The 115,343-nt window shown below is 38.6% G+C and carries 93 protein-coding genes (2 of these 93 cut by a window edge); 41 read left to right on the forward strand and 52 right to left on the reverse strand.

Features of this window, described 5'->3' with window-relative positions; genetic code table 11:
- The 6 genes from HDF25_RS03265 to HDF25_RS03290 all read left to right on the forward strand — a co-directional run.
- A protein-coding gene (locus tag HDF25_RS03265) for a hypothetical protein (protein WP_184622744.1) crosses the window boundary here: on the forward strand, window positions 1-531 show its 3' portion. The gene continues 297 nt to the left of window position 1, outside the view; 531 of the gene's 828 nt are visible here — the last part of the coding sequence; its start codon lies off the left edge, out of view; the stop codon is at window positions 529-531.
- A 182-nt stretch (window positions 532-713) separates the two neighbouring features.
- Window positions 714-2,210 carry a L,D-transpeptidase family protein gene (locus tag HDF25_RS03270; RefSeq protein WP_184622746.1) on the forward strand — a complete coding sequence of 499 codons (1,497 nt, stop codon included), beginning with the start codon at window positions 714-716 and terminating at the stop codon, window positions 2,208-2,210.
- 104 nt (window positions 2,211-2,314) lie between these two features.
- A complete protein-coding gene (locus tag HDF25_RS03275; protein WP_184622748.1) occupies window positions 2,315-3,040 on the forward strand; it encodes an SGNH/GDSL hydrolase family protein in 726 nt (241 codons plus the stop codon).
- A gap of 60 nt (window positions 3,041-3,100) precedes the next feature.
- Window positions 3,101-3,739, forward strand: a complete 639-nt coding sequence (gene trhA / locus HDF25_RS03280) for a PAQR family membrane homeostasis protein TrhA (protein ID WP_184622750.1) — start codon at window positions 3,101-3,103, stop codon at window positions 3,737-3,739.
- Window positions 3,740-3,877: 138 nt separating this feature from the next.
- Window positions 3,878-4,963 (forward strand): WG repeat-containing protein, encoded by a 1,086-nt coding sequence (locus HDF25_RS03285; RefSeq protein WP_184622752.1) that lies wholly within the window; start codon window positions 3,878-3,880, stop codon window positions 4,961-4,963.
- Window positions 4,964-5,011: 48 nt separating this feature from the next.
- On the forward strand, window positions 5,012-6,181 hold the full coding sequence (locus HDF25_RS03290; protein ID WP_184622754.1) for a hypothetical protein: 1,170 nt from the start codon (window positions 5,012-5,014) through the stop codon (window positions 6,179-6,181).
- Here HDF25_RS03290 and HDF25_RS03295 read toward each other — a convergent pair.
- Window positions 6,178-6,720, reverse strand: a complete 543-nt coding sequence (locus HDF25_RS03295) for a GNAT family N-acetyltransferase (RefSeq protein WP_184622756.1) — start codon at window positions 6,718-6,720, stop codon at window positions 6,178-6,180. The two genes, HDF25_RS03290 and HDF25_RS03295, sit on opposite strands and share 4 nt — an antisense overlap.
- A 113-nt stretch (window positions 6,721-6,833) precedes the next feature.
- A complete protein-coding gene (locus tag HDF25_RS03300; RefSeq protein WP_184622758.1) occupies window positions 6,834-8,561 on the reverse strand; it encodes a WG repeat-containing protein in 1,728 nt (575 codons plus the stop codon).
- 301 nt (window positions 8,562-8,862) lie between these two features.
- Between HDF25_RS03300 and HDF25_RS03305 the strand changes: the two genes are divergently transcribed.
- The 4 genes from HDF25_RS03305 (at window position 8,863) to HDF25_RS03320 (ending at window position 12,624) form a co-directional block, all read left to right on the forward strand.
- A complete protein-coding gene (locus tag HDF25_RS03305; RefSeq protein WP_184622760.1) occupies window positions 8,863-10,275 on the forward strand; it encodes a WG repeat-containing protein in 1,413 nt (470 codons plus the stop codon).
- Window positions 10,276-10,287: 12 nt separating this feature from the next.
- The gene (locus tag HDF25_RS03310; protein ID WP_184622762.1) at window positions 10,288-10,581 is read left to right on the forward strand and encodes a hypothetical protein; all 294 of its coding nucleotides are present in this window, start codon (window positions 10,288-10,290) and stop codon (window positions 10,579-10,581) included.
- A gap of 93 nt (window positions 10,582-10,674) precedes the next feature.
- Window positions 10,675-11,460 carry an HAD-IIA family hydrolase gene (locus tag HDF25_RS03315; RefSeq protein WP_184622764.1) on the forward strand — a complete coding sequence of 262 codons (786 nt, stop codon included), beginning with the start codon at window positions 10,675-10,677 and terminating at the stop codon, window positions 11,458-11,460.
- A 132-nt stretch (window positions 11,461-11,592) separates the two neighbouring features.
- Complete coding sequence (locus HDF25_RS03320) at window positions 11,593-12,624, forward strand: YXWGXW repeat-containing protein (protein WP_184622766.1); 1,032 nt, start codon at window positions 11,593-11,595, stop codon at window positions 12,622-12,624.
- Window positions 12,625-12,695: 71 nt separating this feature from the next.
- Here HDF25_RS03320 and HDF25_RS03325 read toward each other — a convergent pair whose 3' ends face one another.
- The 3 genes from HDF25_RS03325 to HDF25_RS03335 are packed head-to-tail and all read right to left on the reverse strand — an operon-like array spanning window position 12,696 to window position 18,238.
- Window positions 12,696-13,580, reverse strand: a complete 885-nt coding sequence (locus tag HDF25_RS03325) for a BT_3987 domain-containing protein (RefSeq protein ID WP_184622768.1) — start codon at window positions 13,578-13,580, stop codon at window positions 12,696-12,698.
- Window positions 13,581-13,594: 14 nt separating this feature from the next.
- Window positions 13,595-15,106: a SusD/RagB family nutrient-binding outer membrane lipoprotein gene (locus HDF25_RS03330; RefSeq protein WP_184622770.1), complete on the reverse strand. Its 1,512-nt coding sequence runs from the start codon at window positions 15,104-15,106 to the stop codon at window positions 13,595-13,597.
- Between the two features lie 18 nt (window positions 15,107-15,124).
- A complete protein-coding gene (locus tag HDF25_RS03335; RefSeq protein ID WP_184622772.1) occupies window positions 15,125-18,238 on the reverse strand; it encodes a SusC/RagA family TonB-linked outer membrane protein in 3,114 nt (1,037 codons plus the stop codon).
- A gap of 278 nt (window positions 18,239-18,516) precedes the next feature.
- On the opposite strand from HDF25_RS03335, the gene HDF25_RS03340 reads away from it, so the two are divergent.
- Entirely contained in the window at window positions 18,517-19,164 is a 648-nt protein-coding gene (locus HDF25_RS03340) for a hypothetical protein (RefSeq protein WP_184622774.1), read from the forward strand.
- Here HDF25_RS03340 and HDF25_RS03345 read toward each other — a convergent pair.
- Window positions 19,161-19,796 (reverse strand): LysE family translocator, encoded by a 636-nt coding sequence (locus HDF25_RS03345; protein ID WP_184622775.1) that lies wholly within the window; start codon window positions 19,794-19,796, stop codon window positions 19,161-19,163. The genes HDF25_RS03340 and HDF25_RS03345 overlap by 4 nt on opposite strands.
- Before the next feature lie 188 nt (window positions 19,797-19,984).
- Here HDF25_RS03345 and HDF25_RS03350 point away from each other — a divergent pair, with 188 nt between their 5' ends.
- The 4 genes from HDF25_RS03350 (at window position 19,985) to HDF25_RS03365 (ending at window position 27,110) form a co-directional block, all read left to right on the forward strand.
- The gene (locus tag HDF25_RS03350) at window positions 19,985-20,548 is read left to right on the forward strand and encodes an RNA polymerase sigma-70 factor (protein ID WP_260409312.1); all 564 of its coding nucleotides are present in this window, start codon (window positions 19,985-19,987) and stop codon (window positions 20,546-20,548) included.
- 78 nt (window positions 20,549-20,626) lie between these two features.
- Complete coding sequence (locus HDF25_RS03355; RefSeq protein WP_184622779.1) at window positions 20,627-21,751, forward strand: FecR family protein; 1,125 nt, start codon at window positions 20,627-20,629, stop codon at window positions 21,749-21,751.
- A gap of 274 nt (window positions 21,752-22,025) precedes the next feature.
- Window positions 22,026-25,439, forward strand: coding sequence for a TonB-dependent receptor (locus HDF25_RS03360; protein WP_184622781.1), 3,414 nt, complete (start codon window positions 22,026-22,028; stop codon window positions 25,437-25,439).
- Window positions 25,440-25,457: 18 nt separating this feature from the next.
- The gene (locus HDF25_RS03365; RefSeq protein ID WP_184622783.1) at window positions 25,458-27,110 is read left to right on the forward strand and encodes a RagB/SusD family nutrient uptake outer membrane protein; all 1,653 of its coding nucleotides are present in this window, start codon (window positions 25,458-25,460) and stop codon (window positions 27,108-27,110) included.
- Window positions 27,111-27,165: 55 nt separating this feature from the next.
- On the opposite strand, the gene HDF25_RS03370 is transcribed toward HDF25_RS03365, so the two are convergent.
- The 11 genes from HDF25_RS03370 to hemF all read right to left on the reverse strand — a co-directional run bounded on the left by HDF25_RS03370 (window position 27,166) and on the right by hemF (window position 40,064).
- Complete coding sequence (locus HDF25_RS03370; RefSeq protein ID WP_184622785.1) at window positions 27,166-28,287, reverse strand: hypothetical protein; 1,122 nt, start codon at window positions 28,285-28,287, stop codon at window positions 27,166-27,168.
- Window positions 28,288-28,367: 80 nt separating this feature from the next.
- Entirely contained in the window at window positions 28,368-28,958 is a 591-nt protein-coding gene (locus HDF25_RS03375; protein ID WP_184622787.1) for an LURP-one-related/scramblase family protein, read from the reverse strand.
- Between the two features lie 126 nt (window positions 28,959-29,084).
- Window positions 29,085-29,942, reverse strand: a complete 858-nt coding sequence (locus HDF25_RS03380) for a hypothetical protein (RefSeq protein ID WP_184622789.1) — start codon at window positions 29,940-29,942, stop codon at window positions 29,085-29,087.
- Between the two features lie 109 nt (window positions 29,943-30,051).
- Window positions 30,052-31,218, reverse strand: coding sequence for a serine hydrolase domain-containing protein (locus HDF25_RS03385; RefSeq protein ID WP_184622791.1), 1,167 nt, complete (start codon window positions 31,216-31,218; stop codon window positions 30,052-30,054).
- 77 nt (window positions 31,219-31,295) lie between these two features.
- Window positions 31,296-32,384 carry a helix-turn-helix domain-containing protein gene (locus HDF25_RS03390; protein ID WP_184622793.1) on the reverse strand — a complete coding sequence of 363 codons (1,089 nt, stop codon included), beginning with the start codon at window positions 32,382-32,384 and terminating at the stop codon, window positions 31,296-31,298.
- Between the two features lie 52 nt (window positions 32,385-32,436).
- Window positions 32,437-32,883, reverse strand: a complete 447-nt coding sequence (locus tag HDF25_RS03395; protein WP_184622795.1) for a hypothetical protein — start codon at window positions 32,881-32,883, stop codon at window positions 32,437-32,439.
- A gap of 205 nt (window positions 32,884-33,088) precedes the next feature.
- Window positions 33,089-33,847 carry an alpha/beta fold hydrolase gene (locus HDF25_RS03400; protein ID WP_184622797.1) on the reverse strand — a complete coding sequence of 253 codons (759 nt, stop codon included), beginning with the start codon at window positions 33,845-33,847 and terminating at the stop codon, window positions 33,089-33,091.
- 194 nt (window positions 33,848-34,041) lie between these two features.
- Window positions 34,042-35,187 (reverse strand): tetratricopeptide repeat protein, encoded by a 1,146-nt coding sequence (locus HDF25_RS03405; protein WP_184622799.1) that lies wholly within the window; start codon window positions 35,185-35,187, stop codon window positions 34,042-34,044.
- Window positions 35,188-35,273: 86 nt separating this feature from the next.
- The gene (locus HDF25_RS03410; RefSeq protein ID WP_184622801.1) at window positions 35,274-36,362 is read right to left on the reverse strand and encodes a tetratricopeptide repeat protein; all 1,089 of its coding nucleotides are present in this window, start codon (window positions 36,360-36,362) and stop codon (window positions 35,274-35,276) included.
- A 91-nt stretch (window positions 36,363-36,453) separates the two neighbouring features.
- The gene (gene gyrA / locus HDF25_RS03415; protein ID WP_184622804.1) at window positions 36,454-39,072 is read right to left on the reverse strand and encodes a DNA gyrase subunit A; all 2,619 of its coding nucleotides are present in this window, start codon (window positions 39,070-39,072) and stop codon (window positions 36,454-36,456) included.
- 98 nt (window positions 39,073-39,170) lie between these two features.
- Window positions 39,171-40,064, reverse strand: a complete 894-nt coding sequence (hemF, locus tag HDF25_RS03420; RefSeq protein ID WP_184622806.1) for an oxygen-dependent coproporphyrinogen oxidase — start codon at window positions 40,062-40,064, stop codon at window positions 39,171-39,173.
- Window positions 40,065-40,353: 289 nt separating this feature from the next.
- Here hemF and HDF25_RS03425 point away from each other — a divergent pair, with 289 nt between their 5' ends.
- From HDF25_RS03425 to HDF25_RS03450, 6 genes are all read left to right on the forward strand, one after another.
- On the forward strand, window positions 40,354-40,839 hold the full coding sequence (locus HDF25_RS03425; RefSeq protein WP_184622808.1) for a DUF4442 domain-containing protein: 486 nt from the start codon (window positions 40,354-40,356) through the stop codon (window positions 40,837-40,839).
- Between the two features lie 27 nt (window positions 40,840-40,866).
- Window positions 40,867-41,499 (forward strand): helix-turn-helix domain-containing protein, encoded by a 633-nt coding sequence (locus HDF25_RS03430; RefSeq protein WP_184622810.1) that lies wholly within the window; start codon window positions 40,867-40,869, stop codon window positions 41,497-41,499.
- 30 nt (window positions 41,500-41,529) lie between these two features.
- A complete protein-coding gene (locus tag HDF25_RS03435) occupies window positions 41,530-42,894 on the forward strand; it encodes an MATE family efflux transporter (protein WP_184622812.1) in 1,365 nt (454 codons plus the stop codon).
- A gap of 406 nt (window positions 42,895-43,300) precedes the next feature.
- On the forward strand, window positions 43,301-44,218 hold the full coding sequence (locus tag HDF25_RS03440; protein ID WP_184622814.1) for a cation diffusion facilitator family transporter: 918 nt from the start codon (window positions 43,301-43,303) through the stop codon (window positions 44,216-44,218).
- 26 nt (window positions 44,219-44,244) lie between these two features.
- Window positions 44,245-46,563: a hypothetical protein gene (locus tag HDF25_RS03445; protein ID WP_184622816.1), complete on the forward strand. Its 2,319-nt coding sequence runs from the start codon at window positions 44,245-44,247 to the stop codon at window positions 46,561-46,563.
- Between the two features lie 104 nt (window positions 46,564-46,667).
- On the forward strand, window positions 46,668-47,855 hold the full coding sequence (locus HDF25_RS03450) for a metallophosphoesterase (RefSeq protein WP_184622818.1): 1,188 nt from the start codon (window positions 46,668-46,670) through the stop codon (window positions 47,853-47,855).
- A gap of 73 nt (window positions 47,856-47,928) precedes the next feature.
- On the opposite strand, the gene HDF25_RS03455 is transcribed toward HDF25_RS03450, so the two are convergent.
- Window positions 47,929-48,255: a hypothetical protein gene (locus HDF25_RS03455; protein WP_184622820.1), complete on the reverse strand. Its 327-nt coding sequence runs from the start codon at window positions 48,253-48,255 to the stop codon at window positions 47,929-47,931.
- Between the two features lie 43 nt (window positions 48,256-48,298).
- Window positions 48,299-51,697 carry a glycosyltransferase gene (locus HDF25_RS03460; protein WP_184622822.1) on the reverse strand — a complete coding sequence of 1,133 codons (3,399 nt, stop codon included), beginning with the start codon at window positions 51,695-51,697 and terminating at the stop codon, window positions 48,299-48,301.
- Window positions 51,698-51,868: 171 nt separating this feature from the next.
- Between HDF25_RS03460 and dinB the strand changes: the two genes are divergently transcribed.
- Together dinB and HDF25_RS03470 are read left to right on the forward strand one after the other, a co-directional pair.
- Window positions 51,869-52,972, forward strand: a complete 1,104-nt coding sequence (gene dinB, locus HDF25_RS03465) for a DNA polymerase IV (protein WP_184622824.1) — start codon at window positions 51,869-51,871, stop codon at window positions 52,970-52,972.
- Window positions 52,973-53,040: 68 nt separating this feature from the next.
- Window positions 53,041-53,616, forward strand: coding sequence for a pentapeptide repeat-containing protein (locus HDF25_RS03470; RefSeq protein ID WP_184622826.1), 576 nt, complete (start codon window positions 53,041-53,043; stop codon window positions 53,614-53,616).
- A gap of 2 nt (window positions 53,617-53,618) precedes the next feature.
- Here the strand turns inward: HDF25_RS03470 and HDF25_RS03475 are convergent, their stop codons facing one another.
- Both HDF25_RS03475 and HDF25_RS03480 read right to left on the reverse strand, forming a co-directional pair.
- Window positions 53,619-54,704, reverse strand: a complete 1,086-nt coding sequence (locus HDF25_RS03475) for an esterase-like activity of phytase family protein (RefSeq protein WP_184622828.1) — start codon at window positions 54,702-54,704, stop codon at window positions 53,619-53,621.
- Between the two features lie 230 nt (window positions 54,705-54,934).
- Window positions 54,935-55,594 carry a class I SAM-dependent methyltransferase gene (locus HDF25_RS03480; RefSeq protein ID WP_184622830.1) on the reverse strand — a complete coding sequence of 220 codons (660 nt, stop codon included), beginning with the start codon at window positions 55,592-55,594 and terminating at the stop codon, window positions 54,935-54,937.
- A gap of 192 nt (window positions 55,595-55,786) precedes the next feature.
- Here HDF25_RS03480 and HDF25_RS03485 point away from each other — a divergent pair, with 192 nt between their 5' ends.
- Window positions 55,787-56,779, forward strand: coding sequence for a helix-turn-helix domain-containing protein (locus HDF25_RS03485; protein ID WP_184622832.1), 993 nt, complete (start codon window positions 55,787-55,789; stop codon window positions 56,777-56,779).
- 60 nt (window positions 56,780-56,839) lie between these two features.
- Here HDF25_RS03485 and HDF25_RS03490 read toward each other — a convergent pair whose 3' ends face one another.
- The 8 genes from HDF25_RS03490 to HDF25_RS03525 form a co-directional block, all read right to left on the reverse strand.
- A complete protein-coding gene (locus tag HDF25_RS03490; protein ID WP_184622834.1) occupies window positions 56,840-57,628 on the reverse strand; it encodes a M12 family metallopeptidase in 789 nt (262 codons plus the stop codon).
- Window positions 57,629-57,756: 128 nt separating this feature from the next.
- Window positions 57,757-58,545 (reverse strand): M12 family metallopeptidase, encoded by a 789-nt coding sequence (locus tag HDF25_RS03495; RefSeq protein WP_184622836.1) that lies wholly within the window; start codon window positions 58,543-58,545, stop codon window positions 57,757-57,759.
- Window positions 58,546-58,716: 171 nt separating this feature from the next.
- On the reverse strand, window positions 58,717-60,540 hold the full coding sequence (locus HDF25_RS03500) for a cytochrome c peroxidase (RefSeq protein WP_221450844.1): 1,824 nt from the start codon (window positions 60,538-60,540) through the stop codon (window positions 58,717-58,719).
- The gene (locus HDF25_RS03505; RefSeq protein ID WP_184622837.1) at window positions 60,527-62,101 is read right to left on the reverse strand and encodes a purple acid phosphatase family protein; all 1,575 of its coding nucleotides are present in this window, start codon (window positions 62,099-62,101) and stop codon (window positions 60,527-60,529) included. Before HDF25_RS03505 ends, HDF25_RS03500 begins: the two co-directional genes overlap by 14 nt.
- Window positions 62,102-62,103: 2 nt before the next feature.
- Window positions 62,104-63,189 carry a phytase gene (locus HDF25_RS03510; RefSeq protein ID WP_184622839.1) on the reverse strand — a complete coding sequence of 362 codons (1,086 nt, stop codon included), beginning with the start codon at window positions 63,187-63,189 and terminating at the stop codon, window positions 62,104-62,106.
- A gap of 18 nt (window positions 63,190-63,207) precedes the next feature.
- Window positions 63,208-64,473: a right-handed parallel beta-helix repeat-containing protein gene (locus tag HDF25_RS03515; protein WP_184622841.1), complete on the reverse strand. Its 1,266-nt coding sequence runs from the start codon at window positions 64,471-64,473 to the stop codon at window positions 63,208-63,210.
- Window positions 64,474-64,490: 17 nt separating this feature from the next.
- The gene (locus HDF25_RS03520) at window positions 64,491-67,259 is read right to left on the reverse strand and encodes a TonB-dependent receptor (RefSeq protein WP_184622842.1); all 2,769 of its coding nucleotides are present in this window, start codon (window positions 67,257-67,259) and stop codon (window positions 64,491-64,493) included.
- 244 nt (window positions 67,260-67,503) lie between these two features.
- A complete protein-coding gene (locus HDF25_RS03525; RefSeq protein ID WP_260409313.1) occupies window positions 67,504-69,099 on the reverse strand; it encodes a tetratricopeptide repeat protein in 1,596 nt (531 codons plus the stop codon).
- Window positions 69,100-69,320: 221 nt separating this feature from the next.
- On the opposite strand from HDF25_RS03525, the gene HDF25_RS03530 reads away from it, so the two are divergent.
- Window positions 69,321-69,524, forward strand: a complete 204-nt coding sequence (locus tag HDF25_RS03530; RefSeq protein WP_184622844.1) for a DUF3606 domain-containing protein — start codon at window positions 69,321-69,323, stop codon at window positions 69,522-69,524.
- Here HDF25_RS03530 and cls read toward each other — a convergent pair.
- Window positions 69,519-70,979, reverse strand: coding sequence for a cardiolipin synthase (gene cls, locus HDF25_RS03535; protein ID WP_184622846.1), 1,461 nt, complete (start codon window positions 70,977-70,979; stop codon window positions 69,519-69,521). The genes HDF25_RS03530 and cls overlap by 6 nt on opposite strands.
- Window positions 70,980-71,141: 162 nt before the next feature.
- Here cls and HDF25_RS03540 point away from each other — a divergent pair, with 162 nt between their 5' ends.
- A complete protein-coding gene (locus HDF25_RS03540) occupies window positions 71,142-71,507 on the forward strand; it encodes a PleD family two-component system response regulator (RefSeq protein ID WP_184622848.1) in 366 nt (121 codons plus the stop codon).
- Here the strand turns inward: HDF25_RS03540 and HDF25_RS03545 are convergent.
- From HDF25_RS03545 to HDF25_RS03570, 6 genes are all read right to left on the reverse strand, one after another.
- Window positions 71,504-71,863, reverse strand: coding sequence for a DUF4260 domain-containing protein (locus tag HDF25_RS03545; RefSeq protein ID WP_184622849.1), 360 nt, complete (start codon window positions 71,861-71,863; stop codon window positions 71,504-71,506). The genes HDF25_RS03540 and HDF25_RS03545 overlap by 4 nt on opposite strands.
- A 26-nt stretch (window positions 71,864-71,889) precedes the next feature.
- Complete coding sequence (locus HDF25_RS03550; RefSeq protein ID WP_184622850.1) at window positions 71,890-73,071, reverse strand: aspartate aminotransferase family protein; 1,182 nt, start codon at window positions 73,069-73,071, stop codon at window positions 71,890-71,892.
- 86 nt (window positions 73,072-73,157) lie between these two features.
- Window positions 73,158-74,411 (reverse strand): sensor histidine kinase, encoded by a 1,254-nt coding sequence (locus HDF25_RS03555; RefSeq protein ID WP_184622851.1) that lies wholly within the window; start codon window positions 74,409-74,411, stop codon window positions 73,158-73,160.
- The gene (locus HDF25_RS03560) at window positions 74,411-75,085 is read right to left on the reverse strand and encodes a response regulator transcription factor (protein ID WP_184622852.1); all 675 of its coding nucleotides are present in this window, start codon (window positions 75,083-75,085) and stop codon (window positions 74,411-74,413) included. Before HDF25_RS03560 ends, HDF25_RS03555 begins: the two co-directional genes overlap by 1 nt.
- A 36-nt stretch (window positions 75,086-75,121) precedes the next feature.
- The gene (locus HDF25_RS03565; protein WP_184622853.1) at window positions 75,122-76,417 is read right to left on the reverse strand and encodes an NAD(P)/FAD-dependent oxidoreductase; all 1,296 of its coding nucleotides are present in this window, start codon (window positions 76,415-76,417) and stop codon (window positions 75,122-75,124) included.
- Window positions 76,418-76,521: 104 nt separating this feature from the next.
- Window positions 76,522-77,949 (reverse strand): hypothetical protein, encoded by a 1,428-nt coding sequence (locus HDF25_RS03570; RefSeq protein ID WP_184622854.1) that lies wholly within the window; start codon window positions 77,947-77,949, stop codon window positions 76,522-76,524.
- A gap of 107 nt (window positions 77,950-78,056) precedes the next feature.
- Between HDF25_RS03570 and HDF25_RS03575 the strand changes: the two genes are divergently transcribed.
- Window positions 78,057-79,205, forward strand: coding sequence for a hypothetical protein (locus tag HDF25_RS03575; RefSeq protein WP_184622856.1), 1,149 nt, complete (start codon window positions 78,057-78,059; stop codon window positions 79,203-79,205).
- A 3-nt stretch (window positions 79,206-79,208) separates the two neighbouring features.
- On the opposite strand, the gene HDF25_RS03580 is transcribed toward HDF25_RS03575, so the two are convergent.
- From HDF25_RS03580 to modA, 8 genes are all read right to left on the reverse strand, one after another.
- Entirely contained in the window at window positions 79,209-80,402 is a 1,194-nt protein-coding gene (locus HDF25_RS03580; protein WP_184622859.1) for an anhydro-N-acetylmuramic acid kinase, read from the reverse strand.
- 18 nt (window positions 80,403-80,420) lie between these two features.
- Window positions 80,421-81,854 (reverse strand): AcvB/VirJ family lysyl-phosphatidylglycerol hydrolase, encoded by a 1,434-nt coding sequence (locus HDF25_RS03585; RefSeq protein WP_184622861.1) that lies wholly within the window; start codon window positions 81,852-81,854, stop codon window positions 80,421-80,423.
- A 4-nt stretch (window positions 81,855-81,858) separates the two neighbouring features.
- Window positions 81,859-84,453, reverse strand: a complete 2,595-nt coding sequence (locus tag HDF25_RS03590) for a phosphatidylglycerol lysyltransferase domain-containing protein (RefSeq protein ID WP_184622864.1) — start codon at window positions 84,451-84,453, stop codon at window positions 81,859-81,861.
- 90 nt (window positions 84,454-84,543) lie between these two features.
- On the reverse strand, window positions 84,544-85,773 hold the full coding sequence (locus tag HDF25_RS03595; RefSeq protein ID WP_184622866.1) for an MFS transporter: 1,230 nt from the start codon (window positions 85,771-85,773) through the stop codon (window positions 84,544-84,546).
- A gap of 103 nt (window positions 85,774-85,876) precedes the next feature.
- Window positions 85,877-86,677: a type I methionyl aminopeptidase gene (gene map / locus HDF25_RS03600; protein WP_184622868.1), complete on the reverse strand. Its 801-nt coding sequence runs from the start codon at window positions 86,675-86,677 to the stop codon at window positions 85,877-85,879.
- A gap of 11 nt (window positions 86,678-86,688) precedes the next feature.
- Window positions 86,689-87,315: an ATP-binding cassette domain-containing protein gene (locus HDF25_RS03605; RefSeq protein WP_184622870.1), complete on the reverse strand. Its 627-nt coding sequence runs from the start codon at window positions 87,313-87,315 to the stop codon at window positions 86,689-86,691.
- Window positions 87,312-87,983 carry a molybdate ABC transporter permease subunit gene (gene modB / locus HDF25_RS03610; RefSeq protein ID WP_184622872.1) on the reverse strand — a complete coding sequence of 224 codons (672 nt, stop codon included), beginning with the start codon at window positions 87,981-87,983 and terminating at the stop codon, window positions 87,312-87,314. Before modB ends, HDF25_RS03605 begins: the two co-directional genes overlap by 4 nt.
- 18 nt (window positions 87,984-88,001) lie before the next feature.
- Entirely contained in the window at window positions 88,002-88,820 is an 819-nt protein-coding gene (gene modA / locus HDF25_RS03615) for a molybdate ABC transporter substrate-binding protein (protein ID WP_260409314.1), read from the reverse strand.
- Between the two features lie 133 nt (window positions 88,821-88,953).
- Here modA and HDF25_RS03620 point away from each other — a divergent pair, with 133 nt between their 5' ends.
- Complete coding sequence (locus tag HDF25_RS03620; RefSeq protein WP_184622874.1) at window positions 88,954-89,415, forward strand: GNAT family N-acetyltransferase; 462 nt, start codon at window positions 88,954-88,956, stop codon at window positions 89,413-89,415.
- 111 nt (window positions 89,416-89,526) lie between these two features.
- Window positions 89,527-90,234, forward strand: coding sequence for an aquaporin Z (gene aqpZ, locus HDF25_RS03625; protein WP_184622875.1), 708 nt, complete (start codon window positions 89,527-89,529; stop codon window positions 90,232-90,234).
- 68 nt (window positions 90,235-90,302) lie between these two features.
- Here aqpZ and HDF25_RS03630 read toward each other — a convergent pair whose 3' ends face one another.
- The 3 genes from HDF25_RS03630 to HDF25_RS03640 form a co-directional block, all read right to left on the reverse strand.
- Window positions 90,303-91,499, reverse strand: a complete 1,197-nt coding sequence (locus tag HDF25_RS03630) for an MFS transporter (protein ID WP_184622876.1) — start codon at window positions 91,497-91,499, stop codon at window positions 90,303-90,305.
- A gap of 111 nt (window positions 91,500-91,610) precedes the next feature.
- Complete coding sequence (locus HDF25_RS03635; RefSeq protein ID WP_184622877.1) at window positions 91,611-92,519, reverse strand: helix-turn-helix domain-containing protein; 909 nt, start codon at window positions 92,517-92,519, stop codon at window positions 91,611-91,613.
- Window positions 92,520-92,790: 271 nt separating this feature from the next.
- Entirely contained in the window at window positions 92,791-95,061 is a 2,271-nt protein-coding gene (locus HDF25_RS03640; RefSeq protein WP_184622878.1) for a family 20 glycosylhydrolase, read from the reverse strand.
- Between the two features lie 135 nt (window positions 95,062-95,196).
- Here HDF25_RS03640 and HDF25_RS03645 point away from each other — a divergent pair, with 135 nt between their 5' ends.
- From HDF25_RS03645 to HDF25_RS03660, 4 genes are all read left to right on the forward strand, one after another.
- Window positions 95,197-95,601 (forward strand): YciI family protein, encoded by a 405-nt coding sequence (locus HDF25_RS03645; protein ID WP_184622879.1) that lies wholly within the window; start codon window positions 95,197-95,199, stop codon window positions 95,599-95,601.
- A 6-nt stretch (window positions 95,602-95,607) separates the two neighbouring features.
- On the forward strand, window positions 95,608-95,829 hold the full coding sequence (locus HDF25_RS03650) for a YdeI/OmpD-associated family protein (RefSeq protein WP_184622880.1): 222 nt from the start codon (window positions 95,608-95,610) through the stop codon (window positions 95,827-95,829).
- A 73-nt stretch (window positions 95,830-95,902) separates the two neighbouring features.
- Window positions 95,903-96,910 carry a lipase family protein gene (locus tag HDF25_RS03655; protein ID WP_184622882.1) on the forward strand — a complete coding sequence of 336 codons (1,008 nt, stop codon included), beginning with the start codon at window positions 95,903-95,905 and terminating at the stop codon, window positions 96,908-96,910.
- A 145-nt stretch (window positions 96,911-97,055) separates the two neighbouring features.
- Entirely contained in the window at window positions 97,056-98,009 is a 954-nt protein-coding gene (locus HDF25_RS03660) for a hypothetical protein (RefSeq protein ID WP_184622884.1), read from the forward strand.
- A gap of 14 nt (window positions 98,010-98,023) precedes the next feature.
- Here the strand turns inward: HDF25_RS03660 and HDF25_RS03665 are convergent, their stop codons facing one another.
- From HDF25_RS03665 to HDF25_RS03675, 3 genes are all read right to left on the reverse strand, one after another.
- Window positions 98,024-98,386: a phosphatase PAP2 family protein gene (locus HDF25_RS03665; RefSeq protein WP_184622885.1), complete on the reverse strand. Its 363-nt coding sequence runs from the start codon at window positions 98,384-98,386 to the stop codon at window positions 98,024-98,026.
- Window positions 98,387-98,426: 40 nt separating this feature from the next.
- Entirely contained in the window at window positions 98,427-98,870 is a 444-nt protein-coding gene (locus HDF25_RS03670; RefSeq protein ID WP_184622886.1) for a DUF1569 domain-containing protein, read from the reverse strand.
- 102 nt (window positions 98,871-98,972) lie between these two features.
- Window positions 98,973-100,205, reverse strand: coding sequence for an alpha/beta hydrolase-fold protein (locus tag HDF25_RS03675; RefSeq protein ID WP_184622887.1), 1,233 nt, complete (start codon window positions 100,203-100,205; stop codon window positions 98,973-98,975).
- Between the two features lie 239 nt (window positions 100,206-100,444).
- On the opposite strand from HDF25_RS03675, the gene HDF25_RS03680 reads away from it, so the two are divergent.
- Complete coding sequence (locus HDF25_RS03680; RefSeq protein WP_184622888.1) at window positions 100,445-101,257, forward strand: SDR family oxidoreductase; 813 nt, start codon at window positions 100,445-100,447, stop codon at window positions 101,255-101,257.
- Between the two features lie 12 nt (window positions 101,258-101,269).
- A complete protein-coding gene (locus HDF25_RS03685; protein WP_184622889.1) occupies window positions 101,270-102,172 on the forward strand; it encodes a helix-turn-helix domain-containing protein in 903 nt (300 codons plus the stop codon).
- 64 nt (window positions 102,173-102,236) lie between these two features.
- Here the strand turns inward: HDF25_RS03685 and HDF25_RS03690 are convergent, their stop codons facing one another.
- Complete coding sequence (locus tag HDF25_RS03690; RefSeq protein WP_184622891.1) at window positions 102,237-103,844, reverse strand: FAD-binding oxidoreductase; 1,608 nt, start codon at window positions 103,842-103,844, stop codon at window positions 102,237-102,239.
- Between the two features lie 491 nt (window positions 103,845-104,335).
- On the opposite strand from HDF25_RS03690, the gene HDF25_RS03695 reads away from it, so the two are divergent.
- The 3 genes from HDF25_RS03695 (at window position 104,336) to HDF25_RS03705 (ending at window position 109,144) form a co-directional block, all read left to right on the forward strand.
- Window positions 104,336-107,596: a glycosyl hydrolase gene (locus HDF25_RS03695; RefSeq protein ID WP_184622894.1), complete on the forward strand. Its 3,261-nt coding sequence runs from the start codon at window positions 104,336-104,338 to the stop codon at window positions 107,594-107,596.
- A 102-nt stretch (window positions 107,597-107,698) separates the two neighbouring features.
- Window positions 107,699-108,421, forward strand: a complete 723-nt coding sequence (locus tag HDF25_RS03700) for a glycosyltransferase family 2 protein (protein ID WP_184622897.1) — start codon at window positions 107,699-107,701, stop codon at window positions 108,419-108,421.
- Between the two features lie 51 nt (window positions 108,422-108,472).
- Window positions 108,473-109,144 carry a GNAT family N-acetyltransferase gene (locus HDF25_RS03705; protein WP_184622899.1) on the forward strand — a complete coding sequence of 224 codons (672 nt, stop codon included), beginning with the start codon at window positions 108,473-108,475 and terminating at the stop codon, window positions 109,142-109,144.
- Here HDF25_RS03705 and ppsA read toward each other — a convergent pair.
- Entirely contained in the window at window positions 109,139-111,760 is a 2,622-nt protein-coding gene (gene ppsA / locus HDF25_RS03710; RefSeq protein ID WP_184622901.1) for a phosphoenolpyruvate synthase, read from the reverse strand. The two genes, HDF25_RS03705 and ppsA, sit on opposite strands and share 6 nt — an antisense overlap.
- 379 nt (window positions 111,761-112,139) lie before the next feature.
- On the opposite strand from ppsA, the gene HDF25_RS03715 reads away from it, so the two are divergent.
- The 3 genes from HDF25_RS03715 to HDF25_RS03725 form a co-directional block, all read left to right on the forward strand.
- On the forward strand, window positions 112,140-113,279 hold the full coding sequence (locus tag HDF25_RS03715) for a helix-turn-helix domain-containing protein (protein ID WP_184622904.1): 1,140 nt from the start codon (window positions 112,140-112,142) through the stop codon (window positions 113,277-113,279).
- A gap of 152 nt (window positions 113,280-113,431) precedes the next feature.
- Entirely contained in the window at window positions 113,432-114,490 is a 1,059-nt protein-coding gene (locus tag HDF25_RS03720) for a serine hydrolase domain-containing protein (RefSeq protein ID WP_184622906.1), read from the forward strand.
- A 97-nt stretch (window positions 114,491-114,587) separates the two neighbouring features.
- Window positions 114,588-115,343: the 5' portion of a DUF418 domain-containing protein gene (locus tag HDF25_RS03725; protein ID WP_184622908.1), read on the forward strand. 450 nt of this gene lie beyond the right edge of the window; 756 of the gene's 1,206 nt are visible here — the first part of the coding sequence; it begins with the start codon at window positions 114,588-114,590; its stop codon lies beyond the right edge, outside the window.

Raw genomic sequence — 115,343 nt, forward strand, 5'->3', positions numbered from 1 at the left:
AAATTCAAGATTTTTAGTTGGAGTGATGGAGCTGGAACAATAGGAAGTTATCAGTATGTGGCCTTTTGGAAAGCTGGCAACAAGATAAAACACAAGATATCCACTGAAGGTGACCCTTTTCTGGATCCTAGTGATTATATACGTGACATTTATCATAGTCGTCGTACCAATGGTAATGATTTATATTTTTGTATAACCGAAGCAGGAGACCGTAATAATTATGGAATGGATATTCAGTGCTTTGAAGTAGATAAATCTGGAAATTTAAAAGCAAATATTCCGGTCTTTAAAGCGGGTGCTAAAACATTATCAAGTATTAGCATAAAAAATTATAACGATTATAAGTATTCAAACGTTTCCGGGCAAAAAACTAATGTTATTCATTTCAGTGCGGATGGCAAGACTTTATACGTTCCCATTATTTCCAGCAACTGGACTAAAAGTGGTGATGATGGAAAAGCAAGTTATGTACTGCACTATTTTGTTTATCAATTCGACGGTGCAAATTTTGTTTATAAGAAAAAAGAATAATCCCATGGCCTGAAAATGGCCTATCTGACATCTTAACAAACCATTTAAAATATCATTTGTTTTTAGCATAAGAGACTAGTCTTGTTTGATAAGATCAACAATCAAAGACGATGTGCTGTGAGTGGCATTAAATTTTTCTGTTTATACTCCAGACAAAAGCTTATACTATTAAAAGGGTTAAAATGGTTTTCGCTATAAGTCATTCCCGGCAACGTCATCCATTTCTGCTTGTTCTCCTGATAGCTATGATAAGCATGCTGTTTTGTTTATCATGCAAAATTAAGAAGCCAGCCACCACCGCAGTTATTACGACTAATCCGGTCATTGTAAATCCGGTAAAGACTGATGAGCAGGATGGAGCCAGGCAGGAAGAATTTAAAAGAATACTGTTCACCAAATTTTCAGGTTCAGTCTACCTGGAGCAGATTAATGCCTTTTATAAGGAGAACAATTATAAACCAGTTCTGATACGCAAGTTTTTTCCTGATCGTCAACTCCTGATATTTGCCGGTTATCTGATGAATACGGGTAGGCATGGCCTTGATCCGGAACTATTTTCAGCAGGTGTCATCAAAAAGAAACTGGATAGTATATACAGTATAAATAATCTGACCATACCAGATACTTCTCAGAATATAACTGAATTAGAGTTCTCAGTAGCAAATGCCCTGATAAGCTATAGTAAAGCACTACAGTTTGGTTTTACCAATCCTGCGAAAGTATATGCCCATTATACTTCCGTGAATTTAATTCCTGATAGTAACTATATTCCACAAGTCCTTAAAGTAAGCAATCTTAAAGATTATCTGGAAAATCTGCAGCCTAATGGGATACAGTATAAAGCATTGCAAAATGCACTTTCTTCAGTTGAACAAAGTGCAGCCGTCAATAAAGACATTCAATATCAGACTATAGTGGTTAATATGGAACGCCTGAGGTGGAAAGACCGACCCGCCGGAGAAAAAATTGTAGTGGTCAATATTGCGGATTTTAGTCTTGATGTGATTGATAAAAGAAAGGTTGTATTACATATGAAAGTTTGTGTTGGAGAAAGCGGAGAAAGAGAGACTCCACAGCTGAGCAGCCAGATTTATAGTGTTCAGGTCAATCCAATCTGGAATATTCCCCAAAGTATTGCAAAGAATGAAACTTCTAAACAAGCAGCCGAAGACCGATATTACCTAGCTAATAATAATATTAATGTCTATCAGAAAGGGAAGTTAATTGCCAATCCTGAGTCTATAGACTGGTCTGAGGTGGATGTCAGTAGTTATTCCTTTAAACAACAACCCGGAGGTAAAAATGCTTTGGGTAAAATCAAATTTCTATTTAATAATAGTAGCAGCATTTATCTGCATGATACGCCTGTACAATCTGCTTTTCGTAAGAAAATAAGGGCGGTAAGTCATGGCTGTGTGCGTGTAGAGAAGCCTATGGAGCTTGCCTATGCCTTGTTTGGAAAAGTTGAAAAATACGAGCAGGTAAAACGGGCAATGGATAGTGGTTATCCACGTGCAAAATATATAGGTCTGCCAAAAAAAATACCCATCTGGCTTACTTATTACACGGCCTGGTCAGATGACAAAGGTAAGATTCAGTTTTGCAGGGACATTTATGGATTGGATAGTGTCCTGTATGCGCATTTGAAGTGGAATAATCTGGCTGAGAAGAATCAATAGATGGCTCATCCAAAACTCTGAAGAATAGCTGTTAAATTAGGCTGACAAATCTTAGCTTTACTGGAGAGTTATATGTTAATTCGTCTAAATCAAATTCATATTTTATGAAGTATATCATTACTACAATCAAATTAGTTTCTGTAGGTCTGTTTCTTACGACTTCTGTATTTGCGCAGGTCAGGGATAGTACGCAAAGGAAGGATGCAAAAGTACCTGACTGGGCGGCCCTTCGATATTATCAGGAGGCAAACGGCCAGGCACAATTGAATTCTCCAAAAGAAAACCGTGTTGTTTTTATGGGAAACTCTATTACTGAAGGCTGGTCAAGGGTAGATCCGGAATTCTTTAATCAGCATAAAAATTATATTAACAGAGGGATAAGTGGACAGACCACTCCGCAAATGCTCATACGCTTCCGTCAGGATGTAATTAATCTCAAACCTAAAATTGTTGTAATATTGGGTGGAACAAATGATATTGCAGGTAACACAGGACCAGCAACTACAGACGAAATCTTTGGTAACCTGGTTTCTATGATGGAACTGGCGAAAGCGAATCGTATCAAAGTGATTATCTCTTCAGTTTTACCAGTATATGATTATCCATGGAAAAAAGGAGCGGAACCTGTTACCCGGATTGCTGAGTTGAACGAGCGGCTAAAACTCTATGCAAAGCAGGAACATATTGTTTATCTGGATTATTATTCGGCAATGAAAGATGATAGAAAAGGATTGAAGGAAAATCTTTCCGCTGATGGGGTTCATCCAAATATTGCTGGTTATAAAATCATGGAGCCGCTGTTGGAGAAGGCAATTAAAAGTACACCTTAATTTTAGTATAAGTATCGTGCTGTCAGATAACCTTTAGACGATTAATCTGTTTTGTATAGTATGAAACGAATCAGCGCTCCCTTCTCTAGGAAACAAGAACTTATTCATGGCCTGATCCATGGTATTGGGGTAGTATTTGGCGTATGCGGCATTCCTGTTCTGGCGGGACTTGCTGCTGCACATCATAACACGGCAGCTTTAATAGGGGCCGGGATCTATGGATTTAGCTTTATGTTGTTATTTACCAGCTCTATGGTTTATCACCTGGCGCTTGAGCCTGCGGTAAAAAGGCTGTTTGAAATATTTGATCATATTAGTATTTATTTCCTGATTGCGGGTACTTATACACCATTTATACTGGTTTATCTGAATAATGAATTTGGCCGTATTTTGCTTGCCGTTTTATGGGGGCTGACAATCCTGGGGATATTCTTTAAAATATGGTTTACAGGGAAATTCGGTAGGATTTCTACAATAATCTATCTATTGATGGGCTGGATGATGATTTCAGGTGGGAAAAGATTTTTTGCAGCTTTGCCACATGAGGTGATTGTCCTGCTGTTGATCGGGGCATGTCTTTACTCAGTTGGTGTGGCTTTCTATGTATGGGGTAAACGGGCTTATACTCATGCTGTCTGGCATGGACTTGTTCTGATAGCTGCAATCTGTCATTATGTTGCTGTATTATTAGCTATGTAAGCCCGGATTGGTGTTCTGATCAAAATAGTTTCCAAATAAATTCGTTTAATTTATCGTCGGCCAGACTTTATATGGTATTTTGCAAAAAAGATTATCTTGAAAAACCATATCAAATTAATATTTACATTAATTCTTATAATGAATACAGTCCTCCCGGTTAATGCTGAAGCCCAGGAATATGTCCAGAAATTGTATCCCTGGTTGGCCAAAACGGGTGAATTTGGTTATTGTGACAGTATCGGAAATATAGTGATTAAACCCCGGTTTGAAGATGCACGATCATTTATCAATGGATATGCTTTTGTTAAAGAAAAAGACAAATACAGCGTAATTAATCAAAATGGGCAGGCTATTACGGAACCTAAATCTTATGCAGCTGGCTTATACTCGGAGAATTTCTATTCATTATATAAAAAGAGTGGAAATTATGAAACTGCCGGAATATTTTCGGACGGACTATTTACACTGCTGATTACTAAAAAGGTATCTGATGATTTGTTGCCTTTCTGGAAGTGGGAGCGTGGTCCACTATTTTTCTTTAAATATTCAGAATCCAGAACCAAATGGGAGATTTATTCACTACCTGAAAAGAAGAGGTTGTTTCGCCAAACGGTAACCAGCTGGGAAACTCCTGTAATCTATCAGAAGGGAAGCTGGGATTTATACAATAATGCGTTTAAGTTTCCATTTTCTGTTGCCACGATGGGAAGAAACTTAGCGATCCGCGATCAGCTATATCAGTTGGATGCCAGAAACAGTATTCTGGAAACGTCAGGAAAAGTAACTGATATTTTCAAAGATACTGTAGTGACTGTCCCAAAGGAGACTATTGCGGATAAGCTGCCTTTTAAAGAGGGGGTACCCTGTAAATTTTCTAAAGATTGTTATATGGCAAAAGATCCGTCTAGCGGGAAATATGGTGTTTTCGATACAAAAACGGGGAGCTGGAAAGTAAAACCTGAATATGATGGTCTAAAAGAAGAAATAGCTGAGCACATTATAGTATATATGCAGCTTAGTCATTTAAAAGGATGGCCTGAAAGTCTTTATGGTTTGCTTGATGTCGGACATAATAAAACGCTGACTCCGGCAAAGTATAATAATATAGCTCGTGATGGAAGAGTAAATATAACTGAATATGTGAAACATACCGATTATCTATACAATACTAAAAATACTTTTTATTATATAAATATCTATACCGGGAGAGAATACAAGGAGTAAAACCGGTAATTACTTTAAGTTGAAGATTAGCTAAGAGAATACATAATTATGGAGAACGATAGAGAACAACCTGTTCAAAACAAACTTATACCAAAGACTATTCCTGTTGACCAAGTGACATTTGGTGGGATCAATTATAAAGTGATTAATCATCACCAGGCACAAGATTTAATTGGCGACCTGACCGATTTTCGGGATAATCCGCTTTATGATGTATTTGATGAAAGCTGGGACCTGGTAGACTACAGTGGGAATGGTTATTTTTTATTGGCAGAAGAGAGTGTTACCCTGGAGAAACTGGAACTGGATATTAAAATTGATGGCCTGGAAGATTTCGTTATTGTTGGCTTTATCTTTCAGAAAGACTTGAAGGTAAAATCGCATATTCTGGCTTATGATTCAGATTATTCTCCAGTTTTGGTTGTACTGGGTAAAGTCGAGGTATTTAATATTCATTTATATGGAAACAGGCATTACTTTGGTAACGGACTATTGTGTAATACCTTGTGGGGCAGATACAACCACGGTGAACTTTTTGTAAAAGGTAAAACCATAGCCGGGTTGGTTTATGCGGATGATATGTGTTTGCATTTTGAAGATCTGGACGGTACCGTAGCTTTAGTAAATTCTGGTAAACCGGATATTCTGCTTATGCTGCCTTTTCAGAAAGGTGATGGAACTATTGGATATGAAGAAAACTATATTCCTTCTACACACAAATTATCGGAGATTGTATTTGATGAACTAATCAGTGTTGAAGAGAATGGTGACGAATCTTTAAAAGATGATGCGTTTGACTATGTTATTCATGAAAAAACACTTTTAGATGTCGCAAAGGCTGATATTTATCAATACAAAGACTTTCCACTAAAACTTAAAGCGGGTTTGAACTATCTGGGGAATTTACCTGTGATCAGAGAAAAAAAACGTATAGCTGTAACTGGCTGGCTGGAGAATTATAGCTTTGAATTGTTTGAACATAACGGAGAACTGTACCGTCAGCTCTCCGTTAAAATGGAATATGGATTCAATATCCGTCTGAGGGCAGTTGAAAATATAAGATCAGCTAAAATCACGCTTACCCTGGAATATCTTGATGAAAATGATCAACTCAAGTATCATTGGCTAGGCGAGTCTGATAGTTATATTTTACCCCTGAGGATTGTCAAACGTGCTATGCTGAATGCCCTTGAAAAATTAAAAGACAGGCAGCACTAAACTTTAGCATCGGACAGGTTACTTTCCTTACTGATTTCATAGATGTGATTCGGTTTGGGAAGTTCACCAAAATAGGAGATCTCCTGTTCTGCTATTTTCTTTGCGCCCAGACGTGTCATCGCAATCTGTGATCTGATATTCAGCGCACCAACATGGAACAAGACTTTGTCCACATATTGAAAGATATAATCCATCATTAGTTTTTTGACTGATGGATTATATCCTTTGCCCCAGCAATGAGTAGCATAAAATGTATAACCGATCAATATGCTATTGGACAATTCATCGTAATCATAGAACCTGGTAGAGCCTATAGTCTCTCCTGAGGTTTTATCTACGATTCTGAATGCACCTTTACTCTGGATAGCACCTTCAAAAAATTGCTGAAAGACCTCCTTTTGCCAACGGTCTTTATTAGGGTGCTGGGCCCAGATCTCTTTGTCGGATGCAACCTGGTATAATTCATCAAAATCGTTCTCTGTTAAGGGAACAAGCTTAATCCGCTCGTTTTCTAATTGCAGCTGTATGGAAAAGTTCATCGTTTAAAATTTTTAACCTACATAAAGTTACAGTGCAAATGGATTTTGTTTATAGTCCAGAAAGAATAAAGAGGGTAGTCCAAATCAAATATGTTTTTTGGCTGTTGTATGACTTAATCTGAATGAATAAATTTCTTGCCGCTGATGTTGATATAGAATTGCCTTCCATCTTTTTCTGCCAGTAAAAGGGAAGGTGTTTCAGCCCATAAATAATCGTAGGTAAAAGGGATCAATACCTTGCCTGATGTATCCATAACACCATATTTCTTTCCAATTTGTGCAAGCAGATAGCCATTTGTATAGTCTAGCTTGTCATATGCTTCACTGGTCATTGGCTTAGCTTCAGCAGACAGCAAACTATATTGATAGTCATTGTTCTTTCGGATGCCTGTAATCGTGAAACTGTTGTAATGTCTGACAATATCGTAATCAGCAGGTATTTTAGTGCCGGTAAGAATATTGATGGCTCCGCGTTTTATCCTTGCCGTATCCTCTACATTTACCCAGCCTTTTTTTAAGTCTTCAGCTCCGACAGAAACATATCCGTATTCAAAAGGAATTAGCACCTTGCCATGGTCATCCATCAATCCCCAGCGGCCATTTTTTTCTGCAGTATAATAAGTCTGTTCAGTTTTTTCGGTTGTTTTAGTATTGAAAAGGGTGTTAAAGACTAATGGGATCACTGTTTTTCCTGTTGTATCAATCACACCGTGTTTATCATCATAGACTTCGGCCATTCCATTTTCATCAAAATAGAAATACAATTTGTATTTGAAATCAATGAGGACCTGTCCCTTTGTATTTATCATACCGTATTTATTATCTTTATAAGCTATCATTTTCCCATCTTTGAGTCCATCCAGACTACCATAAAGAAAGGGAACAAGCTGTTGCTGATGTATGTCAATTACGCCGGTTTTGCCAGAACTGTGATCGGTTACAATAATGAAACCGGGATTAATAAAATTGATCTTATCATATTTTGGAGATAATATCTCTTTTCCATATTCATCTTCAATTCCATAGCGCTGCTCTTTCTGGAAAACATGAAAACCATTAACAGACTCTACTTTTGCAACAGGAACAGGATTACCGGTAAGCAGATCAAAATATTCCTGATGACCATTTCGCTCATAGATCCCCAGATTCTCTTTGTTATTGACAGTCGCTTCGTATTGTGAGGAAAAGCGTTTAAGTTCTTTACCCTGGTCATCCAGTAAGTAATTATAGATCACATCTTTGCCGGCTTGCTTTTCTGTTTCTAATATCCGAAGTTCATCCTGGATGTTTTTTGATGTCATTTCTTTAATTAACCTGTCTGCTATAAAACGTTTAGGGCCAGCTATATATTTAACGTCTAAATAAACCGGAGATACCAATGTCTTTCCTTCCCAGGAAGATACTCCATGGTATATGCTGTCTCTCTGGGTATAGAAAAACCGATGTTCCATATCTACGGTTTCTATAACACAGTTTTTTGGTGGAGTATACCTTTTACCTTTTGAAAAAAAGACATTCCCTGCCAGGTAATGATCCTGATCATAAAATTCAAAGCTCTCATATTTTCCTGGTTCCATCAGCCAGCCTCCCTGAGTTTTAGCAATTCCTGTTTTGCCGTCGGCTGTGGTATATTGAATGAGCTGGGGAAGAATGTTACCCTGACGTGTTTTTACCTCATAACGACCAGTGAACTGTGGGGCAAATATTTCTTTTCCTGTTTCATCTATCAATCCTTCTAACCGGTCTTCGGAATAATTTTTGGGATTTGGATTTTTCAAACCTACAACCGCCTGTCCATTATTGAAAAGTGCAGCAAAGTCATATTTCGGCTTGATCTTCATTATCCCAGTTTTTGCATCCAGGTAACCCCATTTGTGATGTTGATCAATAAATGGGATAAGCTGTTGATTATTGTTTAGCCCAATTTGGGCACATACTTGTTCAGTATATGAAAGAATAATGCAGCAAACGATCAATGTATATCTGGGTACCATAGGACTAGAATTTTAATATTATTCGGGATAAAGATATCCGTTTATCGGAAATTGATGACAGATAAAATAAAAGTTATCTATTATGTAAATTAAAAAAATGATTTACCTTAACCAACTAATGAGTTCAGTAAACCTATCTATTCCATTAATGAAAACACAAATTCCAGAATTGTATCCCTGGTTAACCGAAACAGGAAAATTCTGCTATTGTGATGAGCTGGGAAATCCAGTGATACAAACTGAATTTGACGAGGCATCTTTATATACAAATGGTTATGCTATTGTAGGGTCTATGGGTCGGTACGGTGTAATTGATGTCTATGGAAAACAGGTTCTCCAGCCTCAATATGTATCTGTAAAATTATTTTCAACAGAGACTGATACTTTGCTGGTTACACAGAAAAGTTATAATGCCTGGTGGCAGTTTTGGAACTGGAGGCTGATGCCTGATATTTATGTTGTTACGTCTAACAACCGGGGCTTTTTAAGAGTTTGTAAATCTAAATGGCAGATTCGCTCTTTATCGGCTCGTAAAATCTTGTTTAGCCAGTGTTTGATGAAGGGTAGTCATCTGGATAACTCTTGGAACTATATAAAGATTGCAGGCAATGGAAAGTCCTTTGTTGTTATGGATAATTGTTATCAGTTAAACCCTGAAAAGAAACTCCGGACGGGCTTTGATCAGGTGACTCATATACTTAATACTGAATATACCGCTAAAGAAAATATAGAGTTCAATACCAGTTCCACCGGCGAAAAAATTACAGTTGATAAACATCATTATTATCAATATGAACTTATTGAGCCATTAGCGCGTGCAGATATTTACAAGAGCAACGAAGGAAAGGTGTATCTGTTCCCTGATCTTGTCAAACCTGTACCAGTATTAATCAGTGATTATGAAGGTCTGGGTGGAAATTTTACTGCTGCTGAAATTTTAAAAGGAATTACCTTAATTAAATCTATACCCAATAGTAACTTTTTTTTGGTGATCACCAGGGGATTTGAAAGAACTGATAAATGGACGGGTGCTTTTTTACTGGATACAGAAGGTAATTGGAATACTCAGGTTCCTGTTTACAGTGGCTTCCAGGAAATGTTTAGCGATGGCCGTTTAGCTTTTAAACAGTCGTCTGGTGTAAGTATTTTGTATCCTGATCTTTCTTCCCATGAAATGAATATAGATGAAATATTGGGCACTTGCGCGTTTTCTGAATATTGGTATCGTGTAAAAGACAAGCTGAAAAAGAAATATGGAATTTATGATACAGAAAAACGGGAGTGGCAGGTGCAGCCGGCGTATGACTATCTGGAAGATGAAATTGCTCCTGGTATTGCCGTTTATACAGTAAAGAGAACCGATGTAAACGGATATAATCAAAAGGAATATAAAGGACTGATTGACATTATCAATGACCGTTTAATAACGGCTGCGATATATGATCAGATTAATCCGGAAGGAGAGGTCACTAAAACTGAATGTAGTAAAAAGCTCAGGTTTTACCTGAATATTCATACTGGAAAAGAATACAGAAAGACAAATCATCAGTTTCCGGTTTAAGATTGTTTAATAATGAAGACTAAATATATCCCGATTTCGCGCTATGCCATTATATCCATGGTTCTCTTCCTTTTTTTCTTATTCCTCTATATTGTTGCAACTGGACTTCTGGAACCCTGGTTGAAAGGATGGTTGGAGGTTAGTTTTGCTATTCTGGTCCTGTTGTCTTTTGCCGGATCGGTGATAAGTGCTGTTATGGCTGTATCAATTAACAAAAAGAGTTTATCAGGCTGGGTGATGTGTTTTATTATAAGTGTTTTTCTGGTGTGCCTGGTCTTTCTGCTCAGAGATCTTCCTTTCCATTAGGTAATATCCTTAATCCTATTATCTGTTTTGTATACTATATTTGTCATCAGCAGAAAATAATGCCTTAATTTTACGATTTAACATAATTACGATATGAAACATGGACTTTTGATTGATATGGACGGCGTTATTTATAGCGGCGAAACGTTAATAGAAGGAGCTGATAAATTTATTGCCGGATTACTTAAAAAGGATATTCCGTTTACTTTCATGACTAATAATAGTCAGCGGACAAGGCTTGATGTGGTCCGTAAGCTAAAATTACTTGATATTACTGTCAGTGAAGATCATGTTTATACCAGTGCGATGGCCACAGGCAAATTTCTTGGTGATCAGGGATCTAATGGTACAGCCTATGTATTAGGGGAAGGAGGATTGTTAAGTAGTCTGCATGAAAATGGGATTACACTGGTTAATACTGATCCGGAATTTGTGGTTTTAGGCGAAGGCAGGAACTTTACTTTAGAAATGGTACAGCGTGCTGTGGATATGATTCTGGCTGGGGCTAAGTTTATTACAACCAACAGAGATCCTTCACCTAAAAAACCGGGATGGAATAACCTGGGGATCGCGGCAACTACTGCAATGATAGAAGAGGCCACTGGTCGTAAGGCTTTTGTAATTGGAAAACCAAGTCCGGTAATGATGCGTTCTGCAAGAAAACATTTAGGTTTGGAAACAGCTGAGACTACTGTGGTTGGTGACACTATGGAAACGGATATCCAGGGCGGTGTCCAGATGGGATACAAAACTATCCTGGTTTTATCTGGAATAGCACAGAAGGAGCAGCTTAGTCATTATGCATTTAAACCGGATCTGATCGTGAGTTCTGTGGATCAGATCGAGTTTCCTTTAAAGTGGTGGCCAGAAGACGTCTAAAATGATGTTTTTCCCCGGAAATGACAAAATACTGATCTGAAGCGGACTATTAATTAATTTTAATGTAATTCTAATTTAAACTATCCTGAAGTATTAAACTCATAGAGGTATGAAAATTTAAAAATCATACTTATGAAAAGAATTGCAAAAATTGGTCTTCTGCTTGTCGCAATAATGTTCGCTAAGACCACTGCATTTGCGCAGATCAGTATAGGAGTTAATATATCCGCAAGGATTGCTCCACCAGTACTACCTGTTTATACACAGCCAGCATGTCCTGCCGATGGATACCTTTGGACACCAGGTTATTGGGCTTATGATGATGCCGATGGTTACTATTGGGTACCGGGTGTTTGGGTACGTCCTCCACGTGTAGGTGTATTGTGGACTCCTGCTTATTGGGGTTATGATGGCGGAATTTACAGTTTTCACACAGGTTACTGGGGTTCGCATATTGGTTTCTATGGAGGCATTAATTATGGCTTTGGTTATGGTGGTGTCGGTTTTGTTGGTGGAAGATGGGATGGAGGGGCATACAGATACAATACCTCAGTTACCAATGTAAACACAACCGTTATCCATAATACCTATGTGAACAATACAGTAATCAATAATACTGTTAATAATAACCGTACGAGCTTTAATGGCCGGGGTGGGGTGAATGTACAGCCAAGAGCTGAAGAACGTCAGGCAATGAATGAGAATCATATACAGGCTACTTCTTCTCAGTTATCACATCAGCAAACCGCAAGACAGGATCGTAGTCAATTTGCTAATGTAAATCATGGGCAACCATCAACAGTTGCGATGAACAGAGTAAATGGTCGTACTTTTAATTCGCAGGGACGTGCAAATGCAGTACAGCCAAACAGGATGAATGGAAACCAGGTAAATAATGCGAATCAGAGGAATGGTGGTAATAATCAGATGAATGCCCGCCAGCCGAATGCAAACAACGGAATGAGGGCTAACGGACAAGTTGGTCAGGCCCAACAACAGCAACAGGCGCGTCAGCAAATGAATAGACCTCAACAAATGAACAGGCCACAGCAACAGGGTCATCCACAGATGAACAGACCTCAGCAACAGCAACAACATCATAATCAGCCGCATCCACAGGCTCAGCGTGAGAATCATCCTCAAAGGGAAAATGAACATCACTAACCATCACATAAAAAAAACAGCCGCCTTATAAATACATAAGGCGGCTGTTTACATTTTAACTAAATCACGGATTACCTTGGCCCGGTATAAGTCAGGGTATCTGTCGCAGCTCTGTTAGTAGGACCCGTTCCCCAGTAGAACGAAACAAAGAATGTTTTCGTTGCCGGGTCATAACGATTGTCGTATGTTGGCAGGTTAACTACTGCAGCGTTAGTAGTACTGGTAACCTTAACTTTGTTGGTTGCCGGGTCGACAGTAAGTGTCAATCCATCAATACCACCAGTATTAGAACCATCTGCCCATATCTGACCAAACTGAACTGAGTTTACGCCAAACGTAGTGAGACTTTTTGAATAACCTTTAAAATTACCACTCAGGACATTATCACCTGCTCTGAGAATGGAACCTTTCAGATTATACTTACCATCATATTTATTCTTCAAAACGATGTTCAGAATCAATGAAGCAAAGTTTTTACTGATGATCACACCCGATGCATCAGTAATGGTTATAGGTAAAGCATAAGCCAGGGTCGGGTCCAGTACCGATGTATTAATTTTAATAGGTACCTGAACTTTACGTTGTCCCGCCGGAATAGTTACAGTAGTTGGCACTACATATCCATTACTTGGTAAAATAGGTAATGTTGTTGAATTTGTAGTATTATACGTCGCCAAAGCTGTCGGATCTACTGCAAGTGTTATTTTGAGATCATTGGCATTTGCCGCAGGTGCAGCGTAATTTACATAGAAAACATAATCACTCAACGCCGGATCAACTGTAAATGAAGCGATAAGTGAATTCCCGCCACCGTTTCCGGCAGGAGCATTAACAGGTATTTCTACAACAGGAGTAACACTCGAAAAATCTGGCTGTGCATTTTTATTTTTCAGGCAGGAAGACAGCCCGATTACACATAAAACCGGTAATGTCCATTTTAATATATTATTTCTCATCTTCTGTTTTTTAATTATTTAACATCCCAGAATAATCTTGTTGTAAACTGGCTTATAGCACCTTCAGCACTTACGTTAGCTGAGTTGAAGTTATATTCACCCTGTGGATACAACATTCTTACGGGTATTTTTTTAGTTGTAACTCCAGACGCAGTAGAGATTGGCATATCGGCCGGAAGTTCAAGGCGTCTGTAATCAATCCATGGCTCGATATCATTTGTTCCGTTCATGGCAACCCATTTTTGTTTGATGATCAGGGCAATTTTATCTGTATTGTTATCCCAATTGGCAACGTCCTGATTAGTCATGTAATTAGTAGCACTGGCCGAAGTCAATCCTAAATAAAGGAAATTGGCATTAACTGCAGCCTGATATAATGCTTTTGGATCTCCTGTTATGAGCCCTCTTTGAGCAGCCTCAGCCTGTATAAACAAACTTTCGAAGTCTGCCATGATGTACTGATCCTGAATCGGAGATTTTAATAAGGCACGGCCGATAGAAGAAACCTTGTCAATTTTCTGATCAGCTGTTGGATCCGGCCCCCATGGGATACTTACATAAGTGGTTCCTTTATTATCATTGATAGATGCATAAAGTTGTTTCAACCTGGGGTCATTGTTTACTTTCAGAAAGTTCATTCCATAATCACTGGCCAGGTAATAATTATGCTGAGCAGTAGGGGTTTCTATTGCTGCGATTGTAAAACCATAATTACCATAAAATGGATTTTGTTTTCCGTCAGAATTCAAATACCCCGGATTACTTTTTGCACTCTGGCCAGAACCAATATAACCTAAACCATTTGCCGTAATCTTCGCAATCTCTGCCTGGATATAAGCAGTTCTGCCTGGCATTTCTGATTGACGGAGTAGTAGCCTTAATTTAATCGTATTGGCAAATCTTCCCCAGGCAGCTGCATCCCCTTTATAAAAGATATCATATGTCTGATCTCCCGATGGTACTTTACCCACATTTGCTTTAAATATGTTGGCAGCTGAATCTAGTTGTTTAGCCAGATCTTCATAAATATCCTGTGCTTTATCATATTTAGGAGTGATGTACTTGGTAGATTGCAGGGCTTGACTGTATGGGATATTACCGTAAAAATCAACTAAATACTGATAATCCCAGGCTTTCATTGTTTTAGCTATAGCTACATAAAAAGGTTTACCCTCAGCTGCTGCTTTAGGCTCTATGTAGTAATAGTCCTCCAGGTTATTGTATAAGTTGGCCCATAATACAGTAGAACCCGACCAGTTAGAAGTGAAATTATAGGTTCTTTCTTCAAAAAATCCAGATAAACCACCAGTAGGGGCCCAATAGTTCATCCACAATGCGGCGAAACTATAAAAGATAGAATTCCCGGTCGTAGTTGCAGCTGTATTATTTAAAGCACCGGTTAGTACAAGCGATGAACTTGCGTTGGTTGAGCTGTTTGGATTATCATTAATATCCAAATAGCCTTTTTTACATCCTCCCAGTAACATTACTGAAGTTGCAAAGAGATATATTAATTTCTTTTTCATTTTTTTCTTGTCTTTTGGTTAAAACCCTACAGTTGCTGTGAATCCATAAATTCTTGTTGGCGGAGTCTGATTCAGGTTGTTTACTCCCTGAGCATTGCCAGTACCAATATTGATCTCAGGATCTGTATAAATATTGTCACTTGGCCTGAACATGAATAAGTTTCTTCCTACTAATGCAATACTGGCGTTTTTAATAAACTTGGCATGCGTCAGCAAAAATTCGGCAGGAACCTGATAAACCAATGAAATTTCTCTGATTTTCCAGAATGCGGCACTTACCACGTAATTTGATGCTACATCTCTGCGGATACCATCCGCCCAGAATGAACCACCACCCGAATTGGTAGTTACATTTGTATTAGGAACAAAAACACCTGGAGAAGTCTGGATTACTGAATTAGGGTAGACGAAGCGCTCACGGCCTGCCGCTGCAGAGGTGGAACTGATCCCTGCAAAATCCAGGGTAGAAGCAAATCCATTGTAAAATACGTTACCACTGCGGTATTCAGCAACCGCTGATAAGGTGAAGTTTTTATAACTGAAACTTGTGTTCAAACCTAAATTGGTACTTGGGTTAACTTGTCCAAAATCTTTATTAGTCAGATTTTTAAGAGGCAAACCTGTATTCGCATCAACAATTGTCCTTCCTTGTGGATCAGTTTGATAAGCACTTACCTGCAGTGAAGGGTAGCTTTGCCCCAGAACGATGTAGTTATTGTTGCCTATACTTAAAGAAGGTTGTCCCTGGTATAAGGATAATACCTTGTTGGTATTATAAGAGTAGTTAATACCAACGTTCCATCTGAAGCCATTACTTAAGCCTATTACTGGTGTAGCATTCAAGGTAAGTTCAAAACCTTTATTCTGTCCTTCTCCAGTATTGATGACTGCTTTATTAAAACCTGTTGACCACGACATATCGACACCAGTTGTAATTTCCTGGTCTTTAGTGTTCTGTAAATAAGCAGAAGTTTCTAAAGTAATTCTATTGTTTAAGAAGCCCAGGTCTAATCCAATTTCTTTTGAAATAGTCTGCTCTGGTTTTAAATTTGGATCATATACTGTATTTCCTAAAGTAAAGCCAGACGTGCTTCCATATGGAAATCCACCACCTACACCAAATGTAGCCTGTAATGAATAGGGGTCAACCTGTACCGCATAAACTTTTGAAATTCCACCACGTATTTTTGCGTTGCTTAAAATTTTACTTCCTTTTAATGCATCAATCGCATCGGTTAAAGTAAATGCAGCATCTACTGCAGGATAAAAGAAAGAGCGTTTGTTTTTCGCTAATCTTGAGTCCCAGTCATTTCTACCAGAAGCATGTACAGTCAGGTAGTCATTATAAGTAACGGTTAAATCTCCGAACGCACCAAGCTGACGCTGATTAAACTCAGATTCCGAGACATTCGCATCACCGGATCGGTTAACCACATTGAAAAAGTCATTGATAACCAGGTTACTTCCACCTAGAAACAAATTCTTGGAATTTTTCTGTGTTAACTGTGTTCCACCAATTAAGGTAAATTTGAATTTATTAAACGTTTTAGTTGCTGTTGCTAAAAAATCACCATTGTATCTGCTTTCAAAATAATTGTAGTCATCTACAGAAGAAGGCACAACTTGCGGGTTACTGGCAATGTATTTACCTGCTGCTTTTGCAGCATCTGAATAGGTCAATGCAAAATTCCTGTCTTTACCCTGTGTGTTCTTTGTACTTATACCACCTCTGACTAAGAAACTCAACCAATCTGTAGGTTTGTAAGTAATAGACAGATTTCCCAATAAATCATCTCTGCGTTCATTATTACGAAACTGTTTTAAACCCTGGTAAGGACTCAGGTAATAATCATTATAAAAATCGTTAGGATTTCCATATTTTGACGTAATGTCCTTATAATCGGTTATTGGTACATTTGGAGGGGTATTAATCAAGACGTTATAAACCTGATAAGTACTTTTGTCATAATTCCTCTGGGTATAACCAAAAGAGTAGTCAGCCGTAAATTTGTCTAATACCCGGGTTCCATTAATACGGAACGCCGTACGATTAGACTTATCTCCGGGTACGTAGCCTTTACTTTTTACATTTTGTGCATTGATATAAGTAGTACCGTTTGCTCCACCGCCAGAGAACGTTACATCATTTTGTTCATCTATACCAGTATCGAAAAAGGCTTCTTTTGCACCCTTTTTGTAAGTATAAGGAACCATTTGAGTTGTTCCGTCAGGTAGAACTCTTCCAAGTGGTCTGAGACTACCATCAAAACGATCTCCAAATGTTTGGTTTTCATAGGGCGTATACTGAGGGAAACCGAATATATCCGTATTTGTTCCTCCTCCAAACTGCGTTTGTAGTTTAGGGAAATAAGATAAACGATTTAGCAAAGTTGTATTAGTTACACTAATAGAATTTACATCCTTATTCCCCCTTTTAGTACTCACAATAATTACCCCATTTGAAGCGTCAGAACCATATAAAGCAGCTGCATTTGCTCCTTTTAGGATGTTGACACTTTCGATGTCGTTGGGGTTAATAGAGTTGAGCTGACTTAATGCGACAGTAACTCCATCCAATACTAAAAGCGCCTGGTTGTTTCCAGTAAAAGAGCGGTTACCTCTTAATACTACTCTGACCTGGTCGCCGGCATCAATCTGGTTGTTTGCCTGGTTAATTTGTAAACCGGCTATTTTTCCAGATAGCCCTGTGGCAAGATTTGTAGGTTTACTGGCAGTAACTGCCTGTCCGGAGATCTGCTGCGTAGCATAGCCGATTTCTTTAGATTTACGTTTGATACCCAGGGCGGTGGTTACCACAACTTCCTCTAATTGTTTGGAGTCAGGAGCCAGGCTTACATTAATTGTAGTCTGGTTACCAACACTCACTTCTTTCGGCAGGTAGCCGAGAAAACGAAATTCAAGTACTTCAGTTGAATTTGCTTTGATGGTGAACTTTCCATCTGAACCAGTCACTGCGGCTGATTTTGTGCCTTTGACATGGACACTGACACCTGGGAGCGGCAGCCCATCATCAGATCCTAAGACTTTTCCTGTTACTGTTCTATTTTGGGCCATCAGCTGAGTGAGGCCAAAAAATAGGAACAAGAATAAACTCGGTAATAGTTTTTTCATAATTACGTGGTTAATAGTTAATAGTTATTTAGTTTGTAACTAAATATATACAATTACACTTCGTAATAATGATACTTTTTTAATATTTATTTCGTTGTCACCGGATAATTTATTTTTTTATTTAATAATTACCCTAATGATATAATATTGTAATTATTTGTTACACAAAATACATAAGATCTTATGTGTTCCAGATGCATTTAAATAAGTTATTCGCGCTAAATTCATATATTCATTAAGTTATACATTTAAAATATCAACCCTAAACCAAATAAAATATGAAAAATGCCATTTTCTATGCCTTGTGCATTGTTTTTTTGAGTACAAATGTGTTTTCGCAGACTCTTCAGGTAGGAGGATCAGGAAAAACTCTTCAGCAAATGAAAAATAATGCCATTTTAGGTACTCCTTATTTCAATGATTCCTTTTCAGGCAGCGTAATTACAACTAATTCCTCAAAAGAGTTGAAAATTCCTCAGTTAAGATATGATATTTATGTTCAAAATATAGAATATTTATATAACGACAAAGTTTACCTGATACAGGATTCTGTAAAGTCTTTTACAGCCAATGACAGTATAGGCAAGAGTCATGTATTTGTCAAAAAAAGACTAGGTAAAAAGGATAGCTTTTTTCAAACACTTGCCACTGGAAAGGTTGGGTTGTTAAAACAATATCAGGCCAAATTAGTTAGTGCAGAGGACTGGTATACCAAGAAACAGACAAAAACATTTATATCTGAAATTATTTACTATACCGGCAAGGGCGAAAATCTGGAAAAACTAAATACGTCCAGGAAAGGTCTTACTGCTTTATTCAGTGATAAAATAGCCGCTGTAAATGAATTTATAGAGAAAAACAAAACTGACCTGAAAACAGATGAGGGCCTGGTGGCGTTATTTCAATTCTATAACGGTTTGAACTAATTTTTGTTGGTTAAAGCAACTTTGATCCCAAGGCCGATTAAGGTTAATCCGCAGATTCTGTTGATATAGGTTGACACTTTTTTATTACCTTTTAATTTGGCAAAAATCGCAGTTGCGAAAATTGATAACATCAAGCACCATATTGTTCCGGTTATAATGAATGAGGCTCCCAATGTAAGGAATGGCAAAACTGTGTCTTTTAAAGTTGGATCAATAAACTGAGGAAGGAATGCGATGAAAAATAAAGCAACTTTTGGATTCAACACATTGGTAATAATTCCATCTCTGTAAATTTTAAGATAATTTATGGATTGCTTATCAGCTACTTTGTCCATATTTAACTGGCTTTTATCTGTAAGCATTTTATATCCAATATAAAGCAGATAGATTGCCCCGGCATACTTGATAATACTGAACAGGAGTATCGATTTCGCAATAATTATAGACAGACCAAATGCAGCCAGAGTAGTATGAACAATACTCCCTGTGCCAATTCCAAATGCAGAGATAATACCTGCCTTTCTGCCTTGCCCGATACTTCTGGACAAAATAAATATGGTGTCGTTTCCAGGGGTTAAATTTAATAAGATACTGGTTAGTAAAAATGTCTCTGGATGGATAATTCCTGTCATAATTCTTTTGCTAAAAATGCTATCAGTGGACAATATCATTTAATACTTGGCCAATAATATAAAATTTATGGTGCAAGTTATTGTTTTATTTTAGGTAACCAAATATCAATCAGAGTCATTACGGATTGTGTAAATGTATATTTTGGTTTGACTAAATGCTATTATCACCTAATCTGTTTTTTATGACCATGTATCATTCATACAGTGATGTTGAATTAACAATCCTGCTTAAAGGGGGAGACCTGAACGCTTTTACAGAGATTCACAATAGATATTATGGGATTTTATATAGTCATGCCTACAGAAGATTACCAGATCACGAAGAAGTCCAGGATATTCTGCAGGAACTTTTTACATGTATATGGAATAATAGAACATTCAATAATTTAAACCCAAATCTTCCAGCTTATCTTTATACTGCAGTAAGAAACAGGGTTCTGAATTTCTTCAAACATAGCAGGGTTAAGATGGACTACATTTCCTCTTTTCAGAAGTTTGCTGAAAATAAAGCGCCTGCAGCTGATGAAGAAATAAGATTAAAACAATTAGTTGCCATTGTGGAAGCTGAAATTGCCATGCTGCCCCCTCAAATGCGTCTGATATTTGAGATGAGTCGGAATGAGCAGTTATCGCACCAGGAAATTGCGGAAAAGCTAGCAATAAGCACGCTGACGGTTAAAAAACAAGTCAATAACTCCCTGAAAATACTGCGTGTAAAACTGGGCGTCTATCATTTTATGCTTTTTTTCTGATTATCTCATTTTTTTTCTACTCCCTGGACCGTGATAAGTTGTTATGGTGTGTAATAAGTGTAAACCAATACTATTATTATGCAACTGAAAGACGCTCAGGATTTGTTGGCAAGGTATCACACTGGTGAAGTCACTGAAGAGGAAAAGACCCTGGTAGAAACCTGGTATTTAACCTATCAGGATGAGCACGCTGAAATAGCTTATCAAAAGATAGAAGTTGCTCAGAAAAAGAGTCTTGCCAGTTTAATTGATGGAATTCAGAAAAAGAAAAGAAGAAAGTTCCTTCCTTTAATAGGAATTGCTGCTTCTATTGCTTTTATCCTGGCAGCAGGAACTGGTTATCTGTTTTTGAATAAACCCGAAAAACATTTACAGGCAACCCTCAAAACAAATCCAGCAGATCTTTTGCCGGGTGGGACTAAAGCGGTATTAACTTTAGCTGATGGCCAGACAATAACATTAGATGGGGCCAGGAATGGTACTCTGGCCAGCCAGGGGACACAGAAAATTGATAAAACTACAGATGGACAGATCTCTTATGCTGGTGCACCAGATCTTACCGGTAAAGAACAACAGTTGCAGAATACCGTTACTACACCCAGGGGGGGTAATTATCAGCTGATTTTATCGGATGGGACCAAGGTGTGGCTCAATGCAGCTTCGTCTATTAAATATCCTGTTGCATTTAATGGTGTTGAACGTCGGGTCGAACTTAGTGGAGAGGCTTATTTTGAAGTAGCTCATCATAAAAACAAGCCTTTTCGGGTGGTTTCCGGAGAACAGACTGTCGAAGTACTGGGGACTCATTTTAATATCAATGCCTACAATGATGAGGATGCAGTTAAAACCACTTTGTTGGTGGGGAGTGTCAAAATAATATCAAAATATGCAAATACCATCCTTAAGCCAGGTGAACAAGCACGGCTAAATAATGGCGATCTCCAGAAAGCGACTGTAGATGTAGAAGAAGAAACTGCATGGAAAAGTGGATTTTTCAGTTTTAAAGACGCCAGTACTGAAACTGTAATGCGCCAGATCGCACGCTGGTACGATGTAGATATAAAATATGAAGGTAAAATTCCCCAAAGGGAGTTTACCGGTGAGATCTCAAAAAGCATTAATGCTGCTCAGTTACAGGACATTCTAAGTTTTAAACAGATTCATTTCAAAACTAGGGGAAGAACAATAATAGTAATACCCTGATGCAGTCAACTAACTTATTATTTAAAATAAACAAAGAAAAAATGAAGAAAAAACTACACCATTAAACCAGGCAGCAGGCTAATGAAGAAAAAAGCGCAGAAGTGTTGGAGCACTCCTGCGCAGGAGTATCAGAGTTAACCCTTCCGGTTAAACCGGAAAAAACAAGATTATGACCTAACCAAGTATTAACCCAATACCAAGCAAAATTATGAAAATAAATGCTTTCTTTCTGGCTGCATGTAATATGCAGCTGCCCCAAAAACTAATTCTGTGTATGAAATTAACCACCCTGTTACTCCTCATCACCCTTGTACAGGCAAGTGCTAAAGGATTTAGTCAAACGATCAGCCTGAATGAAGAAAAAACAACAGTAAAAAAAGTTTTTCAGCTCATCAATAAGCAGACTGGTTACGTGTTTTTTTATGATTCCAAAGACATCCGTGATAAAACGATCAGCGTACAAGTAAAAAATGCTTCATTAGATGAAGCATTAAAAGAATGTTTTAAAAATCTGCCTCTTATTTATAAAATCGTTGGCAAAACAGTTGTTATACAGGAAAAGAGAATTGTACAGGTTAATCCTGCAGTGAATGCGATCACCGTAACAGGGCAGATTAACGATAGTAATAATAAGCCTTTGCCAGGCGTAACTGTTAAAGTGAAAGACGGTAAGGCTATTGTCATCACAGATAATAAAGGGAAATTTAAGATTACTGTGCCAGATAAAAACTCAGTTCTCGTATTTTCTTCTATAGGATTTGTAACCAAAGAGCTTACTGTAACGCCGGGGACTGAGATGCAGGTTAAGCTCGAAGCTGACGAAAGTAAACTGAGCGAAGTTGTAGTCGTTGGATACGGTACACAGAAAAAGATTAATCTAACCGGTGCTATTGCTACAGTAGGCAGCGAAAAGCTGGAAGGTCGCCCGCTGGTTAATCTTGGAGACGGATTAAATGGGCTTATTCCTAATTTAAATGTTAATATCAATAATGGACAGCCAGGTACTAGTGCTACCTTTAATATCAGGGGTTATACCACTATTGGTTCAAATAGCAGCTCAAGTCCTCTCGTATTGGTTGATGGTGTACAACGCGATCCTAACCTGATTGACCCAAATGATGTAGCTAATGTAACGGTATTAAAAGACGCGGCGTCTTCTGCTATTTATGGTAGCAGGGCCGCCTACGGGGTTATTTTAATCACCACTAAAACAGGTAAGAAAGGAGTTACTCAGGTCAGCTACTCGGGTTCATACACTACCTCAAGACCCACCATCATGCCTTCTTACATGAACTCGGTAGATTATATTAAAATCTTTAACAGTGCGCAGCGAACAGGCTCATTGAGTGGAGGAAATGTTTCTACCAACCCTTTCACCGCTCAGGACTCTACCATGGCAGAAGCCTATTTCAGAGATCCTGTTCATAATCCAACTGCATACCCTGATCCTGGTAATCCAAAATTATACAGATACGTAGGTAATACAGACTGGATTAAAGTACTCTATCCAGGTTGGGCACCCCAGCAGCAGCATGATTTATCCATTTCAGGTGGTGAAGGGAAAACCACCTATTATGCAAGTATGGGTTATTTTGCTCAGGATGGTTTAGAGAAGGTTGCCAAACAGGTATACAAGCGATATACACCAAGTTTGAAGGTGAATACTGATGTAACCTCGTGGCTTACTTTCAATCTGAATATGTCTATGACACATACCGATAACAATCAGGCTGCGCCAACTTATATAAACCAGGGTGGTGCATTTATACCTGGTGATTTGCGACCCATAATGCCAGTATATAACCCGGATGGTAATTATTCAGGACAAGGTAGTTATACTAATCCTGTTGCCATTATTAATCAGTCGGGTCGCGATATAGATTACAAGAATGACTTCTGGACAACTGGCCGTGTCATTATCAAACCTGTCGATCACTTAACCATTACTTCAGATTATACCTGGAATGCCCTTTCAGAATTTGACAAAGCAAACCTGCTCCCTTTTAACGAATATGGGGTAGGAGGAACTTTTCTGGATGTATTCCCGTGGACCAACCCTTCAAGAGTTCTAGAGAACAGAAGAAATAACAATTACAATGCCCTGAATATTTATGCTACTTATGAGAATACATTCAAGGAAAAACATTATTTCAAAGCTTTGGTGGGTTATAATCAGGAATATCAGCATTACCAGCTGAGTAACTCCATGGCAAAAGATCTGATTGATCCAACTTTGCCGGCTATAGGAACAAACAATGATCCTAAGCCAGTAGTTGGAGGAGTTGAAACAGAATCTGCTTTAGTAGGTACATTCTTCAGATTAAATTACATTTATGATAAAAGATATTTACTAGAGGTAAATGGTAGATATGATGGCACATCGCGGTTTCCGGGCAATCATCGCTATGCGTTCTCACCATCTGTATCAGCAGGTTGGAATATCACTGAAGAATCATTTATGCAGGGACTAAAAAACACAGTTAATGAATTAAAACTAAGGGCATCATATGGGCAACTGGTTAATCAGCAAACGACTCCAGATGCGATATCAGCAAGCGCACAATATCCTTATATAGCCACACAAGGTACAGGTACTGTAAATTACTTATTCAATAATCAACCTGGTATTATTGTTAACACCCCAGGCTTAATCAGTAATACACTTACCTGGGAGAAAGTGCAAACCAAGAACATAGGACTTGATTATGCTTTGCTTAATAATAGATTGAGTGGTAGCTTTGATTATTTTATTACTGATACAAAAGATATGCTCGTGGCAGGTCAGCAATTACCCGCAGTATTGGGTACTTCAGCTCCGTTACTGAACCAGGCTAATCTGCGTACCAAAGGATGGGAGTTTAGCATTGGCTGGAAAGACCATATGCTGGATAATAAACTGTTTTATAACATAACCTTGGGTTTGTCTGATGCTTACAGTACCATTACCAAATATGACATCAACTCTACTTATAGTCTGAACGATTATTATAAAGGAGAAAAATTAGGTTCCATATGGGGATATCAGACATTAGGTTATTATAAAACTGATGCTGAGGCAGCCAGCGTTGATAATTCTGCAATTGCAGGTTATAAATGGTTGGCTGGCGATGTTAAGTATGCGGATTTGAATCATGATGGAAAAATTGGTTATGGTAACAATACACTGGCCGACCCGGGTGATAAAAGGATTATTGGTAATACTACTCCTCGTTATAAATTTGGGTTTAACCTAAATCTTGCCTACAAAGATTTTGATTTTGCTGCTTTTGTTCAAGGTGTATTAAAAGCAGATTTCGCGCCTAATGATAATGTGCTTTATTCGTTCCATGGTAGTGAGTATGATATCCCTTATCAACAGGCAAAAGATTATTGGACACCAGACAATCCAAATGCCTATTTCGCAAGACCAAGATTTGGCGGGGGTAATCAGCAAACGCAAACAAAGTATTTGCAAAATGCCGCTTACGCCAGAATTAAACAATTAACGCTTGGATATTCACTCCCTAAACAATTGATTAATAAGCTTAAAATGCAAAAAGTAAGAGTATATGTAACTGGTGCTAACCTGTTTACTATTACCTCTCTCTTTAAAGGGTATGACCCTGAAATTGCAACTATGCCCAATGGGAATTTTAGAATTTATCCTGTTAACAAATCAGTTTCTTTTGGTTTACAAGCTACTTTATAATCTTTAATCTGTAGAAAAATGAAAAACAAACATACTATATACCTGTTAATTTTTGCTGCAGTAGCTTTCGCCTCCTGTAAAAAAGATAGTTTTCTTAATCGTGCACCATTGAGCGATATCAGTCCGCAGAATTTCTTTAAAAATGAAAGTGATCTCCAATTGTATTGCAACCAGTATTATTCGCAATTACCGATACAGAATTTTTATGGAGCGGATTACCAATCTGATGATAAGGCTAATGTGAACATTAACAATTTTCTGGCAGGCACTTCTACAGTGCCCAATACTGGTGGCGGATGGGACTTTACTTTTATCAGATCTTGTAATTTCTTCCTGGCCAATTATTCCAGAGCTAATATTGACAACAACACCAAAAACATCTATGTAGGGGAGACCCTGTTTTTCAGAGCAAATGATTTTTGGGGAAAAGTGAAAACCTTTGGCGATGTGCCTTATATTAATGTATATATTACAGATACGGATAAAAGTCTTTTGTACGGTAGCAGAATGCCACATAAACAAGTAATGGATTCTGTTTTAAAGGATCTGAACTTTGCTGTAGATCATTTGCCGGTAAGCGCTCCGGACGGGCGCTTAAATAAATATGCTGCGCTGGCGTTGAAAGCAAGAATCTGTTTATGGGAAGGTACTTACAGAAAGTATTTTGGCGTGGGAGATTCTGCACCATTTTTACAAGCCGCATCGGATGCTTCAGATCAGATTATCAACTCCGGTTTGTTTAGTCTTTATAGTACTGGGAAACCACAAGCAGATTATTATAATTTGTTTATACAGGATGAGTTGAAAGGTAATCCAGAGGCGATCATGCCTATGCGTTATCTGACCAATGTTTTAATGAATAATATAGACAGATCGTTAGGTGAAGCAGGAGACGGTTATTCGAAAGATTTTGTCCGTTCATTTTTATGTACTGATGGATTGCCTACGTCATTAAGTCCGTTGTATAAAGGAGATGATACACCAGAAAATGAGTCGGCTAACCGTGATCCACGTTATGCACAGCAAGTAGCTACAAGAGGATTCGATTTCCTTGCAGGCGACTTGATTACTTTGCCAAGGATAGGTACATCCGTTACTTCAACAGGTTATCAGCCTATTAAAGGCCGATCATCAAGCATGGCTGCCTGGAATGCCAATCAGTCAACTTTCGATTTCTTTATTTTCCGGTATGCAGAACAGTTACTGATTTCGGCAGAAGCTAAAGCAGAATTAGGAACCTGTACACAGGCAACTGTGGATATTACCATTAATAAATTAAGAGATAGGGTAGGAATGCCTCATATGGTTATAACCAGCCTGATTAAGGATCCTAAATCCAATTTCCCCGGGCTTCCTGTATTGATAGATGAAATCAGAAGAGAAAGGAGGATAGAACTGGGTGCTGAAGGTTTCCGTTTTGATGACATGCACAGGTGGCACGCCGGAACTTTAATCAATAATCCGGAAACCATACTAGGTATGAAGCTTACACCGGCACTGAAAGCACAGTATCCCGCAAGTCAGGTAAATAGTATTGTGGTTGATGGAAATAACTATATACTAATCTACCCGGGTATTACAAGAACATGGAATGATAAATTATACCTGAATCCATTGCCTACACAGGAGCTGACCTTAAATCCTAATCTGAAACAGAATCCAGGGTGGTAGCAAATAATATAAATTACAAATTCCCCGATACATACCGTATCGGGGAATTTGTAATTTACCGATAAATATCTCTCATCCGAAAGTTAAACTGAGTTAAGATCTGTCGGCTTAATTCTCTGTATAATTCATCATAACCTGGTCTGCTATTATAACTTCCATTGATAATGGCATTGTCTTTAGCGCTTAAAGCTCTTGGATCTCCGGTATATTTGCCTGTAAGGCTCTCCCAGGTATATTGGGCCGGGATACGGTCTGAAGTGATGATTCTTCCAGATGCAGCGTCAGTAATTCTATAGTCCAGGACAGCTTTTGAATTGATCACTCTCCGGGTAACAGTAACTGTGGCCGAAACAGTAATTGTGCCGGAGCTATTTGCCATTTTATCACTTCTTGCCTGTATCTGTTTGGATACATCATACGAATATTGGTTGGTTGCAAGATTACTGAACCAGATATCATACATATTGAGATCAATATATTCGTCTACTCTGATATCTCTTGACTGTCCGTCGTTTATACTATAAAACTTATAAAATCCCCCGCTACCAATGGAGTTCAGGTTCCATAGAATATCACTTTCAAAGAAGCTGCCATTGATAGAATAATAACCAAAACGTTGCTCAGTTTTATTGACTACTATATTGGTAATGGCAGCATCATATGCCTGCTGCTTTTTGATAATCACATCTTTATAACCGGGTACATAACTATCTGCTTTGCTCAGACAATCATACGCCTTTCTTGCACTTATACGATCATTATGGTTTAATAAAGCCAAACCTCTGTTATATTGTGCCGAAGCAGCATGCTGAGCAGCTGTTTCCAGTTCTGAGCTATAATTTCTCGGACTAAAGGAGTTTGATTGAATAGCAGAATTAATAAAGGTATCGTATAGCTTTTGCAGAGACTGATAGGAATCATATATAATTCCCAGGTTATCAATTTTTCTGTCCCTGCTTCCTTTTGCCATTGCAATGTCCTGTTCATATCTTGCCGAGGCTTCTTTGTAGGAATCAGGTAGGAGACGCAAGGCACTTTCATTGGAAGGGTTCTTTTTAAGGTCAGAGACAGCAGAATAATAAGCTTTGTCATATTGACCTTTATCATACAGTTTCTGCGTGGAGCGACAGGCAGAGAGCAGGACCACTAATAATAATATTCTGACGGAAGAAGACATATAGCGTTAATTATGTAATTAAAGATAAAAAAAATCCCTGTCTAATTGAATAGACAGGGAAGGATCATGATGAGTTTATATTACTTCTGATTTTTTAATACCATATCTATGGTAATCGCCGCTGAAAGTATGGCCACTCTATGTTTTTCTTCCTTGTAGGTCGGATCAATATGTACATTATATTTATCCGCTGTAGTAAAGATCTCTTTGACTGCACCTGCCCACTTTTTATTGATAGTACCAATCTGAGCCTGATTGTTATCTTTTATAACAAAACTCCAGGCTTTCCAGTCACCGCTGATTTCAGCGATCAGCGTACCTGAAGGATCTTCAATTTTAAATGTTGGTTTAAAGAGTTTGAACTTCTGTTTGATTGTAGCGATTTCACTTCCATAACTATCACTTACTACAATCTTAGACATGAAAAAAGTCCAGCCTCTTGAAATCGAAGCCTGTACTTCATTATCCGGGTTGATGATATCAAGCTTAAAAGGGAGTACAGGTTTACCTACCAGGAGACGCAGAATCTTTTGTCCGAAGCTTAATTGCTGTTTAATAGCACCTATATTCTCGCCAGTTTCATTAAAAATGCTGTAAACGTTTCCAAATTTGAAGAAGTTTACCTTTTCATCTATAAAATAATCGTGTTCCTTAAAAAAATCAGATTTCATTGATTGAGTGTATGCTTTTAATTTATTAATTAACAATAAATCGCAAAATATGAAATTATTTAATTTATTGTACTACAATAGTTTCCTGATTTTATAATTGATTAGGATACAACCAGTAATAACTAATCAAAAGCGAGGATCTGTGATTCTGAAATACTCCAGAATAGTCTGCTCAGTCTTTTTGGATTCTCCTTTTTTATTGATTGTATGGTTGATATTTGTAATTGTAAGGTACCTCTCCGGGTCATTTGGGGATTCATAGATACGGACCGTCGCATAATTATCATCGGCATTTTGTGCAGGCAGAAAGTCTTTGAGGATTTTAAAATTACCTCTACCCAGTTCAGCTATTAGCTCTTCCTTATTGACTACTGGTTTTAATTTACCATCCAGTTCGCGTTCTTCCATCCAGCTATTATTCAGCTCAGAAAAAGGCATAGACGCTTTTCCTACACCTGACAGCAGAATAGGTAATCCAATAATAATAAGCGCTTCAACGGCCCATATAAACCATAATAAACCACCAGACACCGTATTGTGCTTCAGCATAAAAGTTCCCGCCTTATTTAAAGGGATTAAAGATTGGAAAAGCAATTGAGGATGGGTAAAAACCATCCAGAATCCGTTGAGATTAAAAGAAGATCTGACCCATATTCCGCCTAAGCTACCATCAGCTTCATTTAAAAGCGAAATGAATAAGGCCCATTGTGCATAACAGGCTAGTAAACCACATAGTATGGACAGTAAATAACCGTACTTAATGTTTCTGATCTTACCCGTGCTTAACGCAATATGCTGAGAAAGTGCTACGCCAATTCCTAACCCAAGTGTAATGAAAAAGTTGAAATAGATAAATGGTATAAACCATTGTAAGGCAATGTAGAGAATGCTCAGGATCAGGGTCAGAACAACTGCTGACAGTAAAGAAATAATCAAACCTTTTACCGGTATTTTACCCGATGGTATGTAGTACAAATGTTCCATATTTTTATAATCACGCTATTCCCGAATTTAAATTAATAAAAATAAATTAATTAGGATGGGGCTAAGCGTAATATAAATTCCTTAAAACACCGGTAATCTGTGATACATCTTAAAATACGTAGTTAAAAGTATCCTTTGCATCCAGGACGGCTTGTACCTTTTGCGAATAACCGTTTAGCAATATGGTCAGGGTTATTTTCTGCACCGGGAAATAGAATGTTTTTCCAATGAAACAATATACATGGCCATCATGTCCAATAACCGTTCCGTGATCTGTTTCTGCTTTCATTAAGCCGAGGCCATATTGCTTATAATATTTTAAGTCATCAGGTAAATTAATCGGATCGATATCAATAAACGTTTCCATTTGTGCTAGTGAAGCCGGTGAAATTAGTTTTCCCGTTAACAGAGCTTCCAGAAATCTGGATACATCATATGAGTTGGAAATAAGCCCTCCGTCTAATTCATCTGCTCCCCCCACGGCAGCGTTATCTATATCTGTAAGATCCTTCATGACACCATCGTTATTTATATCATAATAACCTCTGGTTAGTGTTGCTGGGGTTATGGTGCTGGCAAAAGTATTCTGAAGCTGCAATGGGGCAATCACTTTCTCCCTGACAACATCAAAGGCACCTTTTCCGGTAGCGTAATGGATAACTTCTGACATGAGCAGGTAGTTGGAATTAGAATATATCATACCTTGTCCGGGAGGGAAGTCCTCCTTTTTACCATAAATCAGTTTCAGATTATCTCCGGCTGAGTTTTTAACTATCAGGTGTTGAATTATAGCCTGTATAGTGGTCGCATTCAAATAATCTGTAACACCGGAAGTATGGTTCAGACATTGTTCTATGGTTACGTCATTTGCATTTGCAATTTGATCAGTAATGCTTCTGGGAATATATTTGTTGATTTTATCTTTAATATTTAAGATGCCCTCTTCCTGTAATTTCATAATCGTTGCTGCAGTGAAAACCTTTGAAATACTACCAATGCGTAAGGTATGACAAGGCGTTAAATCGATGTTTTTTTGTATATCTGCCTTACCGCCACAACCACTCCATGTACCTTCAGGTGAAATAACCGTTACACTAACTCCGGATGCGCCAGCCTGCATGAACTTATCGATTATACGCTGGTATTTACTGCTATTGGGATGATTATTCGCCCCAATGGCACATTGTGGTTCTGGGAGAACATCTTTTTTACTACACGAGGCTGTTAAAGCGAGTATTGCTAAAGCAACTACTTTCATTGTCTGAATTGATTTCATATTAAATCTGTTTTTAGAATCTAATACGAAATTGACCTGAAAAATCGCGCTGATCGCCCCAACCTGTAAGATGGTCCTTAATCAGGACTTCGTTTTTGTTCTAAATATTCAGAAGGGGAGATGCCTGTCTGTTTTTTAAAATTCCGGTTGAATGAGGTTTTGGAGTTAAAACCACATTCATAGGCCAAAGACAGTAATGTGAATTTTTTGTTACCTGGAAGATCTGCAATCCTTTTAAATTCTTCAATTCTTTGAATATTGATATAATCATAGAAATTTTTTTGTTCTATAGTGTTAATGACCTGGGAAAGATAGTTAGGATGAATATCCAGTTCTTTTGAGAGTTGCAATAAAGTGATTTCGGGATCAGTATAGAGCTTTTCTTTTTGCATTAAAGCAGAAAGCTCATGGTATATGTCATTGATTGAATCTTCCGTTAGTCCTGATTTAGCGTATTTATTTTTCTCTGTCGTTATCAACGGTGCTATCAGGATGTCTTCCTGCCTGCTTGTGAAAATACCTACCTGTTTAATTCCGAAATACCCGATGAAGAATACAAATAAGACAACTGTAGCAAAGATATATTCATCTATACCAAAGATGACAACAAGCCATATGAAAGCTATTCCCATAATAAGATAGAGCAGCCATGATAAATTGATTTTTTCTGTGTTCGAAAACTTATTTGCAATATTTTTTTTGTGCCGGTATACTTTAATAAGCGAAAGAACCGTGTATACAACGCCAGAAATCATGGTGATAATTCTGATCGGGGATAAAAGCATTTCAAAATCCAGACCGTTATTTTGATAGACTAAGATTTTCTGTGCAATTGGCAGGATATAGAAAGGGGTTAAAACAAGATAGGTAATCAGAGCGGGTAAAAAATGGATCAGCCTATGTGGTTTATATGCTGTTTGATGGGTTAAGGAAGAAACGTACAGGTATAATAAAGGACCATGCACCAAAGGCATCGGAATTTCAATACCTAAAAGGTAAGGAAAGCCGATGTATTTCCCGGTGAATATCAGATAAAATAAGGTTAGATGTAATCCCAGGCATACCAGCCAGATGGCTAAGATATGATCAGCATCACTTTTGTTCTTTTTACCTATAAGAATTACAGCGAGGAAAAAAGTAATAATAATACCTGTTAAATACAACATATCTCAAAGACAGGAAAAGGCCGATCTGGCTAAAGCCAGCGGGCTTTATAATTTAAAAGAACCTAAGATGAATTTTAGGAATAGCAGAAACACCAATTGTAAATTGATTTTTACCCAGTGAATTAAAGTTGGTCTGGTTTAAACTGATATTTCTGCCATAATAAAAACACAGGCCAAAAAAAGTAAAGCCAATTTTTGGTGTAATAACAGGTTGCGTATTTTTGAAGTCGCTGTATAACGAAAAATCAGTTCTTGCAAGTAAGAAGTTGCTAACCAAATAGGTTACACTTACCTTAGGCGCGGTAAGGAATGTTTTCGCTATGACAAATTCTGTGTTACCACTTAATAAAAAACCGCAATCGCTTTTGGTTTTCCAATATGCACTATAAACACTCAGATCAGTATAAAATGATTTTTCCAGGCCCAGATCAACACGTTTAAACCAACCCTTATCATCCTGGGCAAACAAACTGCCGCTTAGCGGAAGAAGAAAGATCAAAAGGAAAACGGATTTTTTTATAAAAGATATGGTCATGATTTCTATTACTAAAGTTAATCATTTTTTTAAAGAATGGTTAATGAATTACTACCATATTTTATTTAATTATATAATTAACATTATGTTAAGTAGTATTCTGCAAACCCTCTTTCTTCTGTTGTAAATCCTATACATTAAAAATATTCTTGACATAAGGATATTCAAGCTAAATCTCACGCAGGAAGTTCTCAATACTAGTGGCAAGTGCAACCGGCGCTTCATTCATTGGATAGTGACCAGCGTTTGGAAGTATTTCTAGCTGCGCCTGAGGATACCATGACAAATATGTGGAACGCATTAAACTGGCATTGAAGGTCGGATCATGCTCACCAATCAAAACTCTCACCTTATGTGGAGCCTGTTGGATCCCGGAACTGAAATTAGTATTACTCCAGGCATTTAAATACGCTGCAAAAGCAGTTTTGGAAGAATTATCTATGGAGTACCTGGCTTTCCAGTTAATCCAGGATGCTGAAAGACGTTGTCCGGTGCTGCGATCAATAATGATTTTTCTATTTTCGATGCTTTCTGCAGCTCCATCGAACAATGATTGCCTGACCTGATCAAAAGTAACACCACAAGACGGAACCGGTGCAACGGGAATAAGCATACGTACACGTTCAGGGGCTAACATAGCCACTCGCTCAATTGCCATCCCTCCCATGGAGTGGCCGATCAAACTAAATGTGTCAAACCCCAGGCTGTCTGCAAGGGTTAACGTATCAGCCGCAATTTCATCAATAGTATAAGCACCTGTGACTGAATACATTCCGCCATACCCACGATAGTCCATAAAGATGTAAGTAAATTCATTGCCACTAAGAGCTTCCTCCATTGGCGCAAAGGCGTGGGAATCACCGAACCATCCATGAAGAACAATAACCGGATGTGGGCCATTACCGACCCTATGAAATGTGTTAGACATACTGATAAAGAAATTAAAAAGAGATTTTGAACAGTTTTAGAAAACAAGGACAGATCCTGTATCTCCTATACAAATTTATAAGAAATCATGCTATTAACCATGAAAAACGCCAGAAAATCTTGTCTGATGACTAAGAAAAATCTGGCGTTTTTTTTATTATTCTGAAGCAGAAATTCTGATCAGTCCAACGGAATTTAAAATTCTTCAAGCTGAGCTTTTAGCTCCTGAGCTCTGTCAAATCTGTTTTTACGGGTATAGATATCAATTAATAAATTAATTGTCTGTTTGTCCTTACGATTAACTTTATGGGCCTGCGCCAGAATTATTTCAGCACGGTTCAGGTACGATGTAAATGTTGGGACATCTTTGGTTGCAGTCGCTAAAGCATCATTACTCAGGTTCATATAAACCAGGCCCAGCTGATATAAAGCATCAAAATAATTACGGTCAATATCAAGAGCTTTGTTGTATGCCAGCTCTGCGGTACCCATATTGATATTTTTCTGATTCAGATAACCATACAGATAATATAACAATTTACTTCTGGTATTAACCTTTAAGGTATTTTCAATAACCAGCCTGGCTTCCGTATATTTTTCATTATCCAGTAACAGATTGATATAATCATTATTGAGCATATCATTATAAGGATTGATTACCAATCCTTCCTGCAACATCTTCAGGGCTTCTTCAGCATCAAGTTTTAATTTATAAATATCAGCCATGCGCTGGTATACAACAGGATTTCTGATCCCATTTTCTTTTGCACGTTTAAAATATTGCAGGGCTTCATCTTCCTGTTTGGTACCTTCAGCGCTTAAGGCCGCATTGATAGCAAGTACAGTGTCTTTCGGGAAATAATCACTGACTTCTTTCAGATATTTAAAAGCTGCAGCAAAGTCTTTAGCCTGATAAGCCGCTTTTCCTTTTTGTTGTTTTTTGATATTAATATTATAGTTTGACGCAGCTATCAGTCCTGAATTGTCTTCAAATTTGTCAAATCTTTTAGCCGTATCAATCGCTTTGATGGCCAGGTCATAATATTTATCAGAATTTCCCTGATCAGGATCTACAATTGCGATATAAGAACTCAGATAAGATTTAAGGGCCCATGTCTCTGGCCATTTTTTAGTTTCCCTATCCTTCTCTGCTGCCTCAGCGGCCTTGATCCCCTCTCCTAGTATAGATAACTGTGTTTTCTGGTCCTGTTTATTGGCAATTGCAGCCTGAAGTTTTCCTACACTGTTTCTTGCAATAAACAGCTGTGTTTTTTGAGAAAATGCTGAAGTCGAACTAATAATGAGAATAGCAGCTGTAAATATATATCGTTTCTTAACCATAATGCTTCATTGGGCTTAACCACAAATTTATACAAAAAAAAAGAGGGATAAAACTTATCCCTCTTTTAATCGCTATTGATTAAGTATTATTTTTTATCAGCTGCATTCTGAGCATCCAATAATTTTTTAGTTGCTTCATAATTTACTTTATCATCTTTAAAAGCATAAATAACTTTTAAGTTCTCTAAAGCAGAGATCATTTTAGGATCAAGTTCGTATGCTTTTTTGTAATATGGTAAAGCCTGATCGATCAGTCCTTTCATTTTAGCAGTTACGTCATCAAATTCCTTTTTCTTTTTAGGATCTATTTTGTTTCTTTTTCCTTGTAAATCTAATGCTTGTTTATAGTAAGTATCACCCATAGCATATTGGTATGATGCGTTTTTACCATCTTTGGCAATCAGTTTATTCAATGACTCCTGTGATTTTGCAATATTACCTTGTTTGATGTAAAGATCAGTCTGCATACCAGTGAAGTATGGGTTTTCAGGATATTTAGCGATAGCACTTTCTAATAAAGCAGAACCGCCTACTGTATCTTTGATATTAGCGAAACTTACTGAGATTGCTTCACTGTATAAAGATTCAGCATCTTTAGAACCTAAATCGATCGCTTTTTTGAAGTTTTTAACTAATTCAGGGTAATCACCAATTTGTTTAGCAGTAACACCTGCGTTTACATAAGTTGAAGTATCCTTAGGGTTTTTAGCAGTTACTTCATTGAAAAACTGTAATGCTGATTTGAAATCTTTCTTGTTGTAGGCAAAAATTGCTCTGTTTTTCAATGCATTTGATAAAGTCTGCTCGGCTTCTGAAATGTTTTCTTTCTCACTGCCTTTAGCATCTAAAGCTTTAGCTTTTGTAATTGCTTCCTCAGCAATTTTTCCATTAGCCTCTGCATTAGGGACATTCAATGAATCAACAAATGAGATTCTGGAAGCAAACAATGCTCTGTAAGACCAGGCTTCAACCATGTCTTTAGATTTCTCATTAGCAATAGCATTATCTGTGGCTTTTAAGCCTTCACCCAAAGATTTTAAGGTAGCTTCTAATGTCTGATTGTTAGCAAATTTAGCCAGTGTCCAAGCATTTTTAGCTTTTGAAACTTCACTCTTTTGAGCATTTGCATAGGTAGCAGCACCTATTAATAGCATACTTAAAAGTACTTTTTTCATATTGATAAATTGATTTTAATGAACATAAACCCTGCTTTGGCATTTTTACCATGCAGGGTTTACCGGATCTGTTTTTTAATTTAATTTATAATTAGTTTTCTTCTGTGTCTTCATCAGTTTCATCACCTTCAGTCTCCTCCTCATCCTGCTCTTCTTCTTCGGTTTCTTCCTCTTCAGCGCCAGCCTCTTCTTCCGGCAGAACATCATTTGGATCAATAACCAGCAGATCTTCGGAAACTTCTTCTTCAGGATCATCTTCATGTTCAATCTTAGCAACTGATGCAATTGCATCATTACCTTTTAAGTTGATCAGACGTACACCTTGAGTTGCTCTTCCAATTACTCTCAACTGACTCAGTACAATCCGGATTACAATACCCGATTTATTGATGATCATTAAGTCATCGGCATCCGTTACACTCTTTATTGCAATCAGGTCACCTGTTTTCTCAGTAATGGTTATGGTTTTCACCCCTTTACCACCGCGGTTAGTTACCCGGTAATCTTCAACATCAGTACGTTTACCGTAACCTTTTTCTGAAACTACCATTACAGTTGCTGTAGGATCATCCACAGCAATCATGCCAACAACCTCATCCTGGGCATGACCTAAAGTTACACCCCTTACACCAGTAGCAGTTCTTCCCATTGGTCTTACTGTGCTTTCGTTGAACCTGATAGCACGTCCAGACCTTAATGCCATAATAATTTCACTTGATCCACTGGTTAAACTAGCTTCCAGTAACTGATCACCTTCATTAATATTAATTGCATTGATACCATTTACCCTTGGTCTCGAATAAGCTTCCAGTGAAGTCTTCTTAATCGTTCCTTTTTTGGTACACATGATAATAAAGTTGTTCTCCAGATATTCCTGGTCTTTAAGATTCTTAACCTTAATGTAGGCTTTGATTTTCTCTTCTTTAGGAATGTTGATGATATTCTGGATTGCTCTTCCTTTACTTAATCTCGAGCCTTCCGGAATTTCGTAAACCCTTAACCAGAAACAACGTCCGGTCTCGGTAAAGAACAACATATAGTTATGGTTAGAAGCAATCAGTAAATGCTCAATGAAATCTTCATTCCTTGAATCACTTCCTTTAGATCCTTTACCACCTCTTGCCTGCGTACGATATTCAGTAGCTGGAGTACGTTTGATATAACCTTCATGAGAGATCGTGATCACAACTTCTTCGTCTTCGATGAAGTCTTCCATGCTCATATCTTCGGCCGAATGAACGATAGATGTTCTGCGTTCATCACCGTATTTCTCAAGCATTTCGGCTAATTCATCCTTGATGATCTGCATTCTCAATCCTTCATCTGCAAGGATAGATTGCAAGTATTCAATTGTTTTCATTAACTCATTAAACTCGTCTTTAATCTTGTCTCTTTCCAGACCTGTTAAACGACGTAAAGTCATATCCAGAATAGCTCTCGCCTGAATATCACTTAAACCAAACTGCTCCATTAAACCTGTTCTGGCTTCTTCCGGAGTATTTGATGCTCTGATTAATTTAATTACTTCATCCAAATGATCTAAAGCAATTAATAAACCTTCAAGAATGTGCGCACGTTTCTGTGCTTCATCCAATTCAAATTTAGTACGGCGTACAACGACATCATGTCTGTGATCAACAAAGTGTCTGATCAGGTCCTTCAGATTCAGCATCTGAGGTCTGCCATTCACCAGGGCGATGTTATTTACACTGAATGAAGTTTGTAATGCAGTCTGTTTGAAAAGGTTGTTCAGTACAATTGAAGCATTGGCATCACGTTTAATTTCATAAACGATACGGATACCGTCTTTATTGGACTCATCCTTAATATTTGAGATCCCTTCAATTTTCTTCTCACCTACTAATTCAGCCGTACGCTCAATCATCATCGCCTTGTTCACCTGATAAGGGATCTCGGTTACGATTATAGTCTCACGGTCTTTATGTGTCTCGATTTCAGCTTTTGCACGCATAACTATACGCCCACGGCCTGTTTCAAAAGCATCCTGAACGCCATTGTAACCGTAAATTATAGCTCCGGTAGGAAAATCCGGGCCTTTTACGAATTTCATTAACTCAGGAATAGTAATTTCTGTATTTTCAATGTATGCGATAGTCGCGTTGATTACTTCTGTAATATTGTGAGGGGGCATATTAGTTGCCATACCTACTGCAATACCTGAAGAACCATTAATTAAAAGGTTTGGTACCTTTGCCGGAAGCACAGTCGGCTCTTTCAAAGAGTCGTCAAAGTTCAACTGAAAATCTACAGTATCTTTATTGATATCCGCAAGCATATCCTCAGCGATTTTCTGAAATCTCGCTTCCGTATAACGCATTGCTGCCGGAGAGTCACCATCAATCGAACCATAGTTACCCTGACCTTCTACCAGTAAATAACGTAAGCTCCATGGCTGTGCCATACGAACCATAGTCATATATACTGAAGAGTCACCATGTGGGTGATACTTACCCAGCACTTCTCCAACAATACGGGCTGACTTCTTGTAAGGCTTATTACTGGCCAAACCTAAATCAAGCATCCCGTAAAGTACACGACGGTGTACTGGTTTCAATCCATCGCGTACATCAGGTAACGCCCTTGATACAATAACAGACATCGAATAATCGATGTAGGCAGACTTCATCTGCTCGTCAATATCAATTTTAATTATTTTGTCGTTTTCCTGATTTTCTAAATCTTCTGCCATAAAATAGTGATGTTCGTTAAAAACGATTTAAATAAGGTAATGTTATAACCTTGCGAATTTAAGAAAATATTGCTGTTTAAGCGTATTGTGGAAAAAAATTAAGCCCAGTCTATACCTTTTATTAACTTAGACAGAGTTGCAGCCTCTGGGCTGTTTTCTGCAGGCTTGTGATTATATGTCCACTTTGCCATTGGTGGTAAGCTCATTAGGATAGATTCTATTCTTCCGTTGGTCTCCAAACCGAACTTTGTACCCGAATCATAGACTAAATTAAATTCGGCATAACGGCTTCTTCTTAAATACTGCCATTCTTGTTCATGACCTGTAAATTCTGTGTCTCTGTTTCTGTCAATCAGCTCAGTATAAGCAGGAAGAAACGTATTTCCTACGGCTAATGAGAAATTAAACAGCTGATCCCAGTCCAGACCTGTATTTTCCGGTTTCAGCCTGTCATAGAATATACCGCCTACGCCGCGCGTCTCTTCACGGTGTTTGATGAAGAAATAATCATCCGCCTGTTTTTTAAAGCGTGGATAAAATGATGCATCAAATTCATCACAGGTTTGTTTCAGCAGATGATGAAAAAACCGTACATCAGTATCAATAATATAATGAGGTGTCAGATCTATCCCGCCACCAAACCAGCGTGTCTGTTCATCCATTTCAAAATAACGGATATTCATATGTATAATTGGTACAAAAGGATTAGATGGATGAATTACTATCGAGACACCAGTTGCAAAGAATTCATCATTATCAACCTTAAATGCTTTTTTTACCGCTTCAGGTAATTTGCCATAAACGGCAGAGAAATTAACCCCGCCTTTTTCAATTACATTGCCGTTCTGAAATACACGGGTACGGCCACCACCACCACCCTCTCTTGTCCAGATTTCTTCTTCAAACTGCCCTTTACCATCGGCTGCTGCCAGAGTCTGGCAAATCTCATCCTGGATTTTTTTATACGCTTCTACAACTTTATCTTTTAACATCGTTCCGTGAATATATACCCAAAGTTAAGTTTTATAATATTCTGATGTCTCCGGATTTGAATTTGTTTTACTCATTTTGACATAACAACAAGAAAGCCATAAAAAAGCCTTGCTGTGAAACCAATAACAGCAAGGCATAAAAAATCAATCAATCAAAACTTTTTAATATTCCAGGTTCGTTTTATCTATATACGTAAATATTAGTCTAACGGTTTTTTACAGTATAATTATTAATTAATCTGTCTTATTGTAGAAAAGATTCCAATAATCTTTCAGATATTTAAACTCGATGATTGTATCAGAAAAAACACTTAAATGGGGTCTCTGCTTCTATCCCCCCCTTTTCTTTCAGCGCATTTGGGTGAAAAGATTTCATCAGGGATTCAGAGGGGTGGATGTTAAAATCTATAAGAGCCTTTTCAATAAAAACTATAACGGATCCATTTTTGGCGGAACCATTTATGCTGCTACCGATCCTTTTTTTGCCCTGCTGTTTGACCAGCTTTTACAGCGTGAGGGATTTAAAGTAAGAGTATGGCTCAAAAGTGCAAGTATACAATATCTGAAACCAGGGCGGTCAGCACTTTATTTTACTGTTTTGATCACTGATGAGATGTTAAATGAAGCTATTGAAGCACTGAATACAACTGGTAAGTTTGTCAGGGCTTATCCGATGGAAATTAAAAATAGCGATGGCGAAATTTGTGCTACAGTGATGAATGAAGTTTATGTCAGAAACCTGCATAGTGGAGAAAATGGTCCTGTAGCTTATTAATCAGCATGTCTTTTAAAACCTCTAAAAATGAATATCAGGAAACTTATTTTGCAAGGAGAAGGAACCACACTGGATTTTAAAAAGACGATTAACAATTATGAAAAGATTGCAAAAAGCCTGGTAGCCTTTGCCAATAATAAAGGCGGTCAGTTATTGATCGGGGTTGCCGATGATGGCAGTATTAAAGGGGTCAAGTCCGAAGAGGAAGAAAAGTATATGATTATCAAGTCGGCACATCAATTCTGTAAACCTGCAATTGAGCCAGAATTTGAAGAAATATATGTTGACAGTAAACTCGTTTTGGTAGCCAAAATACCACAAAGTGATACTAAACCTCATTATGCACTGGATGAGAATAAAAAGTGGTGGGTCTATTTCCGGATCAATGATAAGAGTGTGCTGGCCAGCAAAATAATAGTTGACGTACTTAAAAAAGAAAATACACATAGCGGACAGCTGATCACTTATACAGAACAGGAACAAAAACTCCTGCAATACCTTGACCTGGAAGGCCGGATTACCTTAAAACAGTTTAGTAAATTAACAAAAATTTCAAATCAGAAGGCACAGAAAATACTCGTTAGCTTTATTCTGGCAGATCTGATTCAGCCCCACACTTCCGAAAAAGAAGAATATTTCACCATGACAACACAAAAATAACCGTACCTTTATAGGTTAAATCCATTTGTTATGTTCAGTTCCTTTTACGCAAAATACAAGCCCTACTATTCAGATAACCTAAGACTCGCAATGCCCATTGTGGTGTCCCAGCTTGGACACACCCTTGTACATTTGGCAGACAGTGTAATTGTAGGACATTTTGCAGGAACCATTCAACTGGCTGCCGTATCTCTGGTAAACAGCCTTTTTATGCTGATTTTGGTATTGGGAATGGGTATTTCCTATGGCCTGACCCCACTTATTGCGCAGGAGAACGGACGTAAAAATTTCCAGGAATGCGGCCGTCTTTTATCGAATAGCCTGCTCATTAATTTTGTGATGGGATTATTCCTTTACGGACTCGTTCATTTTGGAACCCTATTAATTATAGACCATATCGGACAGTCTCCAGAAGTGGTAGCTTATGCAAAACCATATCTCGGCTATCTGAGTTTCTCTATTATTCCGCTGATGATTTTCCAGACCTTCAAGCAATTTGCTGAGGGCTTAGGTTTTACCAAACAAGCCATGTTTATTTCTATCTGGGGAAACCTGATTAACGTCATTCTGGGAGTGATTTTAGTAAAAGGGATGTTTGGTGTCACTCCTATGGGTGTTAAAGGCGTAGGTATAAGCACATTAGTAGACAGAATATTGATGGCTACAGTGATGGCTATTTATGTGTTTAATTCCAAAAATTTTAAAGTATATCTGCAAAACTTCAAGTTAAACCTGATTGATAAAGTAAGGAGTCTGAAGATTCTGAAAATCGGTGCTCCCGTAGCCTTACAATATTCATTTGAAATAAGCGCATTCAGCGGGGCTGCTATCCTGATCGGTACCATTGGTGCTGTCGAACAGGCAGCTCACCAGGTGGCCATTAACCTGGCATCAGTAACCTATATGCTCGCCAGCGGTATTGCTTCGGCAGCAACGATTAAAACAGGGAATAACCTGGGTAAAAAGAATTTCCTTGATCTCAGGAGATCTGCAGTGGCGAGTTATCATGCCATCATCGCTTTTATGAGTATGACGGCTATCCTGTTCGTTTGCGCCAATCACTTGTTACCCTATATTTATACAGAAGATCCGGCTGTGATTCACATTGCTGCGCAATTATTGATCATTGCAGGATTCTTCCAGCTGTTTGACGGTACGCAGGTTGTTGGCCTGGGGGTACTCCGTGGATTGGGTGATGTCAATATCCCAACTGTGATTACTTTCATTGCCTATTGGGTTATTGGTATTCCTCTGGGTTATTTTCTGGGTATTACTTTAGATATGGGAGTAAACGGTATCTGGTATGGACTGACATTTGGTCTGCTGACTGCGTCCGTGATGTTGTTTTTCAGATTCCAGAAACGCACCAGAGTCCTACTTACATTACCCGTTTAAAATAAACAATTTGAAACTCCGAAAAATCGTAATTAGTAGTCAATGCTACCTCTGGAAAAGAGAAAATCACAATTTATCAGGAAGGAAATAAGAAGTCGCCACTCTGGTTATTTTTCAAAGAAGATGACAATAAACCTTTTGAGGCACAGAAATGGTGTCTAAATGGCGCCGGAGACGGAATTATCTGGTTATATAAACAAAGTCAATTGCCTGGTAACGATAAAATTCATATTAACTTTAACAGGCCGGTTGTTATCAATGAGCTTATCACCTATTTTTTGAATCATGGATGGAGTCCTCAAAATAATACCCGATCTTTAGTAATAAATGATGCGCTGAAGTATCTTGATCTTATAAATTTGACGAGGGAGTAAATCATCTCCATATTCTGTAGTAGAAATATAGCATGGCCAATCAAAAAGCATCCATCTATAGCGCACTGTCTGCAAACCTGCTCATAGCGGTTACAAAATTTGTAGCTGGCTATTTCAGTAACAGTGCTGCTATGATTTCCGAAGGAATACATTCACTGGTAGATACAGTTAATCAGCTTTTGCTGCTTTTTGGATTGAAAAGGAGTAAAAAACCTGCAGATGCCCTCCGCCCCTTTGGTTATGGAAAGGAGCTCTATTTTTATTCTTTTATTGTGTCTATTCTGATCTTTGGTTTAGGTGGAGGAATTTCTATCTACCAGGGAATAACCCATATTATTTATCCGGAACCATTAGGTGATCCATTATGGAATTATGTTGTGCTTGTACTCTCTGTCATTTTTGAGGGTACATCTTTAATCATCGCAGCAAAAGCCTTTAATAAAATAAGAGGTCATGAAACCTGGTGGAATGCGATTGTAAAAAGTAAAGATCCATCTAGTTTTCTTGTGCTTTTTGAGGATGGTGCAGCAGTACTGGGTCTGTTTACAGTGATGGTCTGTATGTACTTTAGCCATAAACTTAACCGCCCAGAACTAGATGGCCTTGCATCCTTACTGGTTGGCCTTCTGCTAGTAGGAGTTTCTTTAATATTAGCCCGTGAAAGCAGAAGCCTGTTGTTAGGCGAAGGCATATCGGCGGCTTCCAGGGAAAAGATTATCCACATTATTGAGCAGGATAATGCAGTCAACAAAGTATTGACAGTTGTCTCCAATTATCAGTCACCCGAAGAAGTCCTTTTAACACTGATTGTCTCTTTTAAGGAAGGCCTGGATACACATGAGCTCAACGAAGCCATAGACAGGATTCAGGCTGGCATCAGAAAAGAGTTCAAGCTGATCCGATATATTATTATTCAACCGGAGGATTACACAAAACAATTTAAATTTTAACACCCAAGCCTTAACGAACACAAACTATGATCTTTCAAAATATTGCAGAACTTAAAAATAAAATGGGCATACCTGCTCCTGACAATTATGCAGAAGTATTAGGTTATCATTCACCTGGTGACGGTGGTGGCGGTAATTTCTATTGGGATAATAATTCAAGTGATAATATAAATGATGGTACAATTTTCCAGGTTAATGGGGTCCAGAATGGAAGATGGAAGAGAGTTTACAGTGGTGCAATTAATGTCAAATGGTTTGGAGCTGAAGGAAATGGAAATATTGATGATACAGGTTCTCTTCAAAACTGTTTAAATTACTCTGATAATATCTACATAGAAAAGGGTGATTATAAAATCACAGGTAAATTAAGTGTAATCAATAAATCACTCTCTATTTTATCCTCTCCGGATGCTTACCTTAATAAAAAATTCACTGGTGATAGTTTAATAATCTTCAAAGACTGCCCGGTTATAAACTTCAATGTAAATATAAGATCCAGTTTACCTGATGTCCTTAAATTCAATGATCAAGGGATTTGGGATAATATACCTCAATTTAGGGTTGAAGGTTTGGAAGGCTCAATCTTTAGTTTTCAACAATGCGCAATGATCAATATTCATAATTGCAATATCTCTGATGTATATGGCTACACAATCTTTTCTTTTAGTGATGGATTCATAAATTTCACTGAGACCAATATTCATGACAATTGTTTTGTTGATTCATGCATACAGACCTGGGGAAACGAAAATATAAACATCGATAGAAACATGTTTTCCAACATTGCACTTATTCCAGATAAATTTACTGTTATTAAAAATGGAACTGAGTTACCACAAACCTTCAGTGAGACGAAATATGCGTGGCAATTTGGCCAGGTCTTATCGATTATAGGTAACAGTATGCAGGTTACAAATAATGTTTTTGAGAATGTTAGCGGACTGTCTATTGGTGCAGATCATAACACTACTGGCACCAACTTGAAAGAAAGTAAAATATTGATTAGTAATAATCTGTTTCAAGCCGATTCAGATAGATTAAGAGGCGCAAATCCTCCTGGATTTATCTGGATTGAAAATCATCAGTCTGCAAAAGTTACCGGGAATAGGTTCACTTATAAAAAAAGAGCGCTTTTTGACGGAAAATTTCAGCTATGCCGTTTTGCTGTTGCCAGATTCAATACCGAAAAACCTTACTTTGAATATTCCGATAACACATATCTGTCCGTCCAGAATGTCAACGATACCACTGCAACAATCAACATTCTTACACACAACGATGATACAGTAATTAACATTAAAAATAATCAACATTTTGCACCCCTAAGTGATTTTATCTACATTGACACAGTAAGTGCAGTAAGACCCTGCGAATATTTGAATATTCAGGGGAACGAAGTTGTTTGTAAAGAGTTTGTAATGGGATACAATGCAGAAGCATTTACCGGAGCCAATTTTTTCAAGCTACCCAAACAAATTAATATCATGAACAACCCCAAAATTATTTGTTCAGGAGATTTTTTTAATCAAAGAGGAGAATACGGAGATACAGATCTTAATTTGAATATAACAGGTAATAATATTGTTGATGCAAAAAAAATTAGTCTGATTAATGGGACACTCACAGCAAATATTTTCTCCAATAATGCAGCATCAACGGAAATCTTCTGGAACTGGGCACCAACATCAAGCCAAATCAGTAGCATTAATATTATCGGAAACCCAAATCTGGGTAAAGTCAGCTTATTAAGCTCCAGCCAACTCAATTGTAATATCTCGGAAAATGTCATTCACAATGAAGTTGTACTTAAAGACATATCGAGAGAATCTTATATTAAAGGAAATATATTTTTAAATACATTAACATTAAGCGGTATATCGAATTCAATCCATATCCTGAACAATTTATTTAAGAGCAGGCTGTTACTTGTTAATGCTACTTTGAATAAGACCGACATCTCCCATAATACTTTCGAAGGTAACGGATTAGGAATATACGGTTTCGAGCCTTCATCTGTATCTCTTAAATTAACATACACTAATATAATCAGTAATATCTTTTTATCCGATGTAACCTTTAATCCCATCGAATTTCAGGATTTCACTCAATATCAGGGACTCAATTTCATTACTAATAATCAGAATATTAACAGAAATAATGATCCGGCCATGTCTATTTGCAACAAAATTGGAAATCCTAATCTTATAATATCACCAGTAGCAGGAAATACTTCACAAAGACCAACCGGACAACCTATTGGATTTGAATATTTAGATTTAACTATCCAAAAGAAAATAATATGGTGGGGCTCATCATGGAAAGATACGATAGGGAATATCGTCTAACATCTGTAAACCTGCTCATAGCACTAACAAATTTATTATTCAACCGGAGGATTACACAAAACAATTTAAATTTTAACACCTTAGCCTTTTATTCGTTATCTATTATGAGAAGAAAATTTAGTATCCTCCCCTTCCTGTTATTTGTTGCTTTTATCTTTCTGTTAAACTGGTATGTACTATCAGGTTTATTAAGCCTGACGGCTTCAGTCTTTACCACTCCTATTTTTTGTCTGTTTATTGCAGGGACCATTTTATCCTTGTTTATGGCTATCAGAAGAATGGAAAGACACGGCATGGATCTGCTTTTTAAAATATCAAGCCATTTAGTACTTACACTTTTAGCGTCAGAACTGGTCTTCACCATTATCTTGTTTGCGGGTGATATACCCCGTGTATTTACGGGTGCCGGCAGAAATGTTTATTGGGTAGATTTTGCCTTTCTTATGTTTTTGCTGACAATTATACTTTTTGTCTACGGAATGGTCGTTGGTAAATACAATTATAAAGTAATCAATCACGTGTTATACTTTGATGACCTGCCAGAAAAATTTGACGGTTTCAAACTGGTACAGATCTCTGATGTACACGCCGGAAGCTTCAATAATCCCACTGCTGTCAAACGTGGAATCAGTTTGATTAATGAGCAAAAAGCCGATTTATTTGTGTTTACAGGTGACCTGGTAAATAATAAAGCTGAAGAAATTAAACCCTGGATCAGTGATTTCTCCGCGATCAAAGCACCCTATGGGCAATTCTCCATTCTGGGCAATCATGATTATGGTGATTACGTGAAATGGCCTTCAGAAACTGATAAGAAAAACAATCTTGATCAGCTTAAGGCTTATCACAAGGATTTAGGATTTAATTTACTCCTGGATACCCATGTGAAAATTGAAAAAGACGGGCAACAACTTATTCTTGCCGGAGTAGAAAACTGGGGGCTTGGTTTTGGTGAAAGAGGTGATCTGAAGAAAGCGTTAAATGGAACTGGAAACAAGGATTTCAAGATTCTGCTTTCACATGATCCGACACATTGGGAAGAACAGGTCAAGACGTTCCCCAATAAAGTACAGCTAACACTTTCAGGACATACACATGGTATGCAGTTTGGTCTGGAAGCGTTTGGAATTAAATGGAGCCCCGTTAAATACCGGTATGCTCACTGGGCCGGAATCAAAGAAGAAAACGGCAGAATCCTGAATATTAACAGAGGTTTTGGTTTTCTGGGTTTTTCCGGACGTATTGGGATCTGGCCGGAAATCACAGTTATTGAATTAAAAAAACGTCTTTAACTTTGTGCTGAAAAGAATCAGTGCAATGTTAAAGACGTTCAAAGGATTGATAATATCCCCTCTAACCAGTTATTTATGCGTAGATATACAATTTACTATTTCTTACCGGCTGACCTTTTATAGCCAGGTATTCACCTTTACCATCTCTTAAGGTTTTGATTACGAAAGGATCATTTCCTTTTTCGATTTCATCAAAGGCAATCTTTAAGCGGTCAATATGTGTATCTGCATTAACTTTCCATTTTTTATCCTGGTACTGGAAGTAAGCAAAGACCACACGGGTGTCACCTTTAGTTTTCCCATCTAGTCTGATAAAGATCGGATTGTCTTTTTTTAATGGCTCAACAGCCTTTATATAGAATTCTTTAAAGTCTGAAAATGTTGGTTTTGCGTTAGTCATGTTATTTGTATTTTAATAATTATTGTGGGTTGTCAAAGCGCTTTTAATTCTGCTCTTTGACGTTCCCTGTACGTTTTAAAACTCCCCAGCCTTCCAGTTCACCTTTCAGTGCTTTACGTACCGATCTGAATAAAACCAGGTACATCAGTTGTCTCCAGTAGAAACGTTGAGGAATAATATAAATTAATTTTTTGTAAGGTTCTTTCTCCATTCTGAAGGCTATTCCAGCGAAGAAAAGATCGACAAGAATAAACAGGCAATAGAAGAAAAACACCTGACCGAATCCATTGTCAAGGCTTAGCAGGCTACCCATTCCCTGAAGCGTCAGTGAATTAACTGAAGACAGCGAGAAAAGTCCTGTTATAATAGACAGGAGCATAAAGAAATCTGCCAGAGGAGAAAACAAAGGAAGGATGATCTGGTATACCAGGATGTTTGGCATGCCTACCATTCCAAAATACCCGTATTTCTTATTGAATAAGGTTGATTTGTTTTTCCAGAAACTCTGCATTACGCCAAAGCTCCATCTTAAACGTTGTTTTAACAACATATTAACCGTCTCAGGAGCTTCTGTATAAGCAATTGCAGTATCGCAGTTCCTCACCGTATAACCTGCTCTCAGGATACGCATTGTTAAGTCACAATCCTCTGCAAGCGTATCAGTTGTAAAACCACCTACTTCCTGTATAACCTGTTTTCTAAATGCACCAATAGCACCCGGTACTACAGTAATTGTATTCAGGATATCAAACGCTCTTCTGTCCATGTTCTGAGCAGTAATATACTCAATAGACTGCCAGTTTGTAATCAGGTTAGTCTTATTACCAACTTTCACCGTACCGGCTACTGCAGCAATTTCATCTTCATAGAAATAGCGCATCAGTTCTGTAATCGCATCAGTTTTAAGTTGAGTATCTGCGTCAATACAGATTACAAAATCAGCTTCAGAAAGCGCGATACCAAAGTTTAAAGCTGAAGCTTTACCACCGTTTGGTTTAGTGTAAATTTTGATATTCGGAAGATGAGCAAAGTGTTCATTCACCAGTTCTACTGTCCGGTCTTTTGAACCATCATCCACAAAGATGAAGTCGGCATTTTTATAGCTGGTTTTCAGCAGACTGTTTAAAGTTTGCACTACAGTTACCTCTTCATTATAAGCAGGAATAATGATGCTCACCCGCATATCCGGATCTTTCAATAGTAATAAACTATCTTTTTTAGATGCCCTTTTCTGCTTTACAGCCAGGATAGCAATAAAGATACTTCTTAGCATAGCCAGAATAATTGCCATGATAAAGACATAATTCAGGATCAGTGTTCCATAAGAAAAAACATTCAGGAATAACGTATTTCCAGAGGTAATAAAACTGTTTGCACCCGAATTCACAGGTGGCATCAGTTCATCCTTTTTCTTACCAATCAGGTTTCCTATAGTTACAAATTCATAGCCTTTATCCTTGAAATGCTTAATGATTCTTGGTAAGGCTTCTACTGTAGCGGCGCGGTTACCTCCTGCATCATGCAATAAAAGTATGTTTCCCAGGTCCTGTTGCTTCACTACTGCATCAAAGATCTGATCTGCGGTAATTCCGGGCTGCCAGTCCTGAGGGTCAATGGACTCCCCTATATTGATGTAATTCTGGTCCCTGCTTTGTGCTACTGGCAAGATCTCTGCCGAAGTAGAAGGTTCAGCATCAGCGTTAAACGGGGGCCTGAACAAAATCGTACTGTGACCTGTTACAGATTCAATCAGTTTTCGGGTTGCATTAAGTTCAAAATTCACCCTTTCCTTTCCAACTTTTGACATGTCAGGATGGAAAAAGGTATGGTTTCCAATTTCATAACCCAACTTAAATTCCTTTAACAGGAGCCCCATATTCTGTTCGGCCATGATACCCACGACGAAGAAACTTCCGGGAACCTTTTCTCTTTGTAAAATATCAATGATCTGAGGTGTATAAACCGGATCAGGTCCATCATCAAATGTCAGAACAATTTTCTTTTCAGCATGACCATACCTGCGGATACTATATTTAGTAGGCAGATCCACATAAGTCTGATCAGAGATCACAAAATTAGTGGTATCCAGTTTAACATCAATTTTACCCTGTTTAGGTACCGAAACCAAATCCAGGATTTCACCGTCTCCGGAGTAATCAATCCTGTCATTCAAACCGATATGAGTTAACCTCTTTAAATCCACACCACTTTTTCTGACCGAATCCAGACTCAGGTCTTTAGAGATGAAAGTCCATAACCTCGGATCTTCAGCACCAATACGCCAGATGGCAATACCAGCTACATCCCAGTCATCCGCTTTTCTGATCAGGTTGAAATTTGTTGCAGCATCAGTGAAAAACACCTGATGATGCAAACCAGACTCATCTGTATAATTATAATTCAGGTTAGCTGAAATCGGATCATATTTAATCTTTCCGTTATATCTGTTTGCATTTGCAATTGCCTGCTGATAAGTTACTGTTTTACCAACGTCCTGGTCAGGCCAGTCAAAGCCATAACAAGCCAGTGCAAGAATCACTTTGTCAGAAGAAATACGTTCACATATTTTGTCCAGTTGCTCTTCTACCCACTGCTGATGAGAGATATCTCCGGCATTACTGCTTTCACTATGCTGATCATAAGCCATGATAAAAACATAGTCATTATATTTCTCCAGTATAGATAGGTTATAATCATCATTATCAGGAGATATATCCTGCGAAACAATCAGGTTCTGGGCATGTAGTTTCTCGTAAAGATTCTTTTGAAAAGCCGCCAGTGGCTCATCAGTTTTCTCTTTAATCTCTTCAAAATCGATATTTACCCCATGGAATCCATATTTCTTTAAAGACTTAATCAGATTATCTATGAATCTGTTTTGCAGTCCTTTATTTTGCAGCAACTTATGTATTGCATTACCATCAAAGTGATCACCACTAAAATTAGACACCATTGCTATGGCCACCTTTTTATGTTTATGAATCACCTTCATTGCCTCGGTACTTACCTGGTCAATTACCGTGTCAGCCCCATTTTTGATAAAGAAAGATTCTGTAACGACCATATCCAGCTGTTTGATATGATCTTTAAGGTCCGTCAATGACTGCGGGTCCCAGTTTACGTAAAAGCCGGCATTGATCCTGGCTTTATTATTAGGATGTGAGAGGCGATGTAATTTTTGATTGTGCTGTATCTGCAACAACCTCTTTTTAGAAATTCTAAAATCTGAGTACGTCTTTGATTTTTTAATCTGCTCAATCTCTTTCTTGCTTAATGTAGCAGTACTATTGATGATAGGCAAATTGGGATAATGGTTAGATAAGAGTGTGTAAGCAACACAGGCAGAGGCAATAAGGAATACAATTAACAGCATTCTGGTAACCCATTGAAAAGTTATCCATCTGCTTTTCTTAGAGGTCTGAAAAATTTGTTTTTCGGGCATTTGTGGATTTAATATTTGTTAATCAAGAGATAAATCATAGAAAAATTCCTTTTGAAAGCAGGAAGAGTTTGAATAAACTATAATTAAAAAATCTCAATATTGTTCAAATATAAGGAGAATTTGACAAAAAAACCGTAGATAATAGGGAGATTTACAGATTCAGGAATCAGGATGTCAGTACCAACCGAAAATACACTGCGAAGGAAAATTATTCACATTGATATGGATGCTTTTTATGCAACCGTTGAACAACGTGATTTTCCAGAGTACAGAGGCAAACCCGTTGTAGTTGGTGGCTCCCCTGATGGCCGTGGTGTAGTGGCTACGGCCAGTTATGAAGCACGTCAGTTTGGGATACATTCAGCAATGTCATCCCGTAGAGCGATACAACTTTGCCCTCAGGCCATTTTTGTCCGGCCCAGGTTCGATGCCTATAAGAAGGTATCAGTAAGTATAAGAGAAATATTTGAGCGTTATACCGATCTGATAGAACCCCTTTCACTCGATGAAGCCTATCTGGATGTTACTACTGATAAGTTAAACATTGGTTCGGCACTTGAAATAGCTAAACAGATTAAGGATGCGATCAGAGATGAGCTCAATTTATCCGCTTCGGCAGGCGTATCCAGTAATAAATTTGTAGCTAAAATTGCTTCAGATATGAATAAGCCTGATGGATTAACCTTTATTGGCCCCTCTAAAATAGAAGCTTTTATGGCCAGGTTACCCGTAGAAAAGTTTTTTGGTGTAGGTAAAGTAACAGCCGATAAAATGAAGAAAATGGGTCTGCATACTGGTGCAGATCTCAAAAAAATGTCAGAACAGGAGCTGATCCGCAAATTTGGGAAAACTGGCAAATTTTATTTTAAAATTGTTCGCGGGATTGATGACCGCCCAGTTCAGCCCCACCGTTTAACCAAATCTCTTAGCGTAGAAGATACTTTTGGCCAGGACCTGGTTTCGGCTGAAGAGCTTTTCACCGAACTGGAGCAGATCGCAGAGAAAGTAGCAGAAAGGCTTGAAAAAAACAGGCTGAAGGGAAAAACACTAACACTCAAAATCAAATTCGGCGATTTTAAGCAGATTACCAGGAATCAGTCCTTCTCCCATCCCGTAGATGACTATGTTTCCATTCTGAGTTCTGCAAAGGATCTATTATCAAAAGTAGAACTGGATGACAGAAAAATCCGCTTACTAGGCATTACATTAAGTAACTTCGGAAATCTGATCGCATCAGGCAGATCGGCTGATCCAGACCAGATGGAGTTATTCTAAAAGATATTCCAAACCCTTTGAAACAATAAACCGGGCTTGCGAGCTCAACAAATCAATCATATAAACAGATGAAACAAGCTTACATTGAAGAAAAAACATTCGGGAAAATTGACTTCAGTCAGGATCCTCTGGTAAAGGGTGAATATGAATATTGTACTTTTCTGAATTGCGATTTTTCCAATGCCAATCTTTCAGGTTTTACCTTTTTGGAATGCAGTTTTACCAGTTGTAACTTAAGTCTGGCTAAACTGACGAAAACGGCATTCCGTGAAATTAAGTTCAAAGATTGTAAGATGATAGGATTACTCTTTGAGCAATGTAACGAATTTGGTTTAGCCTTTCAGTTTGATAACTGCTTCCTTGATCATTCTTCGTTTTATCAGACTAAACTCAAGAAGACCAGTTTTAAAAACACCAGACTTCATGAGGTTGATTTTACTGGTTGTGATTTAACCAGTTCTATTTTTGATAATTGTGATCTGTACAGGGCAACTTTCGAAAACACAGTCATTGAAAAAGCAGATTTACTGAGCGCTTATAACTATACGATAGATCCTGAGTTAAACCGTATCCGGAAAGCAAAGTTCTCTTTAGCCGGCATATCGGGTCTTTTAGCTAAATATGATATAGATATCAGGTCCTGATACTAAGGAATAACTTCAAACAACATAAACTGATTCTGTTCCTTGCTGTTGAAATTATTATCAGCTACAAATATAACCGTCTGGTGCCCGTTTGGTAAAACAGGGCCCAGGGTTGCACCTTCTATATTATCAATATAAATACCCAGGTCATCCATATTAAGCAACAATTTCTTTTTTATAGGGTTTGTAGCCGGATGAGCTATCATAGATCTGTTGTTAATAATGTTCTCTGCATCCTGTAAATCAGCTAAAAAGACCTTAATATTAGTCCCTTTCTGTCCTTCCGAATAAGAACGCTCTGTGATTAACATCCGGTTATGTCCCAGCCATAATATATCTGGAATCCCGTTATTATACTCCCCTCCTTTTTTAACCGGTGGTAAAGCTACCGGCTCAAGTTCATAAGCATATTGGGCCGTGTTCTTTCTGGTTTTCAGATCAAATTGATAAATACGTACAAAAGCTTTGTTTCTAACTAGCTCAGCCCGGGGACCATCCTGATACAAAGGCTCTTCCATATTCACATAGAGCGTTCTAAAATCGTCCGCAAAGGTTAGACCTTCCAGCACCGCATTCCTTCTTGGGCCACTTTCTTCCAGGTGCATTCTCATATTATCCGGTAAAGGGATTGAGTCTATATATTTTCCTGTTGTAGCTATGATATTGATAGTTGGATCAATCAGCACCGTATCATTTTCCTTAATCAAACGTTCTCCCTCACTTGTCCAGATCAGGTTTTTAGCGATACCATTATAACGCATACCCTCAGGATCTGTAGTTCTGGTTGCATGTGGAGTTAATTTAGGATAAGAAGAGCCGTCGCGCTGCATTAACGTATTTACACCTGTAATCGTTACTTTACTGATTCCCTGAGCTGATAAATCAATTTTTGCAGTATAAAATCTTGCAGGATTAATACTTGATCTGTCATCCGAGATCATATAGTAAACTTTACTGGCAGGATCAAAATCTATCGAAGATAATCCTCCTACTGTGGTCCCCTTAAACTCAGGGTTATGAGGGAGCACATAAGTGTTGATATATTTAAGCTGGCTGATATTACCAGTTACCAGCTGTTTCGATGACATATGCTTCTGGACCAAACAGCCGCTGAAAATAAAAGCAATCAAAATAGTAAGAACTACCGCTGAACGTCTGTGCATATAAAACATCTTCATTTATATCTAGGTGGAAAACGCCGCAAATATACGTCTGAGAAACAAAAAAAAACATATCAGTCGCTAAACTGATATGTTTTTTTTGAAAATTTAATGTCAGGTTAATACTTTGGATAAGCAAGTGCTACCCCCCATTCTATCTACTTTCTCCCTGTTATACTTAGGAAAGGTCTGATCAATTCCTTCCTGGTCTTATCAATTATTTCTTCGGTCATTTGCTTTACCTCTATGTTTACAAACCCTGCTTTCCTGAAAAGAGTTTTCACCTCATTAACATCATAAAAAATAAAATCTCCATGCGTCCAGGGCAGATCCCCTCCAAATTTCTTTTCGACAAAGGCAAGGTTGAATTTTCCTCCGGGCTGCAGAACACGGTATATTTCCTTAAAATGCGATATAGGATCTTTCCAGAAATAAATGGTATTTATCGTGAAGCAATAATCAAAATAGCAATCTTCAAAATCTAAGGCACCATCCTCTTTTGCCTGGATAAATTGGACCTGTCCTTCTCTTATTTTTAATGCCTGATCTGACGAAGCTTGCTGCACCATCACTTCAGATATATTGTTGCCATAATAACTAATCCCTTTAACCTCCTGGAAAAGAAAAGGAATATGTTCCGTGTTTTCAAAACCAATTTCTAATACAAAAGAATGGTCTGTAAGTTTCAGCTGATCTACGGTTTTGCAGATCATGTTATGACACGATGGCGAAATGTTATTCTCAATCGCTTTATCTGGCGCGTACTCAGAACAATGCATCTGCTTGTCTGCTTCTATAAAATCTATCTCCTTCTCCATATTTTAATTTCTTAAATCTCTATCCAGATAAATTCTATTATTGGTTTCAATTTTCTTAAAATTTAGTCTTTCGGCAAAAGTGAAGAACAGTTGTTGTAGATATTTACACAAAACGGATTTTCTTTTACAAGAAATGTAATTTTTGAAAATCGTTTGATAATAATTCCATTTTTTTTTATCATAATTGTCTTCATGGGGATTAATGTTAGTAAGGATTACGAGGCCTGGAAAACGGTAGGAAGAACCTTTAAACAGTCTACTGATCAGAGACAATTCGTTAAAGAAAGCAGAGACAAATACAATTTTTCTTTTAGTGATGCTGAGTTGTTGCAGATCACCACTCCTGATCTTTATATCGTATATGGCGACATTCTATTCAAACAACGTCAATTGTATTTCCAGCCTACTAATGATGTGCCGGATATGGTTAAGTTGCGCTTCACTCTATCTGGTAATGGAACTATATTTAATGAGGTAAATAAGCAACAGTATATCTTTAATTCCAACCAGCAAAACATCATTTATATGCCCGGGCTGGATGGTAAAGGTGAATATGATACAGACTGTAATTATCGTTTCTTTGAAGTCCATTTTGCTAAAGAAAGATTTCTGCAACTTGCAGAAAATTCAAACAGAACACTTCAGATCTTAGCTGACCATCTGGATGCAGGACGTTATGCACAAATGGCTGAACAAAATCTGCCGATCACCTGGGCTATGCAAGATTGTATCCAGGCTATCCTCAATTGTACGTATACTGAAGGGTTAAAGTCCCTGTTCATTGAATCGAAATGTACGGAATTACTTGTGCTTCAGGCCGAAGCTTTTGAAAAGGCGGTTACCAAAAGTGGAAATTCACCCTTGCAATCTGCACACGATAAAGATTGCATTTATTATGCCAGAGATTACCTGATTCAGCATATCGACCAGCCGCCTTCCATTACAGAGCTTGCAAAAGTATGCGGCATTAACGAGTTTAAACTAAAGCAAGGATTTAAAGGTTTATTTGAAAAGAGCATATTTGGTTATTTAAGTCATTACAAGCTAAATTATGCCAAAGAGCTGCTTCTTGAGGGCGCGAACATAAAGTCTGTTGCATTTCAACTGGGATATTCTTCTGTTCAGCATTTTAGCAATGCATTCCGGAAGAAGTTTGGCGTTTCACCAGGAAAAGTAAAAATATAACAAAAACAGAGCGTATCAGCCGCTAAACTGATACGCTCTGTTTTGAAAATTTAGTTCAGCTTAATTCTTTGGATAAGCGAGCGCTACATAAGCTGAGTCAAGCGCTGAAATTTTGGTGTTATTAGGTGCAATAGCGACATTATTTGTCGTGAACCTTGCAGGAACCGGGTAATGCATAATAGACAAAGGGTCATAGGCCAGGTAATATAAACCAGTTCTTGGCGCAACATACAAGACGTTAAAATCAATTTTCGCCTTGTCCCAATAATTAGGTGCCCCCATATAATAATCATAAACAGCCTGCGTGTTCCATGGAATATTTGCATCTGGATGTGATTGCTCATGATTCAGTCCTAAGGCATGTCCAAATTCATGAGTTACTGTCCTCCTGAATTCTTCGTCACTGGTATTATCATTAAACCAGCCATAATTCATAGACGGACTGTAAAATTTTGAGTCTGTACCAATATATGACCAGGCCAGGTTATTGTTGTTTACGGCAATTTTGATATCAGCAGCAGCATTGTCAGCTACGAAATTGAAAGTAATGTTGGCATCGTTTTCCCAGGTTTTGGCGTATTGTTTGATTTTACTTCTTACATACGCAGACCCTCCACTGAAATTGACTTTGATTACACTTCCATTACCCCAAAGTTTGTTGTTGGGACCGTTAGACTCAGTTACCGTACCACCTTTAGGTGCCACTTTCATTTCACAATTGAAGGCATCGTGTAAACTGGTTTCCTGTGTTTTCTGGTTGTTCGCAACCGTTACATTTTCTGCGCTTTTTTTACAGCTGGATAAACTGAACAGTACAGCAGTACTGATTAATAGAAATTTGGTTTTCATAGGTATTTGTTTAGTTGGTAGATAGAGATATAGGTTAAGCCAAAACGTTTGTTAGCTTAATTCAAACAAAAAAGGGGGAATACTTATCGCCTAAGTATCCCCCTGCTGTTAAAGGTGATGCTGAGCTATTAGCTTCTTCCCGGATAGTAGGTTTTCATGTAAGTGATATCCTTCGCAGAAATAGTGGTGTTATTGGCTGCTATTGTTTTGTTATTGGTTGTAAAACGTGCTTCAACCGGATAATGCATGATAGAAGCAGAATCATAAGCTGTATAATTTAACCCTGTTCTGGACTCTACGGCCAGTACATTGAAATCCACATCTGCTTTAGACCAGTTGTTTGGTGGCCCCATGTAATAATCATAGACAGCTTGTTTGTTCCATGGAATGTTTGCATCAGGATGCGCCTGCTCATGATTTAATCCTAAAGCATGACCAAATTCATGGGTTACGGTTCTTCTGAACTCAGTGTCGCTGGTATTGTCATCAAACCAGCCATAATTCATTGAGGTCGCATACCGTTTAGAATCTACCCCGATGTATGACCATGAACCATCAGTCTGATCAAATGCGATTTTGATATCAGCCGCTGCATTATCTGCAACAAATGAAAAGGTAACATTAGCATAAGCTTCCCAGCTTTTGGCATACTGTTTTACTTTGTTGCGTACAATGGTCGATCCCCCGTTAAAGCGTACTTTAATGGTACTTCCATTTCCCCAGAGTTTGTTCGCGGGGCCGTTCGCCTCGGTTACCGCGCCGCCGTCGGCTACTTTCATCCGACAGGTAAAATCTGTGTGTAATCCGGTTTCCTGTACCTTCTGGTTGTTGGCTACAGGTGCATTTTCTGCATTTTTCTTACAGCTGGTAAAGCAGAACAGTATGGCAGTACTGATCCATAGAAATTTGTTTTTCATAAATTATAGATTTAGTTGTATAGGTATACACCAATTTATGAAAATTATTTCTACCACAAAACAATTGTTGATATTTTAATCAAATTTTTTGCTCAAATTGAATTATTATGTACCAAAAAGAAAGACAAATGTACTCTCACATAGGCAAAATGCTGGATTACAACAGATAAACTATAATTTATCTGTCAGAGACTCGAGGAAAGCAATGATTTCGCCGACTTCCTTCTTTGATAAGTTTAGTGGTTTGGCCGACAGTGTCTGACCGGGAATAGTTAAACCCAGGCCCGCCCCGCCCCCTTTATTATAAAATTCTACTACCTGGTATAGATCCTTTAACGCTCCATTATGCATATAAGGGGCTGTCATTACAACATTTCTTACTGTTGGTGTTTTGAATGCAGCTTCATAATAACTGATCGGAAAGAAATCATATCTGCCTCTGTCCATATCTTTTTTTGCCTGATTAAAGTCATTGTTCCCCGGTGTTCCAAGGACTTCATACTCTGTTAACTTATAATAAGGTGGAATTAGTCCGTTAAATAATGGAGCAAAATGACAGCTTCCACATTGTCCTTTCCCCATAAACAGGTTAAAACCACTGACAGCCTTTGCTTTCATCGCATTTTTGTCTCCGTTCATATAACGGTCAAAGGCCGAATTTCTTGGTGAAAGACTCCCGATGTAGGCAGCCAGTGCATCGGCAATCGTTCCTATGCTGATAGGCTGAGCTGCAGAATCAGCAAAGTATTTAAGAAAATATTTTTTATAATATTCTGATTTATTGATCCTTGCAATGATTACCTCATGATTCCCATTCATCTCGGTCGGATTGGAAATAACTCCTTTAATCTGTTCCTGCAAACTTTTAGCGCGCCCATCCCAGAACTGACTATATTGAAACCCACTATATAATAAAGTTGGTGCGTTCCGTTGTACTGTTCCTTTTCCGTCAAAAGTTATACTGGTTTTCAGGTCTTCACTAAAATAGCGCTCTGGATGATGGCAGCTGGCACAGCTTCTCCGCAAATTTCCAGACAATGATTTATCCAGAAAAAGTTTTTTTCCCAGACTGACCATCCCGGTAGTTCTGCCTGCAGCACCAGGAAATACCTCAGGCAAAATGGCATCTGTACTATAAATATGTTTTGCTTCATAGTTTAAGGCAGATTTACTATTGAGCAGCAGATGCTGATTTTTGATAAACAGAGAAAGCTGTTCCTGTAAGGGCAAAGCATATCCAGTTAAAAAACTCATCCGGTCAAAACTGTCAAAATCGGGATGTAACTGCAAATAGCTGAGTGTTGTATTCAGATGTTGCAATAGCAGCTCAGAACCCCTCTGATCTCTTCTCAGATAAGGAGATAATATCGTTTTAATGGTCAATATGGACTGATAAGATTCTGTTATGCCACTCTTGAGTTCAGGAGCATCATATCCGGTGATACTCAATGTAATTACCCTGACCAGTTCTAATCTTATGCTTTCCAGTATCTGCTGGTCATTTGCCACAAAAGCATAAAGCAAAGCAGGTAAATCAGCGGCTGAAGTATTCAGAACCTCTGCCTGCTCTGCTAATTGTTTCTTAGATCTGGGGGCCTGGTCAAATAAAGCCGCCTCCATGACCTGAAAACCAGAAGGTTCCTGGTATTCCATATAAGGTTCATCTACCTCTACTTTGGCTGGCCTGTTGTAAATCAATGCAGAACTGGGAAAGAAATAGTCCATAAAAAACTCAATCCTTTTATAAGCCAACCGGCTTTTTCTCAGTGCATTTTTAGCTAGAGTAATAGTTTCAGGATTCTTTTCATCTATCAGTTTTACAGCATGTTGTAATTCTATTGTGGTTTCTGCAAACCGGGTCGAACTAATTTTAAATTCATCTGTCAATCTATGTAGACCCCGTCTGTCTGGTCCTTCTTTTAAGCCAAGAACTGCAGACAGACAGGTGATGAACAGCAGTAGCTGTAGAAATATTTTAAATCTATTCCGGTACATGAATTTCAAAAGTATCCTTCAGCGCATTGTAATTGTCAGTTACGGTATATTTCGTAACCCCTGGAAGCGGTTTAACCCGTAGACTTCTATCTTTTCCCGGTTGCCCTTCCCAGTTATACTGACTACTGATAAACGATGCTTTAAGTGTTACTTCTGTTCCTTTCTTCAAGGTCAGCACGGTATGTTTATTGACATTCTTCATCATGGTAAACTGATCCCGGATCTCTCCGTCAGCACAGACCCATTTCAAATCCAAACGATTATCCTCAATCTCCAGTATACTTGCGCCACCATGTTCAGCGTCAGAAAAGTACATTGCATTATGCGGGAAAGCAGCCTGCTGTCCGCCTAATTTTCCAGCCGAACCACTCACCACATATACCGTTCCTCGCTGATGGTCCGAATCTTTCAGATAAGGTGCCGACCCGGTACTTCCATCATATTTTCCGGAAGAGTTACTCAGGTTATGAATTTTTGCATCAAAAGTTTTCTCAGCACCATAATGACCAGCCATCATGCGACTGCGTTCATAATCATGGCTATGTCCATTTAGTACCAGGTCAACTCCCTCTCTTTCCAGAATCCGGATAAAGTTTTCCCTGATTTTAACCAGTTCGTCTTCCTGATCAGAATTATGAGAACCCATCGTATATGGAGGATGATGCCAGAAAGCGATAACCCAGCCCTTGTTTTTATTGGCGGCCAGATCTTTTTTTATCCACTGAACCTGCGGACCAAGAGTGTCATATAAGCGATAGGTACGGTCTTCTTTACCATAAGAATCAAGAGACAGAAAATGTATATTTCCGATATCAAATGAGTAAAAGGCTTTGGTATGTGACGGGACACCGCCTGATTCTCCGTTAACCGGCATAGAAAAATTCTGATAATAAGCGGTCTCATGCGTTTCCTGCGCATGTTTGGCCGATAAATCAGTATCATGATAATCATGATTCCCAGGTGCAGGGAACAATGGATATTTTTTAAGTAAATCATCTTTATAAATATTAAAGAATTTACTCTGAAATTCCGAGTCAGTTCCATCAGAATAAGCATTATCGCCCAGTAATATCCAGGCAGTCAGGTTATTTTTACCCAGATAACTGATTACCTGTTCTTTTACCCTGCGCTGATTAACTGAATTATCTCCGCAATCGCCCAATGCAGCAATCCGGTAATGCCCTGTTTTCCCAGATTCCGGAAGCGTAACAAAGTAATTATCCTTACTCATCTGAAGCGTATCCTGAAATCCGCCAATGGAATAGTAATATTTAGTAGATGGCTTTAACCCACTCAACTGCACCTGATGCTCAGTAACCAGCGTACGATCATCCACAGATCCGTTCAACTGACCTGGTTCCGTTCCGTATCTGACCCGGCTTCTTGAAGAAACATCTGTTCTCCAGCGGATCAGTATACCGGTACTGCTGGCTACCTGTAGATAAGGGCCCCGGATCAGCCGGACAGCTTCAGTTGCTATTCCGGCTTTTTCTTTTTTCTGTGCAGCAGAAAACAAAAATGACAAACTGCCTAAAAGCAGTATAATGGATTTCTTAAACATATTTATTTTTTGATTTTAAGCTCTTTGCCGGCAATATCTTCCCAGCGGTAATAATGGAAAGATTTATCATCACTCATTACTACAAACAATCCGTGTCTGAAAGTATCATTCAAAGGTACATTGACAACTTCAGACCCATCACTATGCATCGCGCCAACATTGACAATTTTGAGGAGTTTATGCTCAAAAGGGTTACCAGCAGTACCTTCTCGGCTGAAAATCTGAAACCGGTTTGCCCCCTGATCAGACACCAGAATATACCCTTTATCAGTGGAGGTCTTATAGATCGAAATGCCTTCGTGATCTTCTTTAAAACCAGTTGTTGCAAATAAAGCAAGTTCCTTATTCCCTTTTTCCGGATCAGCATAATACTGACGTACCCCGAATTGTTCATCAGAATAATAAATATAACCTGATTCATTATCTACGGCAATAGCCTCGATTTCTTTTTTACCGCTGTACTGTCCAAATTTCCTGACCAGTTCAGCTTTGACATGACCAGTTCCATCATCACTTAACAAGTACTGCCATAGATAAGTACCATCCTTAGGACCTGTTTTTCGGCCAACAACTGCATACATTTTACCGGTTTTACTAGTATATACAGCAATGCCCATCAGGTCCCGGTATTCTACACCTGTTTCACCTTCAAATACAGGTAAACCACCATTATCCACTGCTTTCATATCAGGCAGAGAAAATATCCTCAGTTTATGTGTAAAACGTTCCGTTGTGATGGCTATGTCAGTCGCTTTTCCATTGAGTTTTAAACCGTAGGCCACATCCACATTATTAGGACGTTTTAAGCCTTTGACAACCAGTTCATGCTGTATCTTTCCCTGTAAATCGAAAACATACAGACCTCCGTCCTTGGCCTTGTCCGTACCAATAACTAAACTTTTTGACGCATCAGCGGGATTAACCCAGATAGCAGGATCATCAGAATCAAACTCTACTTTTTCAGAAATAACAACAGGTTTTACAACTATAGTATCCTGATTTGATAAATCAGAATGAATACGCTGACTACAACCAGAAAAGAGAAATGGTATAGCCAGTAAAAGATATGATGAATTATATTTTAACATAAAATTAGCTTAACAGGATTATTTCAGACCAAATGCCCCGATATTGGCAGTTGGTGCAGGTGATTGATAATTGATACCATTGATAGTTATTCCGTCGGGGAAATTACGGGTAAAAGCAACCGTACCTTTATTCAGGGCTGGTGATCCGGCCTGTAAATGAAAGTCCCAGCTATCATTCAGTATCGCATTGTTAGTTGCGGTCGAAAGCGGATAATTAACAAATTTCGGATCATTATCTCCCGCTACCTTACTGATAATATCATTGGTTCCTGCTATAATATCAGCTTTTGGCTGAAACTGATCCACAGTGGCCTGACTATAACCATAATATAAAGAGTTTTTAAAGACAGAACGCTTATCTTCAGGAAGTTTAGTGTCTCTTTTGATACCAAAACGTGCATTGGCAAACAGATTATTATAGAGTTCTACATTGACAGTAGATTCCAGCCAGACTGAACCACCTTTAGCAGTTGGTCTTCTCCAGCCCGTGTTCAGGATCGTATTGTTATAGGCTACTACATGTGCCTGAGGTGTACGGTCTCCAACGTTGGAAAGTTTAAGTGCGTTTGTATTCGTACCATAGAATAAATTGAAACTGACATCAGCCAGACAACCCGATTTGATATTGATTCCTTCACCGCCTACTAAACCTGTACTATAAAATTTGTTATTGGCAAAAATGATCTTACCGCCTTCCAGATAAGTACAATCATCCTGAAAATATCTGAAAGTACTGTTGGTCACTACCAGCTTACCTTTTACATTTGAAAACCATAAAGCTGGTGAGTTTTCTCCGCTTTTAGCTTTATACAAACCTAGTTTAACAGATGTAGAAGCCTCTGTTGTAGTTGCTCCGCCATATTCCAGGATGGTATTGTCTAACAAGACCTCAGAAGATGTTGGGGCGGCCAGAATTCCTCCCCATTGCTTACCAAATTGTTTAGCTGGTGTTCTGTAACTTTCTTCTATTGTTATCTTTACCGGATTCTGTGCAGTCCCCATTGAATATAGGTTACCTTTTACAATAAACTCAGGTTTAGCCAGCGTGTCCATAATCACCACTACACCTTCTTCTATAGTCAGTGATTTTTCCAGAGGGATAATAATGTCCCCGGTTACCCTGATTACGCTCCCTTTAGTCCATATTCCATATACCTCTCCCGAAACCCCGTTTCCGTTCTGTACAATTGGAGAGGTATCCACATCTATATTTGCTTTTTTACAGCTGCTGATGGACAATGCAGTGATTAAAACTACGCTTGTCAGTATTTCCTTTAATTTCATCTGTTTATATTTTTCAATTATAATTTGTAACGCAGACCAATCAGGTAAGTCTGCTCATAAAAATCTTTACGGATCAATGTTTCTTTGCTGTTTTCCCTTTGCTGAGGTAAACCAGTATTCAAACTGTTAGTACCCTTGATAAATAACTGATTAGGTGTGTTCAGCAGATTCCCTGCTTTAATAAAAACACTGACATTATTTTTGAATTTCTTTTCTACAGAAGCATCCATCTGCACAAAACCTTTCTGCCATAAATCATTATCTACAAACTGAGAAATTGTATTAATCCGTTCACCTGTATATGATCCGGCTAACTGGGCATCCCATCCATGTTTACTATCTTTATACAGCAATGATAAGTTTCCGGTGTGTGCCGACTGACCAAATAATGGTCTGGTTTGTTGTACCGTTACTGGTTCCAGATCACCAGTCGTCGAATTTCTGACCCTGCTTGTTTTATTTGTGGTAATACTCGAGTGTGTGTAAGTGTAGTTCGCTTTAAGTCCTATTTTGTTGAAGAACTTGATATAATCCAGTTCCAGCCCATAGTTTTTGGCAGTTCCAAAGTTTCCCGGGCTATAATACTGGTCCTGACCCCTGGTTGCGTCAGCCTGTATCGTATATTCGATAGGATCCTTAATCTTTTTATAAAAAGCACCCACCAGTAACTGATCCGTACTATTAGGGAATAACTCATAACGGATATCAAAATTATCAGCAATTGCCCGTTTCAGATTTGGATTACCCCTTTCCTGATATTCTTCGGTAACTAGTTTTGAAGGTACAATTTCATAAAAACCAGGACGGTTCAGTGAGCGGAAATAGGTTGCCCTTAAATTTTCCTTTTTACTCAATCCATATTTCAGGTTTAAGCTGGGTAAAAGATCTGTATAAACCTGGCTGCCCACAGGATTTGTTTCTCCGGCCGGGAACAATAAGCTGTATCCCTGGTTCGTGTGTTCAACCCTTGCTCCACCGATTACTTCCAGGTCAGCAACTTTGAAATTAACCATCCCATAACCAGCGGTCGTTTTTTCAGAGGCATCATAAGTAAGCGGATTAGCTACTGCTCCCTTTGGATTCTGAATATCCCAGGTTATGTCTGTATAATTGGTAAAGTCTTTACCATATAATGCAGTTGGTACCAGAGGTTTAAAAACGTAATTATTGTAAAAACTACTTCTTTGTTTGTCTCTGTATAATCCACCTGCCGTGAAATCAACTTTTAAACCAGCGATATCAGCCGTATAGGTAAGATCCAGATAACCGGCCTTATCTTCGTCCGTATTCCGTGACCATCTGCGGTTAAGGCTTGATGCAGTCGTACGTGTCTCATTAAAATTCTGACGTAAGCCGTTTAAACTGATTGTAGTTTCATCCGGAACATCATTTTTAGCTGTTGAATATACAGCAGACCAGGAGATTTTTAATTTCTGAGGAATATCAAAAGTATGTTCCCCATGTAAAGTACTGTTATAGATTTGTTGTTCTGTAAATCTCGAACGGGTAGCATAAGTAATCTGTGCATTCCCCGTCAGCTGATTATAATCCGCATTGGAGAAATTAGTGCTTAGCTGATCACGCGTCTGGATACTGGTCAGGTTTACATAAGAATTAACCAGTGACAATTTGTTCCTTTTGTTAAAGATATAATCAATTTTTCCATGTAAGCCGTATCTTTTCTGCTGTTCACTGTACTGTCTGTAATCCATAGACGTGATTCTAGAAATCTGATCAGTTTCAGCTACTGTCGAGTTAAAAAAGGTACTGTTAGTCCCTCTGTAACTGTTCTGGTAACTACCAGCGATTAATACGCCTAGTTTGTTATCCAGGAAACGCTGCCCGATGGATAAACCCCCAACCAGATTAGGACTAGCCTGTTTTGCCTTGTAATCGACTGTTCCTGTTGGAAAATCAGCTGATTTTGCATTGTAGCTCCGGCCATTGATTTCGTAAGGTGACCTGGAGTTAATTACATCTGAATTAAATGAAAGGAACTTGCGGTCAAATAGCATCTGGCTATATCCGGTGGCTAAATTTGCATTTACCTGAAGTTTGGAAGGTGCATCCTTCATCACCATATTCACAACTCCACCAACTGCATCACCTTCCATATTTGGCGTTAATGATTTATAAACTTCCAGACGTTCCAGTAATTCTGCCGGAAAGATATCCAGGGGTACATACCGGAATTTGTTATCCGGGCTTGGTATTTTGATCCCATTAACCAAAGTATAGTTGTACCTTTTATCCATTCCTCTCAGGATTGCATACTGGCCATCTCCATTACTGCTCCGTTCTATAGTCACACCCGAAACACGCTGGATCACATTCGCTACAGTCAGGTCAGGCGAGATTTCCATCGCCCTGCCAGAAACCACATTCATTACCTGCATAGATTTCTGCTCAATCTTTCTCGCCATATGTTCAGTAGAACCTTCATGTTTAACTGCAATAACGATTTCACTCAGCTCATTACTATTGTCTTCACTCAGGTATACTTTGATAGCAGGATTATGTTCTTTTTCTACCGTAATTTTTTGAGTAAAACTCTTATAACTGATATAAGAAACCTTCAGTGTATAATTACTCTCTTTAAGGTGTTTGAATTCAAATGAGCCGTCCAGTCCGGTCAATGTACTTAACGTCGTGTTTTCCAACCGGACAGATGCTCCTACCATAGCTTCACCTGTCTGGCGATCGTACACATGTCCTTTAATGTTACCGGCTTTTGCAACCGCAATGCTTAGTAATAAGCAAATGATCGTTTGTAAAATTAATTTCATTGTTCAGTTTGTTTGTTTGAGCGTGTGTTTTTTATCGCTGGTCAAAAGTGTAATAACATTCTTTTACCGGCTAAAAATGACCGTGTACAAAATGTAAACAACCTGAACATGACTGTATACAAAGCGCATACAACGTATACATTAACATTTTAATCACCTGACAATCAGTATAATGACTTGTACTTATTCGCCATTATCATTCAGTTAGCCCAAGATTAAGGAATTGTTAATGGCCGGAAACCGGTCAGATCGTTTGAATGAAGTTGCTTAAGTTATCACCCGGACTGATGTTTAACTTTTTCCTCAATCTGTACCTGGCTACCCTGAGGCTATCCTGAGAGATCCCGAAAATTACTGCCATATCTTTAGAGCTCATATTCATTTTCAATAAAGCAATCAGTCTGATATCATTTACAGTCAGATCTTCGCAATGTGCTTTAAGACTATCAAAAAATGACTGGTGAAGCTGTTCAAAAACCTGTGTAAACTCTTTCCATTGCTGATCGTGATTGATGTTCTGGTTAATCTGTCTGACCAGCTGCTGCAATTGTCTTTTCTGGTCCCTTTTATCTTCCTTAATCATTTCCTCCAGCTTATTTCGCATGTTATCCAGGAAATTATTGTGTTGTATTACCTGCAAGGTATGTGTAGTCAGTTCCCTGCTCTTTAGTTCAAGCTGCTCCTGTTGTGCCAGGTTCAGCTGTTCATTTTTCTCGGCAATTGCAATATTTTCCCTGAGTTTGAGCCGCTGTCTTGAAATTGTCAGTAAGGCCACTCCAATTAATAAAAGGATGACCACCACCACAGCTATACTGATAATCAGATTTAGTTTCCTGCTGTTTTCCAGATTTGCTATTTCATCATTTTTCTTATCTATGTTATAGATAATCTGTAAAAAGGCCATCTGCTTATTATTCTCATCCGAGTATAAGTGCAGCAAATGTTTTCTGCTCAGTTCCATATAATGATAAGCACTGTCATTCTGATTCAGCAGGTTATACGATTTGGCAATATCACGGTAAGCAGATGCCTGCTGATATTCATTTTTAGTAGCCACCGACAGACCTAAGGCTTTCCTCGTAAATTTCAATCCCCCTTTATAATCTCCGGTTTTACGAAGTATATCCCCCAGATTATTAATTACCTCTATACTGGATACCTCATTATTTACGGCCTTATACAAGATCAGAGATTGGTCAAAGTAATACCGTGCAGAATCATACCGGACCAGATCTTCGTAAATACTTCCCAGGTTTTCATAGATTTTGGCCACCCCCTGTTTATAACCTGCCTGCTGATATTCATTTAAAGCATGGCGCTGGTAATAAAATGCACTATCATAACGCTGTTGTTTTTCATATAAATGACCGATATGACCATAAGTTTCTCCCAGACCAATCTTATTATTTGATTTTCTGTATAAGGTTAAGGCCTGATCGTATTGTTTTCTGGATAGTTTCTTATTGAATGTCTGATAATAGACTATGCCCATATCATTAAAGTTGTCAGCAAGTAAATTCCTCTCTTTCAGCTGTTCAAAGATTTTATCCGCCTGCTGATGATAGTCGAGTGCCTGTGCATAATGCCCCTGGGCGTAACAAATTTTCCCCATTTGTTGCAAACACATCCCTATAACCCTGTTATCCTTGTTTGCCAAAGCCTGAAGATGCAGTCTTTTCAGGATCACAAAAGCAGAATCAGGAAAACGATTACTGAGCCGAAGGGTAAACTGAAGTTCTTTTACAGGATTTTCTTTAGCCTCAGCATAAAAGAACTGAATCAGACAGAAAATGAGTAAGAACCCCATTCTGAGGGAGTATTTGCAATAAAAAGCTATCATTCGGGTGTATTTAGAAAACCGTTTGAGAAATATCCGGTTTCAGCAAAGGAAGTTTTTTAGTATTAATTGAATGTTAAGCTAATGGTAATGAATACCGGGATATTATATTTTGTTTAATCAGATGATAACATTAATTGTACAAAATCAGAAATAAAAGAATTAATTTAGGCATAGGGATTGTTATACAACCGATAATACTAAAACTATTAATAACCGAATATATGCTCAGACATACCTACCACGATGAAAATGAGATGAAGATGCCGGAAAGCAAAACAATTAACCTGCAGGAGTATTATGAGGTTGAATACTGGTCCGGGAAATTTGGAATTACCCCTGAGTTACTGCAACGTATGGTCAAAGAATCAAACAGTACAATAGCTGAAGAAGTAAAAAACTATATTAAAATTAAATACCCTTTATAAAAGAGGTGAAAATAAACGGCCCAGTTTTTCGGGAAACTGTTTATACAGGGGTCTTTTATCCCATTCTACCGGATCAATTCTGATAGCGTCTTCCAGGTCCTGGTAGAAAATTCTGGTCATCTCTTCAGCAGTATGGCTATCATAAATTACGCTGTTCACTTCAAAGTTCAGCTCGAAACTCCTGTTGTCCATGTTAGCCGTACCTATTACCGATAACTGTTTGTCCGAAACCATAGTTTTGGCATGAATGAACCCCTTCTGATATTCATAGATTTCTATTCCCGAGGCCATCAGATCACCATAATAGGATTTTCCGGCGGCAGCAACTACTCTGGAGTCCGATTTTCCTGGTACCAGTAAAACTACTCTTACGCCACTCAGCGCTGCAACAACTAATGCATCCAGTAAACTTTCACCTGGGATAAAATAGGGCGTGGTAATCAGGATTTCCTGTTCAGCCATTCCAATAGCCTGGATCAGCGAAAGTAAAATGGTAGGGTTATCCGAATCCGGTCCGCTTGCGGCAATTTGTAAAATGGCATTTCCTCCATTGTCTTCCCGGGCATGAAAGAAATCACGTTGTGGCACCAGTTCTTCATCGGCACAAAAATTCCAGTCACAGATAAACAGATACTGCAGGTAATAGATTCCTGGCCCGGTTATTTTAACATGCATATCCCTCCAGTATAATTGGTCCGGGCGTTTTTCGCTGTTAATGTAGCGATCACTGACATTAATCCCCCCCGTAAACGCAATACCTCCGTCAATGACAATGATTTTACGGTGATTTCTGTAATTAATTCTGTTGGCTAATGCGATAAACAGGATTCTGTAAAAAGGGAAAGCCTGCACTCCGGCAGCGATCAGCTCATCAACCACCTTATCCCGGATACTCCGGCTGCCAAAATCATCATAAATCAAACGCACCTGCAATCCTGCCCTCGCCTTCTCTATTAAAACATCCTTAATCTGATTTCCGATTTCATCATCTTCGTAGATGTAATATTCAATATGGATATGGTGGCTGGCCTCACGCAGTGCCCTCAGAACAGCGGGGAATTTTTCTTCCCCATTCTTTAATATTTCGACCTTATTGTTTCCGCTCAGATTACTCATCCCGTCATTCAACAGGAGTTTGACCAGCTTCTGATACTTCAATAAAGCCTGTGGCACTGTATTCCATGTTTTTTCAGATTCGCGAAAGATCTGTTTTTTGATATGACGTTGCATCAGCTCATTATTGACTATTTTTTTGCTGTATAGCTTTCGTTTCCGGTAGTTAGTCCCTACACAGAAATAAATAACAATCCCTATAAAGGGGAAAAATACTGTCAGCATTAAATAAGCCAGGGTTTTACTTGTCGAGCTGGTATCATAGATAATACGCAGACAGGTGGCGATTACGATGAGGGTATATAGTATTTCCAGTAAAAGTATCCAGCTGATTTCCTGCATATGAATAAAGATATTCCCCAAATTTAGCCAAAGATTTAATTTGAGTGCCGAATATTTATTTTTATTATAAGGTAATTAGCTATTTAAGCCTTTTGTTAAAACCTTGATAATTAACGGCATAAAATTAGCTGTGTAATTTTCAGTCAACGAAACTCCTAAACAATGAACAAAAAGATAATCATATTTGATGATGACCCTGAGGTGCTTACAGCATTGGAATCGGCTCTTGATTTTGCCGACTGGGATTTAATTACCTTCTCATCTGGTCGGAATGCCATGCAGAAAATCCAGCAGGAAAGTCCGGACCTGATTCTGATGGACATACAACTGGATGGTTTTGATGGCAGAGAAATATGCAGATCTGTCAAAGAGAATACGGTATTACAGCACATCCCGGTTATTTTGATCTCTGGAATGGAAAATGCTGAAATCCCTGGTCATCAGGATTTTGGTCCAAATGATTTTTTGCCGAAACCTTTTAATATTGGTGATTTAATTGACAAAGTCTATTTTCAACTGGCCTATTAAGCTGATTTCTTACCTATTTTCCCTAAATGTGTGTCCTGAAACCCAGAAAAATACTTCAGACCATACCCCAGCATCCTGTCCATTGAGCTATGAGCGAAAAGTATAATTCCAGTCAGTACCATCCAATCCAGCTTGAAAATTATGCCGGCAAAAAGAATTACTAAAGCCAGTCCCTGATGATGTACGATATTATAAGTGACAGCGCCCACCTTTTGATTAATCACATAACCCAGCATACTTAAATCAGGTAAAAATAAAAGTGCAGGAAATAGCCACCAGCTATAACCCAGATAAAGTGTTGCCATATAGCACCCTATAAATTTACCGGCTTCTTCTAATTTGATCAGTGTATTCATAAAGAGACCGGTTTACCGGGGTCTAGTTAATTATCCAGTGCTTTTAAAATCACTGCACAGGCCTTTCTGATTTCTTCTTCAGTAATAATTAAAGGAGGTGCAATTCTCAATGCTGTTTCACAGTGTAAAAACCAGTCAATAATCACTCCATCAACAGCACAACGTTTACTCACGTTCTCCACCTGTTCAAAACTGTCCAGCTGTAAACTAAGCATGAGCCCTTTTCCCCTGATTTCACGGATCGCCGGATGAACCAGCAGTTCTCTGAATAATTCTTCTTTAGCAGCAACCCCGTCAATCAGTTTTTCTTCAAGGATAACTTCCAGACTGGCCAATCCCGCAACGCTAGACACAGGATGTCCGCCAAAAGTAGTAATATGACCCAATATTGGGTTTTCTTTCAATGCACCCATCACTTCCCTGTTTGCGATGAATGCACCAATCGGCATTCCTCCGCCAAGTGCTTTGGCCAGTAATAAAATATCAGGGACGATATCATAATGTTCAAAAGCAAATAATTTGCCTGTGCGGCCAAATGCAGCCTGTATTTCATCCAGAATAAGCAGCGTACCAGTTGCAGTACATTTTGCCCTTAACTTTTGCATATAGTCTGCAGAGGCAACTCTTATCCCTGCTTCACCCTGTACCGTTTCCATAATGACACAGGCTGTCTGTGTGGTAATCATCCCCAGGTCTTCTTCCCTGCCAAAAGTTATGAAACGTACATCCGGTAACAAAGGGCGATACTTTTGTTTGTAATATTCGTTACCCATTACACTTAAAGCACCATGGGTACTCCCGTGATAAGCATGGTGACAGGAAATAATCCCGGACCTTCCCGTATAACGCTTGGCTAATTTAAGTGCCCCCTCTGTGGCTTCGGTACCCGAGTTTACGAAATAGACATTATCGAGCTGTCCGGGAAGTACACTAATCAGTTTTTCTGCAAAAAGAACCATTGGCGATTGAACAAATTCACCATACACCGTCAGATGCAGATATTTATCCAACTGTCCCCTGATCGCATCAAGTACTTTTGGGTTTCTGTGACCAATATTGCTAACTGCAAAACCAGACACCAGATCCATATAACTTTTGCCGTTTTTATCATACAAATACATCCCTTCAGCATGATCTACTTCAAGCAGATTCGGATTAGTAGATGTTTGTGCATTGTTGCGTAAAAAAAGCTCTTTGTGACTGATCATGGGATTTCTTGAATTTGCGGTAAAACTATTTATAATTTAAGCAAAAAAAGATCTTCTCTATGTCAAAATCAATTTTAAACAGGTTTTTAGAAGGTTATACTAAACTCGTGCTGTTCTCCCTGGTAATGATAGTCCAATTTAAAATTATACAGATTACAGATCTGGGAGGTTATAGCCAGCCCCAGTCCGGTACCTTCAGAGGAAGCGTCTTTATAAAAACGTTCAAATGCCCGCTGACTGTTTAATGCTTTTTCAACTCCGGTATTAACAACACTCAGTTTACCCGAATGCAGCAGCACCTTAATTTCGCCATTGGGTTTATTATGCCTGATCGCATTGCTGATCAGGTTATTGAGCATAATATCTGCAAGATATTTACTCATATACAACCGCTGAGGTTCCATTTTCTGAATCAAATGAATATTACTTGCCGCCAGTAATTCGTTAAACTGCCTGAGCTTCTGTGTGATTAAAGTATCCAGTATAACATTCTCTTCATCTTTAATCAGGTTATTCTCAATTTTGGCCAGTAATAAAAGTGACTGGTTCAATCTTGTCAGCCTGTTGACCGCAAGATATACATCTTCTATTAATTCGCCCTGACGGTCTGATAAGGCTTCTGTCTGAATCAGCGTGTCCAGTTTAGAGTTAATTACCGCCAGTGGGGTCATCATTTCATGAGAAGCATTATCTGTAAAACTCTTCAGCTCTTTATAGTCCTGTCTGACCCTCCTGGACATAGATATCACGGACTGGTCTAATTCCAGGAATTCATCAATCTGTGTATGCTGTAAAGTAAAATCATTTTTATCCGCAAGGTTAAAAGCTTTAAGCTGTTTAAGTGTTTCATAAAATGGTCTCCATAAATTACTGAGTACAAATCTATTGATTACCGCTAACGTAACCAACAATACAATGATAACGCCCAGAGTAATCAGAAAGATCAGCCTGATCAGATCCTCCGCTTCGAGACTTGATTTTGTAATGGTGACGCTATAATCCTTGCCACCTGCCCTGATTGTAGTCACCAGGCTTCTGCCTGGTTCTGTTTCCTTTTCGTCCGGATTATTATATACGGTATTCGCAAAATACCTTTCAGTAGAATCTCCCGGTTTTAATTCACTATAAGTAACCTTTTGATCCTTAAAGTCGCTGGGTAAAGGTAGTTTATCGTATTTAAGGGCACTCGCTACAATCTCTTCTTCTTCAATTTTAAGATCATTATCGAGCTTGTTGGTTAAAATATAATGGATAGCAAAATAATAAACAGCACCACTGAGCACCAGTATGATCAGGGAAGTGACCAGGTTGACCCTGTTATACTTTCTGGCCAGTTTCATCAGGCTCCGAATTTATAACCCACACCATACATAGATTTAATATAATCTCCGCAACCAGCTTCGACCAGCTTTTTTCTCAAATTTTTAATATGCGTATAGATAAAGTCGAAATGATCAGAAAGATCAATTTCATCACCCCAGAGATGTTCTGCCAGCGCACTTTTTGTAATTACTTTATTTTGGTTTGCAATAAAATAGATCAGCAGGTCGTATTCCTTTTTGGTCAGGTTGACCGTATTCTGATTGACCATTGTTTTCATCGCCAAACCATCTATACTGATCTCACGGAACACAATTAAATTGTTACCGTCAAAACTCTTACGCCTGACTATAGCTGTTACCCTTGCCTTCAGCTCAGACAAATGAAAAGGTTTAACAAGATAGTCATCTGCACCCAGGTTAAGTCCCGAGAGTTTATCATCCAGAGAATGTCTGGCAGAAATAATGAGTACCCCATCATTCTTGTGCAGATTTTTCAGATTGCGTAAAATTTCCATTCCATCCCCGTCCGGTAAAGTCAGGTCAAGGACAACGCAGTCGTAATTATACAGGTTAATTTTAGTCAGTGCCGATGTATAGTCTTCAGCCGTTTCACAAATATTTCCCTCTTCAGTGAAGTAAGTAATAATGCTGTCTCTTAAAGCTTCTTCATCCTCAATTAATAGTATCTTCATTTTTGAATTTAGTAATCATCTTTGCAGAAGATGATATTAGTCTTGCAATTTAGGTTTATCCTCGGGTTGACTGGTATCTACCGGTCTGATAATCATTCTAAGCGACTGATCCTTAGAAAAATAAGCTACTGTCCAGTTATAGAATGTCCTGAACCTGTTCCGGTAAGAAATCAGTGATAACAAGTGGATAAACAACCAGGCCAGCCAGGCAATAAAGCCATTGAGATGAACCTTTGGTTTAGGTAAATCGACCACCGCTTTATTACTTCCGATAATAGCCATACTACCCCTGTCTTTATAAGTAAAGGTTTTAGGGACTCTTTGTTCCGCAACCCGGATAAAGTTAGCAGCAAGGTTCCTTCCCTGTTGTATTGCAACTTGTGCAACCTGCGGGTGCCCCTCAGGATAACCAGGATCTCCTGACTGGATACAAGTATCCCCTATGGCATATACATTTTCCAAACCCTGGACTTTATGAAAGGCATCTACTGCCATTCTTTTTCCACGGCCATAACTAGTCTGAGGAATCCCTTCAAAACTCATCGCACTGACGCCAGCGGCCCAGATCAGATTTTTGGTTTCTATGATTGTACCATCGGTAAAAATCACTTTGTCGTCCACAAAATCACTTACATGACTGTTCAGAATAACTTTAACGCCCAATTTAGTTAGTGATTCATAAGTGTTTTCCTGAGATTTTTTACTCATGGGTTTCAATAAGGCAGAACCACCGTCCACCAGGTAAACCTCGGCACCGGTATGTTTCAGTTCCGGGTAATCCTTATGCATAATATTGTGGCGCATCTCGGCAAACATACCAGAAATCTCCACACCTGTTGGTCCGCCACCAGCAATGACAATAGTCAGACTTTTTTTGATCTCTTCTTTATCGGTTGTGATTGTTGCCTCCTCGAAATGCGTTAATAATTTGTTACGCATTTGTATGGCATCACTCAGCGTTTTCATCGGAATGGCATTTTTCTTTACATTTTCCATTCCGAAGTAGTTCGTTTCAGCTCCCGTAGCAAATACAAGTTCATCATATTCAATGGTGCCGTTACTGAGAACCAGCTGACGGGATTCAGGGACCACCTGAAGCAGTTCACCTAATCTGAAATGAAGATTGTCCTTACTTCTGAATAATTTACGTATCGGGTAACTGATACTGGAAGGTTCCAGAAAAGCGGTAGCCACCTGGTAAATCAGTGGCGGAAAGAAATTGTAATTATTTTTATCTACGAGTGTAACCTGATAATGTTTCTTTTTTCCGAGCTGCAGTGCAAGATTAATGCCTGCAAATCCTCCGCCTATAATAACTATTCGTTTCTGCATAATTTATAATTTATCCAATTTCCGGGAAGCGCATGGTAATGGTCTCTGAAAAGACAGCTAAAAGTAAATAATGTTTTAAAACCTGAATGTAAAAAAATCAGGCTCTAGAAATTGTGCACATAGGATATCAGAAGGCCCGCAGTAAAGTGTTTCGCAGGTACCGTCCCAGGAACCCCCATTAACTGATTCTGATCAGAGATGTTATCAAAATTTATAGGTTGATTATAAGAGCCCGTGCGGCCATAGGTCAGCAGTAAGCCTGCCCGCAGATTAAATTTACGCCGCTTAAAATTACCTCCCACCTGGGCGTGATAATTATCCCATAAAGAAACATGTCCCTGATCATCCATTTTAGGGTCCAGATAATTAAAATCTGTACGGACAGAACTCATCAGCGTAAAAACATCATTAATCACCCGGCTGTAACCCAAACCTACGTTCATCACATTTCTTCGTCCGTCCGTTAAATTCAGCAAACCAGTATTTTCAGTAGAAGGTGAACTTCCTGTTTTGATAAAGGAAATATCGTCTGGTTTTAAAATACTATATTGATTTATTGATCCAAAATATTCAACAGCGATATAGATCTGTCCCAGATCATAATCATAGGCATAACCTGCGGCTAGACTCAGCGGCATTTTATAAGTTGCTTTCAGGTTATTCTGGCGTGTACTTCCCAGTAGGTTATAAGGGTTTTTAACATCATTATCCGAAATCAGGTTGGCAATATTGAGATCACTGATTACATCCCCCTTGGTATATAATTTGGCTAGGGGACTACTCAGGAGCATCCCTAAATGGTGCGGTCCCGAATCATAAGACAACCCCAGTTTAACTCTCAGGCCCGCGTAAGTATAATCAGTACGGTAACTTAAATCATACCTGGCTATTGGTGGAAAAATAACGTCGGGATCATTGTTCGTATTGAACAAAGCCCTGGAAGAAAAATTACTGCTCGTTTCCGCTCTTCTGAGCATGCCTTCGACTGTGATACCTGCCGCTAGTTTATGAGTTAGTCTTTTGCCTACACTCAACTGCGCATAGGTTTCTGTTGTCCGGTTCTGTGCATCGAACTGGCCTATATAAACTTCATCACCGGGACTATAACTGTCACTGAGTACATTTGCTTTTTTATCTTGTCTCTGTGAAGTCTGGAAATCCTGCATAGGATTTTGTATTAAAGCAAAACCGATAGTCAGTGGATGGTCTTTATTCAGTTTAAAGGTTTTGGAAATGAGCTGAGGTATAATCTTCGTATTATTCGACACCAGATTTTTACCCGTACCTACCCCATTTTTGATTTTGACATAATCATATTGATAAATGCTGGACGATATGGAGGTAGCCGTTTTATCCGACCAGGCCATCACAGCCGGGTTTAAATAGACTACACCACTATCCAGCGTATTGACAATGGCTGCCCCAGGCGTTAAAAAACCTGCTGGTGAAAAATTCGATCCCCAATAGTGCGCGTCCTGTGCTTTAAGCAGACCAGGAATAAGAAGTAATAGGAAAAGTAAATATTTTTTCATTAGGAACGAAAATTCATTTATAGATATTAGAATGGGTTGAAAATACAAATTATGACAGGAATCCTTATCTTTATTGCAATTTTTCTTCCTTAAAGAATACCTGATAAATGATATTTTCAATACTTTCTCTTCCTTCAAAAGTAAAATATTCCTTCTGTATTACCCTGCTTAGCCTCATTCTTAGTGCTAACTTACTCTATGCACAACGGGCAGTGAAAGGTAAAATTCCGGTAGTCAATCTTGATTTCTCACACTGGCAGGGAGATTTGTTCAGTACGGTAAAAGGTTATCACACGCTGAAAGACATAGTTCTCCCGGGCTCTCATGATGCGGGGATGTCTGTATTGACAGCTACCGGAGGAAGTCAGAAAGGTACTATTAACCAATGTAATACACTGACCCAGACTTTAAATATTGCCAGACAACTGCAATCAGGTATCCGGATGTTTGATCTGCGGGTTGGTGTACTTAAGGATACCCTTTATCTCAAACACAGTTCTTCTGATTGTATGGAAGATGCAATTGGTGGCGGATACGGAGAAATGCTGGAACCTGTGCTGTTGGCCACCAAAGCTTTTTTAGAAAAGAATAAAACTGAATTTCTGATCTTTTCTCTCAGTCATTTTTGTCCAAAAGAAATTGCAGTGGCCAAATTAGCTGAAAAGATGACTGCACTACTGGGAAAAGAACATGTCTATCTGCCTGGTCGTAAAAGAATCGGGGATATTAAAATAGAAGAACTACGTGGTAAAGTTCTGCTTGCCTTTGAGACCCCTCAGTTTGAAGCCCCTGGAATTATGTTTAATACCATGGTCAGTGGGTCGTCAGACGCAAGTCTTAACTTCCAGCGCGCCTATGCAGCCACGAATAATTTAAAGAAATTAATCCTTGTACAGGCCAGTTTCTTTACTGCCCTGAAATCACAGCAGAATGCAAACGATCTGATACGGGTTGACTGGCAGCTGACTCAAAGTCCACAGGAAGCAGCAATGGTCTGTAATGCTTTTGAATCGGATCAGAACAGTCCCTTATTTGATGGTGCTATATTTTTGACGAATGTACTTTCCAAACATAAAAGTATTATTACCCATGCCAGAAGGGCAAATAAGGTATTCAAGGACCAGGTGAATAAATGGATTGCAGACGAAACTATAAATAGTAAGAATAAACCCAATATCCTGTATGTAGACGATGCGGGGAGCTGGATTACCCAGTATTGTATGGAGCTTAATATGAGTGCCTTGTACAATAAATAAGGGTTAACCTGGCAGGCTTATTTTACCCATAGTGACGGATGGAATACCCGTTCTCCGTCCAAAATCAGTCTGCCCGCCCGCCACACACTCATTAGCCAGTAAAGCAAACAAAACTGCTTCTTTTGCATCTGGCAGGATACCCAGTTCATCAGTATAAGCAGCAGTAAAGCCAAGACCGTCATTGATCTTTTGTACCAGAAGCGGATTATGCATTCCACCGCCACTCAGATAAACGCTGAAGGATTGATCCTGAACAGAACTTTGGAGAGCTCTCACGATGCTGAGCGCAGTAAATTCACATAAGGAAGCCATGATATCCTCATTACTTAGACTAAGCTGACCACAGGCCTTTTGTGCATTCCATAAATAGGATAAGTTGAAGAGTTCCGGTCCTGTTGTTTTGGGAAAAGGTAAAGCAAAAAACGGATGGTCCAGTAAAGTATTGACTAAATCCAGGTTCGGTGTACCGGCAATGGCAATCAGCGCATCTTTATCATAATATTGATCATCGTAATGCAGTTGAATAAACTGATCCATTAACGTATTACCAGGCCCGACATCAGTTGAAAATACCTGATCTGGATTTCTTCCCTGCGGTAAATAAGTGAAATTTGAGATCCCACCGATATTGAGCAGAATCCGGTTTTCGGTCTGACTGGAAAACAGCAGGTAATCCCCGTAAACGGCCAGGGGTGCTCCCTCTCCTCCTGCCGCAATATGTTTTTGTCTGAAATCACTCAGCGTTATAATTCCTGTCTTCACTGCAATATGGTCTCCATCACCTATCTGTAGTGTTGCATTGGGATAGGATTCCTCCTGGTGTAAAGAAAAGGGTGCATGAAAAATCGTCTGTCCGTGACTGGCAATCAGATCTACCGCAGTTGCCGGGTAATTCCATTTCTGTAGTGCTGCCAGTACTAATTCGGCAGAATAAGACCCTATTACAGCATTCATGAGTGTAACTTCCTGCAGAGATACCTGTCTTTTGAAAGAGATCGATTTCAGTTCCTCTTTAAATTCCTGTGTATAAGGCATAGTCACGAAATGAAGAACTTTAATGCTAGTCTCCAGGCCAGAGCCTGTGAATTCACAAAGCGCAATATCCAGCCCATCTAAAGATGTTCCGGACATCAGTCCGGCAATAATTCTTTGAGGAGCCTGAGCAATACGGACCAAATCAGTAAGCTGTCTGTTCATCTGCTGATTTTTTGAGGGTTACATTGGAATATTTTTTGAAAGTTCCAGAGAGAGTCCCTGAAAATTGTCACCAAAATGATGGTCACCCGGAATGACTTGTGTTTTCATTCCTGCCTTGATAAATTTTGTAACGATGTCACCATCTTCTTCTTTACCAAAGAAACTAATGACAGGTACGCTTTTGATTTTTTTGATTTCGGCTAACACATTATAGGTTTCCGTTGCATTGTCACCTAAACTCAGCATATCCATAACATGAATCTCAAAATCTGCTGTTACATCTGGTGATAAAGATAATACTGCGTCAAGATGTGATTTCAAAGCCGGATCCAGGCGGTTGGCTATAAAAGGAACCACTGACGCGCCAAAAGAATAGCCTGCAAGTACAAATTTCTGTTTATTTAACTGAGTTGTATAGTGCGCGATAGCCTTACTTAGGTCTGAGGCTGTCTTTTCGGGGGTTCTGGCATCCCAGAAGTACTTCTGCGCATCCAGTCCGATAACCGACAAACCTCTTTCTGCCAATGCTTCTGCCAGGGACTGATCAAAACTTGTCCATCCCCCATCTCCTGATATCATAAAGACCAGCGGCAGGTTATTCTTCTTTGGAGAAGGGATAACCGTTAAAGGAAGATCATCACCGTAGAGTTTGATCGCCTGGGTTTTTAACTCTTTATTTTCTCCTTGTTTGCGTTCTGCAAAAGAAGGAGCATTCAGGATTTTTGTATAAGCCTGGTTAAACTGTGGTAACCAGTTATCTGCAATAGAAAAACCATGTCCAACTTTGGGTAAAGTAATCAGCTCAGCCATTGGCATGCCTTTTAAAAAGGCTTCCGTTGCTGCAAAAGGACAAGTTTCATCTTTAAAACCATTAAGCGCAATAAAAGGTGCAGTCAGGTGTTCAGTTCTTTCCAGGTAAAAAGAAACACCCGGTTTTAAAACATGCTGGGTTAATCCGCTACCTTTACAGAAAGGCTTTTTAGATTCTATATCAGGGCAAAAGCCTAAAGCTATAGCCCCTTTAAAAGTATTTGCCGGGGCCTGGGCCAGAATACCATAAATCAGTGTGGCGCCATAAGAATAACCAACCAGAACCGGCTTGGAATAATTGGCGAATTTGTATTTTTTCTGGATCATCAGGCTCAGCTGCTCAAAATCAGCAGCCGGATAATAGCAATCTGTTTTTCGTTTGGAAAGAGAGTTGCGGTAGTGTTTGGCGTCAATACCCAGCACCAAAGCACCCTGTCCGGCAATATCTCTGGCCATATTAATAACCCCGTTATTCCATCCTCCGTCACCTGACACAAAAAGCACTACTGTCGTCGGGGTTTTTACCGGATGATAAACTATGATTTTACCAAATGAACCATACCGAAGGGAGTCAACACTAATGGCAAACGAAGATTTACTTAAGCAAAACAAAAGGGCGAAAATGAAAACAAGTCTTTTCAAGGCTTTATGGTTTAATTACTTTTGAGAGTACGGTAGGAACCTGAATCAGATCATAATCATGATCATAAACCAGATATTTATTATGCCAGACCGGAGAAAACTTATCCTTAGCATCTCTTAAGCCCTTATAATGAGAGAAAGATTTAATTTTCTCATAGGCAAATTTCATAGACCGTTCCGTCAGGTTTTTAGGATCCATCAATCCGGATAACGGAGCAAAACCAATATTCACCGAGGTTTTACCCTTTTCTTTCAGGTATTTAAACAACTCGACGAGGATAAAATCTATCACCCCGTTAGGCGCATCCGCTGTTTTTCTGATCAGATCATAAGTTCCTTCGCCATTGGCATAATCAGGAATCACATTTAAAAATGCAACGATCTTTTCTTCTGCATTCTCAACCGTAATAATAGTCTGATTTTTCAGCTCTTCCCAGTCAAACATGCCTTGTGAAAATACAATTTCCTCACGCTCAGTATCAGTAAGCCATTCATCAGAAACAGACTTGATTTTCTGCAATAAGCCATCCTTAACAGGAGCCTCATAGATTTTACTGTGAAAGCCTTTTTCACCAACTTTTTTCAGCGCATTCCGGATAGATTTTCTGTTTCCGCCATCCAGGGTAAAAGTAGTCAGATTGACCACCCCTTCCTGCCCTAAGAACAAGCGCTTTTTACCACTTTTCACAAAAGGCTCAAGGTGCTCTTCAGCCACGCGGTAATAAAAACTTTTCATACCGCTTTCAAAACAATACTTATCAAATGATTTGATCATGGTCTTATGATCTTCAGGGGCGGCAACCGGCGATTCCAATACGACAGCAAAGTTGCCCGAAATCCGGTAAGAAACAAAACCTTCCACCTCATCTGTGCGGTAAATCAGCTTATCCTGATAAGTTTTGAAATAATCCATTGCAGAACACCCATATTTATCCAACTGGGTTCTGGCCCAGGCAAACTCTTCTTCAGTAGAACTGTCTTTGATAATATAGGGACGGATCAGCGTGTAAACCAGAAAGGCCAGTGATAAAAATCCACTTATATTAATCGAATAAAGAAACCCTCTTGCAAAGGCATCCTGAGGTACAAGGTCCGTACTGTCAATCAGTACGAAATTTTCAAGTGTATATCTGATCGACTGGAAGATACCGAAATCCACATTGAAATGTTTCTCATCCAGAAAGTAGAAACCGATAGTACCGTATAAAACTACTGCGGCAACACTTAATAGTGTCGTTTGAAAACCGATAAAACGAAGACGGGAATTATGTTTAACATAGTATTCCTTTCGCGAAGCAATCAATCCTATAATTACAATGACAGAATAAAGAGCCTCCTCATAGTCAAAAGCCTTGGTCAGGTTTCCAAACAGAGAGAATACACATAAAGCCAAAGCAAAATACCAGGCCATTTTTAACCCTCTGAGCATAAATGCTGCCGTAACCAACAGGAACAAACCTGCAACCAGTACAAAATAATTTGAAGCCGCTATGGCCGAGATCGGCAGGAAGTTCTTTAAAAAGACCAGTCTTTCATGAATCGCAGGCGTAAGTACAGAAACAATATTAACTATACCCAGGGCCAGGATCATCAGAGCCGGTACAATACGCATTAGTAATTTGTTGATTTTGACCAGAAAACTCAGTGCTCCTAATACCATCGGTATCCAGAATTCCATAAAACGGTAAAGTAAGGTCACCGAAATTGCTGCTGCCTCGCTATAGCCCATACGCACCAGCATAAAGGTCATAGAAGCTTCTACAGCCCCTAAGCCTCTCAGAACAGGTGAAATGATCAGGAATATCACACCGACTACGTAACTCACCGTAGCAATGATAATTGAAGGTTCAATATTCAGGGCAACCATCGCAATATAGATATGCACTACTCCTATGATCTCAATCAGCATACTATAGAAAAAAGTCCAGAAGAAACTTTTATGCTCAATCTCATTATTTTTGAATTCTGCCAGGAAAACCTCTACGGAAGGAATGTATTTTACTAAAAGCCGGTAGACTTTACCATTTTTGGCAATTGACCTGTAAACCAGATAGATTCCGCCGATTAAAGCAAATACAGCTAATAAGCCAAACCATTCGCCAACACCTATGCTCCCTTTGAAAATGGCATAAATGAATACCGGAATAGCCAATACAACTACCGAAAGGATACCTACAAAACCGTAGATAGAAGAAGCAAAGTTAATCTGTGACTTGGTCACTCCTTTCTTTTCTATATCCCCGCTGAAAAAGGCCAGAGAGGAAACTCCACCCGCAGGTAAGAATACACTGATGAAATTCCTTTTCAGGTATAACATTGTGGAATCTATTAAATTCACTTTACCCCCCACAGCCCTGAAAGCGTATTTATACATCAGTCCGTGCACAAAGATATAGACCACACTCAGGACAATTCCAAAGGTAATCCAATCCCATTTAGAGGTCAGCACCAGTTCTTTTACCTGTTGCAATTCGGCTTTTTCATGCCGGACAAACCAAATGGCCAGACCAATAAAAAACAGCGTAAAAATATAACTGGCAATGATTTTATAATTATCCTTTATAAAGGGAATAGGGTTATATTTAGCAGGTAATTTCATGTATTCTGGCGCTTTTTCAAATGGTAATATTGCTTGCAAAAGTATGACATTTCTCCTGATTTAAGAACCTCCGGACAGATTTAGCCTAAACTAATTCTTCAAAACGTTTTCTGGCATGATTTGTTTTTTCTTTGTCCTTGATTTAGAAAAGATAACGATTGCCATAGCGATCAGTGACCAGGTCACCATTTGCCAGGTTGACAATGTCCATCCACCATATTTCCAGCATAAGAGGCCAAAATAAGTACCTATACCACCCCCGATAAAGTACGTAGTCATGTAAATTGTGTTCAGCCGGCTGTGTGAGTTTTCATCCAGTGAGTAAATCCTGGTGAAGTTGGTAATCTGTGTAGCCTGTACACCAATATCAAGGATAAAAATGGCTATAATCATCACAATTACAGAAACCGGAAAGAGTTTAAGCAGCAGCAGACTTAAAATAATCATACCTACACTAATGATCAGTGATATTTTGGTATTTCCTTTATCTGCAATTTTGCCGAAATAAGGAGCTACAAGTGCCCCGCCAATAGCCACAATACCAAAAAGACCTATAGTATCTGCATGAAAACCAAATGCCGGCCCACTGAGATAAAAAGTAACCGTTGTCCAGAATGAACAAAAGATACCAAAGGTAAAAGCACCCAGTATAGCAGAGCGACGGAGGACCTCATGCTTTTTAACCAACTCTAGTGTTGATTTAATCAATTCAATATAACTACCTGTAAATTTATGCTTTACATCAGGAAGATAGAGTTTAAGTAATACCGTTATAGTCAGTACCATTACCGCAGAGATGGCATAAACATATCTCCATCCCAGCCAGTCTGTAATGAAACCACTGATTACCCTCGACCCTAATATACCAACCAGGATGCCGCTGAAAACAATCCCTACAGTTTTGCCACGGTTTACCTTGTCCAGGCTGGCAGCCATTGGCAGGATAATTTGTGCCGGTGCCGAACATATGCCAATTAGTAAACTCAATGCCCAGACAAAGATTATACCCTTAGCCGTTACCATCAGAATGAGTACGCATGCCAGACTAAGCAGTAATAGAAGAATTAACCTTTTACGATCAACTTTGTCGCCCAGGGGAATCAAAAAAAACATACCCAAACCATACCCTATTTGTGCAAACATAGATACCCTGCCGATTTCAACGTCGCTGGCGTGTAGTGACAGCGCCATCTCCTTCAGGATAGGCTGGTTATAATAAATGTTTGCAACAGTTATACCTGCGGCAACTGCCATTAGCAAAATAGTACCTGATCTGAGCTGGTCACCATCCTGGTGAAAATTCTTGTTTTCGCGATTCATGTTGAACAAAAATAAATCTATCGCCATAGGATCAGCACGGAAATACTATTTTTCTTTCGCCGTCATCAAATCTTTAAACTTCAGTGACAAAAGAAAAGATGGACTAATAATAAGACGTATTCAGATTGCGGTTTGCTTTCTCAGCGATTTCAATTAAGGTATAATTAGACAGAATCTGGGCATATTCCGGTTTAGTGCAAACATCATGTTCAAAATGTACCGAAGGTTTACCATCTCTGGTTCTGACTGTCCATCCATCCTTTGAAACCATGATATCTTTAGTGCCCATGTTCAGCATAGGTTCAATAGCCAGTACCAGGTTTTCACGCATTAATATCCCTTCATTCCGTCTTCCATAATTAGGTACCTGAGGGTGTTCATGCATCGACCGGCCCAGGCCATGCCCCACATATTCTCTCACTACACCGTAACCATGACTTTCAGCATGTCTTTGTATCGCACTCGAAATATTCGTGAGATAACTTCCTGCAATAGCATGGTTAATCCCTTCATAAAGACACTCTTTAGTTACTCTGACCAAATCAATTACTTCAGGTGCTGCTTCACCCAGAATAAAGGTATAGGCATGATCACCATGAAATTCATTTTTAATGACACCTATATCCACAGAAACAACGTCACCATCCTTTAAAGGCTTATCATTAGGCATACCATGCACCACTACATCATTCACGGAAGTACAGATATGATGTGGGTAACCTTCGTAATTGAGGAATGACGGGACAGCATCATGATCTCCGATATATTCGGCCGCAAGTTTATCCAGTGCCAGTGTGGTTAGCCCTGGTTTGAGTATTTTGGCGATTTCAGCTAAAGTAGAACTGATGAGTGTAGCACTGATACGGATCAGTTCTACTTCTTCGTCTGTTTTAAATATAATCATCTGTTTACAAATTAAATTCCCTGTTCAATTTTTAAAGCACGGTCAGCAAACCCAGCCGTTTCCTGTAAATGGTGACTGACTATAATAGTGGTGGTCTTAAATTCTTTCAGTATAATTTTCAGTTCAGTAATCAGTTCTTCCCTTAATTCGTCATCCAGTGCCGAAAAAGCTTCATCCAGAACTAATAAACCGGGTTTCTGTGCGAGGGCCCTCAAAATAGCCAGTCTTTGCTGTTGTCCTCCCGAAAGATGGGCTGGTTTTTGTTTCCGGAAGGATTCCATTTTACCGATCAGCAGCAGTCTGTCAATTAAAGCCATATCCTGTGTGGCATAACGAAGGTGCCCTTCCACCGTCATATTCGGAAACAAAGCATAATCCTGGAATACGAAACCTACTTTACGTTCCTGAGGGCTGAGATTAATTTTTCTGACGGTATCCAGCCAGCATCTGTCATTGACAGTAATTACCCCTTTTTCGGGGGTGATCAATCCGGCCAGTATTTTGAGAAAGGTGGTTTTTCCAGAACCTGAAGGACCATAGATTCTGGTTACAGACTGTGCGGGGAACTGCGCTTCTATAACCAGAGGGATAGTTCCCCGGTACGTCTTTATCTTTTTATAAATTGCCGCTTCAATCATTCCAGTGGCCCCCTTACCGAATTTCTGTTAAAAATAAAGACCAGTATGACGATCACAAAGGTTATCGCAAACAAAACCATAGCATATTGATTGGCCTCATGGTACTGATTATTATCTACCGCGTCGTAGATCGCAATGGAAGCTACCCGGGTTACCCCTTCCAGTTTACCTCCGATCATCAGTACTACACCGAATTCTCCAAGTGTATGGGCAAAAGTTAGAACTGTAGCTGTCCACAATGATGCTTTAATATTTGGCAGCAGCACCCGGTAAAAAGTTTCCAGCCTTGATTTACCCATTGTATAAGATGCCTGTGCAAGAGATGCAGGTAAATGAGCCAGGGCCGATTTCACCGGACTGACCATAAAGGGCAAGCTGTAGATGACTGAAGCGACCACTAGTCCCTCAAAGGAAAAGACCAGGCTAAGGTTAAAATACTTCAGCAGCAAGCTCCCCAGGATGCTGTGCGGACTGAAAGTGAGCAGCAAATAAAAGCCGAGTACTGAAGGCGGTAAAACCAGAGGCATTGTGAGCAGCGCTTCTATTACCACCTTCCCCAACGAGCCACGTCTGGAAAGCCAGTAAGCCAGCGGAACCCCGATCATCAAGAGGATAACAGTAGTGTAGGCAGCAAGTTTAAGACTCAGCCATATGGGCATCCATTCCATTAATTCTTTCTATTAATTTTATAAGACTCTGTAACCGTACTGACCAAAAACAGTTCTCGCTTCAGCAGAGAAAAGATAATCATAAAACCGCTTATTATTGGTGAAATTTTTATTTTTCGAATGCTTTAACAGTACCACTCCCTGCTCGATGGGTTGATAAGCCCGGGGATCAATTCTTACCCATTTGAAATGAGCTGCAGGCGAAAGTTCATAAACCAGCGATTCGGTCGTAAAACCGATATTCACCACCCCTTTCAGCACATAAGTATTGACCTGGCTGATACTTTCTCCAAACACCAGACGGGAAATCAGCTCTTTGTACAGGCCATAGAAATTCATCGCCTGTACAGCTGCTTTACCATAAGGGGCCACCGATGGGTTTCCGATAGCTATTTTGCCGGTTTTTTCTTCTTTAACCAGTGTCTTCCAATTTTCGGGCACCAGACCAGTAGTTGAGCAGACAATCAGACTACCTAAGGCATAGACCCTTGGTTTAGTTACACTGAAGCCAGCAGTATACAGTTCACGGGCAAAATCCATATCAGCTGATAAAAACAGGTCATAAGGAGCACCATTTCTGATCTGTGTACTTAGTTTTCCGGATGAGCCGCTGATTATCTCAACATCAATACCGGTTCTCTGCTTAAAATCAGCGGATATTTTTTTGAGTACAAACTGCGCATTCGCTGCTACAGCAACCCTCACAGGCTGCGCCAGTACAGTCAATGTACTCAACATCATGATAAAGTATACTAAAATGATTTTTAGATAGTAATTAGCTCTATTGATGAAGAAAAGGTTTTGAACCGGACCTGCTGCTGTTGAATTATATTTCAATATTCTGCTGATTTGGATACCTCAAAGATAATCAAACAGAATTACATTTCATCCGGTCCCAGAGCCTAACCAGTTTAATCATATGCCGGTTTTTCCTATCTTAGGGCATTAAAACGCTAATACCCTTTTATAAATGGAATTTATTGAAATATGTAAGCCCTTTGACTCTCTGACCGTAAAAGAGCTTTATGCTATCCTGAAGCTGAGAAGTGAAATATTTGTAGTGGAACAAAAATGCGTGTTTCTGGACATGGACGATAAAGATCTCAAATGTCAGCACCTGATGTTATACCAGAATAAAGAACTCATGGCCTATGCGAGAATCGTACCTGCCGGATTGTCTTTTAAAGAACCCTCTATAGGAAGGATAGTGAGCAGCCATGCGGCCCGGGGTAAAGGTTTCGGAAAACAGCTGGTTGCACTGGCCATTGAAAATTGCCAGCGTTTATATGGGAAAAAGCCCATTAAAATTGGCGCACAACTTTATCTGAAGACATTTTATGAATCTTTTGGATTTATCGTAAAAGGTGATGAATATTTAGAGGATGATATACTTCACGTGGATATGATCAGGTCTGTGGTTAGTGAAAATTAAATCAGAATTAATTTACTGGCTAATTTGTTATTAATGAAAAAATATTGGTAATATTAAAGTAGCAATTGATCTATAAAGGTCAATTATAGTACTCATTTAACAAATATCTCAATGGAAACAACTACTTTTTCAAAATTCTCTGCCGAATTTTTCGGCACAATGGTCCTGGTCCTGATGGGCTGTGGCAGTGCAGTCATTGCCGGAAGTAACGGCACGTCAGGTGTCGGTTTACTCGGCATTTCATTTGCCTTTGGCCTATCTGTAGTGGCAATGGCTTATGCTATTGGTCACATTTCAGGTTGCCACATTAACCCGGCAATTTCTATTGGTATGGTTGTGGCGGGACGGATGAAGGCAAGTGAAGCTGGTGTTTATATCATTGGACAGATTTTGGGTGCTGTTGCTGGTGCTGGTATTTTATATGTTATTGCCTCAGGTAATGCAGATTATACCGTCGCAGGTAATGGATTAGGTCAGAACGGTTATGAAGCTTTCTCACCTGGTCATTATAGCCTTTTATCAGGTTTTGTCGCAGAAACTGTTTTTACCTTTATTTTCCTGCTGGTCATCTTTGGTTCTACTTCTACAAAGAATATACATGGGGGATTTGCTGGTTTATCGATTGGTCTGAGTCTGGTATTAATCCACATTGTTGGTATCAAAGTAACCGGAGTATCTGTTAACCCTGCCAGAAGTATTGGCCCTGCATTATTTGTAGGAGGTGCAGCGATCAGTCAGTTATGGTTGTTCATCGTCGCTCCTATCCTGGGTGCAGTATTAAGTGCTGTTGTATGGCGCTCACTACTGGAAAAAAACTAATCCTGAGTAATAAAAAAATATAAAAGCCCCGCTGTTAACCTTATCCAGGTTAGCAGCGGGGCTTTTGTTTAATCATGAGCAAGCTGTACTTTTCTTCTGATCACTATAAAAGTCAGGACAATTAACAATACCATAACCAGATAACTTATTCCCAGGCTGCTTTGAGATTTAGCTGGTATCAGTGATACAATCGCATAACTCATAATGGAAGTAATCACATATACCGCTCCTCCGGTCACACCACTTGCGATTCCTGCGTTTTTAGGAAACAGGCTCAGACAATACGAAAAGTAATTATTGAAGATAAAGCCAGCGATAAAATGGATACTAAAAGCAAAGGCCATCATCGTTAATAAACTGGAGAAGTATGCAGGGCTGAGGATCATCACTATGGTTAATATCAGCTGTACACCAATGGCAATACTGATTTTCCTGAAAAATGGATAACCAATCAGTGCTTTTCCGAGGAAACCGCCCAATAGTAAAGCTACACCTAAAGCCAGGGAACAATAGCCTGTGGTAATTGCCGAATCATTAAAAGTATGTTCTATAATAAAGGGCCCGGTCATTCCATAGACCATAAACATAGCATTGGATAAACCCAGCATAATCAATCCCAGACTGAAGCTAAGGGTTTTGATCATATTGCTATAAACTGTAATGATTGATTTGAAATGGAATTTCTGATAGATCTTTAGAGATTCACCTCCAAATATCAGTTCCAGAACAAGCATAATCAGGGCAAAATAACCGATCAGATAGAAATTTGATTCCCAGCCAAAGGCAGTTTGCAGATATCCACCAAAAAAAGGAGCTATAATTGGAGCCGATGACCAGACTATGGAAAACAGGCTTGTATAGTGTTTGAGTTTTTCCCCAGAAAAGATGTCTACGAAATAGGCTCTTTTACCTACTACGATCGCAGCTACAGTAACGCCGTGGATAATCCGCATCAGGTAAATCAGGTACACACTATGGGCATTGGCAATAGTGAAACTTGCTATACTGAATAGCAAAAGGGCAGCAATCGTGATACGAAAACGGCCAAAACTATCCAGTAAGCTCCCAATGAACAGTTGAGATATTCCGTAGCTGATCAGAAAAAAGACAATTGTCAGCTGTACTTCTGCATTAGTTGCATGTAATTTGCTGGCCATGGCCGGCAATGAGGGTAAATAAATATCGGTGGCAAAACCCGAAAGTGGTATTAAAATAAAGGCAAGTATGGTACCGATCCCGTCCTGATCTTTTTCAATGATTCTCATTCTCTTTAACTGTATTATTTCTCTAATGAAATAATAGGACAAAGGTATGGTCAGCAATGGCGAGATAGATTTCAAAAAACAAAGGAATAATTACATAAATCAAATATTCACCTAATTGTTGTATTTGAAAACCGAAGGAGTCAGGCCCGTGTGCCTTTTGAAATAGTTATTAAAATGAGCCGGGTATTCAAAGCCAAGACAATAACCGATTTCGGCTACATCCCAGTCGGTGTTCTTTAATAGGGTCTTAGCTTCGTCTACAATTCTGCTGCTGATCATTTGTGTGGTCGTCTTGCCGGTATGTGATTTGATCACATGGTTTAAATGATTGACATGGACATTCAGCTGACTGGCAAATTCGGAAGCACTTTTTAGTTTTAAAGGGTTTTCAGGTGAATCGACAGGAAATTGTCTTTCAAGTAATTCTATGAACATAGGTGTGATCCGGTCAGGGACATCCTTTTGAATAACCTGATTGTTCTCTGTATGTATTTTCACCCCCTGATGTATAATGAGTTTGAGAATACTTCTGATGACTTCAAATTTGTACTCATATTCGCTATTTTGTTCAGCTATCATCTGCACAAAATAGCCGCTTACAAGCTCAGTTTGCTCTTTATTCAAAAAATAAACCGGATCCATTGCAGGGTTAAACAATGGACAGAGATGTTCCAGTCCTTTTCTGAGCTCAGTTGAAATAAACGAATCGTTAAACAGGCACAGGTATCCCTCCTGTTTCTCTGTAAGAGATTCCCAGGAATAAGGAACTGAAGGATTTGAAAAGACCAATGCAGGCTGATCCACTTCGATAACCTTATCAGCAAAACGTAACCTTCCTGCTCCAATAGTCAGACATAGTTTATAATGGTCTCTCCTGTTGTATGGGGTGACCTTATTGCAATAACATCTGGATTGTGCATTAAAATGACTTGAATCACCAGAGGGATTTAATAAATCTGCTGGAATCTGCTGATTCGTTCTTTTGTAAAATTCACCAAGGGTTTCTATCGTTGTCTGCATAACATAGGATTGAACATTTCAAAGAAACAAAGGTAATGAAAAATAGTATCATCATGCCTGGGTATGGTTAAGGTATCACTTGATTAGCAAATTACCCTGATCAGCTCCGGATTTTACTCAGGATATATTCGATCCTGTCCGAAGCATTTCCGAAGCATTTCCGAACAATCTCCGAACAAAGTCCGAACCAAAGCACTATCCTTCCAAAGTAAAAAAGCATCTACCCTAACGGATAAATGCTTCAATATTGAATTCAGTTCTGGTTTCAGTATTACTTGTAAAAGTCTTCTGCATTTACTGCCCTGCGTTTACCTGAAGGATCTACAACCTCCAGTTTAAGCGTATAACCACCTCCTCCTTCAAGAAACAACAGCTCAAAGGGATGATATCCTTTTTTCAAAGCAGTCTGCGCTGATTTTTCTATAGAAGTATGTAGTCCACCATTATCTACCAGCACTGCTCCGTCCATATTTAACACACTTCCGTCGTCAGAACGCAGAAAGAAAGTGTAAACACCTGTTTCAGCAGCATAAAAATAACCTTTATGTCTGGTCGCAAACTGATCAGCAGTCTGAGTTACCGGAATTTCAATAGCCTGGGTCACCTGTTTGGTCAGCAGATCTTTTTCGCTGATCTCTTTTACCGAACGGTAAGAATGAGGATAATAGTAAAAATTGAGTCCCTTTTGTAAAGCATCAGTTGTAGCAGGTTCCAGGTAGTTTAGTTTTTTATAATTGACCGTATATACTTCACCACGTTTATCAGCATCATTAAATGCAGCCAGTTTAATCTGTACAGGGGCTGTGATCTTTAATTTTCCACTAAACAAAGCAGATGTATTGGTAGGCAACGAATTATCTGTTGTATAGCGTATTTTAAATGCTTCTACCGGATTAATTATCTGTAGCGAAGCACTATCTACAAAAACACTGTTCAAACTAAAACCCGTTAAATCCAGAAATCTGTAATTAATTTTCATCGCATCGAGCATCGGTAATTGCTGAATTACCTTTTTCTCAAATCCATTCCAGTCTGAACCTTTTCCTCTCCAGGCTATTTCGGACATAGCCATAATCCTCGGAAAGATCATGTATTCCAGCCGGTCTTCACTGGGTATATATTCTGTCCAGGTACTTGCCTGTACACCCTTAACATATTTTCGATCTGCCTCATCCAGGTGAAAATTAAACGGATCGAAGGAGTAAACCTTTTGTAAAGAATTATTATCCTGCTGAGCATCAAAATAACAATATTCACCAGGAGTCATAATGATTTCATTTCCTTTTTCAGCTGCTTTTTTAGGAGCCCCAGGAATCCAGGTACGCCAGTACATTAAGGTAGCGGTTTTAGAGACTCCGCCATCGAGAATCTCGTCCCAACCTATCAGTTTTTTATTTTTACTGTTAAAAAAACGCTCCATCCTATGAACGAAATAACTTTGCAGTTCATTGATATCCTTCAAACCCTCCTTTTTCATTAGTGCATCGCATTCAGGCACATTTTTCCAGCTGCTTTTCTCCACTTCATCTGCGCCTAAATGAATATACTGACTTGGGAAAAGAGCAGCAATTTCAGTGAACACATTCTCTGCAAATTCATAAGTAGTCTCTTTACACGGACATAAAGGTTCTGAAAAATCTTTAGCCTGTCCGCCTTTGTTATTTGAAGTAAGCCAGGGCATTAGCGCAGTCGCAGCCATCATATGTCCGGGCATATCAATCTCTGGTATAATTTCCACTGATCTGTCCTGTGCATACCTGATCAGATCTTTCATTTCTTCCTGTGTATAAAACCCACCATATTTTCTAACGCCGTCTATAACTTTAAAATGTTTTTCGGGTAATGCAAAATCAGGGTTCTCTTTTGCTTTTTCCAGACAAACTGAATCTTGTTTGTTGAGTGTTCTCCAGGCACCTTTAGCCGTAAGCATCGGGTATTTTTTGATCTCTATCCGCCAGCCCTGGTCATCGGTGAGGTGTAAATGGAATTTATTAAACTTATATAAAGCCATTCTGTCAATCATCTTTTTAAGATAAGCTATATCAAAAAAATGGCGCGAAACATCAAGATGTATCCCCCTCCATTCAAATCTTGGGGCATCAGTTATTTCTACCACAGGAATTTCAAGGGTTAAAGAACTGGTAGGCTTAAACAAAGGAGCACCAATCAATTGTTTTAAGGTTGATACAGCAGAAAAAGCACCTTCAGCCGTATTAGTCGTAATAGTCACTGACTGAGTGCTTACAACAAGTTCATATCCTCCGGGAGGCAATGCTGTTGTCCCGGCTTTGAAAATTATTTTTCCTTCATTCTTAATTGTTGCTGTGCATTTAGTGGTCATCATACCAAGTTCAGCTGCTGCAGCTTTAAAAAAAGGCTTTTCCCCATTAATGATTAAGGTATTCCTGGACAATAAGAATTTCCCGGTTCCGGGCTTCAGTACGGTTGGTTGAGGTATGACTGTAATGGTCTGGGCATTTACATTTGACTGGTTAAATAGTAAAATGACAGCCAGAATGGTTGTAGTCAATAATTTATTCATTAGCTAAATCGGATTAGTTTCGTTATCAAATATAGAATATAGGAAGTAAAATAGTGTCAGATCGATACAAAATGTGATATGCATTCCAGAACTGATAATTTCATATATATTTGAGAATCTATAAATATAAAACAGATGAAATACTTTTTCACAATCGGCATTTGCCTGCTGACGTTTTCTTTATTTGCACAGCAAAAACAAAATCAGTTTATATTGATTATCCGGTCAAAAAACAAGATTAATGCTCCGGCAGCTACCATACAGGCAAATATCCGGCACTGGCAGGAATTTATGGGTGATTTGGGCAAAAGTGGTAAAATTGCAGGCGGATATCGTCCGGTTACTGAAGGGGTAACCCTTAGCGGAGCAGCTAAAACAGTTAAATCAGAGGCTTATACAGCTAATGGGGAAGTGATCAGTTCTTTTCTGATCATCAATGCAGCCGACCTGAATGAAGCGAAGCAGATCGCTGCTAAATGCCCTGTATTTGAACTGGAAGGAAGTGTAGAAATCAGACCTGTACAACAAACCGCCAATTAAATTTTTATGCTTAAAAAAGGAGAACATATTGAAGGAACGCCAGTAGAACTTCAGATTTTATTAGATCAGCAGCCAGAGGCGAAAACATTCTTTGAAAGTTTGTCAAAATCCTATAGACAGGGTTACTGTGACTGGGTTGGATCAGCAAAGCAGGAAGACACCCGAAAAACAAGGGCAGATAAAGCCCTGATCATGCTGAATAACAAGCAAAAAACTTTAAAAACCTAAGCTTTATTAGTTATTTCTATATTTTAAAAATTGTAAATTACGATTGACAAAACAAAACTTTTAAATAATGGAAATGAACCAAATTAACGCTGGCGCTCATTACCCCGCTCCTAGTCCGTTCAGCCCTGCTACAGGTGTTTTACTAGCAGCATTGGCGTATAGTGACAATCTCTCAGGTGATTTGAAGATACATTTACCAGATTGGACATTGGTCTGGCAGGGGAAGGTAACTGAAGATGGTAATACTGGTTTTATAGCACTGGATCCTACCGGTCAATATTACGGACTTGGTTTCAGGGGATCTCTTCCCCCATTGGATATATTAGAAGACTGGTATGCTTTTGCGAACTGGGTATTGGAAGACATGGATGTCGTTACAGAAGTAGACTGGCAATATACAAATTCGGGAACCGCAAAAATCAGCCATGGGGCACATACAGCTTTTACCAATATCATTGGTACGACTAATGTACTGACGGATTCGAAGTTAAATCTCTTTGATTATCTGAAAACCAATGCTGTGGCTGGTAATAAACAGGTGATTATTGCCGGACATAGTCTCGGAGGGAATATGGCCAATGTATTTGCCTCTTATTTTGTTTCTGCTCTGGCACAAGCAGGTATTACCTATCTGAATACTTCTCTGTTTACTTTTGCAGCTCCGGCACCTGGTGACAGTGGTTTCTCCAGAGACCTGGACAGCAAGATCACGAATGCATGGCATTATGAAAATGTAAACGATATTGTCCCTAAGTTCCCTGTTTTCTCATCTGTTCTGGAAGCAGCTGCGTTGTATTCTCCGTCACCATCATCCGGCAAAATAACAATAACCTATCATGGCGATACTTTAAGTCTTTATGACGGCATACTCCTGCTGGGAACATTATTAGTTCCTTATGGCTATAAACAGCAGGCAAGAAATTATAAAGTATTTCTGAATGCACTGGACTCTTCTTATCAGAGTGATACAATAAAAGACTGGTTCATGCAAGCCGGATCACAACATGCGCTGGTGAATTATGCAAACTATCTTGGTGTTAATCTGGATCGTAAACTGGCTGCACGCAGTAGCGTAATATAAAAAAAGCGGATTAACGCTTATTGACAAGTGTTAAATCCGCTTAAGGCATTAAATAGGTAATATTCTGTTAAATAGGTAGTTAAATTATTATACAAAAATACCATATGCCATAAATTCTGATCTATGCCTATCGTTTGTTTCTTTTATGACTACATTTAAATCAAAAGGTTTAATCCGGAACAATCAGCAATTCAAATCACGTCCTTTTATGGTTAACAATCTCTACAGGTTCATCTTCACCTTTGTTTTAGTTTTCTCTTCTCTATGGGTCTTTGCACAAACTTCTGAAACGGATAACATCCTCAGAAAGGAGGATAAATCTTTACCTTTGAAATTTGGAGTTAACTATTTAAACAATAGTATTTTTATGGGCAGATCGGATACTGCCAGAATGCCAATCGTCACCCCTAATATCAGATATACTTTTAAATCAGGAATTTATGTAGCCGGGAGTCTGGATTATCTGCCAGATAGCAAAACAGCAAAAATAACCAGCGGTGATCTTGTTGCCGGGTATGATCATGATTTCACAGATGATCTTGATGGAGGGCTGTCATTTACCAAATCATTTTATAATTCAAGGAGTACGCAGATTGCTTCTTCACAAAGTGGTTCAATTAATGTCAATCTGAATTATGATCTGGGTGATATTATAACACCATCGGTCAGTGCAGATTATGCCTTTAATAAAAAGGGGTTCAAAAATGATATCTTTTTAAATGCAGGCCTTAGTCATGCTTTTATTGTTACAGGTTTATTCAGTCCACATGATTTACTGATTATTTCGCCTACAGCCCAAATCAACTGGGGCACACAGAATTTTTACGATTCTTATCTGGTAACTAAAAAATTCAAAAACACGAAAAAGACAACTGCCGAAACCCTGCTGATAGCCGCCCAGAGAGCAGATCTCGAAAAATTCAAATTACTGGATTATGAGTTTTCTATCCCTGTTGAGTATAAAATAAATCACTTTCTATTCAGTTTTGTACCCACCTACTCTGTTGCTCAAAACAAATTGCCGGGAAATATTACCTCTGGTTTAACTAATAAAACCGGACTGTTTAATTTTGAGGCTGGAATAGCACTGAGATTTTAAGCTATTTCTGTTCCTCAGGAGTACCTTCGCTGTTTATAAACCAGTGCTATTACTGTTGCTAATGCAAAGGCTGAATTAATATGGCCGGAAGGGAAAGAGTTTGAACCTGACATACTTACCCCTTCTACAAAATGGGGGTAATGAAAAGCAATCTGTTCAAAGAAAACTTTTGGACGCGGCATGTGAAATATTCTTTTCAGAATTTGTGCAGCGAGTCCGGACGAGATATAAGCGAGTAATATGGTGACTGATTCTTTCTTTTTACCAAGAAAAAACAGCAAGGCCACAATTAGCAGACAAAACATACCATCTCCTAAATTAGTGACAAATTTAAAAAACACATCCAGCCAGGTATTATGGATACTATTGAGGACCATAAAGCCGTCCAGCTTGGAAAAGTATATTTAAGACTATTTTTCAACTATTAAACTGGCGAAGATGATGATCACTATGTTTATAAGCAAAATAGCCAATCTCTTCTTTTGTCATTTTGCCAAAAAAGGGATGGATGAAATTATCGTTAGAGAAATCGGCGTATTCATTGATCAGGCTAATCCAATGCATACGTTCGGCGGCTATATTACCTTCTTTCCTGATTATGGGATCAAGAAAAGTAGGCATATTCCGCTTAATCGGAGTTTCGTCTTTAGTAAGACCTTTCAGAGCTAGTTTGCCAAATAAGAGTCCAAGAAATGAACGTTTGTACTTTTTTTTACCCAGTATCATCTCCTCAAATAAAATACAGTGCTTCAGGATCTGATAAATATTCATTTTGCCCCAAGCTGGCAGACTGTTTTCATCCAATGAATTTATCCTTCTTATTAACTCATCTCTCGTGTTATTGTCGAATAATGTCTTCATAATTTCAATAAATAATGTCGTGCAAAATCTACTTAAATTTACAGCTAATATCCTGAATTATTGGGGTGTAATATTGACAATTCATGGAGTAATTCAGGACATTTAAAGGCCATGTTCCAGTTTTTCGAGCTTTATCTTAATTTCCTCCCTGTATTTTAAGGCCAATGCTTTTTTATAATATTTAGCGGCCATAGCTTTCTCTCCTGTAGACAGAAAGTAATCGCCCAGGCCGTCATAAGTATTAAAACTCTGCGGGTAATAATAGATATTAAGCTGAAAGAACATTTCAGCTCTTTCAAGATCTTTTTGCCGGAGAAATGTATATCCATAGTTGTTGATTTCCTGCTCTGAGGGACGGACTTGATAACCCATTTTTTGTGACAGGGATTGATAATGGGCTATAATCATCTTTTTGATTTCGGCTGCTGAGTATTTTTTATCAAAAAACTGGTTTACAGGTTGGTTCTCAGGAAATTTATTCTGGCAAAAGACAAATCTTAGGGCATCATAGGCAGCAATCAAAGGAACTGAAGCATGATCGTCTTGCGGGTAATACCTGAGCTTCCACTTCAGGCCCTTTATCGGATTATGTTTTAAGTCTGCGGAGAATTTCAAAATAGACCGGATGTGATGGGTAAGCTGAGTTGTATCCTGCCTCACCGATAAGGTATCTATTCCAGGTTTCATCGTATTGGCTACCCCTAAAAATAATACCGCATTTTTAATATTTCTATGATCAGGTAAACTTTCTGTTTGTCCGAGTAGTTTATCGTTATCATACGACATGCTTGGATCGATTGCTATATAAGCATTAAATAATGAGTTGTGATTAATGAGGGTATTAATTACCATCAGCCCACCTAGTGAATGTCCAAAAATTGTGCGGTACGGTGCTGTAGTATAATTCTTATCGATATAAGGCAATAGCTCATTCCTGAGAAATAGCGTAAAGTCTTCACCCCCACCTGAATTTTTAAAAACTTCGCTTTTAGAAGGAGTGAGATCCCTGGTTCGGTTTCCGGGTGTATTCAGGATTCCGACAATTATCATATGAGGTAAAATGGTATTTCCATTGATAACCCCTAGCTGATTGAGTATTACATTTAAGGACAAAAAATAGCTTTCACCGTCCAATACATAAAGTACGGGGAAAGCAGGCCTGGAAAAATAGCTGGTATCAACCGGGGGTGTATAAATCCACAATGGTCTTTTTTCGTGTAAAACAGTTGAATACAAGGTATCAACATGCCCTATGTTAACAGGTATATTATTGTTCTGACCATTTACATGGATAGCTGTAAGAGCCAGGATCAGGATAATAAGATATTTGTTCATTGCTTTGTATTTTGATAGCGTTTATTAGACTCTACATCTGCTGCAAGAATAGTAATCCTGAAAATGACATTTAAAAAAATGGGCTGAAACCAGCAAAAAATGTGACAGGATACGTCTTCAGGACAAAAAGAAGAAATTGACCTTTATCCCTGAAATGTATAAGAGATGAGTAGATAAGTATAAACCGGAAACCTGTTTTAACTGGAGATTTGTCTTATAAACTTTAAAATCACAATGCAATGAAAAAGACAATATTAATCACTGGTGCTTCATCTGGTTTTGGAAGAGAAACAGCCAGATTATTTCATGAAAAAGACTGGAATGTAATTGCTACAATGCGTTCGCCTGAGAAAGAGACCGAATTATCAGCTTTATCTGGTATATTACTTTTAAAACTAGATGTTACTAACAAGGATAGTATTGCACTGGCAGTCAAACAAGGAATAGAAAAATTTGGAGGGATAGATGTATTAGTTAACAATGCAGGTCATGGCACACTTGGAGCACTCGAGGCTGCATCCGAAGAGCATATCAAAGCACAGTTTGAGGTTAATTTCTTTGGTCTGATTGAAGTGACCAAAGCTGTTTTGCCGAACATGCGGGAACGTCGTTCCGGACTCATCATCAATGTTTCTTCTGTTGGAGGCAGATTGACTTTCCCTTTCTCTACACTTTATCATGCCACCAAGTTTGCAGTAGAGGGCCTGACTGAATCAATGCAGTATGAATTGAACCCTCTGGGTATTCATTTAAAACTGGTAGAACCAGGCGGCTATAAAACCGCGTTTACTGGCAGGTCAATGAACTATTTTGGCACGAGTGATTTAAAGGATTATCAGGTGCCGTTTGAACGTTTTATGGCTAAACTTGAGGAATGGCCACTTTCGGAAAACATTAGTGAAGTAGCTGATGTTATTTTTGAGGCAGCTACAGATGGTACAGAAAAACTGCGTTATCCAGTAGGTCATGACGCTGCTCAGATGATAGAAATGAGGAAAGGCCTGGATGATATAGAGTTTAAAAGAAATATGGTTATCCAGACTGGTATTTAAAATTATTAAAAGATGCCTGAAAAATATATAGATCTCGAATCCATTAGTGAGATGCACCAGTTAGTGCATCATACACCACCCAGGCATCCCCTGGTCAGTCTGATCGATCATACAGACTTTTATGGAAAATACCAAAGGACGGATGCCTTTTACCGGTTCGGATTTTATACTATTTCCTGCAAAAAATTTGTTGGCTTATTAAAATATGGAAAAGGAAACTATGATTTTAATGAGGGTTCGCTGATGTTTACCGCACCAGGACAGGTAATCGCACCAGGGCCCGAAGTTACTGTAGATGAAGGCTGGGCACTTTTTATTCATCCTGACCTGATCCATGGAACTGATCTTGGAAAAAAGATTCATCAGTACTCATTTTTTAATTACGAGGTAAACGAAGCATTACATGTCTCTGAAGAGGAGAAAAGTATTCTGAAAGATTGCCTGGCAAAGATCGAGAGAGAGTATTCACAAAATATAGATAAGCATACACAAGGGCTTATCGTAAGCAATATTGAATTGCTGCTGAATTACTGTAACCGGTTCTATGACCGGCAATTCTATACACGTAAGAAAGTAAGTACTGATGTTTTACAGCAATTTGAAAGTTTACTAAAGGAATATTTCGCCCAAAACACTTTGATTAATTCCGGATTGCCTAATGTCAATTATTTTGCTTCCAGATTGAACCTGTCGCCGAATTATCTGTCTGATCTGCTGCAGAAGCTTACGGGTAAAACTACTCTGGAATATATTCACCTGGAGCTGATCGATAAAGCCAAATCGTTACTCTGGGGCACAGATGACTCTATTAGTGAAATTGCTTACAGGCTTGGCTTTGAATACCCTTCTCATTTTACAAAGATATTTAAGACAAAAACCGGGAAATCTCCCAGTGAATTTAGAAATATGAATTGAGACATGCATTTAAATTTAAATAGCCTCACAGAAAAGTGTGAGGCTATTCTGGTCTATCCGTTATTTAAATAATAGTCTTTCTTGTGCTCAGTCTGTTCTGAGGGTCTTTACTGAAATCTTCTTTAATTGTTTTCAGCTTGTTATAGCTTTCCATAAAGTAATTGCTGGTGGGGACTGCATTATCCTTAAAACTTATAAAAGAACCGCTGGTTTGCGGAAAGTTGAAGCTGCGGCACTCTTCTATCCAGTCTTGTGCTCTATTGGAGTAATTATTTACATTATCAGCTGCGTCAGATTCAGTATATGTAGTTGCAGGGACGTCCCACCATGCCTGGTACTGTATAGTGAAGGGACGTTTTTTATAAGGGAATGCACTGCCTTTAGGAAAACCCGGATCTTTATAGTTCTGGTAGTAAGAACCAGAAATGGCTCCAAGCGTTACATAACATTGTACGCCTGCCTTTATTGCATCTAAAGATATCAGATCGGATTCGAGCGTGTGCAATAGATTTTCACGTCCTGCATCACCCCATTCCCCATGTTTAACTAGCTTCGAAGTTATTTTATACGGTGCAGGTGCATCTATATCTGGTGGAATAACCTGCAACTGTAAAGGTGTAGAGTTATTTAATTCGCTAAGATTCACCGCTAAATTATTTCTATTAGTCATCCTTAATAGAATTTGTTTTGCAGAGATCCTGTCCCAGGTATCAAAGGCTTTCATTTGGGTAGCATCAGCGCTATCGTCAGGTATCGTGATACTGGAAGGCGGCAGCTCAGCAAACCATTTATGCATATCAGCTTTCAATTCACTTTGCTTACCTGCATAATAACCGTAAAATGTGCAGGGATGAACTGTTTCCCTGAAATTTCCGTCTTTGGGTCTGGGGATAGCTACTATTTTAAGATTTGTCCCTATCAGTGCAACATTGTTATACGGTGCTATCAGGGTTTCCCATAATTTCAATACCTCATAGGCTGGAGATGAATTCCAGTCAACCTGGAACTTTATGGTATTCTGAGGCATATTAAATGCTTTGAACACAAATTCTGTCACTATGCCATAACTCATTCCACCACCACCACGCAATGCCCAGAGTAACTCATCACCCTCTTTCAATTGTTTTATACTTCCATTGCCCAGTACGATTGTTGCCCCAATCAGGCTTTCGCAACACATACCGTGTATCCTTGTCCAGGGCCCCCAGCCTCCCCCCATCGTATAACCTGCAATACCTACCGATCCACATGTACCATGAGGTATGCAAACACCCTGTGCGGTCAGTTGAGGTATAAGCTCCTGGAACACAATCCCGGGCTGTATCCTGGCAATATTCTGCGCCCCTTGCTTTTCAACAGATACGCTAACCATTTTCGAGAGGTCTATAACAACTGTATTTGTACCGGAAGATTCGCCCTCGTGATCATGACCACCAGAACGCACTCTGATTTTAAAGTTTAGCTTATCAGCAAGTTCCATAATTTGCTGGACATGCTCTGTAAGCGTGCAAAATACAATTGCGGTTGGCCTGAATTGAAATTTTCTGTTGAATACTTTGGAAGCCTGTTCGTAAAGATCCCTTTCAGGTAGAGGACCACAGTCCGTTAATACTTCGGGCGCTATCCCGTTGTACGAAATGTGCTTGAGAGCGTTAATCGTGTTTTCTTTCATTACTTTTGGTTTGTTTAGCTAACAAGAGCTTATGATGTTACTGACAATATACGGCTTATGAAATTGTCGCCTGCAATTTTTCAGTGGTAACTTTCGTAAAACCGTTGACCTTTATCTTATACTATTCTTGTTTTATCGCTTTTGTAGCCAGAAATGTAGGTATATATTTATCAACCAAAAAACGGGGAGCAGGCTGGAAGTCTTCCAGAAAAGCTTCAATAATAAATCCGGCCTTTGTGCTTTTGCCTGTTTGTTCCAGGATGCCTGGTTATGATTTAAAAAGTTAATATCTCTATGATTAGTTGTCATCTTATATGTCAGTTTATTTATGTCGGTTTATTGTCGGGTACCGGCAAGATTAATATTTTTTTCTTACATAAGGATTGTCAATTAATTTCTTAAATGTAAATTAATAACTATTTCAGCTATTGTTTTTATGATTTCCATAATTTTAAAACATTGATAGACAATACGATTACACTGTAAATGTTATGGATTTCTCTTTATATAAAACCAAAGTACTTCTAACTGCCCAAATCATCTGCCTGTATTTGCTTTTCACTGTCTTTACGGTAAAAAAAGCAGAAGCACAGCTTAAAGTTCAACCTTATCCGCTAAATGCACTGGAAAATGGATTTCGTACCATTCCGGATAGTATTCAAACAAGCACTTACTGGTATTGGGTTTCTGGAAATATCTCTAGTGAAGGAGTAATCAAGGATCTGGAAGCTATGAAGAAAGTAGGAATCAATCGTGCATTTATTGCAAACGTCACCTGGGGAGAAAAGAATGCCGGTCAGATAAAATTGTTTACAGAAGAATGGTGGGATATTTTACATACCGCTCTAAAAACTGCGGCCAGACTGGGCATTGAAATAGGAATATTTAATTGCCCTGGATGGAGCCAGTCAGGAGGTCCATGGGTAAAACCAGATCAGTCGATGCGTTATCTTACTTCTTCGGAGCTGCTGGTGCATGGTCCATTGTCAATTCATCAAAAACTCAAACAACCTGACTCTGTTTTTCAGGATGTAAAAGTAATTGCCTATCCCGCACCAAAAGACTACGGTACTGAGATCCCTCTTAAGGTTAGTTCCGTTCCTCTGCTGGAAAATCTGTCTAACCTGGTAGACGGCAGAGAAGAAACTACAGTTCATTTGCCTGATGCAAAGCCAGTTATATTAGATTTTTCTGCAGACAAGTTATTTACAGCCCACAGCCTGGTCATTTATACAGCTCATACCCCTACCCGCCTGAGTGGCGTAGTTCAGGTCAGGATTAATAATACCTATCAAACCCTAAGGCATTTTAATATAGACCGTACTAATCCAAATTTAAAGAATGGCTTTATACCTTATGGGCCTGCTGCTATTTCAATTCCGGCAACTACAGCCAGGGATTTCAGATTGATTTTTACTGACTTTCCGGCAAACAGTGCGATTGCAGAAATTAAGTTTTCTCCTGTTCCATTAGTAGAAAATTACCTGGAAAAAACACTGGCAAAAATGTGGCCTGACGGATATGTGAATTGGTCTGCCTACCAATGGCTACCGCAACCAGTTATTGCAGACCAGAGTTATGTAATTGATCCGGATAAAGTTTTAGATATTTCGAAGTACATGTCAACCGACGGTACACTGGACTGGCAGGTACCAACAGGAAAATGGATCATTGAACGTAGTGGAATGACACCGACGCTGGTTTATAATGCACATGCTGCTCCTGAAGGAACGGGACTTGAAACTGATAAAATGAGTAAAGAGCATATCGCTGCTCATTTCAATGCCTTTTTAGGAGAAATCATGCGTCGTATCCCGGCGCAAGATCGCAAAACCTGGAAAATAGCCGTTGGAGATAGCTATGAAACGGGCAGTCAAAATTGGAGCGATCGGTTTATAGCGCAATTTAAATTGGTCTATCATTATGATCCGCTCCCTTATATCCCAGTATTGCGGGGAAAAGTTGTTGGAAGTGCTGACCATTCTGACCGGTTTTTATGGGACCTGAGACGTTTTGTAGCTGACAAGGTAGCTGAGGAATATGTCGGCGGGTTAAGAAACCTGAGCCATCAATATGGATTAACTACCTGGCTGGAAAATTATGGTCATTATGGTTTTCCCGGAGAATTCCTGCAATACGGGGGACAATCAGATGAAGTTAGTGGTGAATTCTGGAATGAGGGAATCAAAGGCTTGATAGAAAACAAGGCTGCTTCATCCTGTTCCCACATTTATGGGAAAACTAAAGTTTCTGCAGAATCTTTTACCACTACGGATAATTATTTCAGGAATTATCCTGCTACACTGAAACAACGTCTTGACCGTTCTTTCACTCAGGGAATCAATAATACGTTACTCCACGTTTATATTCAGCAGCCTGATGAAGATAAAATACCAGGGATGAATGCCTATTTTGGTACAGAGTTTAACCGTAAAAATACGTGGTTCTATGAAATGGATGATTTCTTACGCTATATCAAAAGATGTAACCTACTCTTACAACAAGGAAAATATGTAGCAGATATAGCTTATTTCATTGGTGAAGATGCGCCGAAAATGACAGGGATACAAGAACCTACCCTTCCCCGTGGCTATTCCTTTGACTACATTAATGGTGAAGTAATTAAAACCAGGCTAAAGGTGAAAGATGGTAATCTGGTTTTACCTGATGGGATGAAATACCGGATTTTAGTTTTACCAAAATTAGAAAGCATCCGCCCGGAGTTACTGAGAAAAATAGAAGAAATGGTAAACAATGGTGCAGTCGTTCTGGGACCCAGACCATCCAGATCACCAAGTTTGCAAAACATAGAGAAAGCTGATCTGGAAGTTCAGCAGCTGACCGCTAAACTCTGGGGGAACATCAACGGCACTACTATAAAGGTTAATTATTATGGTAAAGGAATGATGATTGATGGGATGAACCTGGAAGATGCGTTAAAATTGGTAAACGTTATCCCTGATTTTAAAACAGCGAAGACCGATTCTGTACTTTTTATACACAGAGCATTAAAGGATGGTTCAATTTATTTTATATCTAATCAAAAAAACAAGTCTGTGAAGTTAAAACCGGAATTCCGTGTTTCGGAAGGAAATCCGGAATTATGGAATGCAGTTACAGGTTCTGTAGGTAGCCTTCCTGATTATATTCAGCATGGTCGGTCAACTTCAGTACAGCTGCAACTGGCTCCTTTTGAAAGTGCATTTATAATTTTCAGAAAACATGGCAGCATCAGAAAAGATAAACGTTTAAATTACCCGAAATTAGTCAGGAGGATAGATATTACCGGTGAATGGCTGGTTAACTTTGATCCTAAACTGCACGGCCCCTCCCAACCTGTTGTCTTTAAACAGTTAGAAGACTGGAGCCAAAGTAAAGAAGATAGTATTAAATACTACTCCGGCCCTGCTTATTATCATCATAGTTTTGAATTATCAAAGGTTAAAAACCAGGAGCGCGTATTATTAGATCTGGGAAAGGTTATTGCTCTGGCAAAAATTAAAGTCAATGGAATTGCTGTTGGCGGATTATGGACAGCTCCTTATCAAATTGATATCACGAAGGCTCTGAAACCTGGCAAAAACGAATTGGAAATTAAAGTAGTTAACAATTGGATAAACAGGCTGACCGGAGATCACAAATTACCTGAAAATAAGCGGGTAACCTGGACCTATTATGACAGTTATGATGCGAATGCAAAATTACAACCTTCTGGATTAAAGGGACCAGTCAGGTTGGAAATCGTAAGATAACACACTGATAATATGGGACTTTTGTCCCCTGTTATTCCTAAGCATAGTTGTAATTTAGCCTTGGTTTAACTTTATGGTTTAGTTAAACTTAATTCATAAATTATGAAACCTGAGATTACAGAAATAGATATCGTTATTTTAAGTTTTGCGCAAACAGACGAATTAAAGCAGATTACAGCTAACTGTCTGACTTCTTTAATGGCTTCTGAAGATCCTGAATTGATTAAGTTTAATATTATCGTAGTTGAATCGCGAAAAGATTTAAAGCCTTTTCAATACGAATATGGACAAACTGTTTACCCGGATGAGCCATTTGGCTATAATCGTTATATGAATATTGGTATTTCAATGACATCAGCCCCTTATATCTGTTTATGTAATAATGATTTGATTTTTCATAAAGAATGGGCAACAGAAATACTGAAACCTTTTAATATTTACCGGCAGTTATCCAGCGCGTCTCCAATGTGTACCATTCATCATACAAAATTGGGAATGGAACCAAATATCGGAATTCTGACAGGCTATAGAGAACGGGTCGAAGTTTCTGGCTGGTGTCTTTTCTTTAAGCGGAGTATGCTGGAATTAACAGGTAAACTAGATGAAAATTTCATCTTCAGACATGCCTCTCATGATTATACACATTTACTTTTGACTTTAAATCTAAGTCATGTTCTGGTCACATCTTCTCTTGTAGATCACCTGGATCATACAACGTTAAACAAACAGGAACCAGAGCGGTTTGATGAATTGATGTTTCAACAAGACGTTTACTATGAAAAAAAATGGGGCTATCGTTTAGGCCGGAAATGGGAAGAGTTATAAATACAAATTTTAAAACAATCGCTATCTTTATTTTCGCAGATATTCTTTTCTATGATAAATCAAAATAGCGTTTCTCCCGTTGATCCTCGTCTTTTGGAGACCTGGTTAAAAGGATGGTCACTGGCACGTACCTTACCTGCTCCTGTGAAGGATAACGGTATACTTCGCGTAGACGTTGGCTGGCCCCAACAAGTGATGCGTTATGTTTTCCCAGGCCCTTCAGAAAAGCTGGTTAACCTTGCAGCGACTATTAATGATCCCTGGGTTTTTCTGAAAATCTGTGCAGAACCGGAAACAGTAAGGGCATTATTACCTTCACATTGGATAATTCAGGCTCCTGGTTTTATGATGACTTGCTATAGTGGTATGTCAGGTTATGAAACGGAGCCACCAAAAGGGTACAAAATTTCCATCGATGAGCATACAACCATTCCTGTTGTAAACGTACTCACATCAGACCATAAAGTAGCTGCCACTGGTCGTATTGTCTTTGTTGATCAGTTTGCAATATATAACGGTATTGAGACCCACCCCGACCATCGCCGGAAAGGATTAGGGAGTCTGGTTATGAAAAATCTTGAAACAATAGGCGTCAAACGGGGTATTGATAAAGGTATACTTGTCGCAACAGCGCAAGGAAAAGTGTTATATGAAACCCTTGGCTGGAGTATGTATAGTCCATATACGACAGCTGTAATTCCCGAAAGTCACTCTTGTTTATAGGATTTCTACATACCCATCTGTTCCGTTAACACGGATTCGTTGCCCGTCTTTAATCAGTCTGGTCGCATTCTCTACGCCGACAACTGCCGGTAAGCCATACTCACGCGCAATAACTGCACCGTGGGTCATCAGCCCTCCAACTTCAGTGACCAGGCCTTTTATGGATACAAACAATGGTGTCCAGCTAGGATCAGTAAAGGAAGTGACCAATATATCTTCATCTTCAAGATCAACCTCTTCCATGTTCAGGATGACGCGTGCCCGACCTTCTATAACGCCGGAAGAAACAGCGAGTCCTGCAATAGCCCCGTCCGGAAGATTTTCACGTTTATACAGACCTCTAATAATTTCACCATCAGAAGTAATAACGCGTGGCGGACTTAGTTTTTCATCTGATTTGTATTCATCTTTTCGTTTGTTGATGATCTGATAATCGAGTTTCATTGTACGTACAGCTTCCCCTATTTCTTCAAAGCTGAGATAGTATATATCTTCTTTTTCATGGATAACACCAGCTTGTACAAGTTGTTCAGTTTCTTTTAGTAAAGCCTGTTTATACACCATGTATCGACTAACCATACTGTATTTTGGATATTCCCTGTAACCGGCAAAATTCCTGATCTGACTGATCATTTGTTTGGTCTCTCTGGCTTTTTGTTCACCATCCGGCAATTGCCTCAGCCGATCTAATAACTCCTGTTCTTTTTGCTGAGCCTCTAATCGCCCCTGCTCAAATTTCCGTAGACCGGCTCCGGGTTCAAAGTTTTTGATATTACTCAAAATTATTGGCACCAGGATTAATGGCTTTTCCATCCAGCGTGTTTTAGTGATATCGATTTCGCCGGCACAGCGCATCCCATATTTATTAAGGTAAACATAGATAATGTTCTGGATTTTCTCGCCGCCATCAAACTTCACCAGTTCATCCAAAAAGTTATCATCTTTTACCTGTTGTAGATAATCAATTATTTCCGGATAAGGTCGGATTACATCTGCAACATCCAATAGCTCCAGTCCCATTTCTGAAGTAATGTTGTTTGGTACTGACAGAGAAAGAGTGTCTGCTGCTTTTTTCTCACCTAGCCACTCGTTCATCTTTTCATTGATCCAGGTTGAAGCATCCATTCCAGCACGGATCACACTGAAACTTTGCGGATCAAATAAGTTTTCCTTTAGTTGCTGAATATCTGCACGCAGAAAATCAAATAAATCTGATCCGTATTTTGTTTTAATGTTTTGTTTTAACTCTTCTATAGACGTTTGATTACGCTTGATCAAATCAGAAACAATAGTCGGATTACTCTCTATAGGTGCATTAAAACCGGAAGGTGGAATACATTTCTTGCTATCATCCGGTAACGGTTTTATAAAATCTCCCCGCTCTATTAAGGTCATCATCGCATCTTTGATGAGCGGATCATGTTTTTCCATGGCAGCCAATAAATTTTCTCTGCTGTCAGGCGAAGTGAGATCATGTATTACATCAACAAATAACCTTCCCCCTGCTTTGAACATAGGTCTGAAGGCTATTAACTGGAATATAGATAATCCCAGTGGTTTCATCGCGTCTGTCATCATTTGTTGATGACCAACAGAAACATAGATATGGTTTTCCTGATCATTCGCTTCAGGGATAGGATATAAAGTGGTGATTGGCCGGCTCTGTACAATATAGAAGGTATGATCAGCGAAACACCATTCAATATCCTGAGGGCTGCCGAAATGTGCTTCGATTTTTCTGCCTATATGCGCTAGTGCCAGAATCTGTTCATCAGCTAGTGCCTGCCCGCTCTGCCTGGTAAGTTCGATCTCCTTTTCCTGCGTACCACCATCTTTTAAAGCATAAATAGCAAGCTTCTTTACGGAGATCTTCTTATCGACAATTTTACTGTCAGAAACTTTATAATTATCTGCATTTACAATTCCGTTAACCAGTGCTTCACCAAGCCCAAAACTGGCGTCAATGGACAAAGTCTTTCTATTTGAAGTAACCGGGTCAGCGGTAAACATAATCCCAGCTACATCTGGAAAAACCATTTTTTGGATAACAACGGACAAATAGACCTTTCTATGGTCAAATCTATTTTGCAGACGATAGATTATAGCTCTATCGGTAAATAATGATGCCCAGCATTTACTGATATGTCTCAGGATAGCTTCTTTACCGATGATGTTCAGATAAGTGTCTTGCTGTCCTGCAAAAGAAGCCGTCGGAAGATCTTCCGCTGTAGCACTGGAACGAACAGCATAAGCATTTTTTATGCCTATTTGTTCAAGATGCCGGGTAATCTCTTCATCAATTTCTGTGGGAATGACTATGTCTTCAATGAACTTTCGGATTTTTGTACCGATTTCACTAATAGCTTTTCTATGATCTGCTTTCAATAGGGCTAACTGATCCAGCAGAGAATGAAATTCTACACTATCTGCGATAATATCCTGATATACTTCTGTAGTAACACAAAAGCCCCCGGGAACATGTATACCTTCAATCCTGGATAGCTCGCCCAGGTTGGCCCCTTTCCCTCCGACCATTGCAAGTTTTGTCTTATCGGTCTGTTGAAAATCAAGTATGCAGGAATTACAAGCTGTTGTTTTTTTGCTTTCAGAAATCATGAAAATCGGTTTTAAATAAAGCGTTATAACCAAATTTATCAATGGTTTTTCATTTCTGATAGCTTTTAAGACTAAATTTTCAAAGTCGTACTTTATTAAAACTTCTGGCGTTTACCCAATAGACAACAGCATTAAAACATTTAATCTGATTGATCATATAGCTGGGCATATTTTTTCTTTTTTCAATTTTCTATTGATGATTTTATCGCGGAGCCTGGAGTTATAGTTAATAGAAATATAATCTAACTTTTTGTTTGCATATCTAATGGCTTCAGGTTAATTTAGCCAGACAAGTAATAGTCACAAAAATTAGCTATTTTGGGTGCATGGTAAAACTCCAAACTTTACCCCGAAGCTAAAAAACAATGAAAAATGATTAATGGATAAGGCTAATTTATTAGATACAATCACTACTGTAATAACAATATTCATTTCATTATTTCTATCGTTGTTTTTGGTTACAGTCAAAACAGAACATAAATTAAGTAATCGTATTTTTGCTTTTTTTCTGGTTTTAACGGCAATTGATATTTTCGGAAATCTTGGCTATTTGTTTGAAATTCCTTTGAATGTGAGAGTTTTTATGAGCTCGTTTTTTTTCCTACAGCTTCCAACTTTTTATTTATATGTCTTATCCGTCAGTTATTCTGATTTTAAACTAAAACCAAGACATTTAATTCATATTATTCCTTTTTTAATAGCAAATTTAGTCTTATTACCACGCTTTTATACTGTCAGCCTGGCTTCTAAAATTAGTTTTCTCAAAAAAGGCAGCAGTATGCTGGAAATACAGCTCAATCATATTTTCATACATATTCAAATTGTATTATACATCATTGCGGCTTTTATGATCTTAAGAAAGGCAAAAAGAATATATCTTGAAAATTATGCAGGCGCAAGTATTGAATCACTCAACTGGTTATTTCAGTTTACTTTGGCACTATCGTTTTTTTATTTTATTGCTCTGTTAAAAAACATCTTCAAATTTACTGAATACCCGAACATTTCCGAATGGCTAAAAATCGGACTCTTCTTATTTGAGCTGATTATCATTTTTTGGTATTTATATAAAGCATTAAATAACCCAAATCTATTCAGAATTATTGATTCAAAATTAACACTTATAGAGAATATAGTCTTCGAAGAGGAAAATAGTGAGCAATCAGCGGTAAATGAAAAAGAGTTCGATGGAGAGTTGTTGAAATTAAAGAAATATATGATTGAAGAGAGGCCATTTCTCAATCCTTCCTTAACAATTCAAGATATCTCTAATGAGATTGAAATTCCTGTTCGGGACTTGTCGGTTTTAATTAATCATAAATTAGAGCAGCATTTTTATGATTTCGTTAATACCTATCGGATAGAGAATGCAATGGATATTTTAAAAGATGCTACAAAAAGTAAGGTAACTATTTTAGAAATTCTATATGAGGTAGGTTTTAATTCAAAATCTTCTTTTAATACCGCCTTTAAAAAACAAACAGGTAAAACACCTACCTCTTACCGTAAGGATCTGTAAAACAACGCACTGCAACTATTCGTACTTATTTCTTCTAATACTCGTACTAATTTCTCAAAACTAATGCGTTCGAATATTTTTATTCGGTCGCATAGCGTTGCTTTCTTCCACATGTTTGTACCGAAATAATTTTTAACATAAAAAACGGTACAATGAAAACTTCATTAAAATTTTTAGCAGCACTATTATTAGTAAGCAACTTTTCTTTTGGACAAGACATCTCCAAAAAGATTGATTCAATAATAAAAGATAATTATAAAAAAAATCCTGACGTAGGTATAAGCGTTGGCTTTATCAAAAATAACGAAGAATACTATACCGCCTATGGTAATCTGAACGCCGGAAGTCAAACTGAAATTAATAAGAATTCCATATTCGAAATCGCATCTATCACTAAAATTTTAACTTCAAATTTAATTGCACAAGCCGTTATTGATCATAAAATAAAAACAGATGATTATATCGACAACTTCCTTCCCAAGGAATATGTTTTGCATGAAAATCTTAAAAACAAGATAAAAATTTCAGATCTGGCATCTCATCAATCTGGTTTACCAGATATAGATTTTGGAAAGTTAATAGAATTAAATCCACAGCAGCCAGTAAATAGTGTAACTGAAAAAACATTGGCTACTATAATCAATAATTGTAGGGAGCTAACAGATTATGGTAAATATCGCTATTCTACGATTGGATATACTTTACTCGGACAAATATTAGAAAAAGTGTATAATAAGAGCTACGATGAAATTATTAGAGAAAAAATAATAGACCCGTTACAGATGACAAATACGCTAACGAAAGATTTTAATGTAAAAAACAGGACAATTGGCCACAATCCTAATGGCGGGATTCAGGAATTCTTCAAATGGAATATTACTGCATCTGCCGGATTAGTAAAATCTAATGCTTCTGATATGGTTACATATTTAAAAGCGGTCTTAAATAAAGAAACTGCGATAGGTAAAGCTGCTATAATTACGGAAAAACTCTTCTACAAAGATGAAAATAGAGAATTGGGATTAGGAGTAAATATCATAACAGATGATAAAAATACAATTTATTTAAAGTCAGGAGATTCTATGGGACAGTCTTCGATTATATTTTACAATAGGAGTAAAAATTGGGGCATTATAATACTTCTAAACCAAAGGAACTCAAAAATGAGACAAAACTTATTAGACAAAATTTATGATACAATATTGAAATAAATAAAATTGTAAAAGTATTGTGTCATTTACAATATCAATAACATATTATGCTAAAATTTAATCATTTTTAAATAAAGTTAAAGTCCTTTAAAAAATTATGGAGCCCATAGCTGTACAACCTATTCCCGCAACTAACCGTACCGCCATTTTAGACATTTTACGTGGCTGGGCCATCATTGGCGTTGTCATTGGAAATTACGATTACTTTGCCGAAGCTGGAAATAAAATTCAGCATGCACCCAATATTATTTCTACTAGCCTCCAATATTTTATGGCTTATGTAGTAGCTGCCAAATCATGGACCATGCTAAGTGTACTGTTTGGTTATGGCTTTGCTTTAGTAATGAATAATGTTGCGGCTAAAGGCAAGAATCCGGTACTGTTCTTTTCTCGGCGAATGTTCTGGCTGCTGGTACTGGCTTTTATCAATTCTGCCTTCTGGTTTGGTGATGTATTAAAGGATTATGCTCTTTTAGGATTTATCTTATTGCTATTTCACAGACAATCTGCTAAAACGGCTCTGAGGGTCGCTGCTGCACTCGTACTGCTTGTACCTTTTGTCGCTGCTTATCTCTCCTATTTGAAATTATTTAACTACGATGTGGCAAAGGCTCATTTTATGCACTTATATTATAGTCATAACTGGATAGATATTTTCGTGATGAACCTCAAAGGTACATACTATACAGAAATGATCAATCCGGGTTATGCAATTACCGCACATATGGTTATGCTGGCTTGTATGCTTCTGGGTTTTGCTGCCCAGCGGATAGATTTTTTCAACCGTCTGGCGGAATTTAAAAAACAATTGAAAACAGTGTTTTTTGCCACACTCCTATTTGCTGTCGCGTCT

The sequence above is a fragment of the Pedobacter cryoconitis genome, assembly GCF_014207135.1.
Classification (GTDB): Bacteria; Bacteroidota; Bacteroidia; order Sphingobacteriales; family Sphingobacteriaceae; genus Pedobacter; species Pedobacter cryoconitis_D.

What these genes read in the sequence shown, in the direction of transcription:
- HDF25_RS03705 (WP_184622899.1), top strand. Translation starts at nt 108,473, where the DNA reads ATGATAAATCAAAATAGCGTTTCTCCCGTTGATCCTCGTCTTTTGGAG.
- HDF25_RS03675 (WP_184622887.1), bottom strand. Translation starts at nt 100,205, where the DNA reads ATGAACAAATATCTTATTATCCTGATCCTGGCTCTTACAGCTATCCAT.
- HDF25_RS03635 (WP_184622877.1), bottom strand. Translation starts at nt 92,519, where the DNA reads ATGCAGACAACGATAGAAACCCTTGGTGAATTTTACAAAAGAACGAAT.
- HDF25_RS03620 (WP_184622874.1), top strand. Translation starts at nt 88,954, where the DNA reads ATGGAATTTATTGAAATATGTAAGCCCTTTGACTCTCTGACCGTAAAA.
- HDF25_RS03670 (WP_184622886.1), bottom strand. Translation starts at nt 98,870, where the DNA reads ATGAAGACATTATTCGACAATAACACGAGAGATGAGTTAATAAGAAGG.
- HDF25_RS03580 (WP_184622859.1), bottom strand. Translation starts at nt 80,402, where the DNA reads ATGAACAGACAGCTTACTGATTTGGTCCGTATTGCTCAGGCTCCTCAA.
- HDF25_RS03665 (WP_184622885.1), bottom strand. Translation starts at nt 98,386, where the DNA reads ATGGTCCTCAATAGTATCCATAATACCTGGCTGGATGTGTTTTTTAAA.
- map (WP_184622868.1), bottom strand. Translation starts at nt 86,677, where the DNA reads ATGATTATATTTAAAACAGACGAAGAAGTAGAACTGATCCGTATCAGT.
- HDF25_RS03405 (WP_184622799.1), bottom strand. Translation starts at nt 35,187, where the DNA reads ATGGTTAAGAAACGATATATATTTACAGCTGCTATTCTCATTATTAGT.
- HDF25_RS03365 (WP_184622783.1), top strand. Translation starts at nt 25,458, where the DNA reads ATGAAAAACAAACATACTATATACCTGTTAATTTTTGCTGCAGTAGCT.
- HDF25_RS03720 (WP_184622906.1), top strand. Translation starts at nt 113,432, where the DNA reads ATGAAAACTTCATTAAAATTTTTAGCAGCACTATTATTAGTAAGCAAC.
- HDF25_RS03380 (WP_184622789.1), bottom strand. Translation starts at nt 29,942, where the DNA reads ATGGAACATTTGTACTACATACCATCGGGTAAAATACCGGTAAAAGGT.
- HDF25_RS03460 (WP_184622822.1), bottom strand. Translation starts at nt 51,697, where the DNA reads ATGCCCGAAAAACAAATTTTTCAGACCTCTAAGAAAAGCAGATGGATA.
- HDF25_RS03695 (WP_184622894.1), top strand. Translation starts at nt 104,336, where the DNA reads ATGGATTTCTCTTTATATAAAACCAAAGTACTTCTAACTGCCCAAATC.
- HDF25_RS03490 (WP_184622834.1), bottom strand. Translation starts at nt 57,628, where the DNA reads ATGAAAACCAAATTTCTATTAATCAGTACTGCTGTACTGTTCAGTTTA.
- HDF25_RS03430 (WP_184622810.1), top strand. Translation starts at nt 40,867, where the DNA reads ATGAATATCAGGAAACTTATTTTGCAAGGAGAAGGAACCACACTGGAT.
- HDF25_RS03275 (WP_184622748.1), top strand. Translation starts at nt 2,315, where the DNA reads ATGAAGTATATCATTACTACAATCAAATTAGTTTCTGTAGGTCTGTTT.
- HDF25_RS03300 (WP_184622758.1), bottom strand. Translation starts at nt 8,561, where the DNA reads ATGAAGATCAAGCCGAAATATGACTTTGCTGCACTTTTCAATAATGGA.
- HDF25_RS03570 (WP_184622854.1), bottom strand. Translation starts at nt 77,949, where the DNA reads ATGAAAAAATATTTACTTTTCCTATTACTTCTTATTCCTGGTCTGCTT.
- HDF25_RS03630 (WP_184622876.1), bottom strand. Translation starts at nt 91,499, where the DNA reads ATGAGAATCATTGAAAAAGATCAGGACGGGATCGGTACCATACTTGCC.
- HDF25_RS03370 (WP_184622785.1), bottom strand. Translation starts at nt 28,287, where the DNA reads ATGTCTTCTTCCGTCAGAATATTATTATTAGTGGTCCTGCTCTCTGCC.
- HDF25_RS03545 (WP_184622849.1), bottom strand. Translation starts at nt 71,863, where the DNA reads ATGAATACACTGATCAAATTAGAAGAAGCCGGTAAATTTATAGGGTGC.
- HDF25_RS03455 (WP_184622820.1), bottom strand. Translation starts at nt 48,255, where the DNA reads ATGACTAACGCAAAACCAACATTTTCAGACTTTAAAGAATTCTATATA.
- HDF25_RS03520 (WP_184622842.1), bottom strand. Translation starts at nt 67,259, where the DNA reads ATGAAATTAATTTTACAAACGATCATTTGCTTATTACTAAGCATTGCG.
- HDF25_RS03400 (WP_184622797.1), bottom strand. Translation starts at nt 33,847, where the DNA reads ATGTCTAACACATTTCATAGGGTCGGTAATGGCCCACATCCGGTTATT.
- HDF25_RS03355 (WP_184622779.1), top strand. Translation starts at nt 20,627, where the DNA reads ATGCAACTGAAAGACGCTCAGGATTTGTTGGCAAGGTATCACACTGGT.
- HDF25_RS03515 (WP_184622841.1), bottom strand. Translation starts at nt 64,473, where the DNA reads ATGAAATTAAAGGAAATACTGACAAGCGTAGTTTTAATCACTGCATTG.
- HDF25_RS03715 (WP_184622904.1), top strand. Translation starts at nt 112,140, where the DNA reads ATGGATAAGGCTAATTTATTAGATACAATCACTACTGTAATAACAATA.
- HDF25_RS03645 (WP_184622879.1), top strand. Translation starts at nt 95,197, where the DNA reads ATGAAATACTTTTTCACAATCGGCATTTGCCTGCTGACGTTTTCTTTA.
- hemF (WP_184622806.1), bottom strand. Translation starts at nt 40,064, where the DNA reads ATGTTAAAAGATAAAGTTGTAGAAGCGTATAAAAAAATCCAGGATGAG.
- HDF25_RS03555 (WP_184622851.1), bottom strand. Translation starts at nt 74,411, where the DNA reads ATGAAACTGGCCAGAAAGTATAACAGGGTCAACCTGGTCACTTCCCTG.
- HDF25_RS03530 (WP_184622844.1), top strand. Translation starts at nt 69,321, where the DNA reads ATGCTCAGACATACCTACCACGATGAAAATGAGATGAAGATGCCGGAA.
- HDF25_RS03290 (WP_184622754.1), top strand. Translation starts at nt 5,012, where the DNA reads ATGGAGAACGATAGAGAACAACCTGTTCAAAACAAACTTATACCAAAG.
- HDF25_RS03440 (WP_184622814.1), top strand. Translation starts at nt 43,301, where the DNA reads ATGGCCAATCAAAAAGCATCCATCTATAGCGCACTGTCTGCAAACCTG.
- HDF25_RS03560 (WP_184622852.1), bottom strand. Translation starts at nt 75,085, where the DNA reads ATGAAGATACTATTAATTGAGGATGAAGAAGCTTTAAGAGACAGCATT.
- HDF25_RS03360 (WP_184622781.1), top strand. Translation starts at nt 22,026, where the DNA reads ATGAAATTAACCACCCTGTTACTCCTCATCACCCTTGTACAGGCAAGT.
- HDF25_RS03650 (WP_184622880.1), top strand. Translation starts at nt 95,608, where the DNA reads ATGCTTAAAAAAGGAGAACATATTGAAGGAACGCCAGTAGAACTTCAG.
- HDF25_RS03475 (WP_184622828.1), bottom strand. Translation starts at nt 54,704, where the DNA reads ATGTCATCGAAACAGCTGGTAACTGGTAATATCAGCCAGCTTAAATAT.
- HDF25_RS03390 (WP_184622793.1), bottom strand. Translation starts at nt 32,384, where the DNA reads ATGTTGTATTTAACAGGTATTATTATTACTTTTTTCCTCGCTGTAATT.
- HDF25_RS03270 (WP_184622746.1), top strand. Translation starts at nt 714, where the DNA reads ATGGTTTTCGCTATAAGTCATTCCCGGCAACGTCATCCATTTCTGCTT.
- HDF25_RS03285 (WP_184622752.1), top strand. Translation starts at nt 3,878, where the DNA reads ATGAATACAGTCCTCCCGGTTAATGCTGAAGCCCAGGAATATGTCCAG.
- gyrA (WP_184622804.1), bottom strand. Translation starts at nt 39,072, where the DNA reads ATGGCAGAAGATTTAGAAAATCAGGAAAACGACAAAATAATTAAAATT.
- HDF25_RS03550 (WP_184622850.1), bottom strand. Translation starts at nt 73,071, where the DNA reads ATGATCAGTCACAAAGAGCTTTTTTTACGCAACAATGCACAAACATCT.
- HDF25_RS03575 (WP_184622856.1), top strand. Translation starts at nt 78,057, where the DNA reads ATGATATTTTCAATACTTTCTCTTCCTTCAAAAGTAAAATATTCCTTC.
- HDF25_RS03330 (WP_184622770.1), bottom strand. Translation starts at nt 15,106, where the DNA reads ATGAAAAAGAAATTAATATATCTCTTTGCAACTTCAGTAATGTTACTG.
- HDF25_RS03375 (WP_184622787.1), bottom strand. Translation starts at nt 28,958, where the DNA reads ATGAAATCTGATTTTTTTAAGGAACACGATTATTTTATAGATGAAAAG.
- HDF25_RS03595 (WP_184622866.1), bottom strand. Translation starts at nt 85,773, where the DNA reads ATGAATCGCGAAAACAAGAATTTTCACCAGGATGGTGACCAGCTCAGA.
- HDF25_RS03340 (WP_184622774.1), top strand. Translation starts at nt 18,517, where the DNA reads ATGAAAAATGCCATTTTCTATGCCTTGTGCATTGTTTTTTTGAGTACA.
- ppsA (WP_184622901.1), bottom strand. Translation starts at nt 111,760, where the DNA reads ATGATTTCTGAAAGCAAAAAAACAACAGCTTGTAATTCCTGCATACTT.
- HDF25_RS03425 (WP_184622808.1), top strand. Translation starts at nt 40,354, where the DNA reads ATGATTGTATCAGAAAAAACACTTAAATGGGGTCTCTGCTTCTATCCC.
- HDF25_RS03525 (WP_260409313.1), bottom strand. Translation starts at nt 69,099, where the DNA reads ATGATAGCTTTTTATTGCAAATACTCCCTCAGAATGGGGTTCTTACTC.
- HDF25_RS03305 (WP_184622760.1), top strand. Translation starts at nt 8,863, where the DNA reads ATGAAAACACAAATTCCAGAATTGTATCCCTGGTTAACCGAAACAGGA.
- HDF25_RS03335 (WP_184622772.1), bottom strand. Translation starts at nt 18,238, where the DNA reads ATGAAAAAACTATTACCGAGTTTATTCTTGTTCCTATTTTTTGGCCTC.
- HDF25_RS03690 (WP_184622891.1), bottom strand. Translation starts at nt 103,844, where the DNA reads ATGAAAGAAAACACGATTAACGCTCTCAAGCACATTTCGTACAACGGG.
- HDF25_RS03345 (WP_184622775.1), bottom strand. Translation starts at nt 19,796, where the DNA reads ATGACAGGAATTATCCATCCAGAGACATTTTTACTAACCAGTATCTTA.
- modB (WP_184622872.1), bottom strand. Translation starts at nt 87,983, where the DNA reads ATGGAATGGATGCCCATATGGCTGAGTCTTAAACTTGCTGCCTACACT.
- HDF25_RS03700 (WP_184622897.1), top strand. Translation starts at nt 107,699, where the DNA reads ATGAAACCTGAGATTACAGAAATAGATATCGTTATTTTAAGTTTTGCG.
- trhA (WP_184622750.1), top strand. Translation starts at nt 3,101, where the DNA reads ATGAAACGAATCAGCGCTCCCTTCTCTAGGAAACAAGAACTTATTCAT.
- HDF25_RS03445 (WP_184622816.1), top strand. Translation starts at nt 44,245, where the DNA reads ATGATCTTTCAAAATATTGCAGAACTTAAAAATAAAATGGGCATACCT.
- HDF25_RS03315 (WP_184622764.1), top strand. Translation starts at nt 10,675, where the DNA reads ATGAAACATGGACTTTTGATTGATATGGACGGCGTTATTTATAGCGGC.
- HDF25_RS03450 (WP_184622818.1), top strand. Translation starts at nt 46,668, where the DNA reads ATGAGAAGAAAATTTAGTATCCTCCCCTTCCTGTTATTTGTTGCTTTT.
- HDF25_RS03680 (WP_184622888.1), top strand. Translation starts at nt 100,445, where the DNA reads ATGAAAAAGACAATATTAATCACTGGTGCTTCATCTGGTTTTGGAAGA.
- HDF25_RS03660 (WP_184622884.1), top strand. Translation starts at nt 97,056, where the DNA reads ATGACTACATTTAAATCAAAAGGTTTAATCCGGAACAATCAGCAATTC.
- HDF25_RS03325 (WP_184622768.1), bottom strand. Translation starts at nt 13,580, where the DNA reads ATGAGAAATAATATATTAAAATGGACATTACCGGTTTTATGTGTAATC.
- HDF25_RS03310 (WP_184622762.1), top strand. Translation starts at nt 10,288, where the DNA reads ATGAAGACTAAATATATCCCGATTTCGCGCTATGCCATTATATCCATG.
- HDF25_RS03495 (WP_184622836.1), bottom strand. Translation starts at nt 58,545, where the DNA reads ATGAAAAACAAATTTCTATGGATCAGTACTGCCATACTGTTCTGCTTT.
- HDF25_RS03480 (WP_184622830.1), bottom strand. Translation starts at nt 55,594, where the DNA reads ATGGAGAAGGAGATAGATTTTATAGAAGCAGACAAGCAGATGCATTGT.
- HDF25_RS03655 (WP_184622882.1), top strand. Translation starts at nt 95,903, where the DNA reads ATGAACCAAATTAACGCTGGCGCTCATTACCCCGCTCCTAGTCCGTTC.
- HDF25_RS03385 (WP_184622791.1), bottom strand. Translation starts at nt 31,218, where the DNA reads ATGAAATCAATTCAGACAATGAAAGTAGTTGCTTTAGCAATACTCGCT.
- dinB (WP_184622824.1), top strand. Translation starts at nt 51,869, where the DNA reads ATGTCAGTACCAACCGAAAATACACTGCGAAGGAAAATTATTCACATT.
- HDF25_RS03590 (WP_184622864.1), bottom strand. Translation starts at nt 84,453, where the DNA reads ATGAAATTACCTGCTAAATATAACCCTATTCCCTTTATAAAGGATAAT.
- HDF25_RS03540 (WP_184622848.1), top strand. Translation starts at nt 71,142, where the DNA reads ATGAACAAAAAGATAATCATATTTGATGATGACCCTGAGGTGCTTACA.
- cls (WP_184622846.1), bottom strand. Translation starts at nt 70,979, where the DNA reads ATGCAGGAAATCAGCTGGATACTTTTACTGGAAATACTATATACCCTC.
- HDF25_RS03510 (WP_184622839.1), bottom strand. Translation starts at nt 63,189, where the DNA reads ATGTTAAAATATAATTCATCATATCTTTTACTGGCTATACCATTTCTC.
- HDF25_RS03500 (WP_221450844.1), bottom strand. Translation starts at nt 60,540, where the DNA reads ATGTACCGGAATAGATTTAAAATATTTCTACAGCTACTGCTGTTCATC.
- HDF25_RS03295 (WP_184622756.1), bottom strand. Translation starts at nt 6,720, where the DNA reads ATGAACTTTTCCATACAGCTGCAATTAGAAAACGAGCGGATTAAGCTT.
- HDF25_RS03505 (WP_184622837.1), bottom strand. Translation starts at nt 62,101, where the DNA reads ATGTTTAAGAAATCCATTATACTGCTTTTAGGCAGTTTGTCATTTTTG.
- HDF25_RS03350 (WP_260409312.1), top strand. Translation starts at nt 19,985, where the DNA reads ATGTATCATTCATACAGTGATGTTGAATTAACAATCCTGCTTAAAGGG.
- aqpZ (WP_184622875.1), top strand. Translation starts at nt 89,527, where the DNA reads ATGGAAACAACTACTTTTTCAAAATTCTCTGCCGAATTTTTCGGCACA.
- HDF25_RS03435 (WP_184622812.1), top strand. Translation starts at nt 41,530, where the DNA reads ATGTTCAGTTCCTTTTACGCAAAATACAAGCCCTACTATTCAGATAAC.
- HDF25_RS03640 (WP_184622878.1), bottom strand. Translation starts at nt 95,061, where the DNA reads ATGAATAAATTATTGACTACAACCATTCTGGCTGTCATTTTACTATTT.
- HDF25_RS03470 (WP_184622826.1), top strand. Translation starts at nt 53,041, where the DNA reads ATGAAACAAGCTTACATTGAAGAAAAAACATTCGGGAAAATTGACTTC.
- HDF25_RS03485 (WP_184622832.1), top strand. Translation starts at nt 55,787, where the DNA reads ATGGGGATTAATGTTAGTAAGGATTACGAGGCCTGGAAAACGGTAGGA.
- HDF25_RS03410 (WP_184622801.1), bottom strand. Translation starts at nt 36,362, where the DNA reads ATGAAAAAAGTACTTTTAAGTATGCTATTAATAGGTGCTGCTACCTAT.
- HDF25_RS03320 (WP_184622766.1), top strand. Translation starts at nt 11,593, where the DNA reads ATGAAAAGAATTGCAAAAATTGGTCTTCTGCTTGTCGCAATAATGTTC.
- HDF25_RS03605 (WP_184622870.1), bottom strand. Translation starts at nt 87,315, where the DNA reads ATGATTGAAGCGGCAATTTATAAAAAGATAAAGACGTACCGGGGAACT.
- HDF25_RS03565 (WP_184622853.1), bottom strand. Translation starts at nt 76,417, where the DNA reads ATGCAGAAACGAATAGTTATTATAGGCGGAGGATTTGCAGGCATTAAT.
- HDF25_RS03685 (WP_184622889.1), top strand. Translation starts at nt 101,270, where the DNA reads ATGCCTGAAAAATATATAGATCTCGAATCCATTAGTGAGATGCACCAG.